Here is an 80,779-nt window from a genome sequence, read left to right as displayed (position 1 = left end):
GCCGAACGCAGCCTCGCGGGCTCGGCAGCTGCTACAAAGGGTGTCGCGGCTGAATATTGCGTAACTGACTGGCATTAGCCTCAAAAGCGCCGTTTTGTTCGTAATTGCGGTCAAGGCCTGTTGTTTTGGCTCTTTAGCAAGTCGCGGATCTCGCCCAGCAACTCTTCTTCCTTGGTTGGAACCGGCGGCAGGCTAGGGGCCACGGCCTCTTCGCGCTTCAGGCGGTTGATGGCCTTGACGCCCATGAAGATCGCGAAGGCGACGATGACGAAGTCGATGATGGTCTGGATGAATTTGCCATAAGCCAGCACCACCGCCGGAGTGGCGCCCTCCGCTGCCTTGAGCGTTATGGCCAGATCACTGAAGTCCACCCCTCCGATCAGCATCCCGATTGGCGGCATGACCAGATCGCCGACAAACGACGTAACGATCTTGCCGAAAGCCGCACCGATAATGATGCCGACGGCCATGTCGACCACGTTGCCTTTGACCGCGAAGGCCTTGAACTCATTTAGCACGCCCATAGGTTATTTCCTTGTTACAGATGAGGTTGATGAACGCAGTGTAAATCAGCAAATTGAATTTTGCTCAAATCAACTGCCTGCTGTGCTTGCCCACAATCGACCTGGGTGGAGTTGAAAAACTCACCGATTGATCTCATCCATGGGCTGGCCCGGTCTTCTGCGGCTGTTCGCATAAGGTTTTTACAGCGGTATGGTTCACTTGCATGAGTGAACCAAGGTCGAAGTACCATCCCTGAATCGGGATGTTGAAGTTAATCGGGCAGTGGGCGGGCAGGAGCCTGAACTGAAAGTTAATTGCAGTATGGCAATACGAACTGTTTCGTTAATTGAGAGGTTGTGTAGAAAGTTTTATGTCTCTAAGAGTTAATGGCTGCGTTTTGTTTGAATGTTGTCTGGGTTGTGCATTAGATATGTTGATGAATAAGGTTTGTATAGGTTTAAGCCGGGCGGTGAGATATGTCCCCAGGGTTTGTTGGGTGTGTTAAATAAAAAACTTATACAGGTTTTTTGTATGGCAGGCATATGTTGGTAATTCCGAGTTTAATGAAGCTATTTGAAATGTCCAAAGGGGTTGCAAAATATCTGGCCGCACTCCTGCGCCTCGGCTGAGCTATCATCGCGTTTTTTTGCCGGGAGTTCCGATGGCCAAGGCCAAGCGCATGTACGGCTGCACCGAGTGCGGCTCAACCTTCCCCAAATGGGCCGGCCAGTGCGGTGAGTGCGGGGCCTGGAATACGCTCACCGAAACCATGGTGGAAAGTGGCGGGGCCGCAGCCCCCAGCGGGCGTACCGGCTGGGCCGGCCAACAGGCGCAGATCAAGACCCTGGCCGAAGTCAGTGTCGAAGAAATTCCGCGTTTCTCCACCGCTTCCAGTGAGCTGGACCGGGTTCTGGGTGGCGGTCTGGTGGATGGCTCGGTGGTGCTGATAGGGGGCGACCCGGGCATCGGCAAGTCGACCATTCTGTTGCAAACCTTGTGCAACCTCGCCAAGAGCATGCCGGCGCTGTACGTCACCGGTGAGGAATCCCAGCAGCAAGTGGCCATGCGTGCGCGACGCCTGGGGTTGCCTCAGGATCAACTGCGGGTCATGACCGAAACCTGCATCGAAACCATCATTGCCACGGCCCGCCAGGAAAAGCCCAAGGTGATGGTGATCGACTCGATCCAGACGATCTTTACCGAGCAACTGCAATCGGCACCGGGCGGCGTATCCCAGGTGCGCGAAAGCGCGGCACTGCTGGTGCGTTATGCCAAACAGAGCGGTACGGCGATTTTCCTGGTGGGCCACGTCACCAAGGAAGGCGCGCTGGCTGGCCCTCGGGTGCTGGAGCACATGGTCGACACCGTGCTGTATTTCGAAGGCGAGTCCGACGGGCGCCTGCGTCTGCTGCGGGCGGTGAAGAACCGTTTCGGCGCAGTCAATGAACTGGGTGTGTTCGGCATGACTGACAAGGGCCTGAAGGAAGTCTCCAACCCATCGGCGATTTTTCTGACCCGTGCCCAAGAGGAAGTCCCGGGCAGTGTGGTGATGGCGACGTGGGAAGGTACGCGTCCGATGCTGGTAGAGGTTCAGGCGCTGGTGGACGATAGTCACCTGGCCAACCCGCGTCGGGTCACGCTGGGGCTGGACCAGAACCGGCTGGCGATGTTGCTGGCGGTGCTGCACCGTCATGGTGGCATTCCGACCCATGATCAGGACGTATTCCTCAACGTGGTTGGTGGGGTCAAGGTGCTGGAAACGGCGTCCGACCTGGCGTTGATGGCGGCGGTGATGTCCAGTTTGCGCAATCGGCCACTGCCCCACGATCTGCTGGTATTCGGTGAAGTCGGGCTTTCCGGTGAGGTGCGTCCGGTGCCGAGCGGTCAGGAGCGTTTGAAAGAAGCCGCCAAGCACGGCTTCAAGCGGGCCATCGTGCCCAAGGGCAATGCGCCGAAAGAGGCACCGGCGGGGTTGCAGATTGTTGCCGTCACTCGCCTGGAACAGGCACTCGATGCGTTGTTCGAATAGTTTCGGGTTAATACACAACCCTGTGGGAGCGGGCTTGCTCGCGAAAGCGGTGTGTCAGTCAACAGAGATGCTGAATGTAATGGCCTCTTCGCGAGCAAGCCCGCTCCCACAATGATTTTCGCTGATGGTTAGATCTCGATCAGCGCACCCAGTTCGCGCTCCAACTCTTCTGGATCAGCGAGGTTGAGCTCGATCAATCGCCGCAGGCGCTCGATGGATTCCAGGCTGATGTGCAGGCAGACAAAGCCGAGTTGGCCATGGTCGTCGTGGGCCAGTTGCACATCCATGGTGATGTCCACCTCTTCGCTCAAATGAATGTCGACTAGAAAATCCTGCTGCGGATTGCCCATCCACGGATCGGGTCGCTCGATCAGCAACCCCTTGAGCGACAGGTCAATCAACTTCACCGGCCAGGTGGATTCGCCCTGACTCAGCTCGGTTCGGGCATCGAACGCAATACGTTTGAAGCGGCGACGTTCGGCAGGGTGCTCGCTCATGGCGCGATCCTCGGAAATGTACGCTGACTATAGACCCGCATGATCAATGGCTGCCAGCGTGCGCAGGTGTCTAGACCAATGTCGGGGTATGGTCTTTGCCGTCAGGAGAGCTAAACTCGGGGTGGCTGTCTTTCTTGTCCACTCTGGCTGGAATCATAAAATGAAAAATAATAATAGCCCGCTACGCCATCTGCCTTGGCTGGTGCTGGCAATCGTAGGCGCGTGCGCCCTGGGCGTCGTGGCATTGCGCCGAGGCGAGGCAATCAACGCTTTGTGGATTGTGGTCGCTGCCGTGGCCATCTATCTGGTCGCCTACCGCTACTACAGTCTGTTCATCGCTAACAATGTCATGCAACTCGATGCGCGACGGGCCACTCCCGCCGTGCTCAACAATGACGGTCTGGACTATGTGCCGACCAACAAGCACATTCTTTTTGGTCACCACTTTGCGGCCATCGCCGGTGCAGGTCCGCTGGTCGGCCCGGTGCTCGCGGCGCAGATGGGCTATCTGCCCGGCACGCTGTGGCTGATCGCCGGCGTGGTGCTGGCCGGTGCCGTTCAGGACTTCATGGTCCTGTTCATGTCCACCCGCCGCAACGGCCGTTCCCTCGGCGACATGGTCCGCGAGGAAATGGGCCGCATCCCCGGCACCATCGCGTTGTTCGGCTGCTTCCTGATCATGATCATCATCCTCGCGGTGCTGGCGCTGATCGTGGTGAAAGCCCTGGCCGAAAGCCCATGGGGTATTTTCACGGTGATGGCGACCATCCCGATCGCGATGTTCATGGGCATCTACATGCGCTACATCCGCCCGGGCCGCATCGGTGAAATCTCGGTGATCGGCGTGCTGTTGCTGCTCGGTTCGATCTGGCTCGGCGGGCAGATTGCCGCGGATCCGGTGTGGGCCAAGGCGTTCAGCTTCACCGGCGTACAAATCACCTGGATGCTGATCGGCTACGGTTTCGTTGCGGCCGTGTTGCCGGTGTGGCTGATTCTGGCGCCGCGTGACTACCTGTCGACCTTCTTGAAAATCGGCACCATCGTCGCCCTGGCCATCGGCATCCTGATCACCATGCCCGAGCTGAAAATGCCGGCGCTGACCCAGTTCATCGATGGTACCGGTCCGGTGTGGAAGGGCGGTCTGTTCCCGTTCCTATTCATTACCATTGCCTGTGGCGCGGTCTCCGGTTTCCACGCGCTGATCTCTTCCGGCACCACGCCGAAGCTGCTGGATAACGAAACCAACGCCCGCTACATCGGTTACGGCGGCATGCTGATGGAATCGTTCGTGGCGATCATGGCCATGGTCGCCGCCTCGGTGATCGAACCAGGCGTGTACTTCGCCATGAACAGCCCGGCGGCGGTCGTCGGTGGGGATGTGGTGGCGGTAGCGACAGCGGTCAGCAACTGGGGCTTTGCCATCACCCCGGAAGCCCTGCAAGCGGTGGCCCATGACATCGGTGAAACCACCATCCTGGCCCGTGCCGGTGGTGCGCCAACCCTGGCGGTCGGGATCGCACAGATCCTGCACAGTGTTCTGCCGGGTGAAAACACCATGGCGTTCTGGTATCACTTCGCGATCCTGTTCGAAGCGCTGTTCATCCTGACCGCGGTCGACGCTGGTACCCGTGCCGGGCGTTTCATGCTTCAGGATTTGCTCGGTTCGTTCGTGCCGGCCCTGCGCCGCACCGAATCCTGGACCGCCAACCTGATCGCGACCGCCGGTTGCGTGGCCATGTGGGGTTGGTTGCTGTATCAAGGGGTGATCGACCCGCTGGGCGGCATCAATACCTTGTGGCCGCTGTTCGGTATCTCCAACCAGATGCTGGCCGGTATCGCGCTGATGCTCGGCACCGTCGTGCTGATCAAGATGAAGCGCCAACGCTACATCTGGGTCACCCTGCTGCCAGCCGTGTGGCTGCTGATCTGCACCACCACCGCCGGCTTCATCAAGCTGTTCGATGCCAACCCGGCGATCGGCTTCCTGGCCCTGGCCAGAAAATACAGCGATGCGCTGGCCAACGGTCAGATCCTCGCCCCGGCCAAGGACATCACCCAGATGCAGCACGTGATCTTCAACGCCTACACCAACGCAACGCTGACTGCGCTGTTCCTGTTCGTGGTGTTCAGCATCCTGTTCTATGCGCTCAAGGTTGGTATTTCCGCCTGGGGCAGCAAAGAGCGTACGGATAAAGAGTCGCCATTCCAGGCACTGCCGGAAGCGTGATCGAGGATTTGCACCATGTTCAATGACCTGAGTCGCCTCGGTAAATACCTCGGTCAGGCTGCGCGCCTGATGGTCGGCATGCCCGACTACGACAATTACGTCGAGCATATGCAGACCAAACACCCGGACAAACCGGTGATGAGCTATGAGATGTTCTTTCGGGAGCGTCAGGAAGCCCGTTACGGTGGCAAGGGTGGGCCGAAGTGCTGTTGATCCGGTTGTCGGATTAACAGCAATCCCTGTGGGAGCGGGCTTGCTCGCGAAAGCGATGTGTCATTCAACATTCATGTCGACTGACACAACCCCTTCGCGAGCAAGCCCGCTCCCACATTTGTTTTGTGTTGTTTTTTCATCTTGTGAAAAAGGAGATCCAGTTTGTCCTCCCCCATCCCGGTCACGATCCTCAGCGGCTTCCTCGGCGCCGGCAAGACCACCCTGTTGCGCCATCTGCTCAAAGCCGAGCATGGCTTGAAAATCGCCGTGATCGAGAACGAATTCAGCGACGCCGGTATCGATACCCAGTTGTTGGGTGATGAACCGGTGCAAGTGATGACGCTGTCCAATGGCTGCGTCTGCTGCACCATCCATACGGACCTGACCAAGGCACTCTATCTGTTGCTCGAGCGTCTGGACCGGGGCGACATCGCCTTCGACCGCCTGGTGATCGAGTGCACGGGGCTGGCTGACCCGGCACCCGTGGCGCAAACCTTTTTCATCGATGAGGAGTTGCGCGAGCGCTATATCCTCGATGGCATCATTACCTTGGTGGACGCGGCCCACGCCGAACTGCACCTGACCCAGACCATCGCCCAGGCGCAAATCGGTTTTGCCGACCGCTTGCTGGTGAGCAAGCGCGATCTGGTGGACGAGCCGACCTTCACGGCGTTGAGCGAACGCCTGACCCGCATCAACCGTCGCGCCCCGATCCGCGTGGTTGACCACGGCAGGATCGACCTGGCCGAATTGCTCGATGTACGCGGCTTCAACCTCAATGCCGACCTCGGTGGTGGTGTGAGTTTGCGACCGGTCAGCCAGGCACCGTCCATCGACCGTATTTCCAGCCTGGTGCTGCGCACGGACAAGGCACTGGATATCGACAAGCTCAGCGAGTTCATGAACGAACTGCTGGAGGAGCATGGCAAGCAGTTGCTGCGCTATAAGGGCGTGTTGAACATCCTCGGCGAGCCGCGGCGCATGGTGTTCCAGGGCGTTTTGAAGCTCTATGGTTTCGACTGGGACACCGAGTGGGCCGATGATGAAACCCGTGAAAGTGTGATCGTGTTTATTGCTGACGATTTGCCGGAAGAGAAGATTCGTGAGGGGTTTGCACGGGTGGCGGCGGAGTAAGGCTGGTGTTTTTCAATTTCTGAAAGGGCCTCTTCGCGAGCAAGCCCGCTCCCACAGTTGACCGCGATTGTCCTGAATGAGCTCGGTCAACTGTGGGAGCGGGCTTGCTCGCGAAGGTGATCTAACTAGTAACACGATGTTGGACTTGCACAGGTTTCAGGCTTAACAATTTTTCTTCCAGACAATCCAGATGCCGGTTCAGCAAGGCTTGCGCCTTTGCTGCATCTCCACACTCCAGCGCATCCAGCATCTGGGTATGCATCTGCCACGCGCAATAATCCTCTATTTGTCCATCAAACTGCGCAAGTGCTAGCGCGGTCATTGGAACCAGGCTGCCGAGAAAATGCGCCAACGGTGCATTCTCCGCCATGGCTGCCAATCGCAGGTGGAACTCACCGGACAACCGAAGCACTGCGCCACGCTGGCCGAAGTCCAGGCATTGGCGTTGCTGATCAATTATTTCGCGAAGAGGCTTCAAATCCAGAGGTCGCTGACTGGCCAGATGCACCAGCATGATTTCGGTCAACCGCCGGGCATGCAGCGTCTGCCGGATTTGCTCGATATCCGATGCCGCGACCCGAGGGCGGTGATGGGGGCGAAGGACGATGATCTGCTGATGGGCCAGGCGCGTCAGCACGCTACGAATTTCACTTCGGCGGGCACCGAACATCTGCCCCAGACTGTCTTCGGTAAAGCGGCTGCCCGGCAGGAGGCGCCGTTCAAGAATGGCGTCGAAGATCTGTGAATAAAGATCGTCCGCCAACGGCTTCCCGAAGCTTTGTCGAGGGAAGGGCAGGGCAGTGAGTGATTGCGCTGTGGCGAAGCTGTTCATGGCCTGTCTCCAGTTCGAAGAGGAATCAACTGCGAAGGTTGTCGTCCGGGATGTTCAGTTCGATGCCCATGCGCTGGCCTTCGCGCAAAATGTGCCGACGCATCTCGGCGCTGGCCTGGGCGCTGTTCTTGCTGCGGATCGCGCGCACCACGGCTTCGTTTTCTTCAAGGCGTTCAGCCAGGTGCTCCGGGGAGTTGCGCAGCACTTCGGCGCTCTGCTTGAGGGCATTGCTGGTCTGCTGCACCACGCTCTGGAAGATCGGATTCGACGTCAGCGTGAACAGCTCTTCGTGGAACGCGATGTAGGCGTTTACGCCGGCTTCACTATCATTGGCCTCCAGGGCTTCGCGCATGTCCATCAGGGTAAGGCGTAGTTGCCCGACTTCCTTGCTGCTGATGGACTGTGCCACGAGGCCGACGATGAACGGCTCCAGGGTGTAGCGCAGTTGCAGCACGTCTTCCAGGCTCGCTGCGGCCACTGCGCTGTCATGCACCTGGCTGTCGGCGAGATTGGCCTCAAGCACCACCACGCCTTTACCCGGCATTGAGCGCACCAGTCCGAGGGTTTCCAGAACGATGACGGCCTCACGCAGGCTCGGACGGCTGATACCCAGTTGTTCGGCCAGTTCACGTTGCCCCGGCAGCATGTCGCCGGAGCGCCACTGACCTCGGGCCAGCGCGGCCCGAAGTTTTTCTACGACTGAATTTACAACGGTCGACGAGGTAATCACTGTTCGCTCCACGAGCATTAAAAAGTGGTGAAGGTGTGCCGACGAGGCCGCCGGCACACCGTTGATTCAGAATTCCTGCTGATGGGCCGGTGCCACCGGTTTTCGCGGCTGGAAGGTATAACCCGCCTGACCGGAAAGTACTTTGTTCGCCCGCTGCACATCGATGTCCTTTTCCCAACGAGCGATGGCCACGGTGGCGACGCAATTGCCGATCAGGTTGGTCAACGCCCGGCCAATGCCCATGAACCAGTCCACGGCCAGAACCAGGACCAGACCCACGACCGGAATCGCCGGGATCGCTGTCAGGGTGGCCGCCAGGATCACCAGCGCCGAGCCCGGAATACCGTGGGCACCCTTGGAGGTGATCAGCGACACCAGCAGAATCGTCAGCAGGTCGGTCATCGCCAGTGGCGTACCGGTGGCATTGGCGATGAACACGATGGCCAATGTCAGGTAGATCGAGAAACCGTCGAGGTTGAACGAGTAACCGGTGGGAATCACCAGCCCGACTGTCGAACTGCCGATGCCCAGATGCTCAAGTTTGCGCATGATTTGCGGTAGCACAGCGTCGGACGAAGCAGTGCCCATTACGATCAGCAATTCCTCGCGCAGGTACTTGAGCAGCGGCCACATCTTCAAGCCAGAGAGGCGCATCACCAGGCCGAGAATCAGGGCCACGAAGGCCACACAGGTCAGGTAGAACAGGCCGACCAGGCTACCCAGGTGTTGCAGCGAGTCCAGGCCATATTTGCTGGTGGTGAAGGCGATCGCACCGAACACGCCGATCGGCGCCAGGCGCACGATCATGCCCATGATGCGGAAGATCACGTGGCTGAGTTCATTGATCAGCCGCGAAATACCCGATGCCGCCTCGCCCACCAGATTCAGCGCACTGCCGAACAGCACGGAGAACAACAGGACCTGCAGGATGTTGTTATCAGCAAAGGCACCGATCACAGACGTCGGAATCAGGTCCATCAGGAACTGCGTGGTGGTGTGCATGTGCTGGCCACGTTGGGCAATATCGCCCATGTCTGCCGCGGAAAGCTGCTCCAGGTGAATGTTCGCGCCGCTGCCGATGCCGGTGCTGAAGGCGAACACCAGGCCGATCACCAGAGCGATGGTGGTCAGCACTTCGAAGTAGATCACCGATTTGAGGCCGATACGGCCGACCTTCTTCAGGTCGCCGGCACCACTGATGCCGCTGACCACTACGCAAAACACGATCAGGCCAATGAGCATTTTGATCAGCTTGATAAAGCCGTCACCGAGTGGTTTGAGCTGAGCGGAGTATTCGGGAAGGGTCAGCCCGCAGACGATGCCGAGCACCAGTCCGAGAACCACTTGGAGGAAGATTGAACGCGAGCACCATCTGAGCATGGGAGGAATCCTGGTCGGTGTCCTGGCTGCCGTACGCTGCGCGTATCAGCTTCAGGACTTAATTATTGTGGTCTTACCGGTATGTCCAGTGCAGGCGCAGTCTAGGCGCTGTTTTTGGGTGTTCGCAAGCAAAAATTAAGAAATTGGCATGACCGGTCTTACCAGTTGATTGAAATCCCCGGATTAGAGCCTTTTGCCGATTTAAAAAATACGGACGAAAAAAAACCGGCCATCACTGGCCGGTTTTTCATGACTGCGGTCTAGCCGGCTGATTAAGCGCCGTACACCGGCAGCTTCTTGCAGATAGCCTTGACCTTCTCACGAACGGCATCGATCACCGCTTCGTTGTTCAGGTCAGCCAGGATGTCGCAGATCCAGCCGGCCAGTTCCTTGCACTCTGCTTCCTTGAAGCCACGAGTGGTCACAGCCGGAGTGCCGAAGCGCAGGCCGGAGGTGACGAACGGGGAACGTGGGTCGTTTGGCACCGAGTTCTTGTTCACGGTGATGAACGCTTTGCCCAGAGCGGCGTCGGCGTCTTTACCGGAGATTTCCTGCTTGATCAGCGACAGCAGGAACAGGTGGTTTTCAGTACCGCCGGAAACCACGTCGAAACCGCGCTCGATGAACACGCTGGCCATGGCCTGGGCGTTTTTCACCACTTGTTGCTGGTAAGCCTTGAACTCAGGCTGCAGCGCTTCCTTGAAGCAAATCGCCTTGGCTGCGATCACGTGCTCCAGCGGGCCACCCTGGGCGCCCGGGAATACCGCGGAGTTCAGCTTTTTCTCGATGTCGGCGTTGGCGCGAGCCAGGATCAGGCCGCCACGTGGACCGCGCAGGGTCTTGTGAGTGGTGGTGGTCACGACGTCAGCGAATGGAACCGGGTTCGGGTAGACACCAGCGGCGACCAGCCCCGCAACGTGAGCCATATCTACAAAGAGATAGGCACCGACCTTGTCGGCGATTGCACGGAAGCGCGGGAAGTCGAGGATCTGCGAGTAGGCAGAGAAACCGGCCACGATCATTTTGGGCTTGTGCTCTACGGCCAGACGCTCGACTTCGTCGTAGTCGATCAGGCCGTTGCCGTCGATGCCGTACTGGATGGCATTGTACAGCTTGCCGGAGGACGAAACGCTGGCGCCGTGGGTCAGGTGACCACCGTGGGCCAGGCTCATGCCCAGGATGGTGTCGCCAGCAGACAGCAGGGCCAGGTAAACGGCGCTGTTGGCTTGCGAACCGGCGTGCGGCTGAACGTTGGCGTAGTCGGCGCCGAACAGCTCCTTGGCACGGTCGATAGCCAGCTGCTCGACGATGTCTACGTACTCGCAACCACCGTAGTAGCGCTTGCCCGGGTAGCCTTCGGCGTACTTGTTGGTCAGTACCGAGCCTTGAGCTTCCATCACCGCAGGGCTGGTGTAGTTTTCCGAAGCGATCAGCTCAATGTGCTCTTCCTGGCGCTGAGCTTCTTGCTCCATGGCGGCAAAGAGATCGGCGTCGTACTTGGCAATAGTCAAATCACGGCTGAACATGGCGGTCCTCAAGGATCGGGGGCGGAAAAGGGGGGCATTCTAACCCAATGGGTTTTAGATGGCATATGAAACGACATCATGTCGCAGACAAGTGGGCTTCATGACGGGATCAGTGGTGACTGTGCGGGCCTCTTCGCGGGCAAGCCCGCTCCCACATTTGGAATGCGTTCCCCTGTGGGAGCGAGCTTGCTCGCGAAGGGGCCGCCCGCATCACCGCAAGGCTTCAGTCGAACATGAACAGCGCATCATTGCTGAACTGCCCTTCGAACCGGCCCGCCGGCATGGGTCGCCCGAACAGGTAACCCTGGACCTCATCGCAACCATGCTCACGCAGGAAATCGAGCTGCTCGTGGGTTTCCACACCTTCGGCGATCACCGCCAGGTTAAGGCTGTGGGCCATGGCGATGATTGCCCGGGCGATCTGCGCATCCTGCTCGCCCGATGGCAGGCCGTCGACGAAGGTGCGGTCGATTTTCAGCACGTCGATCGGGAACTGCTTGAGGTAGTTGAGCGATGAGTAGCCGGTGCCGAAATCGTCAACCGCAATGCTCAGGCCGAGGTTTTTCAGACCATCGAGGATCTGCATCGCCTCGCTGACTTCGCGCATCAGGATACTTTCGGTCAGTTCCAGTTCCAGGCACGCCGGCGGCAGGCCGGTTTCCTTGAGGATGGTGGCGATCCGGGTGCCGAGCTGGCCGTCGGAGAACTGCCGCGCCGAGATGTTCACCGACACTTTCGGCACCCGCACCCTGGCCTGATGCCAGGCCTTGAGTTGACGGCAGGCCTCGCTGATCACCCAGTCGCCGACATCCACCACCAACCCGAGTTCTTCGAGTACCGGTATGAAATCCCCCGGCGGCACCAGCCCGCGACGTGGGTGACGCCAGCGCAACAGCGCCTCGGCACCGGTCAGGCGCTTGCCGTCGCCGCTGAACTGCGGCTGGTAATACAGCACGAACTCGTTCTGTTCCAGGGCATGGCGCAAGTCGCTTTCCAGTTCCAGTCGCTCCAGGGCGCTGGCGTTCATGTCTGCCTGATAGAACTGGAAGTTGTTCTTGCCGCGCTCCTTGGCGTGGTACATCGCGGTGTCGGCGTTCTTCATCAACTGGCTGAGCTCGTTGCCGTCCTGCGGGCTCAGGGCGATGCCGATGCTGGCCGTGACAAAGAACTCACGGCCTTCGAGCACGAACGGTGTCACCAGGCTGGCAAGAATCTGCTCGGCCACATGAATCGCCCGGTTCAAGGCGATTTCACGGTTGGCCCGCGGTTGCAGGAGCAAGGTGAATTCGTCGCCACCCATGCGCGCCACCGTGTCGTCATCGTCAACGCAACCCAGCAGGCGCGTGGCCATTTCCTTGAGCATGCGGTCGCCGGCGGCATGACCCAGGGAGTCGTTGATCGGTTTGAAGCGGTCGAGGTCGAGGAACATCAGTACTACCCACGACTTCTGCCGTTCGGCCGATTGCAGTGCCGTGTGCAGGCGATCCTGGAACAGCGATCGATTGGGCAGGTGCGTCAGGGCGTCGTAGTAGGCGAGGCGGTGAATCCGCTGCTCGCTGGCCTTGCGCTCGCTGATGTCGCTGAAGAAACACACATAACTGGCCAGGTCGCCTTCGTCGTCGAGCACGGCGGTGATCCCGACCCAGGCCGGGTAATGCTCGCCATTACGGCGTTTGAGCCAGACTTCACCTTCCCAGGTGCTGTGCTGGCTCAATTGCTTGAGCACATACCGCAGGTGGGCTTCCTGCTGATCGTCGACGGTCAGCATGTTCGGCAACTGGTCGAGCACCTGCTCCACGCCATAACCGCTGACACGACTGAAGGCTTCGTTGGCCTGGACGATGTAGCCGGCCGGGTCGGTGATCAGGATCGCCGAGGTCGAGTGTTCGAATACCGTGGCGGCCATGCGCAAGTCTTTCTCGGCCCGGCGTTGCTGGCTGATGTCGCGGCCGACGCCCAGCACGCCTTCGAAAGCACCGTGCTCGTCCCAGACTAATACCAGGCGCAGTTCTATCGGGATCTTGCGCCCGTCGGCCCTCAGGCAATCGAACAGAAACAGTTGGGTTTGCACCTGGCTGCGCAACAGCGCCAGTTGGTCCGGTTGATCCAGCGCTTTGCTGACCCGGTCCATCAGGTGGTAGATGCCGGTCAGTTGTTGCGGGTTGGCGATGGTCGATTGCCAGCCGTTCTGGAAAATCCACTCGGCGTCGTAACCCAGCACGGCTTGTACCGAAGGGCTGACGTAATTGAGGTTCAGGCGGCTGTCGGTGGAGAAGATCACGTCGCTGATGCTTTCGGCGAGCATGCGGTAGCGCTGCTCGCTGTCGCGCAGGGATTCGCTGGCTTCGATCTGGTCGGTGATGTCCTTGGCCACGCCGATGATCCGCGTGACCTGGTCCTCGTTGTCCCGCGCCAGTGCCTGCTCGCGAATCTCGAAGCGTCGCCACTGGCCGTCCCGGTGGCGGAAGCGCAACTGGCACTGCATCAAGTGGCGATAACCGGCCTGGCGCTGGACCTGGCGGGAGCGGTGGTAATAGTCGGCGTCTTCGGGGTGCAGGAGGATTTCCCAGAAGTATTCGCCCATCTGTTGCAGTTCGGTGCGGTTGTAACCCAGCGTCTGGCCCAGATGGTGGTTGCTGTAGATCATGCGCTGGCTGATCACATCCTGCACATACAGGTGATCCGGTACAGTGCGCACTACGTCCGACCAAAACCCTTCGCGCTCCTGCAGTGACAGTTCGATGAGCTTGCGGCTGGTGATATCGGTGATGCTCAGGATCACTGCTTTATAGTCGTCCAGGGTTTGCGGCAGACGCAGCACCAGCCACAGGTGCTGGTCGCGACCGCTGGCGTCCTGGATTTTGATTTCCAGCTCAAGCTGTTGCTGCTGGTTGAGCACCGCGTCGAGCACCTGGTTGCCGATGGCGGTGCCGTCCTGCGGATGGCCGTCGATCAGCAATTTCCAGGCTTTGTCGGCGCTATCGACATTCAGCAGTTGCAGCGCGACCTGGTTGACCTCGGTGATCCGCAGTTCCTGCAGCAGTTGCCGGCGTTGTTGCGCAATCGCCAGCCACGCGTGCAGTTGTTCGCTGCCCTGCCATTGTGCCCTGTCGAAAAAAGTCTTGAGCCCGGATATGTCGAGGACGCAAAGGGCCACGCCGGTGCCTTCGAAAATGTCCTGGTAACGTCGGCGGCCTTCATTCAACTGGCGCAGACCCCGGCGCGTGTTTAGCAAGGCGACGAACGGCAGCATGGAAAACGCCAGGCCCAGCAGGCATTTGCCGATGAACGCCGGTAACAGTTCTTCCAGCACTCGCTGGCGGTCGAACAGCCCGCGCAGCTGCCAATCGCTGTTGCTCAACGGAACGGTCAGCACGCTGTTGGCAATATCGTCGGTGGTCAGTGTCCCCCGATTGACGGAGGGCAGCGCTTCGTCGCGGCTGACGATCTGGTGATTGATGCGGTTTTCCACCAGCCACAACGGGCGACCGCCGGCATCGCTTTGCTTGGTCAAGGACGAAAAGAAGGTGGGCGTCAGGCGCAAGGCCCAGTAGCCGCGGGAACTGCCGCTGGCCTGATGTAACAGTAAATGCACGACAGAACCGTCGGTGGCATTGCTGAAGTAGTGCGCCTGGGCGTGGCTACGGCGTATCAGTTCACCCAGGTAGTCGCTGTCAGCGCTGTCGGGGGCGCTGTCACGGATGACTTTTCCCGAGGGGCTGAGCAAAGCCAGGCTGCGCAAATCAGGCAGCGACTGTTGCAGTTTGCGTAGCAGCGCCTGCAGTTCATCGGCGTCTTGCGGTTGTTCGACGATCGGCAACAGGTTGAGGGCGATCTGCGCGTTGAGCGCCATGTTCAGACTGACTTGCGCGGCCAGATCGGCGGTGTAGTCGATGGTGTACTGACGCTGGTTCTTTTGGGTTTCGCGCAACTGATCGAGCAACTGCCAGAACAGCAGTGCCAGCAGCAATAATACGAGTGTCGCCAAGGCGCCCTTCAAGGTTCCGCGCAGGGGGGAGCCGGGCGCTGTGGCCGGCGCGCTGGAAATCAGGGGCGGAGGGACATTGGACAAGCTGTAATCCTGCGGTTTGGCTGGACTGGCGCGACGTGCACTATAAGCCGGACGCCCGAAGGGCGGCTAGCATGCCTTGAGTTGTGGCTAAGTGCCAGTCCCTGCCCGTCGGCTGGACTGCCATCGGTCATTAAGGTAGCTTTGCCGGTTACGCGGGAGCGTTCCAGCTCCTAGGCTTTTTCAGCGCGCCTGTATTGAAAACTCTCAATCGGACGACGCGCACAGCCTGGCCAGGCATCGCCTGTACCCTATTCATTCATCAGTCACTGACCCTAGGTTCTCCATGGCTCAATACGTATTCACCATGCATCGGCTGGGCAAAGTTGTTCCGCCGAAGCGGGAAATCCTGAAAAACATTTCTCTGTCGTTCTTCCCCGGCGCCAAGATCGGCGTGCTCGGCCTCAACGGTTCGGGTAAGTCCACGCTGCTGAAAATCATGGCGGGCGTCGACACCGAGTTCGAAGGCGAAGCCCGCCCGATGCCGGAACTGAACATTGGTTACCTGCCGCAGGAACCACTACTGGATCCGGCCAAGACCGTGCGTGAAGTGGTCGAGGAAGCGGTCAGCGTGATCAAGGACGCCCAGGCACGCCTGGACGAGGTCTACGCGGCCTATGCCGATCCGGATGCCGACTTCGACAAGCTGGCCGCCGAACAGGCCAAGCTCGAAGCGATCCTGCAAGCCAGCGACGGCCACAACCTGGAGCGTCAGCTGGAAGTCGCCGCCGATGCGCTGCGTCTGCCGGCCTGGGATGCCAAGGTCGAACACCTGTCCGGTGGTGAAAAGCGTCGTGTGGCCCTGTGCCGTCTGCTGCTGTCCGCACCGGACATGCTGCTGCTCGACGAACCGACCAACCACCTGGACGCCGACTCCGTTGCATGGCTCGAGCACTTCCTGCACGACTTCCCGGGTACCGTGGTTGCGATCACGCACGACCGTTACTTCCTGGACAACGTTGCCGGCTGGATTCTGGAACTCGACCGCGGCGCGGGCATTCCTTACGAGGGCAACTATTCGGGTTGGCTGGAAGCCAAGTCCGATCGTCTGGCTGCCGAATCCAAGCAGCAGTCGGCCCACGAAAAAGCCATGAAGGAAGAGCTGGAGTGGGTGCGCAAAGGCGCCAAGGCCCGCCAGTCGAAATCCAAGGCTCGTCTGCAACGCTTCGAAGAAATGCAATCGCAGGAATTCCAGAAGCGCAGCGAGACCAACGAGATCTACATCCCGGCCGGTCCACGCCTGGGCGACAAGGTCATCGAATTCAAGAACGTCACCAAGGGCTACGGCGACCGCGTGCTGATCGACAACCTGTCGTTCTCCATGCCTAAAGGCGCCATCGTCGGCGTGATCGGCGGTAACGGTGCCGGTAAGTCGACCCTGTTCCGCATGCTGATGGGCAAGGAAACTCCGGATTCGGGCAGCATCGAAGTCGGCGAAACCGTGCAACTGGCTTGCGTGGATCAGAGCCGCGAAGACCTCGACGGCAGCAAGACCGTGTTCCAGCAGATTTCCGACGGTTCCGACCAGATCCGCATCGGCAACTACGAGATCCCGTCGCGCACCTACGTCGGTCGCTTCAACTTCAAGGGCGGCGATCAGCAGAAGTTCGTCAAGGACCTGTCCGGCGGTGAGCGCGGCCGCTTGCACCTGGCCCTGACCTTGAAAGAGGGCGGCAACGTCCTGCTGCTCGACGAACCGTCCAACGACCTCGACGTTGAAACCCTGCGTTCCCTGGAAGAAGCCCTGCTGGACTTCCCGGGCGCCGCCATTGTGATCTCCCACGACCGGTGGTTCCTTGACCGCGTCGCGACTCACATCCTGGCGTACGAAGACGACTCGCAAGCGGTGTTCTTCGAAGGCAACTACACCGAGTACGAAGCCGACCGTAGAAAGCGCCTCGGCGATGCGGCTGCCCAGCCACACCGGGTACGGCACAAAAAACTGGCCTGATTTCGGGTTGGTTGCAAAGAGCGGGGCCTTCGGGCTCCGTTTTTTTTTTGCGTTTTTTCAGTGAGACCGAGCAACGGCCTTCGCGAGCAAGCCCGCTCCCACAGGGTTTTGTGAAAGGCACACCTCTCAATTCAACATCGATTCCCTGTGGGAGCGGCTTGCTCGCGAAGGTGGTATTCCTGATGGTGCAGGAATTGAGTTGTGAATCCCCATTCAGGTGCAATATCACGCTAAAAAGCAGCCTGTTTTATATCCTGTGCACCATTTAATTTCATAAATGCGACATTTTGCTCTGTTCTTGTGCGCGAATCGTTTGTTACAGTCCGGCTCAATTTCTTCCAACGACAATAAATTTGCCGAGACTTTTCCATGATCGAATCCGTCGAATCCTTCCTTGCCCGCCTGAAAAATCGCGATCCGGACCAGCCTGAATTTCACCAGGCCGTGGAAGAAGTACTACGCAGTCTGTGGCCATTTCTTGAGGCCAATCCGCATTACCTGACCTCGGGCATTCTGGAACGCATCTGCGAGCCGGAGCGGGCGGTGGTGTTTCGGGTTTCCTGGGTCGACGATCAGGGCAAGGTCCAGGTCAATCGCGGTTTCCGCATCCAGATGAACAGCGCGATCGGCCCGTACAAGGGTGGCCTGCGTTTCCATCCCTCGGTGAACCTTGGCGTGCTGAAATTCCTCGCGTTTGAGCAGACCTTCAAGAACTCCCTGACTTCATTGCCCATGGGCGGCGGCAAGGGCGGTTCGGACTTCGACCCCAAAGGCAAAAGCGACGCGGAAGTCATGCGTTTCTGCCAGGCCTTCATGAGCGAGCTGTACCGTCACATTGGTGCGGACGTTGACGTGCCGGCCGGCGACATCGGCGTGGGGGCTCGCGAGATTGGTTTCCTGTTCGGTCAGTACAAGCGGCTGAGCAACCAGTTCACCAGTGTGTTGACCGGCAAGGGGCCGAGCTATGGCGGCAGCCTGATTCGCCCGGAAGCCACCGGTTTCGGTTGTGTGTACTTCGCCGAAGAAATGCTCAAGCGCCGTGGCCTGGCGGTCGAGGGCAAGCGCGTGGCGATTTCCGGTTCCGGTAACGTCGCGCAATACGCGGCGCGCAAGGTCATGGACCTGGGTGGCAAGGTGATCTCACTGTCCGACTCCGAGGGTACGCTGTACTGCGAGAGCGGTTTGACCGAGGAGCAATGGCTGGCGGTGCTGGAGCTGAAAAACGTACAGCGCGGGCGGATTCGTGAGCTGGCTGGCCGTTTTGGCCTGGAGTTCCGTGCCGGTCAACTGCCATGGAGCCTTGGCTGCGATATCGCGTTGCCATGCGCGACGCAAAACGAACTGGACGCCGAAGCCGCTCGCACATTGTTGCGCAATGGCTGCATCTGTGTGGCTGAAGGCGCGAACATGCCGACCACGCTTGAGGCGGTGGACCTGTTCATCGAGGCGGACATTCTGTTTGCGCCGGGCAAGGCATCCAACGCCGGTGGCGTCGCGGTGAGCGGGTTGGAGATGTCGCAGAACGCCATGCGCCTGGCGTGGACCGCTGGCGAAGTGGACAGCAAACTGCACGCGATCATGCAGTCGATTCACCACGCCTGCGTGCATTACGGCGAAGAGAACGGCCGGGTCAACTACGTCAAGGGCGCGAACATTGCCGGCTTCGTGAAGGTCGCCGATGCCATGCTGGCCCAGGGCGTGGTTTAAGTCGGCTCGATACGGATCACTTCAATCATTTGATCCCCGGCGGGGCGCTGCCACAGCACTTCGTCGTTGAGTCGTGCACCGAGCAGCGCCCGACCCAGCGGCGAACCCCAATTGATCAGGCCGTGGGCGGCATCGGCCTGATCTTCACCCACCAGTTGTACCCGACGTTCGGTGGCGTGTTCATCGGCGTAGGTTACCCAACTGCCGATCTGCACTTTTTCGGTCGAGGTCGCGGCGGGTACCATCTGAGCACTCCCCAAACGCTGCTTGAAGTAACGCAAATCACGCTCGAGATCGGCCAGGCGCTGCTTGTCGGCCTGCTCGCCTTTTGCCGATTGTTCGGCGTGCAGGGCTTGCAGTTCGGCGACTTTGCCCTGCAACAAGCTCAGGCCTTGCGGCGTCACGTAATTGGGCTGCGCGCTGACCTGTCGTTCGACAGGCTGATCGGCTTGCGCAGCGGCGTTATCTTCATTGACGAAAGCACGGCTCATGAAATTCTCCCGGTATAGGGTTTGGGCCATGGTCGCAGGCATTTGGTTTCACTGGATGTCTGAAAGCGACTTACGGCGAGTGATAAGCCCGGGCAGCGTCCTGGTCCTTCTGTTGCTGCCAGGCTTTGTCCCGTTCCTCCAGATGACTGTTGCGGTCGCATACCGCCCCATCTCACTCTCCCAGGCCGATACGCGGCTGATAAGGAAAGTCTAGAAGTGGATGCGTTGGGTGCTTGTGAAAGGTGTGTATGCTTTTTGTCGAACGCCACGTACCCCCTGTGGGAGCGGGCTTGCTCGCGAATGCGGTGAGTCAGTCAGCATTAATTTTGAATGGCAGATCGCATTCGCGAGCAAGCCCGTTCCCACAGGGATGTGCGGTGCGTTCGGGTCAGTAGTGATACCACTTCAGCTCAAGCATCACTTCGTTCTCGGCCGTCGCCAAATGGCTGAATTCGCGTTGGGCGTTCAAGCGCAGCCCCAGATTGCGGGAGATTTCCCATTGCTGATTCAGGCTCAGGCTCCGGCGCACTTCACCATTGGTGAAGAAATCGCCCTTGGCTTCCAGGCTCAAGTTTCCCAGCGGGTTTTTCCACAGCACACCACTGTTGAAACCGGCGGCCGGGGCAATGAATGCGGCGAAGTCGTTGTTGTGTTCGATACGCACGGTACCCAGGGCAAAGCCAAGCAATTCGTCGCCCAGTTGCCAGGTACCGCCGCCGCCACCGTTGACGTGGCTGACCAGGGTTTGGTCATCGTGCTTGCCCTGCACCCGTTCCAGGCCGCCGGTGACTTGCCATGACAGCGGCTGCAGCAACTCGTTACGCGGGGTCAGGGAGCGAATGGTCGCCAGGTCCAGTCGCTGCACTTGCCAGTCATTGCCTTCGTACTGGCGCAGTTTCAATTGCAGGATTTCAATCTGCGCGCCAAGGGGAAAGCTTTCGCTGTTGTCATTAAGGTCGTGATAAGCCATGCGCAAGCCGTACTCGCCAAAGGCTTTATCTCCACGGGTGCCAAGGCCCAGCTGCCAGGTGCGGGACGCGTGGCCGTCTTCCGGCAGGCCGGGTTGCGGTATATCCAGCTCCGGCGCCGGGTTCTGGTTGATCGCCCGCAGCAGTTCGAAGCTACGCTGGGCGCGCGCCGGGTCGCGTTCCTGGCCATTGGCGCGGTAACGTTCCAGACGATAGGCCGCATCGATGATCAGTGCCTGGCGTTCGTGGGGTTGTGTCTTGAACGCCGGGTCCTGCAATTGTTTCTGATCGGCGCTGACTTTCAGCACCCATTGCTGCTCTTCAGGGTTCAACGGCTCGGCGCGACTGAGCAACTCGCGTTCCCGGGACGGGCGATACTGGATGGATTCCACCAGTCCGGCATTCTTCACGGCTTTGACGGTGTCGGTCGGAATGGCTGTGAGCGGGAATTGTTCGGTCAGGCGCAGGCTCGGACGGGCTACTTGCAGCAGTTCCAGCAAGCGGTATGAGCAGTTTTCGTCGAAGAAAAAATAGTCGAATTTGATCTGTTTAAGCTCCCAGACGTGCTCGACCATGCGCGCGGTTTCCTGCCGGGTCAGGTTCAGGCGGTATTCCCACAGGTCGCGGTTTTCCAGGCTGCGGTATTCCGAGAGTTTTTCCTGATAGGGCACCAGCGCGAACAGGCCGGGATAGCCGCCCATCAGGCCTTTCCAGGCATAGAGGATGCTGTTGTCCGAGCCCTCGATGTAGGCGCCGAAGTTGATGGCGTAGCTGAGCAGCGAAGTCTTGTCGCTCTTTACATCGGCCTGGTCGATGCGCAGCAGGGTGTGGCCGAACATCGAGGACGGGCTGTTCAGGTAAGCCGCCGGGAAGATCATCACCGCACTGTCGGGTGAGACGTCCTTGAACCATTGCTTGAACCCGGCGCAGTCCGGCGTCGGCAGGCCGGCCAGGCCGAGTTGTTCTTTCAACCAGCGGGTGCGGGCCGGGTAGACGCATTGTGCGTGTTGTTCACCGGCACTGGCCGGGGCGTACAAGGCTTGTACGGTCGCCGCCAGTTCATGGTCCGGATGTTCATTGCCATCGGCGGCGAGGAAGAATTTTCTGTCACTGACATAGCTGCGCCAGCCACCGAGCTTGGCGGTTTCGTAATGGCCCAGGGATATCCAGAAAGGGTCGTTGGCCAGTTGCTGCAAACGTTGTGGATCGATGTGAGGCGCGGCGGACAGCGGGGCGCAGGCACACAGCGCCAGCCAGGCAAGGCGTTTGAACATAGATGGCAACTTAATCGATAGAAACTGAGCCCCGAACAGGTATTGCCAGTCAGTCAAACCACATTCCATGTGGGAGCGGGCTTGCTCGCGAAAGTGGTGGGTCAGTCAACATCATCGTCAATTGATACACCGCATTCGCGAGCAAGCCCGCTCCCACAGGTTTTGCGTCTTGACTCACCGACGCTCCCCTAAAGGGGCAGGTCCAAAAAACAAAACCCGCTTCCCAAAAGAAGCGGGGCGGGTCGAGCTTATGCCGGTGTGGCGTACTTGGCCAGGCGAGGGTCGGCTTTGAGCACGGCCAGGGTGTTGGTATGCACGTCTTCGGCAGTCACGTCAGCCTTGCTGAAGATCTGCTGGAAGTGCTCGTGAGTGACGGCGGCGAAGTGCGCACGGTCTTCCGGCGCCACGCCCAGTACCACGGCGTAGGTGGTCAGCGCTTCGCCCTGACCTTTGGCCATGTCCTCGGACAACTCGTTCATCATGCCATTCATGGCAAACCAGGATTTGCCGCCATAGGTCAGCGACGCGTTGGTTGCACAACCATTGGTGCCGGAGGTCATACCGAAGGTTGCGTTGCCGGAAGTGCCGTTGGTGGTGGATGCCAGGAAGTGAGCCGGAGTACCACGCTGACCTTCGAACAGCATGTTGCCCCAACCGCAATCCGGGCCGCCCGGGGCCTGAGCCATGGCGTTAATGGATACAGCGGCGAAGAGAGTACCAAGAAGAATCCGTTTCATAGCTTTGTTCTCTTTATGTGCGTACCAATAGACAAAGGGTCTGGCCCGTCTGGTGCCAGTGGGCCGGGCAATAGTCCAGCCGCGCAGTCTGGAGTTTAGGCACGATCATGGGGTTCCGTGATTTTTTGCAAAACATTCATGGGAAACCGCGGCGCAAGCCCGGTCCGCCTGGGGTTGGCGGATTGTCTATGCACAGGCCTGCGGCACTCCTTGCCAGTCGGGCATGGGCAGCGCCAGAATGCTGCAATCTGCCCCGCCTGATTGTTAAGGAAGCCCGATGCCTGATCCTGTTGCTGCCAGCTTGCGTCTAGCGCCCGAAGCGCTGACCCGTCCGTTTTCCGCTGAACAGTTCAGCTTCTCTACCACCAATGATCTGGAGCCCTTTCGCGGTGTGCTTGGCCAGGAACGTGCGGTCGAAGCCTTGCAGTTCGGTGTGGCCATGCCACGCCCCGGTTACAACGTGTTTGTCATGGGCGAGCCCGGCACTGGCCGGTTCTCGTTCGTCAAACGCTACCTCAAGGCCGAAGGCAAGCGCCTGCAGACTCCGGCGGACTGGGTCTACGTCAACAATTTCGATGAGCCTCGCGAGCCGCGCGCTCTGGAACTGCCGTCGGGCAGCGCCGGCGCCTTCATCGGTGACATCAACGGTTTGATCGACAACCTGCTGGCGACGTTTCCCGCAGTCTTCGAGCATCCGTCCTATCAGCAGAAGAAAAGCGCCATCGACCGCGCCTTCAACCAGCGCTACGACAAGGCCCTGGACGTCATCGAGCGTCTGGCACTGGAAAAGGACGTCGCGCTCTATCGCGACGCCAGCAATATCGCCTTCACCCCAATGGGTGACGGCAAGGCGCTGGATGAGGCTGAGTTCGCACAACTGCCGGAAGCCGAGCGCGAGCGTTTTCACGAGGATATTTCCGCGCTGGAGGAGCGCCTGAACGAAGAGCTCGCCAGCCTGCCGCAATGGAAGCGTGAGTCGAGCAATCAACTGCGCCACCTCAACGAAGAAACCATCACCCTGGCCTTGCAGCCATTGTTGTCACCCTTGTCGGAGAAATACGCCGAGAACGCCGCGGTATGCGGTTATCTGCAAGCCATGCAGGTGTACTTGCTCAAGACTGTGGTCGAGCAATTGGTGGACGACAGCAAGACTGACGCTGTCGCCCGCAAGTTGCTGGAAGAACAATACGCACCGAGCCTGGTGGTCGGTCACTCGGCCAGCGGCGGCGCGCCGGTGGTGTTCGAGCCGCACCCGACCTACGAGAACCTCTTCGGTCGTATCGAATACAGCACCGATCAAGGCGCGTTGTACACCACCTACCGCCAGTTACGGCCGGGTGCGCTGCACCGGGCCAACGGCGGCTTCCTGATCCTTGAAGCGGACAAAATGCTCAGCGAGCCCTTCGTGTGGGATGCGCTGAAACGCGCCCTGCAATCGCGCAAGCTGAAAATGGAATCACCGCTGGGTGAACTGGGCCGCCTGGCCACCGTGACCCTGACGCCGCAACATATTCCATTGCAGGTCAAAGTCGTCATCATCGGTGCCCGTCAGCTGTATTACACGCTGCAAGACCTCGATCCGGACTTCCAGGAAATGTTCCGCGTCCTGGTGGATTTCGATGAAGACATCCCGATGGTCGACGAGAGCCTGGAGCAGTTCGCCCAGTTGCTCAAAACCCGTACTTCCGAAGAAGGCATGGCACCGCTGACCGCCGATGCGGTGGCGCGCCTGGCGACTTACAGTGCGCGTCTGGCCGAACACCAGGGGCGCTTGTCGGCGCGTATCGGTGATTTGTTCCAACTGGTCAGCGAGGCAGACTTCATCCGCCATCTGGCCGGCGATGTAATGACCGACGCCGGGCACATCGAACGGGCGCTCAAGGCCAAGGCCACGCGAACCGGGCGGGTTTCGGCGCGGATTCTCGATGACATGCTGGCCGGGATCATCCTGATCGACACCGCGGGTGCTGCGGTCGGCAAGTGCAACGGCTTGACGGTGCTGGAAGTCGGCGACTCGGCCTTCGGCATACCGGCGCGGATTTCCGCCACGGTGTATCCGGGCGGCAGCGGCATCGTCGACATCGAGCGCGAGGTCAACCTCGGCCAGCCGATTCACTCCAAAGGCGTGATGATCCTTACCGGGTATCTGGGCAGCCGTTACGCCCAGGAATTTCCGCTGGCGATTTCCGCGAGCATTGCCCTGGAGCAATCCTACGGTTATGTCGATGGCGACAGTGCTTCCCTGGGCGAGGCCTGCACCCTGATTTCGGCCTTGTCGAAAACCCCGCTCAAGCAGTGCTTCGCCATCACCGGTTCGATCAACCAGTTCGGCGAAGTGCAGGCGGTGGGCGGAGTCAACGAGAAGATCGAGGGCTTCTTCCGACTGTGCGAAGCCCGCGGATTGACCGGTGAGCAGGGGGCGATCATTCCGCACGCCAACGTCGCCACGCTGATGCTCGACGAAAAAGTACTGGCCGCGGTGCGCGCCGGGCAGTTCCACGTTTATGCGGTACGCCAGGCCGACGAAGCCTTGAGTTTGCTGGTTGGCGAACCGGCCGGCGAGCCGGACGAGAATGGCGAATTCCCTGAAGGCAGCGTGAACGCACGGGTAGTGGAACGCCTGCGGGTTATCGCGGAAATGATCAGTGAAGATGATTTGAAAGAAGCCGAGAAGGAGTTGGCGCAAGAAGCGTTGGCAGAAACCAAGCCTGCATGATGCAGTGTCCCATGTGGGAGCGGGCTTGCTCGCGAAAGCGGCGTATCAGTCAACATAAATGTTGAATGAAAAGACGCCTTCGCGAGCAAGCCCGCTCCCACATTTGTTTGTGTGAATACTGGAAAAGCGTCGTCGAAATGACGTCAACATTCACACTATGACCATTCGGCGCCTTTCGGTTTCGTCCGGCCTGCAAGCCGGACTTTTCTTCTATTCTCAGCTCAGGGATGTCGACAGTAATCACAGGATCGAAACAGCCTTCCCATGGGGGCTGAATACCGGATCTACCGAGGGTCGCCGCCATGTCGCGCAACCTCTGCCTCACCCGTCAATGCCTGGGCCTTGTGACCCGTATCGAGTGTTCCATCCGTCCATTGGCGGGAGATACGGGCATGTGGACTCTGCTGTTCGCCGCCGGAATGGCCGGTGAACAACCTTCGGCCATCAAGGCCCAAGGACCTTTTCATGGCCCGTTCGTGGCTGAATCGATCCTCGATACCATCGTTGAAAGCCTGACTTTGCACGGCTATGAACTGGCCGATGACCCGCAAATCTGGTGCCTGCACCTGCAAGCCCAACTGCGGGAAATCAATGGCGGTCGCTGCCGTAACGTGGGCGGCTTCGAGTTTCAACCCGAGCACTGAGTCGCACTATTGATCAAGGCGAGACACGTCGGCCTTGTCGAGTTTGACCTCGAAACCGTACTGCACGGTGTCGAGGTCAGTGCGTTGATAGGTTTCCAGGCGCGTAGGCTGCCCGTAGAAGTAATGCACGGCAAACTGCGCCCGACCCTGTGCGCTCGCGTCATGGCTGACCGATAGAATCTCCTTCAAGTAATTGCCGCTGTCGTCCTTGGCGAAAAAGCGCCAGTCCTGGGCGGGAAACGCCTTCAGGTCCACCACCAGCGCATTGTCTTTGAGCTCGAGGCCCTTGGGCAGTTGACGGGCATCGACGGTTTGTTTGTCGACCGTGGCCAGGAACAGCGGCATCGAGCCCACTGCATAGGCCGGCGTTTCCGGAAACAGATTCAGATCGTAAGTGATGGTGCCGCGCATGGGGTCGATCTGGTACGCCTCAGGCGGCAGCTCGATCGGCTCGTCGCGTTTGCCTCCCGCGTCTTCGGTAAAGAAACTCACCGGGCTTTCACCGGGGTTGAAGGATGTGCCGAGCAGTTCATCGTTGAAGCTGCGCAGATGCGTGAATTCGATTCGCGCAGCGCTGGGGTCGTCGACCGACTGACTGATGCTGACATTCTTTTTCAGCTGCTCTTCACTCAGCGTTGCCCCTTTGAGCCAGTCTGCCGCCTGGTCGTCATAGACCACCACGGGCAAGTTCAAAGGCTGGATGGACTTGTCTGTGGTAATGGCATCGAAGCGCCGGACCGGCAGGTCCAGATTCTTGCGGGTGACCGTGACGGCGGAAAAATCCAGCATGCTGACTTCAAGGGTTTCGATCGTCCCGTTGAAGTACACCTTGGAATAACGTCGGGCCTGCTGTTTCTCAAAGGTGCGCTGTTCTTCGTCGAGCTGTTTTTCCAATGCCTCGCTCCAGCTCTTTTGTTGCTGCATTTTCGTTAGCTGTTTTTGATAGAAAGCAATTTGCGCCGCCGTTTCATTGATGGAACCCGAGCGTGAGATGAATTGCCCTGTGCTGTCCCTGGCCTGGACAATCAGCGGGTTCAACGGTGTTTCTGCGACTTCCGGGGCCAGCGGCCCACTGTTGTTGTATTCGATTTCCGCGAAGTTGTTTTCAAGCTTGAGCAGGGTAACGCTGAGGTTGTCGTTGGTGCGGGTCTGGCCCACATCCTTCTTCGTCAGGTTGAAACTGTAGAGCCGGCGTGGCGCGATGACTTCGACTTTACCTTGCAGGCTCACCGGTTGCGGCTGCTGCTTTTTGTCGATGTCGAGGCCTTCGATGAAGGGGTAGGCCACGGTCAGGTCATCGGGGGTGGTCAGGTTGGAACTTGATGGGCTCAACTGGATGCCGGGGTCGGTTTCCGACCATTCCGGCTGGAACGCAATCACTCGTTTGTTGCTCAGCGTAACCGACTGCCATTCCAGGCCATGGGGAAACAAAAACGCGGCAGGAATGCTGAACGTGAAGGGGAACACCGGCTGCAGGTCGGTCAAGTAGTCGGAGCTGGAGTCCTTTTGCAGTACGAACAGCCCGTTGATGTAGGTGTCGACCAGGGCTTGTGGCGTGGGATAGTGCTTGAGCATGGCGAGGGCGTCTTCGCCGTATTCGGTTTCCACCGGTTTGCTGTCGAGCTTGAGTTGCGCGCGTTCGAGTAGCAGCAGCGAGCCGCCCAGTTCCGACACGGCATCCTTGAGCTTCGGATCATGGATGGCGTCCAGCGACTTTTCGAACTGCGCGGTTTTTTCTTCGAGGCTGACCTGGCGTTTTTCATCGCTGGGTGAGCAGCCGCTTAGCAGCAGCGCCAGGCAAATTCCGGCACTCGTCAAAGGCAATCGCACATCCATTCCCAGTCTTCCTGTCCGATATCACTGAACGGTCAATGATTTGGACACTAGCAGAAAAACTTTGATACACAGGCGCAGGTTGCGGATTTTTCGACGGTTTCTGGCTGCTTCTAGGTATAGACGGGCGGCTGTTATACTCGCGGCCATTTTTTAGTCCGCCTGTGAGATTCAATGGAACGCTTTATCGAAAATACAATGTACGCCTCGCGCTGGCTGCTGGCGCCGATCTATTTCGGCCTGTCCCTCGGGCTGCTGGCGCTGGCACTGAAATTCTTCCAGGAAGTCTTTCACGTTATCCCGAACGTGTTTTCGATGGCCGAATCAGACTTGATCCTGGTGCTGTTGTCGCTGATCGACATGGCGCTGGTGGGCGGTTTGCTGGTGATGGTGATGATTTCCGGCTACGAGAACTTCGTTTCGCAACTGGACATCGACGACAGCAAGGAGAAGCTCAACTGGCTGGGCACCATGGACTCTTCGTCGCTGAAGATGAAAGTGGCCGCGTCGATCGTGGCGATTTCGTCCATTCACCTGCTGCGCATCTTCATGGACGCCAAGAACGTCGATCCTGAGCATTTGCAGTGGTACGTGATCATCCACATGACTTTCGTGGTATCGGCATTCGCCATGGGTTACCTGGATAAAGTCACCAAGCACTGATCCGGACAAGCTCTCTTGTGGCGAGGGAGCTTGCTCCCGCTGGATTGCGAAGCGATCCCGCTTTTTTGGGGCCGCTACGCAGCCCGGCGCGAGCAAGCTCGCTCGCCACAACCTCCTGCGATAACAGACAAACGGTCTGGCCAGTGGCTTGTACTTTGATGCGCCGAGGCCTATCCCTGTAACTATGTTGGCTCACCACTGCGTGAGGTGCGTTTATGAACCTGCATGAGTTGAATGCGTATGCCATCGCCGGGAAGGTCGATGAGCTGAACCTGATCTCGATGGAGGGGGGCATCTACCTGCTGGAGGCGCGGATGCACGGTGCGGCGTATCCCTTGAACGATACGCCAGGTCACACGATGCAGTTGCGCTCGGTGGAGCATGCCCGTGATGTGCTGCGCTCCTTTCCCAAGTTGCATTTCAACCTTGTGCACACGGTCGTGCATGACGAAATGTGCGGGTTGGTTGCCGATGTGGAAGAAAACCTGAAGGTCCCGATCGCCTGACGTCCCTCATCAATGGCATGACATCTGTGCTAGTCTGCTGACCCTTTTGGTTCCGGGCGCTCCGGGACGCGCTGTGCACGCATGGCAAGTTCCCGAGCCGTCCGCACAGCGGAGCAGTGTCATGTCTGAAGTAAATCTGTCCACCGACGAAACCCGCGTCAGCTACGGTATTGGCCGTCAGCTGGGCGATCAACTGCGCGACAACCCGCCACCGGGCGTAAGCCTGGACGCGATCCTGGCAGGTCTGACCGACGCATTCGCCGGCAAGCCAAGCCGTGTGGGTCAGGAAGAAATGTCCGCCAGCTTCAAAGTCATCCGCGAAATCATGCAGGCCGAAGCTGCAGCCAAGGCTGAAGCGGCCGCTGGTGAAGGCCTGGCTTTCCTGGCTGAAAACGCCAAGCGTGAAGGCATCACCACTCTGGCTTCCGGCCTGCAGTTCGAAGTTCTGACCGCTGGCGAAGGCGCCAAGCCATCCCGTGAAGACACCGTGCGTACTCACTACCACGGCACCCTGATCGACGGCACTGTGTTCGACAGCTCCTACGAGCGCGGCCAGCCTGCAGAATTCCCGGTTGGTGGCGTGATCGCCGGCTGGACCGAAGCCCTGCAACTGATGAACGCCGGCAGCAAATGGCGCCTGTACGTGCCGAGCGAACTGGCTTACGGCGCTCAAGGCGTTGGCGGCATCCCGCCGCACAGCGTACTGGTGTTCGACGTCGAACTGCTCGACGTTCTGTAAGACCTGGCCCGATATAGCGTCGGGCTAATGTGGGAGCGGGCTTGCTCGCGAAGGCGTCCTTTCAGGCGACAAACAGTTTGCCTGACCTACCGCTTTCGCGAGCAAGCCCGCTCCCACAGTTTTTTGCGGTGATTTTCATATTTCGATCTTGTGGTGCAGTTCACTGTGCGGGCGCAACGCCCGGGCATAGCAGAACAGAAACAAATTACGCACCAGTTCCTTGAGCACCACCGGTTCGCTGGAACTCAGGCTGCTGACGTCCAGGTCACCCTGATCCTGCAGTTCGTTCAAGGCTTCCTCTTCAAGTACGACACAGACTTCTCCGGTTTCCCGATCCAGGATCCTGAGGTAGGGGTGTGGTCGGTCCAGCCAGGCATCGATCAAATAAGTCATGGTTCTCATCTCCACTGAGGGTTTTATGAGAATAATTCTTATTCATTAAATAGCAAGGGCCTATTGGCGGTTTGCACTTTTTCCAGGTAAAGATTGCGACAGGTCAAAACGACTGGCGTTTGGCTATTGCGCGGATTTACTGGGTGAAACGGGGGAGGGTGGGGCGCCATCCCACGTCGGGCGCGGGATGGAATACAGCAGGTTCAGACTTTTCTGACGAACTCGGACTTGAGTTTCATCGGGCCGATGCCGTCGATCTTGCAATCGATGTCGTGATCGCCATCGCACAGGCGGATGTTCTTGACCTTGGTGCCGACCTTGACCACCAAAGACGTGCCCTTGACCTTGAGGTCCTTGATTACGGTGATGGTGTCGCCGTCCTGCAGGATATTGCCGACCGAATCCTTTTTCACTGCGTCATCGGACGCCGCTTCGGCTTCACCGCTGGCGGACCATTCGTGGGCGCACTCCGGGCAGATCAGTTGGGCGCCGTCCTCATAGGTGTATTCGGAATTGCATTTTGGGCAGGGTGGCAACGTGCTCACTAAGGCTCCTTGGATTCAGGATCGCTAAAAAGCGCACATTGTATAGGGTTTTTGGCAGGAGGGGGCAACGCTGAAAAACCTGTGGGAGCGGGCTTGCTCGCGAAAGCGGTGTGCCAGGCAACTTGTTGGTTGACTGAAGAAACGCATTCGCGAGCAAGCCCGATCCCACAAGGGATATTCGTTGTCAGTGCGTACGCGCGACCGCGAATTCGCTCAGTTCAACCAGTGCATCGCGGTATTCGCTGGCGGGCAATGCTTCGAGGCACTTGATGGCGCGGGCCACATAATCACGGGCCAGTTGCGCGGTGTACTCAAGCGAGCCCGAGGCTTCCACTGCTTCGCGGATGCTTTCCAGGTCTTCGATCCCACCTTTCTGGATCGCTTTGCGCACCAGGGCGGCCTGTTCCGGCGTACCTTCACGCATGGTGTAGATCAGCGGCAGGGTCGGCTTGCCTTCGGCCAGATCGTCACCGACGTTCTTGCCCAGGGTTTCGGCGTCGCCTTTGTAATCGAGCAGGTCATCGACCAACTGGAAGGCCACGCCCAGGTGGTCGCCGAATGTGCGCAGGGCTTCGGCCTGTTCCGGCGTGGCTTCGCACAGGGCCGCAGCACTGTGGGTCGAGGCTTCGAAGAGCATCGCGGTCTTGCCGCGGATGACTTCCATGTAGGTTTCTTCGGTGGTGCTGGCGTCACGCACCTTCGACAGCTGCAACACTTCGCCTTCGGCGATGATGCGCGTGGCTTGCGAAAGGATCTTCATCACCTGCATCGAGCCCAGCTCGACCATCATTTCGAATGAGCGCGAGTACAGGAAGTCACCCACCAGCACGCTTGGCGCGTTGCCCCACATGGCGTTGGCAGTCGAGCGGCCACGGCGCATGCCGGACATGTCGACCACGTCGTCATGCAGCAGGGTAGCGGTGTGCAGGAACTCGATGGTGGCGGCCAGCAGGCGCAGTTGGTCGCCTTCGCGGCCAAGGGCCTTGCCACACAGCAACACCAATAAAGGACGCAGGCGTTTGCCGCCGGCCGAGGTGATGTAATCGCCGATTTTCGATACCAGCGGCACTCGGGAAGTCAGCTGCTTCTTGATGATGCCGTCGACGGCGCTAAAATCGTCCGCCACCGCGCGGTAGAAAGCTTGGGGTTGCATCAGCGACAGTTGCTCCAGAAGGGTTGCGCGGCATGCTAGGACCCACGCCTGCAGGTGTCAAGGCGCGATGGACGGCCCCTTGCAAGGCGCTCGTGCCTTGCGTACAATCGCGCACCCTGAACTTCCTGGGCAGCACCTGCCTTACGCAATTGCAAGCGGGCCTCCAGCCCCATGCAGCCATGCCAGCCAATACCTCTTCTTATAAAGAGCTGGGTGAGCAGGATTATCGGAGAAATACCATGTCTTATGCAGTAATCGTTACTGGCGGCAAGCAGTACAAAGTCGCCCCAGGTGAATACCTGAAGATCGAAAAACTGGAAGTCGCTACCGGCGAATCCGTTACCTTTGATCGCGTTCTGTTGGTTGCCAACGGTGACGACGTGAATATCGGCGCTCCAGTTGTTGCTGGCGCTACCGTTGTGGCTGAAGTGATCTCCCAAGGTCGTCACGATAAAGTCCGCATCATCAAGTTCCGTCGCCGTAAGCACCACATGAAGCGTATGGGCCACCGCCAGTGGTACACCGAGATCAAAATCACCGGTATTCAGGCTTAATTTCAGCCTAATTCCTCACTAGGAGAATTGAACTCATGGCACACAAAAAAGCTGGTGGTAGTACCCGTAACGGTCGCGACTCAGAAGCCAAACGCCTTGGCGTGAAGATGTATGGCGGCCAGGCTATCAAGGCAGGCAACATCATCGTGCGTCAGCGCGGCACCCAATTCCACGCTGGCTACGGCGTTGGCATGGGTAAAGATCACACCCTCTTCGCTAAAGTCGAAGGCGTGATCAAGTTCGAAGTAAAAGGCGCCTTCGGTCGTCGTTACGTGAGCGTAGTCGCAGCTTAATTGCGCGATCGCTGGAAAAGCCCTGTCTCGCGACGGGGCTTTTTCGTTTGTGGGGTGAGTCTCTTGCAAAGCTGTTTGTATGGGCTGTCGGCGTACGATGTAGGTATCGTGGTTTGGGGTCGCTGCGCTCATTTTTGCAAGAGTCTTATGTCTTGATTGTTTTTCGGCTCGTCCGTATGGCGAGAGGCGTTTGTTATGAAGTTTGTTGATGAAGTATCGATTCGAGTAAAGGCCGGTGACGGCGGCAATGGCTGCATGAGTTTCCGTCGCGAAAAATTCATCGAAAACGGCGGTCCGAACGGTGGTGATGGTGGTGACGGCGGTTCCATCTACATGATGGCCGACGAAAACCTCAACACCCTGGTGGACTATCGTTACACTCGGCACTTCGATGCCGAGCGTGGCTCCAACGGCGGCAGCACCGACTGCACCGGTAAAAAGGGCGAAGATCTGATCCTGCGTGTACCGGTTGGTACCACGGTGATCGACTCTGCCACTCAGGAAGTGATCGGCGACCTGACCAAGGCTGGCCAGAAATTGCTGGTGGCACACGGCGGCTGGCACGGCCTGGGCAACACCCGTTTCAAATCCAGTACCAACCGTGCGCCACGCCAGACTACGCCGGGCAAGCCGGGCGAGCAGCGTGACCTGAAACTGGAAATGAAGGTGCTGGCGGACGTGGGTCTGCTGGGCTTGCCGAATGCTGGCAAAAGTACCTTTATCCGTTCGGTGTCGGCCGCCAAGCCGAAAGTCGCCGACTATCCGTTCACCACGCTGGTGCCGAACCTGGGTGTGGTCAGTGTCGATCGCTGGAAGAGCTTCGTGGTCGCGGACATTCCGGGTCTGATCGAAGGTGCTTCCGATGGCGCGGGCCTGGGGATTCGCTTCCTCAAGCACTTGTCGCGTACTCGCCTGCTGTTGCATCTCGTCGACATGGCGCCGCTGGATGAAACCAGTGCCCCGGACGCCGCTGAAGTCATCGTCAGCGAACTGACCAAGTTCAGCCCGTCCCTGGCGGAGCGTGATCGCTGGCTGATCCTGAACAAGTGTGACCAGATCCTTGATGAAGAGCACGATGCTCGCGTCAAGGAAATCGTTGATCGCCTGGAATGGACGGGGCCGGTTTATGTGATCTCGGCGATTGCCAAGCAGAACACCGAGCGCCTGTGCCACGACATCATGCGTTATCTGGAAGATCGTGCCGATCGCCTGGCCAACGACCCGGCCTACAAGGAAGAGTTGGCTGAGCTCGATCAGCGCATCGAAGATGAAGCCCGTGCCCAGTTGCAGGCGCTGGACGACCAGCGTGCCCTGCGCCGCAGTGGCGTGAAGTCGGTTCACGACATCGGTGACGATGATTGGGACGAAGAAGATGTGGATGACGAAGACGGTCCGGAAATCATTTACGTGCGTGACTGATTCGTTGCGATAAACTTAAGCGCCGCTCAATCGAGCGGCGTTTTGGTATCTGGAAATCGATTGTTGGTCACGAATAACCACGAATAACGTCACGGGCAGTGCTAGGTCGCGCTGCCCTCAAGCTAAGGTTGAAGATGATGCGGAGCAAGGTGACAGGTGCGCAGCGTTGGGTCGTGAAGATCGGCAGCGCTTTGCTGACGGCGGACGGCAAAGGCCTGGATCGCGCGGCAATGGGTGTCTGGGTTGAGCAGATGGTGGCCTTGCATGAGGCGGGTGTCGAGCTGGTGCTGGTGTCCTCCGGGGCGGTGGCGGCTGGCATGAGCCGTTTGGGCTGGACCTCGCGACCCAGTGCGATGCACGAACTTCAGGCCGCCGCTGCAATCGGCCAGATGGGGCTGGTGCAGGCCTGGGAGTCGAGCTTTGCCGAGCATGGCCGGCATACCGCACAGATTCTCCTGACCCATGACGACCTGTCCGACCGCAAGCGCTATCTGAACGCCCGCAGTACCTTGCGCGCACTGGTCGAGCTCAAGGTCATTCCGGTGATCAACGAGAACGACACCGTGGTCACCGACGAAATCCGCTTCGGCGACAACGACACTCTGGCGGCGCTGGTGGCGAACCTGGTTGAGGCGGACTTGCTGGTGATCCTCACGGATCGCGATGGCATGTTCGATGCTGATCCGCGCAACAATCCGGATGCCCAACTGATCTACGAGGCGCGCGCCAATGATCCGGCCCTGGATGCAGTCGCCGGCGGTACGGGTGGTGCATTGGGGCGTGGCGGCATGCAGACCAAGTTGCGTGCTGCGCGTCTCGCGGCGCGTTCTGGTGCTCATACCATCATCGTCGGTGGGCGCATTGAGCGCGTACTGGATCGCCTCAAGGCTGGCGAGCGCATCGGCACTTTGCTTTCGCCGGAGCGCGGCATGCTGGCGGCGCGCAAGCAGTGGCTGGCCGGACATCTGCAAACCCGTGGCACTCTGGTGCTGGATGCGGGGGCGGTGACTGCATTGTCCCAGGGCAACAAGAGCTTGCTGCCGGTTGGGGTCAAATTGGTGCAGGGCAGCTTCCGCCGTGGTGAGATGGTGGTCTGCGTGGCGCCGGACGGTCGCGAGATTGCCCGGGGCCTGGCCAACTACAGTGCCCTGGAGGCACAAAAAATCATCGGTCAGTCGTCTGAGGCGATTGTCGGTCTGTTGGGTTATATGGCGGAGCCGGAACTGGTTCACCGCGATAACCTGATTCTGGTTTGAAGGAATACCTGAATGCGCATGGCAAAAGGATTGTTGGGGCTGCTGCTGGCAATGCCGCTGCTGGCTTCGGCCGAGGAAATTGGCCAGGTGTCGACGGTGTTCAAGTTCGTCGGGCCGAATGACCGGATCGTGGTCGAGGCTTTTGATGATCCCAAGGTCGAGGGTGTGACCTGTTATCTCTCGCGCGCCAAGACGGGTGGGGTGAAAGGTGGGCTTGGATTGGCCGAGGATCGTGCCGAGGCGTCTATTGCTTGCCGGCAGGTCGGGCCGATCAGCTTCAAGGGTGAGCTCAAGGATGGTGATGAGGTGTTCAAGGAGCGCACGTCCCTGGTGTTCAAGACCATGCAGGTGGTGCGCTTCCTCGACAAGAAGCGCAATACGCTGGTGTATCTGGTGTACAGCGATCGCTTGATCGAGGGTAGTCCGCAGAATGCGGTGACGGCGATTCCGATTTTGCCGTGGGCGCACGCTCAATAATTTGATGCAAAACAAACTGTGGGAGCGGGCTTGCTCGCGAATGCGGACTGTCAGTCAACGATGATGTTGAATGTGATGGCCCCTTCGCGAGCAAGCCCGCTCCCACATTTTTTTGTGTGCTTCACCAAATCACAGGCAATAAAAAACCGACCCTGAGGTCGGTTTTTTAATGAACGAGTCGCTTAGGCAGCAGCGGCAACGTTCAGGGCCTTGACGTGGCCATTCAGGCGGCTCTTATGACGAGCGGCCTTGTTCTTGTGGATGATGCCTTTATCGGCCATACGGTCGATAACTGGCACAGCCAGAACGTAAGCGGCTTGAGCTTTGGCAGCGTCTTTTGCGTCAATGGCTTTCACTACATTCTTGATGTAGGTACGAACCATGGAACGCAGGCTGGCGTTGTGGCTGCGACGCTTCTCAGCCTGTTTTGCACGTTTTTTGGCGGAAGGTGAGTTGGCCACCGTCGAGCTCCTCGAAAGACTTTTTAGGAAATAGCAAACAAAATAGGCCGCGAATCATGCCGATGAGTTGAAGTCTTGTCAAGGGCGCTTGAAACGTTCCGCTAAGTGGTAGGCGTGGTGCGACGGGATATTTCTTTCCGGCGTGTGACCTGTAAACTCGCGAGCTTTGGCTCTGTGCTGTTGCGGCGCGGAGTATCGCACAAGTAGGCGCGTAGTTCGCCTGCTGTTTATCGACAGGCACAAACTCTCTCCATGAATCTGCTCAAATCGTTGGCCGCCGTCAGCTCTATCACGATGCTTTCCCGGATTCTCGGGTTTGTTCGTGACACCCTCATTGCGCGCACATTTGGCGCGGGAATGGCGACCGACGCCTTCTTTATCGCCTTTAAATTGCCCAATCTGCTGCGGCGGATCTTTGCCGAAGGAGCGTTTTCCCAAGCGTTCGTGCCGATTCTTGCCGAATATAAAAGCCAGCAGGGTGAAGAGGCGACCCGAACCTTCATTGCCTACGTCTCGGGCCTGCTGACGCTGGTGCTGGCACTGGTCACGGTGTTGGGCATGATCGCCGCGCCGTGGGTGATCTGGGTGACGGCACCGGGTTTCACCAATACCCCGGAAAAATTTGAACTGACATCAAGCCTCTTGCGGGTGACCTTTCCCTACATCCTACTGATTTCCTTGTCGTCGTTGGCCGGCGCGATCCTCAATACCTGGAACCGTTTTTCGGTGCCGGCCTTCGTGCCGACCTTGCTCAACGTCAGCATGATCATATTTGCGGTGTTTCTGACGCCGTACTTCGACCCGCCGGTGATGGCACTCGGCTGGGCGGTTCTGGCGGGTGGCCTGGCGCAGCTTCTCTATCAACTGCCGCACCTGAAAAAGATCGGCATGTTGGTGCTGCCTCGCCTGAATCTGCGCGACACGGGCGTCTGGCGGGTAATGAAGCAGATGTTGCCGGCCATTCTCGGGGTGTCGGTGAGCCAGATTTCGCTGATCATCAACACCATTTTTGCCTCGTTCCTGGTGGCCGGTTCCGTGTCGTGGATGTATTACGCCGACCGTTTGATGGAGCTGCCGTCCGGTGTGTTGGGCGTGGCGCTGGGGACGATTCTGCTGCCGACCCTGGCCAAGACCTACGCCAACAAGGATCGTCACGAGTATTCGCGCATCCTCGACTGGGGCCTGCGCCTCTGTTTCGTGCTGGTGCTGCCTTGCTCGCTGGCATTGGGGATTCTGGCGGAACCGCTGACGGTTTCACTATTCCAGTACGGGCAGTTCAATGCGTTTGATGCATTGATGACTCAGCGTGCCCTGATCGCATATTCGGTCGGATTGCTCGGGATTATTGTGATCAAAGTGCTGGCGCCGGGCTTTTATGCGCAACAAAACATCCGCACACCGGTGAAAATCGCGATTTTCACCCTGGTGGTCACCCAGTTGTTCAACTTGATGCTGATCGGGCCGCTGGCTCACGCGGGCCTGGCCCTGGCGATCAGTGCCGGCGCCTGCCTCAATGCCGGGTTGTTGTTCTATCAGCTGCGCAAGCAGCAGATGTACCAGCCGCAACCGGGCTGGGCAAAGTTCGGTTTCAAGTTGCTGGTCGCGGTGGCCGTGATGTCCGCGGTACTGTTGGGTGCGATGCACTTCATGCCAGCCTGGGACCAGGGGCACATGCTCGAGCGCCTCTTGCGACTCGGGGTGTTGGTAGCAGCGGGTGTGGTGGCTTATTTCGGCATGTTAGTGTTGATGGGGTTCCGTTTGCGCGACTTCAATCGCAAGGCGCTGGAATAGAGGTTCGGGCCTTGATAAACATGGGCGGGCCGGCGGTTTTGTCGGTTCGATCACTTTGGGTTACGGTGTTGCCTGTCGTCGGCCGCCGGGTGTGGTTATAATCGACCACTTTATGAGCAAGAAGCGCGTTATGCAGCTGGTTCGAGGCCTCCACAATCTGCGCCCCCAGCATCGGGGCTGTGTCGCCACTATTGGCAACTTTGACGGTGTACACCGTGGCCACCAGGCTATCCTGGCGCGGCTGCGTGAACGTGCGCTTGAGTTGGGCGTGCCCAGTTGCGTGGTGATTTTCGAGCCGCAACCGCGGGAGTTCTTCGCTCCAGAGACTGCACCGGCCCGCCTGGCCCGTCTGCGGGACAAGCTGCAGCTGCTGGCGACAGAAGGTGTCGACCGGGTTCTGTGCCTGGCGTTCAACCAGCGCCTGAGCAAGCTCAGCGCCAGCGAGTTCGTTGACACCATTCTGGTGGATGGCCTTGGCGTCCAGCACCTGGAGGTCGGGGATGACTTCCGTTTCGGCTGTGACCGCGCGGGAGATTTCGATTTCCTGCAACAGGCCGGCATCGTTCAGGGCTTTACCGTCGAGGCGGCGCAAACCGTTGAGCTGGACGGTATTCGCGTCAGCAGCACTCAGGTCCGCAATGCCCTGGCCGCAGCTGATTTTGCCTTGGCCGAGCGACTGCTAGGTCGGCCGTTCCAGATTACCGGGCGGGTGCTGCACGGCCAGAAGCTGGCTCGCCAGTTGGGTACGCCCACGGCCAACATACAACTCAAGCGCCGTCGCGTTCCGCTTTCCGGGGTTTTCCTGGTCAACGTCGACATCGACGGCAAGACCTGGCCAGGCGTCGCCAACATCGGCGTGCGGCCAACGGTACAAGGTGATGGCAAGGCCCACCTCGAAATACATCTTTTGGATTTTGCCGGCGATCTGTATGACCGGCGTTTAACGGTGGTTTTCCACCACAAGCTGCGTGAAGAGCAGCGTTTCGCCTCTCTGGAGGCGCTGAAAACGGCGATCAACGCGGATGTCGCCGCCGCCCGTGCACTAGCCGCACCTAGCGCCCATCGCTAATGAAGAGCCTTAAATGACCGACTATAAAGCCACGCTAAACCTTCCGGACACCGCCTTCCCAATGAAGGCCGGCCTGCCACAGCGCGAACCGCAGATCCTGCAGCGCTGGGACAGTATTGGCCTGTACGGAAAGTTGCGCGAGATTGGCAAGGATCGTCCGAAGTTCGTCCTGCACGACGGCCCTCCCTACGCCAACGGTTCGATTCACATCGGTCATGCGCTGAACAAGATTCTCAAGGACATGATCATCCGCTCGAAGACCCTGTCGGGGTTCGACGCGCCTTATGTTCCGGGCTGGGACTGCCACGGCCTGCCGATCGAGCACAAAGTCGAAGTGACCCACGGCAAGAACCTGGGCGCGGACAAAACCCGCGAACTGTGCCGGGCCTACGCCACCGAGCAGATCGAAGGCCAGAAGTCCGAGTTCATCCGCCTGGGCGTGCTGGGCGACTTCGCCAACCCGTACAAGACCATGGATTTCAAGAACGAGGCCGGTGAAATCCGTGCCCTCGCCGAAATCGTCAAGGGCGGTTTCGTGTTCAAGGGCTTGAAGCCTGTGAACTGGTGCTTCGATTGCGGTTCGGCCCTGGCCGAAGCGGAAGTCGAGTACGAAAACAAGAAATCCTCGACCATCGACGTGGCCTTCCCGATTGCCGACGAAGCCAAACTGGCTGCCGCCTTCGGTCTGCCAACCCTGGGCAAACCGGCTTCGATCGTGATCTGGACCACCACCCCGTGGACCATCCCGGCCAACCAGGCGCTGAACGTCCATCCGGAATTCAACTACGCCCTGGTCGACGTCGGCGACAAGTTGCTGGTCCTGGCTGAAGAACTGGTCGAATCGTGCCTGGCGCGCTACTCGCTGGAAGGCTCGGTCATCGCTACCGCCGCCGGTTCCGCGCTGGAACTGATCAACTTCCGTCACCCGTTCTACGACCGTCTGTCCCCGGTTTACCTGGCCGACTACGTTGAACTGGGCGCCGGCACCGGCGTGGTTCACTCCTCGCCAGCCTACGGCGTGGACGACTTCGTGACCTGCAAGAAGTACGGCATGGTCAACGACGATATCCTCAACCCGGTCCAGAGCAACGGCGTTTACGTGCCGTCGCTGGAGTTCTTCGGCGGCCAGTTCATCTGGAAGGCCAACCCGGCCATCGTCGACAAGCTGACCGAAGTCGGTGCGCTGCTGCACACCACCATCATCGAACACAGCTACATGCACTGCTGGCGCCACAAGACCCCGCTGATCTACCGCGCCACCGCGCAGTGGTTCATCGGCATGGACAAGCAGCCGACCACCGGCGACACCCTGCGCCAGCGCTCGCTCAAAGCCATCGAAGACACCCGGTTCGTTCCGGCCTGGGGCCAGGCGCGCCTGCACTCGATGATCGCCAACCGTCCGGACTGGTGCATTTCCCGTCAGCGCAACTGGGGTGTGCCGATCCCGTTCTTCCTGAACAAGGAAAGCGGCGAACTGCACCCGCGCACCGTCGAACTGATGGAAGAAGTTGCCAAGCGCGTCGAAGTCGAAGGCATCGAGGCCTGGTTCAAGCTGGACGCCGCCGAACTGCTGGGTGATGAAGCGCCGCAGTACGACAAGATCAGCGACACCCTGGACGTCTGGTTCGACTCGGGCACAACGCACTGGCACGTCCTGCGCGGTTCGCACCCGATGGGCCACGAAACCGGCCCGCGCGCCGACCTGTACCTGGAAGGCTCGGACCAACACCGTGGCTGGTTCCACTCGTCGCTGCTGACCGGTTGCGCCATCGACAACCACGCACCGTATCGCGAACTGCTGACCCACGGCTTCACTGTCGACGAGTCCGGCCGCAAGATGTCCAAGTCTTTGGGCAACGTGATTGCGCCCCAGAAAGTCAACGACACCCTGGGCGCCGACATCATGCGTCTGTGGGTTGCCTCTACCGATTACTCGGGTGAAATGGCGGTTTCCGAGCAGATCCTGCAACGCAGTGCGGATGCCTATCGGCGTATCCGTAACACCGCACGCTTCCTGCTTTCCAACCTGACCGGCTTCAACCCGGCCACCGACCTGCTGCCGGCTGAAGAAATGCTGGCGCTGGACCGTTGGGCCGTGGATCGCACCCTGCTGCTGCAGCGTGAACTGCAAGAGCACTACGGCGAATACCGCTTCTGGAACGTGTACTCGAAGATCCACAACTTCTGCGTGCAGGAGCTGGGTGGTTTCTACCTCGACATCATCAAGGATCGCCAGTACACCACCGGTGCCGACAGCAAGGCCCGCCGTTCCTGCCAGACCGCGCTGTTCCACATCTCCGAAGCGCTGGTGCGCTGGATCGCGCCGATCCTGGCGTTCACCGCCGACGAACTGTGGCAGTACCTGCCGGGCGAGCGTAACGAGTCCGTCATGCTCAATACCTGGTACGAGGGCCTGAGCGAACTGCCGGAAGGTTTCGAGCTGGGTCGCGCCTACTGGGACCGCATCATGGAAGTGAAGGTTGCGGTCAACAAAGAGATGGAAATCCAGCGTGCAGCCAAGGCTGTCGGTGGCAACCTGCAAGCCGAAGTGACGCTGTTCGCCGAAGACGCGCTGACCGCCGACCTGGCCAAGCTGAGCAACGAACTGCGTTTCGTGCTGATCACTTCGACCGCCAGTGTCGCGCCATTGGCGCAGGCACCGGCCGATGCCGTGGTCACCGAAGTCAGCGGCCTGAAGCTGAAAATCGTCAAGTCGAGCCACGTCAAGTGCGCCCGTTGCTGGCACTGCCGTGAAGACGTCGGCGTGAACCCGGAGCATCCGGAAATCTGCGGTCGTTGCGTCGACAACATCAGCGGCGCTGGCGAGGTTCGTCACTATGCCTAATGCCGTTGGCCGTTTCGGACGGCTGAGCTGGCTCTGGTTGAGCTTGTTGGTCCTGGTCATCGACCAGGCCAGCAAGTTCTACTTCGAAGGCAAGCTCCAGATGTACCAGCAGATCGTAATCATCCCCGATTACTTCAGCTGGACCCTGGCCTACAACACTGGCGCGGCCTTCAGCTTCCTGGCTGACAGCTCCGGCTGGCAGCGCTGGCTGTTCGCGCTGATTGCGGTTGTGGTCAGTGCGGTGCTGGTAGTGTGGCTCAAGCGTCTGGGGCGCAACGAAACCTGGCTGGCGGTCGCGCTGGCCCTGGTGCTTGGTGGCGCGCTGGGCAATCTGTATGACCGCATTGCCCTGGGCCATGTGATCGATTTCATCCTGGTGCATTGGCAGAACCGCTGGTATTTCCCGGCGTTCAACTTTGCCGACAGCGCAATTACCGTTGGTGCGGTGATGCTGGCACTGGATATGTTCAAAAGTAAAAAGACCGGAGAAACCGTTCATGACTGAACAGGTATTGGCTGAGCAACGCATCGGCCAGAACACGGAAGTCACCTTGCATTTCGCATTGCGCCTGGAGAACGGCGACACGGTGGACAGCACCTTCGACAAGGCCCCGGCGACCTTCAAGGTCGGTGATGGCAACCTGTTGCCAGGTTTCGAAGCGGCCCTGTTCGGTTTCAAGGCCGGTGACAAGCGGACGCTGAGCATCGAGCCGGAAAACGCCTTCGGCCAGCCCAACCCGCAAAACGTGCAGATCATCCCGCGCTCGCAGTTCCAGGACATGGAACTGTCGCCAGGTTTGCTGGTGATCTTCAACGATGCGGCCAATACTGAATTGCCGGGCGTGGTTAAAGAGTTCGACGACGCGCAAGTGACCATCGACTTCAACCACCCGCTGGCAGGCAAGACGCTGACCTTTGACGTGGAAATCATTTCCGTCAAAGCACTGTAAAAATGTGGGAGCGGGCTTGCTCGCGAATGCTGACTGACATTCAACATTGATGTCGTCTGACACACCGCTTTCGCGAGCAAGCCCGCTCCCACATTAAACCCTCGCTGTTCTTGAACACTGTGTTCGATGAACAGCAGGGCATTACCATTTTTCGCGCGCAAGACACGAGGCACAGCATGCAAATCAAACTCGCCAACCCCCGTGGCTTCTGTGCCGGTGTGGACCGGGCGATCGAAATCGTCAACCGCGCCCTGGAAGTCTTCGGGCCGCCGATCTACGTGCGCCACGAAGTGGTCCACAACAAGTTCGTGGTCGAAGACCTGCGCTCCCGTGGCGCGGTCTTCGTCGAAGAGCTGGATCAGGTGCCGGACGACGTCATCGTGATCTTCAGTGCTCACGGCGTTTCCCAAGCCGTGCGTAGCGAAGCGGCTGGCCGTGGGCTGAAAGTGTTCGACGCCACATGCCCGCTGGTGACCAAAGTCCACATCGAAGTGGCGCGTTACAGCCGTGACGGCCGTGAGTGCATTCTCATCGGCCACGCCGGTCACCCGGAAGTCGAAGGCACCATGGGCCAGTACGACGGCAGCAATGGCGGCGCGATCTACCTGGTCGAAGACGAGAAAGATGTCGCGGCGTTGCAGGTGAAAAACCCTGAAAAACTCGCGTTCGTGACCCAGACCACACTCTCGATGGACGATACCAGCCGCGTCATCGACGCCCTGCGTTCACGCTTCCCGGCCATCGGCGGACCGCGCAAGGACGACATTTGCTACGCCACGCAAAACCGTCAGGACGCGGTCAAGCAACTGGCCGACGAGTGCGACGTGGTGCTGGTGGTCGGCAGCCCGAACAGCTCCAACTCCAATCGCTTGCGCGAATTGGCAGAACGCATGTCCACTCCGGCCTACCTGATCGACGGTGCCGAAGACCTGCAAAAGAGCTGGTTCGACGGTGTCGAGCGTATCGGCATCACCGCTGGCGCATCCGCCCCGGAAGTCCTGGTGCGCGGCGTGATCCAGCAGTTGCAGGCCTGGGGTGCCACCGGTGCCGATGAACTGGCCGGTCGCGAGGAGAACATCACGTTCTCGATGCCTAAAGAGCTGCGCGTTCGTTCATTGCTCTGAGTTTTTTCCTTTCTTCGCATAACGCCTGCTCAGCCTCATCGCTGCGCAGGCTGACGCGGCCGGTCGGTGCCAGTACCACTTGGTGTTTGCTCACCGGTTCGCGGACTGCACAAATGTGTAATGTCCCTCCTTGCCATTGACCGTTGGCAAACAGTGGCTCGCCCTGGCCACTGAATCGTACGAAACGATCGATCGGACCGTTCCCCGCAATCGGCACTCGTGTGCCGCTCCGACGTTCGGCCAACAGTAGATTGTTACTGTCCTTATCGCCCTTGCCGCTGATATCCAGAATGATCCGCCAGCCCTGGCTCCAGTCGCCATCGATGGCGTGAATCACCACGGCCTGGTTACGGACGATGGCTTCGGTTCGGGCGGTGCGAATTCCACTGAAAAGAGCCTGCGCCGCCTGCTCCCTTTGGTTCGACTCGATCAGCGTTGCGAACGCCGGAGTGACCAGATGCAGAACAATTCCTGTAATTGCCAGTCCCATGAGCAGTTCGATCAGGCTGAAGCCTTGTTGCCGCATGACATCCCCCTCCGTGGCGTGCTGTGGCTCGCGCAATCCCTGCGCGATAAATGGCAACGCAAACGCACCGCATCGCGTGAATGTTGTGCCGCGTAAAAGCAGGTATAGCCGAAGAAAACAGAAGGCCCCGATGGATCATCGTACAAAAGGTTTCACGCTGATCGAGTTGCTGGTCGCGATCGCGATCCTGCTGATTCTGCTGACTCTGGCTGTCCCGGCGTTTACCCGCTCGACGCAAACAACCAGGGCCGATACCGAAATCGTTGACCTGCAACGAACCCTGAATTTTGCCCGGCTCGAAGCCATTGAGCGGGGCAATACAACACGGGTGCGCCCGACAGCCGGTGGGGATGTCTGGAGTGGGGAGCTGACGGTTTACGACGGTACTGACGCTTTGGCCAAAGTATTACGGGTTGTTCCGGCGATGAGCAGCGGCGCAACTCTGGCGCTAACCTCAGGCGTGACTGCCATCGATTTCAACAGTATGGGCGGGTTGTCATCATCGTCTTCAGAGGTGGTGATCAGCTATGGACGGGGAGCGCAAAGCAGGATGCTGACAGTGTGTTTGAACGGACGAATTCTATTGGGTGGGAGTTGCGGATGAAGGCATGGAGCAACCGCACGCAGGAGGGCATGACGCTGGTCGAAGTCCTGGTGGCGTTAGTCATTCTGGGAGTGGGTCTGCTGGGGGCGGCGGCGTTCCAGCTCAATGCGCTGAAGTACACGGACAGCGCGCGCATGACCAGTCAGGCCAGTTTTATCGCCTACGACATGCTGGACCGCATTCGCGCCAACGCCGTTGCGGACTACACCATTGCGCCGCAGGCTTCGGGCAATCCAGGCGTTACCCGGGATCAGGACCTGTTTGACTTCAAATCCAATATAGTCAGCTCACTCGGCACCACCGCGACGGGCAGTGTCGCCGTCAATCAGCAGGTGTACACCATCACGATTACCTGGGACGACTCACGGGCTGCGAATGTTGCCGACTCGCGGCGCAGTTTCATCCTGAGCAGCCGCGCTGCCGTCGACCCGGTGGTGACTCCTTGAGCCGTTGCAGCAAAGGCTTTGGCCTGGTCGAGATGCTGATCGCCCTGGCATTGGGCCTGATTGTGGTGCTGGGCGTGGTACAGGTTTTCATCGCGGCCAAGAACACTTATCTCAGCCAGAATGCTGCCGCGAACATGCAGGAGGACGCACGCTTCGTGTTGAGCAAAATGATTCAGGAGGTCCGCATGGTCGGGATGTTCGGTTGCCTGGAAACGATCACTGATTCAAGTAAGAAAGGTGATTTCCATGCCAGCCAGCTAACGCCGATCCGTTGGGACAATGGCAGTCGCAAGTTGACTCTGGTTACGGCGGATTTCGGCGGCAATGGTGGCAAGCCGGACTGGACCGTGCTTTCCGACTGTCTAGACAATTCGACGGCTTACAGCGACGGTCCGACTCCAGTGGCAGGGCAATTGGCATTTCCGATACGGCGGCTGATTTACAGCTTCAGCAAAAACCAACTGTTTATGAAGGGCGGGGACGCACCATCGCAGGTATTGGTGAACAACGTAGGTGCTTTTGACGTGAGCTTTGGCCTGGCCAGCACGGCCACTGATCTGGCTGCTTCCCGCTACAGCAGCAACCCGCCGGACCCCGCGCTGATTCGTAGCGTTCGCCTGAGTCTGACCCTCTTCGATCCGAACCACCGGGTGAGCGATCAAACCTTCAACGTCGTGGCCGCTCTGCGCAATCGCTTGCCATGAGAGGGTGCCAATGGATTGTTCTGCCATGAAGTATTACACCCAACGCGGCATGGCACTGCTGGTCAGTCTGGTGTTCTTGCTCCTGCTGACACTGATTGGTCTTTCATCGATGCAGAGCGCCACCCTGCAGGAAAAAATGGCCGGTAGCGTCGCCTTGCGCAACCAGTCGTTTCAAGGCGCTGAAGCGGCATTGCGGGTGGGGGAGAGTGCAGTGCAACGGGACAGTTATGCGCTGCCGGTTTGCAGCGGCATCGTTCAATGTGCACCACCGTCCGAGTCTTCGACGATTACTGCTGCCGGCTTCAGCGCCACTTCCGGAGTGACCTGGATTGCATCGGGCAATGGCTTTTATGGCGTGCAGAACATCGGTGTCAGTCGAAATGCGGTGAATGTGCCCATCAATACCCCGGCGACGTTGTATCGGGTAACGGCGGTAGGCATCGCAGGCCATTCGCGCAGCGTGGTGGAGAGCATCTATGCGAAGTTCTGAGCGACCGGTCAGATTGTGGTCACGACTGTTTGGGGTCGTAGTCGCGCTTAACCTGCCAGTGTTGGCGCACGGCACCACGCCATCGGATTCGCCGGCGCTGAACCGGCCAACCTGTCTGGCAAATGGCAATTGGTACGGTTTCTACCACAGCAATCAGGGGTTGAAGGCCGTCTGCCTGAAGCTGCCCGCTACGATCGGCGTTAAGATGCTCGACAGCAACGACGATGGCGTGGTCGACAACATGGACGCGCTATCCGATGGCGTGGTCTTTATCGGAGAGCATTCGACCCAGGATGCCAGCGACAATGGCGGGGTTGTGAACGATTCCACTGGCGACGATACGCCGGGGATGGAAAAATCCGGCGGCAGCCGTCGCATCATGTGGCGACAAATACAGTAAGTGAGAGTTGAGGCATGCGTAGTTCCAACCGCGGTTTTACCCTGATCGAAATCATGATCGTGATTGCGATCATCGGGCTTGTCATGACCTTTGCCGCCCCGAGCTTCACCGAGTACCTGAACAAGGGGCGCCGCGCAGAAGTGGCCGGCCTGCTCTCGGAGCAGGCGCAGCTCCTGGAACGCTTCTACTCGCAGAAAAATGCCTACACCGATGCGACGGGCCTCAGTGCCGGCAATGATTACTACACCATCACACCGACCCTGGCTGACCAGACCTTTCTGCTGATGGCTGTGCGTAAGGCTGGCACGAGCATGGCCACTGACAAGTGCGGTGATCTGACCATCACCAACACCGGTGTCCTCGGTATGGTCAACGCAAAAACCGGCCTGACCAGCAAAGACTGCTGGGGGCGCTGAATTTCTTTTCGGGTGCCTTTTGCACCCCCCTGTCTATTTAACGGTTGGATCAGAACATGACCAGGCAACAGCAAGTGGTGATTGTCGGCGGCGGTGTGATTGGTTTGCTGACGGCCTTCAATCTCGCGTCAGAAGTGCAACGCGTTGTGCTGCTGGATCGCTCGAGCGTCGGCCAGGAATCGTCCTGGGCCGGCGGGGGCATCGTTTCGCCGCTTTACCCGTGGCGCTACAGCCCGGCAGTCACCGCGTTGGCTCACTGGTCCCAGGATTTTTATCCACAATTGGGTGAGCGGCTGTTTGCCGCTACCGGTATTGATCCTGAAGTGCACACCACAGGTCTGTACTGGCTGGACCTGGACGATGAAGCCGAAGCGCTGGCGTGGGCTGCCCGAGAAAATCGTCCGCTTGGCGCGGTGGATATTTGCGCAGTACACGACGCCGTGCCGGTGCTGGGCAGCGGTTTTTCCCGGGCGATCTACATGGCTGATGTTGCCAATGTGCGTAATCCGCGACTGGTGAAGTCACTCAAGGCTGCGTTGCTGGCGCTGCCGAACGTGACAATCCATGAGCAGTGTGAAGTCAGCGGGTTTGTTCGTGACGGCGACAAAGTGGTCGGCGTGCAGACCTCCACAGGTACTGTCCTGGGCGATCAAGTTGTCCTGACGGCGGGCGCCTGGAGCGGTGACTTGCTCAAGCTCCTGGATCTGACGCTGCCGGTTGAACCGGTGAAAGGCCAGATGATTCTCTACAAGTGCGCGGCAGATTTTTTGCCGAGCATGGTTCTGGCCAAAGGCCGATACGCGATACCCCGGCGCGATGGGCACATCCTGATCGGCAGCACGCTGGAGCATGAAGGCTATGACAAGACGCCAACCGGGTCGGCGCTGGAGAGCCTCAAGGCCTCTGCAGTGGAATTGATTCCGGCACTGGCCGAGGCCGAAGTGGTCGGTCATTGGGCCGGATTACGTCCGGGTTCGCCCGAAGGCATTCCTTACATCGGTCGGGTGCCAGGGTTTGAAGGGCTGTGGCTCAACTGCGGGCACTACCGTAACGGGTTGGTGCTGGCGCCCGCATCGTGCCAGTTGTTTGCCGATGTGATGCTGGGCCGGGCGCCGATCATTGATCCGGCACCGTATGCACCGGCCGGGCGGATTTGAGCTTTCAATCCAGCCCCAGTTTCTTCAGTCGATAACGCATCGACCTGAATGAAAGATTCAACCGCTGAGCCGCCGCCGTGCGGTTCCAGCGGGTTTCTTCCAGGGCCTGGAGCAGCAGCTGGCGTTCGACGTTTTCCAGGTAGGTTTCCAGATTGTCGATCTGTGTCAGGTCCGGTACGCCACCCTCAACTCCACAGTTGCCTTCAGCCAGACGCAAGTCGCCGGCCTCGATCTGGTTGTTCTCGCACAACGTGTGCGCCCGTTCGAGCATGTTTTCCAGTTCCCGCACGTTGCCCGGGAAACGGTAGCTTTTCAATGCATCAAGGGCTTGCGGATGGAGTATTGCCGCGGGTTGGTCAGTGCCGGCGACCAAGCGCTTGAGCATGTGGCTGGCCAGTGTTTCGATGTCGTCGCGGCGCTCGCGCAAGGGCGGGACCCGCAACTCGATCACGTTCAAGCGGTAGTACAGGTCCTGGCGGAAGCGTTCGGCGGCGACTTCGGCGTCAAGGTCCTTGTGCGTGGCGCAGAGAATGCGCACATCGACCAGCACTTCCTGTTGCCCGCCGACGCTGCGCACGGCTTTTTCCTGAATGGCGCGCAGCAACTTGACCTGCATCGCCAGCGGCAAATCAGCCACTTCGTCCAGGAACAGGGTGCCACCATGGGCCGCCTGGAACAGGCCGGGCTTGTCCTCGATGGCGCCGCTGAAACTGCCTTTGCGATGGCCGAAAAACTCGCTCTCCATCAGTTCGGAAGGAATCGCACCGCAGTTGATCGGTATGAATGGCTGGCTGGCGCGGGGGCCTTGATCGTGGATCAGCCGCGCAACCAACTCCTTGCCGCTACCGGATTCGCCACTGATGTACACCGGCGCCTGGCTGCGGGCCAGTTTGGCGATGTGCTTGCGCAGATTGCGCATGGGCAGTGAATCGCCCAGCAAGCGGCGCTCGAGGGCGACGCTGGAAGCCGGAAGCAGGGCACTGGTGACCAGTTCGCGCAGGCGCGTAAGGTCCACCGGTTTGGTCAGGAAGTCGAATGCCCCGGCCTTGAGCACATTGATCGCGGTTTCAAGGCTGGCATAGGCGGTGATCATCGCCACTTGGACCCGAGGGTGACGTTGCTGGATGTGCTGCACCAACTCCAGGCCGGTACCGTCCGACAACTGCATGTCTGTCAGGCATAGATCGAAGGTTTCGCGATTTAGCAGGGATTGCGCTTCGCCGACGTTGCGGGCGTTGAACGTCTCCAGTTTCATCCTTCCCAGGGTGATTTCCAGGAGTTCGCGAATGTCCGGTTCGTCATCGACGATCAAGACTTTTTGTCGTGGTCTCGTGTTCAACGTGGGGTCCGTCCGTGAGCAAAGGTAACGCAAAAGCAGCCGCTTTCCTGGCGTGCCTTGAAGTCTAGGCGGGACAGAGTGCTTTCGCCCGGCTGGCCGGACGGATAAAGCCCCAGGCCCCTGATATAGGGGGCTGGGGCTTCGTTATCGAGTATTTCCAGTGGTTTCAGGTCGAGCCGTGGCGGCGACATTTGCTCGCGGCGCCGCAGCTGCAGGACGTTTTTGATTACCCGGTTCATTTGCAGAGTGTGGTCTTGAATAATCTGCGTCAGACGTCGATCGACGCCTTTGAGTTCCTTGGGTACATGTTTTACGGAGCCTTGTTGACAGTTATATTTGTTTTATCTTCCATAAATCAGTCACTTATCTAATCTGACTTTTTTCACGTGTTTTTTTACGCGTGGAACGAGTGAGTGACTGCCAATCTGCCCCATTGCAATCCCATGGCAACATCGACCGGTTGAATCCACAGCGAAAGCTGCCGACCATCAAGGGCTGCTACCGACCTGGAGCAGTCGGCGAACAGAATAATGTCAAATTACTGGCTATGCTTGATCTGCTGTCGAAACTGATCAGGCAGTCCGGCAGGCTGCGCGGAAATGACCCGCAACGTGCCCTATGTCACCCGACTATTCTGCGTGAAGCATCCAGTTCAGGGGCGCAAATCCGCAACGACACTCGGGAAGACATGGAGCAAATCCTGCACCTGCAGGCGCAGGGTTTGGACTGGATCTGTTGGGATCACTCAGGATCGAATCGACTTTCGCTACGGTGCGGCTGGGCACTGCGAAAACGGGGATATGCTCACCCCAGACATGCTGGCCAAGGTCTGCACGCTCGCCAGAGGCGCAGAACGAGGCTGAGGAAATTGAAAGGAACAGAACATCTGGAAAAAGTGATGGCCGACGTTCAGTTCTACAATGGAGAGCGAGGAGAATCGTTACCTGAAACGATGATGTCAAACGCAACAAATGAAAGTGATTTCGTTTTATCGCCGAAATGTTAAGAGACTGCTTCCGAGAGTAAAAAATTTCACCATGAAATTTAGCATCGCCAAATGCATTGCTTAGTGTCGAATAGTTGGTTGGCGTGACACTTAAGGCGTATAGCTTCGGTAGCTATTGCTTGTCTCGGGAGCTTCGCTCACGAAAACCGGCGTGAATCCAGAGCAGAGAAAAAATTTGGCTAATGCTACGTGCGGTGTGTTCTCAGGTTCAGGTGTCGGCACAAAAGGTTAATTGGTTTCCGAATACCGCTTCTATTGGTCAATTTAGAAGGATTATGTTTGGAGATTGTGAAATGGATTTTTTCAGGAATAAAAGGGCCGCAAAGCAAGCCATACCCACCAGTTCAAATAAGCCGCGCTCGACCAAATGGCACCGCATGTACTTTTTTCTTGCGGGATTCGACGTGCTGGTTGTTGTGCTGAGCGTGCTATTGAATCACCTGATCGTCGATACCTATCACCGCTCCATCAAGGCAAACCAGTCGTGGGTCCAACAGCTGTCGAGCTATTCAACGCTGGGCAGCCTGGCTTCCGCAGTCAATGCGCCGGGCAATAATGTGTTCGATACACATAATGTTGAAGCCGAATCGCGGAACATGAATGAAGCCTTGCGCGCCTTCAGCGAGCATTTGGCAATGGCCAAAAAACAGTTGGAGGTACGGATCGCCAATGAGGCTGAACACAGTGCAGATATACAAGCCTTTACCCTTTCATTGAAGGATGAGGTGGGTGCAGTTGATGCCGCGATGGTCGAAATGGTGAACGAGGCCTTGCTGATCTTTTCCTACTTCAGGGAGGGGCAGTCGGATAATGCCGGCAAACGCATGGCAACGATGGACAGGAAGTTTTCCCTGTTGCTCGCCTCACTCAGTACCGTGCGGGATCGCGTTGGCCTGATTCAAAGCAAGCTCCTGGAGGAGGAGCTTGAGTCGGTCGAAGAACTGCGCCGGGTCGAATACGCGATCATGCTGTTCGTGCTACTGATGGTCAGTGCGGCCGTTATCTACGGGGGCAAGATCAGGCGCGAAATGGAGTCGCAAGCAGCCGAAAGGGAAGGTTATCTGGCAGTGCTGCGCGAAAGCGAGAAGCAGGCCCGCCAGCAAGCATCGCTGCTGGACAAGGCTCAGGACGCCATTGTCGTTCACGGGATGGATAACCGCATCCTGTACTGGAACAAAAGTGCCGAGCGTCTCTACGGTCTGTCAAAGGAAGAGGCACTCGGAAAATCGGCACAGGAGTTGATCTACCAGGGTAGCACCGCTTTCAATGCGGCCACTAACAGCCTGATAGAAACGGGTGACTGGGCGGACGAAGTTACACTTCGACGCCGGGATGGCTGCACCATCACGCTCGAAAGTCATCGAACCCTGGTGCGAGACGATGATGGCCAGCCGCAATCCGTTCTGTCGATCAATACTGACATCACCCACCGTAAGACCGCTGAGCAAGAGGTCCAGCGTTTGGCCTTCTACGATCAGTTGACCGGGCTGGCCAACAGGCGGCTCATGTTGGACCGGTTACAGCATCTGCTGGCGGGCAGCTCCCGTAGCCTGCATACGTACGCGATAATTCTCATTGACCTGGATAACTTCAAGGCACTGAACGACACGCTGGGGCATGACAGAGGCGACATGTTGCTGCAGCAAGTTGCTCTGCGCCTTTGCGGCTGCATACGCGAGAGCGACACCGTGGCTCGCCTGGGCGGAGACGAGTTCGTCGTCCTGCTGGATGGCCTTAATGAGAATCCTCCAGAAGCAGCTATCCAGGCCAAGGCTATTGGCGAAAAGATTCTCAAATCTCTGAACATTTCCTACCAGTTGGATGGATATGAGCACCACAGCACCCCCAGCCTCGGCATTGCGCTGTTCCAGGGGCAGCTGAGCACAGTGGACGATATTATGAAGCGCGCTGACCTGGCGATGTATCGCGCCAAGGCGGCGGGCCGCAATACCATGCGCTTCTTCGATCCGGAAATGCAGGCGGTTGCCACGGCACGCGCCAGACTGGAAGTAGACTTGCGCCAAGGCTTGCAGGACAACGAATTCCTTCTTCATTACCAACCGCAGGTGAATAGTGAGGGCCGTATCATTGGCGCAGAGGCACTGATGAGATGGCAGAATCCTGAGCGCGGAGTCGTGTTTCCATGCGAATTCATTCCATTGGCAGAGGAAACGGGGTTGATTCTGCCGTTAGGCCGTTGGGCGCTGCAGGCAGCCTGCACTCAGCTGGTTGCCTGGGCAAAGCATTCGGAAACCGCCCGACTGGGTATGGCTGTGAATGTCAGCGCCCGCCAGTTTCACCATCCGGACTTCGTCGAGGAGGTACTGCAAGTACTGAGACACACGGGGGCCGATCCGAAGAAATTGAAGCTGGAACTGACCGAAGGCCTGCTGATAGAGGATATGGAAGGTACTGTCGCCAAAATGATCGAGTTGAAAGAGATCGGCATAGGCCTTTCGCTGGATGATTTCGGAACCGGCTACTCGTCACTGTCATACCTGAAGAGCCTTCCGCTGGATCAACTCAAGATCGACCAGTCCTTCATCAGAGATGTGCTGGTTGATCCCAACGACGCCGCCATCGCCTGCGCGATTGTGAGCCTGAGCCAGATATTGGGGCTTTCGGTGATTGCAGAAGGTGTGGAGACAGAAGCTCAGCGCATCTTTCTGGTCAAGCATGGCTGCCAGACCTACCAGGGCTTCCTGTTTTCCCCGCCACTGCCAGCCGAACAATTTGAGGCGTATGTTCACGAAAGATTAATGGCGAGCACTGATTTCCCACGGACCAAGACTGAATCGCCATAACTTCGCAGGTGCCAGATCGCGCGATAGTCCTCAATCAGTCGCCAGTTCGGGTGACATGTCAGCGGCCACTGGAGCCCTTGTCTTGCTCGAGATGAGCCTGGCTGCAATACCACCGTTGGTCGAGTCTCAGCGCACGGTCACGGGGCAGGTGAACGCCGCAATGGGCGCAGCGGACCATGGGCGCCGCTTCCCGTTCGTCGGGGGACCTGGGGGTGGAAGCCTGACCCTTGAATTTGCGCCAGAACCATACTGCAGCGGCAATCAGGGCGATCCAGAACAATAAACGAAGCATGATGAGCTGCTATTCGAATGATGATCCGGCAGTTTAGCCAAGGACCTGTCAGGCGCACAGTGTAATAAATCGCTTAAATAAAAAAGGGAGACTCGAAAGTCTAATGCCGATCAGTCAAACCACAACGCAATCTGTAGCAGCTGCCGAAGGCTGCGTCCGGCTGCGCAGCAGTCGTAAAATCAGAGTTCGCGGTACGTCAGAGAGATCGTGCAAGCCGGATTTACGACTGCTGCGCAGCCGGACGCAGGCTACGCCAGCTGCTACAAGGTAGGCGTAGCGTCTGGGTTCGCCTAACTGATTGCACAACCCGAGGGGTCAGTCGAAGACGCCGAAGGTCATGTAGCTGAACCACGAACGGTCGCTGTTGTTGCCTTGCGCTTCATGATTTTCTTCTTCGATCGCGTCGCCATTGCCATCTTTAGGCTTGAGCTCGCTCGGGATCGCGTCCTTGGCGTCCTGGAACTGCCGCTGTACGTCCTGGTTGGCGCGGGTTTCGCCCGGTGGCAGCGGCGGACGGGATTCGATCAGGCCCAGGGTCGCCTTGCTCAGCCACGAACGGTTGTCGGCTTCGGCCACGGTCGGTACGAATTGACCGTCCACCAGCGTCGGGTGGTTCGGGTAGTTGAGCTTCAGGGTTTCCAGGCTGGTGGCCGCCAGTTCGTCCAGGTGCAGGCGCTGGTAGGACTCGGTCATCACCGCCAGGCCGTCGCCGACCGAAGGGGTTTCCTGGAAGTTTTCCACCACGTAACGACCGCGGTTCGCGGCGGCGACATAGGCCTGGCGGGTCAGGTAGTAGTCGGCTACGTGAATTTCGTAGGCCGCCAGCAGGTTGCGCAGATAAATCATGCGCTGCTTGGCGTCGGGCGAGTAGCGGCTGTTCGGGAAGCGACTGGTCAGCTGGGCGAACTCGTTATAGGAGTCGCGGGCGGCGCCCGGGTCACGCTTGGTCATGTCCAGCGGCAGGAAACGCGACAGCAGGCCGACGTCCTGGTCGAAAGAAGTCAGGCCCTTGAGGTAGTAGGCATAATCGACGTTCGGATGCTGTGGGTGCAGGCGAATGAAGCGCTCGGCAGCGGACTTGGCCGCTTCTGGCTCGGTGTTCTTGTAGTTGGCGTAGATGAGTTCGAGTTGCGCCTGGTCGGCATAGCGACCGAACGGATAACGCGATTCCAGAGCCTTCAGCTTGGCGATGGCACTGGTGTAGCTACTGTTGTCCAGGTCTTTTTGAGCCTGTTGGTACAGCTCGACTTCACTGAGGTTTTCGTCTACGACTTCCTTCGATGAGCAAGCAGCGGTCAATGCGAGGATGGCGATCAGCAGCAGGTGTTTCACTTGCATGGCGGCTTGCGTCCCTATGACGGCCGCTGTCTTGGGCGTGGCCGTCCTGTTATGATGAGCGCCCCGTTGAATAGCCTCGGGGCAAAAGACGCCGTATTTAACCACAAGCGCGCAGCCGAAACCAAAGGCTGTGCCGACGCCTAGTCTGAGCATGTCCGATAAAATTGAACTTCGCGCAGAGGTGCCGTCCGAATTGGGCGGCCAACGCCTCGATCAAGTCGCCGCACAACTATTCGCTGAGCACTCGCGCTCGCGCCTTTCCGCCTGGATCAAAGACGGCCGCCTGACTGTGGATGGGGCGGTTATCCGCCCGCGAGACATCGTTCACGGTGGCGCCATCCTTGAGCTGACTGCCGAGCAGGAAGCTCAGGGCGAATGGGTCGCTCAAGACATTGCCCTGGACATCGTCTACGAAGACGACGACATCCTGGTGATCAACAAGCCTGCGGGCCTGGTGGTGCACCCGGCTGCCGGTCACGCCGACGGCACCTTGCTCAACGCGTTGCTGCACCACGTGCCGGACATCATCAATGTGCCCCGCGCCGGTATCGTGCATCGCCTGGACAAGGACACCACCGGTCTGATGGTGGTGGCCAAGACCATTCAAGCGCAGACGCAGCTGGTTACACAGTTGCAGAGCCGCAGCGTCAGCCGGATCTACGAGTGCATCGTGATTGGTGTGGTGACCGCTGGCGGCAAGATCAATGCGCCGATCGGTCGTCACGGCCAGCAACGCCAGCGCATGGCCGTGATGGAAGGTGGTAAGCAAGCCGTCAGCCATTACCGCGTGCTCGAGCGTTTCCGCTCCCACACCCATGTGCGGGTGAAGCTGGAAACCGGTCGTACGCACCAGATTCGTGTGCACATGGCGCACATCAACTACCCGTTGGTCGGAGATCCTGCCTACGGTGGTCGTTTCCGTATCCCGCCGGCCGCCAACCCGACCATGGTCGAGTCGTTGAAAAACTTCCCGCGTCAGGCCTTGCATGCACGGTTCCTGGAGCTGGATCACCCGACGACCGGTAAGCGCATGAGCTGGGAATCGCCATTGCCGGAAGATTTTGTCTGGTTGCTGACCCTGCTCAAGCAAGATCGCGAGGCGTTCATCGGATGAGTGACTGGCTGATTCCTGACTGGCCCGCGCCGGCCGGGGTCAAAGCCTGTGTGACCACCCGTGCGGGCGGCGTCAGTGTGGCGCCGTTCGACAGCCTCAACCTCGGCGATCACGTCGACGACAGCCCCGAAGCTGTTGCCGAGAATCGCCGTCGTTTGACCGATCATTTCTCGATTCAACCGGCCTGGCTGCAGCAGGTCCACGGCATCGTCGTGGCCCATGCCGACCCGAACCTGGTGATCACCGCCGACGCCAGTTGGACATCGACCCCCGGCATCGCCTGTGCGGCAATGACCGCCGATTGCCTGCCGGCATTGTTTTGCGACCGCGCCGGTACTCGCGTTGCGGCAGCCCATGCCGGTTGGCGCGGGTTGGCGGCGGGTGTGCTGGAAGCCACGCTCGACAGTCTGGCCGTTCCGTCTGCTGAAGTATTGGTGTGGCTCGGCCCGGCCATCGGCCCGCAAGCCTTTGAAGTCGGCCCGGAAGTGCGTGAGACCTTTGTTCAGCAGTTGCCACAAGCGTCGGAAGCTTTTGTCCCGAGTCAAAACGCCGGCAAGTTCATGGCCGACATCTATATGCTGGCACGTCTGCGTCTCGCGGCTCGCGGTGTCACCGCTGTCTATGGCGGCGGTTTCTGCACCGTTACCGACCCACGCTTCTTTTCTTACCGCCGCAGTCCTCGCACTGGTCGGTTTGCCTCCCTGATCTGGCTTGAACGCTAGACTTGTCTGACCTGCATCAACGTCGCGACGCTTGAATCTCCCAGAATCGACCACATCTATTGCGGTATCTGGCAGGTTTCTTCATTCAGGATGTTTTATAGGTCCGGCCTGCTCAAAAGGAAGGTGACCCATGCGTATAGACCGTTTAACCAGCAAACTGCAGTTAGCGTTGTCCGATGCCCAATCCCTGGCTGTCGGCCACGATCATCCGGCCATTGAACCGGCGCACTTGATGCAAGCCTTGCTCGAACAGCAGGGCGGCTCGATCAAGCCCCTGCTGATGCAGGTGGGCTTCGACGTCAACAGCTTGCGTAAAGAGCTGACCAAAGAGCTCGACCAGCTACCGAAAATCCAGAATCCGACCGGCGACGTGAACATGTCGCAGGATCTGGCGCGCCTGCTCAATCAGGCCGATCGTCTGGCCCAGCAGAAAGGCGACCAATTCATCTCCAGCGAGCTGGTGTTGCTCGCCGCCATGGACGAGAACAGCAAGCTCGGCAAACTGTTGCTCGGCCAGGGCGTGAGCAAGAAGGCCCTGGAAAATGCGATCAACAACCTGCGTGGTGGCGAGGCCGTCAACGACCCTAACCACGAAGAGGCCCGGCAGGCTCTGGATAAGTACACGGTCGACCTGACCAAGCGCGCCGAAGACGGCAAGCTCGATCCGGTGATCGGTCGTGACGATGAAATTCGCCGGACCATCCAGGTGCTGCAACGTCGCACCAAGAACAACCCGGTGCTGATCGGTGAGCCTGGCGTGGGTAAAACCGCCATCGCCGAAGGCCTGGCCCAGCGCATCATCAATGGTGAAGTGCCGGATGGCCTCAAGGGCAAGCGCCTGTTGTCCCTGGACATGGGGGCGTTGATTGCCGGTGCCAAGTATCGCGGTGAGTTCGAAGAACGGCTCAAGGCGTTGCTCAACGAGCTGTCGAAGCAGGAAGGGCAGATCATCCTGTTCATCGACGAACTGCACACCATGGTCGGCGCCGGTAAGGGCGAAGGTTCGATGGATGCGGGCAACATGCTCAAGCCGGCCCTGGCCCGCGGTGAACTGCACTGCGTGGGCGCCACCACGCTCAACGAGTACCGCCAATACATAGAGAAGGACGCCGCGCTCGAGCGACGTTTCCAGAAAGTGCTGGTGGACGAGCCGAGCGAAGAAGACACCATCGCCATCCTGCGTGGCCTCAAAGAGCGTTATGAGGTTCACCACAAGGTGGCGATCACCGACGGCGCGATCATTGCCGCAGCCAAGCTCAGTCATCGTTACATCACGGACCGGCAGTTACCCGACAAGGCCATCGACCTGATCGATGAAGCCGCCAGTCGTATCCGCATGGAGATCGACTCCAAGCCGGAAGTGCTGGACCGCCTGGAGCGTCGTCTGATTCAGCTGAAGGTGGAATCCCAGGCGCTGAAGAAAGAAAGCGACGACGCGGCGAAGAAGCGTCTGGAAAAACTGCAGGAAGAAATTGCTCGTCATGAGCGTGAGTACTCGGATCTCGAAGAAATCTGGAACTCGGAAAAAGCCGAGGTACAGGGTTCGGCACAGATCCAGCAGAAGATCGAGCAGTCCCGTCAGGAACTGGAAGCGGCCCGCCGCAAGGGCGACCTGAACCGCATGGCCGAGTTGCAGTACGGGGTGATCCCGGACCTGGAGCGCAGCCTGCAGATGGTCGACCAGCATGGCAAAAGCGAAAACCAGTTGCTGCGCAGCAAAGTGACTGAAGAGGAAATCGCCGAAGTCGTGTCGAAGTGGACCGGTATTCCCGTGTCGAAAATGCTCGAAGGCGAGCGCGAGAAACTGATGAAAATGGAAAGCCTGTTGCACCAGCGTGTGATCGGCCAGGATGAAGCGGTGGTGGCCGTTTCCAACGCAGTGCGGCGCTCCCGCGCCGGGTTGTCCGACCCGAATCGCCCGAGCGGCTCGTTCATGTTCCTCGGCCCGACCGGTGTCGGTAAAACCGAGCTGTGCAAGGCGCTGGCCGAATTCCTCTTTGATACCGAAGAGGCGATGGTGCGGATCGACATGTCCGAGTTCATGGAGAAACATTCCGTGGCTCGCTTGATTGGTGCTCCTCCAGGCTATGTAGGCTATGAGGAGGGCGGTTATTTGACCGAGGCGGTGCGTCGCAAGCCTTACTCGGTGATCCTGCTGGACGAGGTCGAGAAGGCGCACCCGGATGTGTTCAACATCTTGCTGCAAGTGCTCGAGGACGGTCGCCTGACCGACAGCCATGGCCGTACGGTGGATTTCAAGAACACCGTGATTGTCATGACCTCCAACCTGGGGTCGGTGCAGATCCAGGAACTGGTCGGCGATCGTGAGGCGCAGCGTGCGGCGGTGATGGATGCGATTTCCAGCCACTTCCGGCCGGAGTTCATCAACCGGGTCGACGAAGTGGTGATCTTCGAGCCATTGGCGCGGGATCAGATCGCCGGCATTACCGAGATCCAGTTGGGTCGTCTGCGTAGCCGCCTGACTGAGCGGGAGCTGAAGCTTGAGCTCAGCCCTGAAGCCATGGACAAGCTGATCGCGGTCGGTTACGACCCGGTGTATGGCGCACGGCCGCTCAAACGAGCGATCCAGCGCTGGATCGAGAACCCGCTGGCGCAGCTGATTCTCTCCGGTCGATTCATGCCGGGCGATACCGCTCACGGTGTGGTGGAAAACGACGAAATAGTCTTCGTCTGATCCATAACGGCAACAAAATCGAAAAGGCCTCGCATTGCGAGGCCTTTTTTTCGTTAGGCTGTTGAACTCAAAGGAAAAGGCTTGTAAAGTGCGCCCCGCAGTAAGTCACCCGCCAGGGTTTCCGCTCCCCAAGCAGGAATCCAAAATAAGTTGCAAATCATTAACTTGAAAGCAATTTAGGGGGTTGACAGAGGTGCTGAAGATTGTAGAATAGCGCGCCTCAGACACACGAACGCAGCGATGCGAACGGGTTGAAGAGAACGCTGTAAAGCTTCAAAGTTGTAAATTGAAATGTGTAGTTCCGTGATAGCTCAGTCGGTAGAGCAAATGACTGTTAATCATTGGGTCCCAGGTTCGAGTCCTGGTCACGGAGCCAATTTCAAACCGGGGTATAGCGCAGTCCGGTAGCGCGCCTGCTTTGGGAGCAGGATGTCAGGAGTTCGAATCCCCTTACCCCGACCATTTTTGGGTCGTTAGCTCAGTTGGTAGAGCAGTTGGCTTTTAACCAATTGGTCGTAGGTTCGAATCCCACACGACCCACCATTTTTGAAACCAGTTAGCGCTGGAATCGAATCTTAAGATCAGACGCCAAAAGCTCTGTTCGCAGAAGGCGCCTTTCAAAGGTGCCTTTTTTTTACCGGGGTATAGCGCAGTCCGGTAGCGCGCCTGCTTTGGGAGCAGGATGTCAGGAGTTCGAATCCCCTTACCCCGACCATATTAAAAATCCTCGTATCGAAAGATACGGGGATTTTTTTTGTCTGTTAATTGCTTGCCGCGGATCAATTGTAGGAGCGAGCTTGCTCGCGAAGATCGTTAACGAAAACGCAGCGTTTCTGGTTTAACGCGGCGCTCTCAGGTTCTTCGCGAGCAAGCTCGCTCCTACAGAACGTCTGATCAGTGCAGCTTCAGGCGAGGCTCTGTACCGCGTCCGATCTTGCTGCCGAGCATCAGCATCGCCGTGCGGAACGGTCCGTACAGCGCCATCTGGTGCATGCGGTACAGCGACACGTAGAACATCCGCGCCAGCCAGCCTTCGAGCATCACGCTGCCGGTGAGGTTGCCCATCAGGTTACCCACAGCCGAAAAACGCGACAGCGAGATCAGCGAGCCGTAGTCGGTGTACTTGTACTCCGGCAGGGGCTTGCCTTCGATGCGCAGTTTCAGCGATTTGGCCAGCAACGAAGCCTGTTGGTGAGCGGCCTGGGCGCGTGGCGGCACATTGCGGTCGCTGCCCGGTTGCGGGCAGGCAGCGCAGTCACCGAACGCGAAGATGTTCTCGTCACGGGTGGTTTGCAGGGTTGGCAGCACTTGCAGCTGATTGATGCGGTTGGTTTCCAGGCCATCGATGTCCTTGAGGAAACCCGGTGCGCGAATCCCCGCGGCCCAGACTTTCAGGCTGGCCTTGATCACGTTGCCATCGGCAGTAATCAGGCTGTCTGCCGTCACTTCGCTGACCGCGGCATTGGTCATGACGTTGACCCCGAGTTTCTCCAGGGTTTTATGCACAGGCCCGCCAATCCGCTCTGGCAGCGCCGGTAGCACCCGTGGTCCGGCTTCGATCAGGGTGATGTGCATGTTTTCCGGTTTGATCCGGTCCAGGCCATAGGCTGCCAATTCATGGGCGGCGTTGTGCAGTTCGGCGGCCAGCTCGACCCCGGTGGCACCGGCGCCGACGATGGCCACGCTGATTTGCTCGACCACGTCGGTTTGCCCTGCGTGAGCGCGCAAATAGTGATTGAGCAGTTGCTGGTGGAAACGCTCGGCCTGCTTGCGGGTGTCGAGGAACAGGCAGTGTTGCGCTGCGCCCTGAGTGCCGAAATCGTTGGTGGTGCTGCCGACGGAGATCACCAGCGAGTCGTAAGGCACTTCGCGGGCCGGTACCAGTTCCAGGCCGGCTTCGTCATAGGTGGCGGCCAGCTGGATTTTTTTCTTCGCGCGATCGAGCCCGCTCATGCGTCCCAGCTGGAACTCGAAGTGGTTCCATTTGGCCTGGGCCACATAGTTGAGTTCGTCTTCGGAAGAGTTCAGGGAACCGGCCGCCACTTCGTGCAACAACGGTTTCCAGATGTGGGTCAGGTTCGCGTCGACCAGCATCACACTGGCCGTGCCGCGCTTGCCCAGAGTCTTACCCAGACGGGTAGCCAACTCCAGACCGCCGGCGCCGCCGCCAACGATGACAATACGATGAGTCATGGGGATATCTCGCAAGGCTAAAAGAAATCGGTGCAATTACCCGAGCGAGCGCAAGGCAGCTCATAGCGTCAGGTAACTGATAAGTCGGCTCAACAGGCCCAGACCAATGGTCACTGCCAATACCAGTACAAGGAGCATCCACGGCCGGAAAGGCCGGCGCTCGACTTGGTGCTGGGACAACTGCAGGTACTCTTCGACATGCTTTTGGTCGTCGGGGTTCAGGCGGCTGGTCATATCGGGCCTCGTCAGGGGTAGACGTTGCTGAATGTGTAGAAGCTACAGTGTTTTTACCCTGGGTTGAACGCAGCATAGCCGCTGTCCGCAATGGGTTCGACGCTTACGATGTCGTCCAGGCGAATGATCCCGCTTTGTAACACCCGGGCAGTGATTCCGCCATGTCCGCGCACGGCCTGAAAGGTGCCGATGCCCAGGTTGCTTTCCAGGCGCGCGCAGGGCTGGCACCAGCCGGTGGTTTCGAATATTGCCTGGCCGATCCGGAAGCGGCGGCCCTTGAGGCTGAACAGATTGATGCCACTGATAACGAGATTGCGCCGCAGATCTTCAGGCCGGACCGGATGATCGTGCGCACGCCCCATCAGCGAGCTGATCACAGCCAGGTGCTCCCACTGAATCAGCGTGACCTGCCGCGCATTGCACACGCCGGGGCGGGCGTGGTCGCCGGTCAGGCCGGCCTCCAGGCGCGCTTCCACGGCATCGAGTTCAAGCATCGTCGAACGTGATTGCGGGCGCACGCCGATCCAGCGTACACGACCTTGTTGCGGCACCTCGACGATCAGCTCCTGCAGCGGGCTCACAGGCTGATCCCGACGTCGAACACAATGCTGCGCCCCAGGTTGCTGCGCAAGAAGTCCGGCGCATCCGGGTGAGCGAACAGCACGCGGGCGAATGTCGGCCCAACCAATGACAGCGAACGCCAGCCCTGGCGCAGGTATTCGGTCGGCGGCGGGAAATGGCTGTTGAGGTCCAGCACTTCGCGTTTGAGGCTGGCGAAGGCAATGATATCCAGCTCACCCAGATCCATGCCGCGTTCTTTGTAGTTGTGCGCTTTTTTGCGCAAGGTCGGCGCCAATCGCAGCAAAAACTCATTGGCAGGGATACGTCGTGGCTTGGCCTCGCGGCGCACCAGTTGGCTCAGGGAAAACGCACTGCGTCGGCGTTGCAGTTCGTCGCGCCATTCATCGTTGAGTCGCCGGCCCTCGTCGAGCACGAAGAACACCTCGAAACTGGCATCGCGAAACAACACATCCGGCGGCTCCCCGGCGGGGGCGAACTCATCGGCGCGATAGGGAATGTTCAAGCCTTGCAGCAGGCGCTGGCAAACCCAACGCTCACGCTCCCATTTGCGGGCATTGGACAGGAACGCGTTGGCCTGCTCAGCCGCGATGGTCAGCAGGCGTAAATAATCTGAGTCATCCATAGGCCCAAGCTTAGCGTTCAAATGTGATCGCAAAGAAGACAATTTGTCGGAGTGGCTCCAAGCCTTCCGTTCCCATGCCCGTTTCAGGGCCCTGCACAAAATGGATAGTGATCTGCGCTCACTGGCTATTGCCACGTATCGGGCGGCTCTACCCTCGGCTGTACGGACGTAAGCCGTGTTACCGCCGCTCTAAAAAAACAACAACAAGAGATAGATGCCATGCGCAAGATCGACGTACATGAGGTTATCGACAACGCTCGCTTCAACCGTTTTCACTGGATGGTGCTGTTCTGGTGTGCCCTGATCATCATCTTCGACGGTTACGATCTGGTGATCTACGGCGTGGTCTTGCCGATGCTGATGAAAGAGTGGGGGCTCAGTCCTCTGCAGGCCGGTGCACTGGGCAGTTATGCACTGTTCGGCATGATGTTCGGCGCGCTGTTCTTTGGTCCGCTGTCGGACAGGATCGGCCGTAAAAAAGCCATCACGATCTGCGTGATGCTTTTCAGTGGCTTCACCGTGCTCAATGGTTTCGCCCGCAACCCGACCGAGTTCGGCCTTTGTCGCTTCATTGCCGGGCTCGGCATTGGCGGCGTGATGCCTAACGTCGTGGCACTGATGAACGAGTACGCGCCGAAAAAAATCCGCAGCACTCTGGTCGCGATCATGTTCAGCGGTTATTCGGTGGGCGGCATGCTGTCCGCCGGGCTGGGCATTGTGCTGATCCCGGGTTTCGGTTGGCAGTCGGTGTTTTACGTGGCGGTCCTGCCGTTGCTGTTGTTGCCGCTGATCATGTATTTCCTGCCCGAATCGGTGGGCTTCATGTTGCGTCAGGGACGTCATGAAGAAGCGCGCAATATTCTTCAGCGCATCGATCCGGCCTACGTCGCGCAAGTGTCTGATCAATTGCACATGGCCGAAGTGAAAGGCACGGGCACCCCGGTGTTGCAGTTGTTCCGTGAAGGCCGTGCACTGCGCACGCTGATGCTGTGGCTGACGTTTTTCTGCTGCCTGTTGATGGTGTACGCGCTGAGTTCCTGGCTGCCGAAACTGATGGCCAATGCCGGTTACAGCCTGGGTTCGAGCCTGTCGTTCCTGCTGGTGTTGAACTTCGGGGCGATCTTCGGCGCGGTCGGTGGCGGGGTGCTGGGCGACAAACTCAATCTGCCGAAAGTGCTGGCGGTGTTTTTCGCCATGGCGGCGGTGTCGATAACCCTGTTGGGCTTCAACAGCCCGACGCCGGTGTTGTACCTGCTGATCGCCATTGCGGGTGCCACCACCATTGGCTCGCAGATTCTTTTGTACGCCTGCGCCGCGCAGTTTTATTCCATGACGATTCGTTCTACCGGTCTGGGTTGGGCTTCGGGCATCGGGCGCAACGGGGCCATCGTCGGTCCACTGCTGGGTGGTGCCTTGCTCGGGATCAGCTTGCCCCTGCAACTGAACTTCATGGCGTTTGCCTTGCCCGGTGCGGTGGCGGCCCTGGCCATGACCGTGTTCGCCGTCAGCAGCCGACGCAGCGCTGCTGGCGTCAACCCAGCGTTGTCAGCGACCGGTGCCTGAGTCATGAAAGCGTTTTTCCAGGACTTCTCGCTGTCAGCCGCCGTGGCTGGATTCATTGCCACGGTGATTTCCTACGCTGGCCCTTTGGTGATCATCTTTCAGGCGGCAGAAGCGGCGCATCTTTCGCGGGAAGTGTTGTCGTCCTGGATCTGGGCGATCTCCATTGGCAGCGCCGTGCTCGGTATCGGTTTGAGCCTGCGCTACCGCGTTCCGGTGATCATCGCCTGGTCGGCGCCGGGCTCGGCGTTGCTGGTGACGCTGTTGCCGGACATCTCCTTGGCAGAGGCGGTGGGGGCTTATCTGGTCAGCAGCCTGATCATTTTCCTGGTTGGCATCTCAGGCGCTTTCGACCGGATCATCAGCAAGCTGCCCGCTGCCATCGCGGCGGCGATGCTGGCGGGGATCCTGTTCAGTTTCGGCACCGGTTTGTTCGTGTCGATGCAGCACAAGCCGGTGCTGGTCCTGGCGATGTTTGCCAGCTACCTGATCTGCAAGCGGGTGGTGCCGCGTTATGCGGTGATGATGGTGCTGCTGGTGGGGTGTTCGATTGCCGCGTTCACCGGTGATTTGCATCGTGAAGCGCTGGTGATCGGCCTGGCCACGCCGGTGTGGATCACGCCCGAGTTCAGCCTGGGTGCGATCCTGAACATCGCCCTGCCGCTGGTGATGGTGGCGCTGACCGGTCAGTTCGTGCCCGGCATGGCGGTGCTGCGCGCCAGCGGTTATCCGACGCCGGCGAGCCCGATCATCGCCAGCAGCGCGCTGGGCACCGCACTGCTGGCGCCGTTTGGTTGCCATGGACTGAATCTGGCGGCGATCACCGCGGCGATCTGCACCGGTCGTGAATCCCACGAAGATCCTCGCAAACGCTACGTGGCCGGGGTCGTCGGCGGCCTGTGTTACCTGCTGTTGGGAATCTTCGGCGCCACGCTGGTCTCGCTGTTTTCAGCGTTCCCCAAAGAGTTGATCGCGGCGTTGGCCGGGCTGGCCTTGTTCGCCGCCATTGCCGGCGCGTTGACGGGCGCAATGGCGGTGCCGAGCGATCGCGAAGCCGCGCTGGTGACCTTTCTGGTCACGGCTTCGGGCATGTCGTTGTTCGGTTTGTCCGCGGCATTCTGGGGGCTGATTTTCGGCATGGTCACCCATGTGCTGTTGAGCGTCCGTCGTCCCGTTCCCCGTCGCAAATCCTCTGCAACTGAAGTTCTTCAACCAGTCGATCAATAACAATAAGAGAAAAACGATGAAACAGATTCTCCCAACAACCGGTTCGGCGTTGTCCCTGGCTGTCGTCTCGGGTTTTTCCACGGGTGCGATGGCGGCTGAAACCGGCTTTGTCGAAGACACCACCGCGACGTTGCAGGCGCGCAATTACTACTTCAGCCGCGACTATTCCGACATCGTTGGCGCCAACCAGCAATCGAAGGCTGAAGAGTGGGCCCAGGGTTTCATTCTCAACGTGAAGTCCGGATACACCCAGGGCACCGTCGGGTTTGGGGTGGATGTCATCGGCTTGCTCGGCCTCAAGCTCGACAGCGCCCCGGACCGGACCAATACCGGTTTGCTGCCGGTGCAGGACGACGGCCGCGCGGCGGACAACTACAGCCGTCTGGAAGGCGCGTTGAAGATGCGCTACTCCAAAACCGAACTCAAAGTCGGTGAGCTGCAACCCAATCTGCCGGTGTTGGCGTTCAGCGATATTCGCCTGCTGCCGCCGAGTTATCAGGGCGCAAGCATCACCTCCAGCGAGATCAATGGCCTGACGGTGCAGGGCGGTCACTTGAGTTCAACCAGCCTGCGCAACGAGGCAGGCGACGAAAAGATGCAAGCGATGCTGGGGCACGTGCCGCAGCGCCAGGTCAGCAGTGACGGATTCAATTTTGCCGGCGCTGATTATGCCTTCAACGACAAGCGCAGCTCGGTCAGCGCCTGGTACGGGCAACTGGAAGATATCTACAACCAGCGTTTTCTGGGTTTAAAACACAGTGAGCCGGTGGGCGACTGGATCCTCGGCGCCAACCTCGGTTACTACAATTCGCGCGAGGACGGAAAAAAACTGCTGGGCAACATCGACAACCAGGCGTTCTTCTCGTTGCTGTCGGCCAAGCGTGGCGGCCATACGTTTTACGTCGGCTATCAGGGCATGTTCGGTGACAGTGCATTCCCACGGGTGTTTGCCAACATCTCGCCGCTGGGCAACGAAGTGCCGACCTATGAGTTCGCCTTCACCGATGAACGTTCCTGGCAGGCGCGCTACGACTACGACTTCGCGGCGCTCGGCGTACCGGGGCTGACCAGTACGGTGCGCTACATCAGCGGCAACAATGTCGATACCGGCAAGGGCTTTGAAGGCAAGGATCGCGAGCGTGACCTGGACATCGGCTATGTGCTGCAGAGCGGCAGCCTCAAAGGTTTGGGCGTTCGCGTGCGCAATGCGATGGCACGTTCAAACTACCGCAGTGATATCGACGAGAACCGCTTGATCCTCAGCTACACGTGGACCTTGCTATGAGCCACTGATCACAGGTCGCTGGTGCAATCACCGATGACGTCGTAGGTCACGCGGTGGGTCTGGCCCTGATGATCGACATACACCATGGTTGCCGGGACAACCCCGCACGCGGTCGCGGTGTTCGACACAGAAACCACGCTGGCGATGTCCAGTGGCTGCGCCGGGTTGTACAGGACTGCGAGGGGCTCGTTGCCAGCGGCCATGGCCGAGGTGGCGATGACGGTCAGCAACAGGCTGATCAACGTTTTCATGTTGGCGTGCTCCGTGTCGGTTTTGATGTTTGAATTTTAGTCTTTGCCACCGATGGATAAAGGGGCGAACGCCGGATGCAGCCTTACATAAAACGTAACAGTTATCGCCCGAGGGGGGCTTATGGATGTGCTTAACAACTTGCGCGTGTTCATCCGGGTGGTGGACTGCGCCAGTTTCACCGGGGCTGCCGATGCGCTGGATCTGTCGACCGCGCAGGTATCCCGATTGGTGGCGGATCTGGAGGAGCATGTACAGGCGCGTCTGCTGCAACGCACCACGCGGCGCTTGGGCCTGACCGACGCCGGCGAGCGTTTCCTGCTGCGCAGCCGGCAAATCGTCGAGGCCATGGATGAGGCAACGGCCGAGGCCCGTGGCGCGCATATCAATCCGGCCGGACGCCTGCGGGTGCACAGCATGAACGGCCTGGGTGTGCTGCTTACGCCGTTGATCGCCCGCTACAGCGAGCTTTATCCCGATGTGGTGTTCGAGCTGACCTTGTCGCAGCGCAATCCCGATCCGCTGGAGGAGGGTCACGATGTGGTGATTTCGATAGCTCCCGAACTGGCCGACTCGCAAATGGTTGCGCAGGCCGTCGGGCAAATCTACAGCGTGCCCTGTGCCTCCCCGGACTATCTGCACCGTCGGGGCGTGCCGCAGCAGCCGCTGGCGCTGAGCGATCATCAATGCCTGCGCATGCTCGACCCGTTGTACAGCGATCAATGGCTTTTCCAGGACGAGCACGGCGAGCACGCCGTCAGCCCGGCCAAGACCTTTCAGTGCAATGTTGCCGAGTCGATGGTCAAGGCTTCGGAGGCGGGCATGGGCATCAGCCTGCTGCCGTTCTACACCGCGACGCGGCCCTTGAGCGACGGCACTTTGCTGCGCGTGTTACCTGCATGGCGCCTGCGCGAACGCAATGTGTATGCGCTGTATCCTTCGCGACGCTTTCTCGATGCCAAGGTGCGCACCTGGGTGGACTTTCTCAAGTCAGAGCTACCGAAGCTGTTTGCCGACCATGACGCGGTGATGAACGATCCGCGGCATTGGGCGTGAAGTCGAAGGGCAGGCGAGCGGCGGTGTAGACTGAGTGTCGTTTGTCTTTCGCCAAGGAGTCGCGCGTAGCCATGATCGGTGCAGAGTTGCTGTCATCGCAAACCCTTGCGGTCGGCTGGCTGATCTATGTGCCGGTGTTGATCTGGGCGATCTGTCGCGCACCGTGGGTTGAACTGTTTACCGACAGCCGTCGTCAGCATCTGCTGTTTGGAACGGTGTTTGCGCTGTTTCTGTTGTGGCTGGTGCGGCGTGACTTTGATACCGGCGTGTCGTACCACTTCATCGGCATGACAGCGGTGACGCTACTGCTGGACTGGCCGCTGGCGCTGGTTGGCGGGTTGGTTGCACAAACGGGGCTGGTGCTGCTCGGCCGACAGGACCTGGCGGCGGTCGGGGTCAATGGCGCGCTGTTGATTGCGCTGCCGGTGCTGGTCACCGAGTGCTGCGCGATTCTGGTGGAGCGTGCTCAGCCGCGAAATCCCTTTGTGTATATCTTCGTGTCCGGCTTCTTTGCGGCGGCGCTGTCGGCGTTGCTGTGCCTGTTGCTGGCGCTTTGGTTGTTATGGTTCGACGAGCGTTTTGCCATGCCGTACTGGCTGGAAGATTTTGTCGGATATCTGTGGCTGATCATTTTTCCCGAAGCGTTTATCAACGGCATGATCGTCAGTGCGCTGGTCGTGTTTTGTCCGGAGTGGCTTGAGACGTTCAACCGCACACGCTATCTCTCGGCTCCCTGGAAGGACGACGATCCCAAGTCCTGATCCACATCAAAACCTGGAATCGTCCACTCGATGGATCAGTGGCGCGGGTCGAAGTCGCCGCTGAACATCTCATCCTCGGCATCGGGGGCCACTGGAATCTTGTGTTCTTCGGACGCCCACGCGCCCAGGTCAATCAGTTTGCAGCGATCGGAGCAGAATGGCCGGTATTTGCTCTCGCTCGTCCATTCCACGGGGGCGCCGCAGGTTGGGCATTCGACGGTTGTTGGTTGGCTCATGACTGGCCTCCACGCAAAGAAAGATAAAAGTGATGCAGGCGTTCGACCTCGCTGTGCAGCCAGGCAAGGTCGCGGTCATTGACCACGACGTCGTCGGCATGGCTCACGCGATCCTGACGGCTGGACTGGGCCTTGAGGATCGCCTGGACTTGCTGCTCGCTGGTCTGGTCACGTTGCAGGGTACGTTCGATCTGCAACTGTTCGGGCGCATCGATCACCAGCACCCGTTGGGTCATGGCGTATTGCCCGGACTCGATCAGCAGCGGTGAAACCAGAATCGCATAAGGCGATTTTGCCAGCGCCAGGTGATGAGCGATTTCCTCGCCGATCAGTGGATGCAGGAGGGCCTCCAGCCAGCGGCGTTCTTCAGGCACTTCGAAGATCAGCTTGCGAAGCGCAGCGCGGTCCAGTTGTCCGTCGGTCTGCAACACACCGGGACCGAAGTGTTCGGCGATTTGTGCCAGTGCCGGGCGGCCAGGTTCAACTACCCAGCGAGCGGCATGATCGGCGTCGACCACATGCACGCCCAGATCGATAAAGTGTTGGGCAGCCGCACTTTTACCGCTGCCGATGCCGCCGGTCAGGCCGAGAATCCAGGGTTTTTCCACAGGGGTATTCATTTCAAACCGACAAACTGCCAATAGAGGTCGGTTATTTGACCACCCCAGAGCAAGGCAATCCAGCCGGCAATAGCCAGATAGGGACCGAAAGGGATCGGCGTCGAGGTTTTTGCATGGCGCAAGCGCAGGGTTATCAGCCCGATAATGGCCCCTACCAGCGAGGACAGCAGAATGGTCAGTGGTAAAATCTGCCAGCCACCCCAGGCGCCCAGCATCGCCAGCAGCTTGAAATCACCGTAACCCATGCCGTCCTTGCCGGTGATCAGCTTGAACAGCCAGAACACCGACCACAGCACGCTGTAGCCGGCTATCGCCCCCCACAGCGCCTCGTGCAACGACACGAACAGGCCGAAACTGTTGACGATCAAACCCAGCCAGATCAGTGGCAGCACCAGGACATCCGGCAATATTTGATGTTCGGCGTCGATCAGGCTCATCGCCAGCAACCCCCAACTCAAGACCAGCACCAGGCAGGCCGGCCAACCGAAGCCGAAGTGCCAGGCAACAAACGCCGACAACAGGCCGCAGGCCAATTCAGTCAACGGATAGCGCGGGCTGATCGCCGCCGCGCAGGCTGAACAGCGCCCGCGCAAGAACACATAACTGAGCAGCGGGATGTTTTCCCAGACGCGGATCCGGTGACCGCAGTGCGGGCACTGGGAATGGGGCAGCATCAGGTTGTAGGTCGGCAGCGGCGTTTCGCCGGGCAGCCCGAGGATGTCATGGGCCTGCTCACGCCAGTCGCGTTCGAGCATTTTCGGCAGGCGCCAGATCACGACATTGAGGAAACTGCCGACCAGCAGGCCGGTGATGCCTGCGAGAAGGACAAAGGCCAGCGGATAGTGAATCAGGATTTCATTCAAGGGCATGTCAGATCGCTGAGCCGAGTTGGAAGATGGGCAGGTACATCGCAACTACCAGGCCGCCGACGATAACACCCAGCACCACCATGATGAACGGCTCCATCAGGCTGGTGAGGCTATCGACCATGTTATCGACTTCGTCTTCGTAGAACCCCGCGACTTTGTCGAGCATAGCGTCCAGCGTGCCGGACTCTTCGCCGATGGCGGTCATCTGTATCGCCATGTTCGGAAAAATGCCGGACGTACGCATGGCGAAATTCAATTGCATGCCGGTCGAAACGTCCTGCCGGATGCGCAATACCGCACGCTTGAACACGATATTGCCGGTTGCACCGGCCACCGATTCCAGTGCTTCCACCAGCGGCACGCCGGCAGCGAAAGTGGTCGACAGCGTGCGGGCAAATCGGGCCACGGCGGACTTGTACATCAACGTGCCCACCAGCGGCAGTTTCAACAGCCAGGTGTCCATTCGGTCGTGAAAGGCCGGGGATGTCCTGGAGGCGTGGCGCACACCGAAGATCACCGCGATCAGCACGCCGAGAACCGCCCACCACCAGGCCTGCATGAATTGCGACAGGCCAATGACCATCACGGTGAAGGCCGGCAGTTCGGCGCCAAAGCCCTTGAACACCGACTCGAACTGCGGCACGACGTTGACCAGCAGAATTCCGGTGACAATCGCCGCGACGAACACCACCACCAGCGGATAGGTCATGGCTTTCTTGATCCTGGCCTTGAGGCTTTCGCTTTTTTCCTTGTAGGTCGCGACCCGCTCCAAAAGGGTGTCGAGGGCACCGGCCTGCTCGCCGGCATCCACCAGGTTGCAATACAGTTCATCGAAATACTGCGGCTTCTTGCGCAGGGAGGCAGCGAAGCTGTTGCCTGCCGCGACTTCCTGTTTCAGATCGTCCACCAGCTTGCGCATGGCCGGATTGTCGAAGCCCTCGCCGATGATGTCGAACGACTGCAACAACGGCACGCCAGCCTTCATCATTGTCGCCATTTGCCGGGTGAACAGGGCGATGTCCCGGGCCGTGATGCGCTTGCCCATGTTGAACAGCGAATGTTTTTTTTTGCGAACCTTGCCGGGACTGATGCCTTGCTTGCGCAGTTTCGCCTTGATCAGCGCCGGGTTTTGGGCACTGAGCTCGCCGTTTACCTTTGTGCCTTTGCGGTCGATGCCTTCCCATGCATACACGCTGATTTTCGCTGCCTTGACCGCCATGTTCAGTCCTGGGTAATCCGGTTGAATTGCTCTTATAGCCTAGTCAAACGACAGAGCCAAACCAGCAAGGGTGAGGTGACAAAAAACGTCAGATAGTGCTGATCCTAATAGTAGGAAAGGGCTTTGCGACCGCCACGCCCCCTGTTAACAGGGGCTTTTGGCCTTGGCACAGGCTGTGCTGCCATGGGGCAGATCATGAGCATTCGACTCATGCATGGAGGCTGAATATGCATAAACAAAAAGGTTTTACCCTGATCGAGTTGCTTATCGTAGTGGCGATCATCGGGACCCTGGCAACACTGGGTCTGCCGATGTATTCCAAATACCAGACGCGGGCCAAAGTCACGGCGGCACTGGCCGAGCTGACTGCAATGAAGGTGCCGTTCGAGGATGTGATCAATCAGGGGGACGCCCCGACTATTGCCAACGTGGCACCCGCCGGCGCCACATCGACTAACAACTGCGCCCTGTCTGTGACGGCTTCAACGCCAGAAGGAGCGGGATCAATCGTTTGTACGTTGCAGAATGCCCCGGGGGTGGTCCTGGGCAAAACCGTCACCCTGACACGGGATGAAACTAAAGGCTGGTCGTGTAAAAGCACCGTCTCCCAGGATTACTTGCCTAAAGGGTGTTCCGGTTCTGCGACATGAATAGCTGAATCAAGTCCCCGCCATTGCGTAATGCCGATCAGTTAAGCCACAACGCAATCTGTAGCAGCTGGCGTAGCCTGCGTCCGGCTGCGCAGCAGTCGTAAATCCCGCTTTCACGATCTCTCTGACGTACCGCGAACTCTGATTTTACGACTGCTACGCAGCCGGACGCAGCCTTCGGCAGCTGCTACAAGGAAGGCGTAGCGGTACCGTCATTGCGGGTTTTTGTTTGTCGGCTGGTTGTCAAAAGCTACAGAGAAAGCTCAGAAATTCAGAACCTTAGGAACTTTCCATAAACCCGCAACTTGCATGCAGTGTTTCTGCTTGTCGTGCATTTTGCATGATTCCGGGAATTGGATGATTTTGTAACATATTGATTTTAAAAGCTTTATCTCTTCTTCAAAATTGGCACAACGTTCGCAATATCCTTGGTAACCCTGCCGACAAGACACCCGGCAGACTTTCCAGAAAAACAGGAGTTACTCGTATGAAGAAGTTCGCTATCGCTGCCGCTACTGCTACCGCGCTGACCCTGACCATGGCAAACGCGGCATTCGCCCAGACTACTCAAGCCACCCAGGCTCCCATGACCCTGGCGGCGGGTGAAATGACCAAGGCTACAGAAGCTACTTCCGATACCTGGATCACCACCAAAGTCAAAGCCGACCTGATGACCGAAAAAGGCATTCCAGGTAGCGACATCAAGGTTGAAACCAACAAAGGCGTGGTATCGCTGTCGTCGACCACCGCCGTGACCGAAATGCAAAAAGACACGGCTGTGGCCATCACCAAGAAAATCAAAGGCGTCAAGGCGGTCTCCGCTGACGGCCTGAAAGCCGAGTAAGGCAAGACTTCTCGCCTGGACCGGGAGAAGGCGCGACAGACGGGCCGAGTCATACGTCTGTTGCAACCTGAGTGTTCATGCGAAGGGCCCCGCGCATTTTTGCCGGGGCCAAATCAATTGTGGGAGCGGGCTTGCTCGCGAAGGCTGACTGACATTCAACACATGCGTTGAATGAAAGACTGCTTTCGCGAGCAAGCCCGCTCCCACATTGAGTCGTGGTTAATTAATTGCCGCGTTTGCTGGTGATCTGCTTCAGCCGATTACCTTCGAACCGCAAGTATTGATACATCCCGCCATTGGGTCCGTAGGTCCATTCCTCGACCTGAAACTCCTCGCGCCGATCGGCACTGAGCTTGTAACCCAGCAAGTCGCGGCTGACCGGCTCGCCGCATTTCTGCAGGACTTCACTCGAGCGATCACCGACGCTGATCAATTGGCTGCCACAGCGCAGGGTATCGTCCGCCCAGGCCTGACTGGCGGATAGCACCAGAGCCAGGCCAGCCAGCCGCCATATCATCACTCGGCATCCAGATGCATCGGCGTCACCACGCGGCCGTCACTTTGCGCCTCGCCCAGATTGGCGTCGATGAAGTACACACGGTCATCTTCCAGCTGGGCCTTGTCGACCAGATAATCCTTGATGCTGCTGGCGCGTTCCTGGCCCAGTTGACGCAACAGCACGTCGCTGGAACTCCAGAACTTGATCACTTCGGCACGCATTTTCGCGGTGCGCTCTTCCTTGCCCAGGTCCTTCCATTCGGCAGGGGGCTGGGTTTTCAGGCGGGTGCGGTAGATGCCTTCGAGCAGCGGGCCTTTTTCCCCGTCCGGCACTTCCAGCAACGAAGCCTGGGCCGGGACCTTGTCGCCACGACGCTGGAGCATTTTGTAGTAGTTGTACTGGTATTCACGCTCCAGGCGTTGTTCGGCGATCAGCGGGCCATCGCTGCTCTGGGCGGCGGTGCCTTCGATTTCCAGGCGCAGGGCCGGGCGTTCCTTGAGCGCTTTTGACAGTTTGTCCAGGGCGCCTTCAGCGTCCTTGCCCAATTCACTGGAACCGGCTGCGAATGAAACGCTGCCCAGGTCTTCCGAGCCACCACCGTTGACCAGCCCGCCAATGAGTTTGAACGGCGCTGCCGCGGCTTTGACGATCAGGTTGCGCAGGGTCTGCCAGATAATCGGCATGACGCTGAACTGAGGGTTGTTCAGGTCGCCGCTGACCGGCAGTTCGATGGAGATCTTGCCGTCGACATCCTTGAGCAAGGCAATGGCCAGTTTCAACGGCAGGCTCACGGCGTCCGGGCTATCGACTTTTTCACCCAGTTGCAGTTGTTCGACCACCACTTTGTTTTCAGCTTTGAGCAGACCCTTGGTGACCTGGTAATGCAGGTCGAGATTGAGCCGGCCCTTGCGGATACGGTAGCCGGCGAACTTGCCGGAATAGGGCGTGAGCGTGGTCAGTTCCACACGTTTGAAGCTGGTGGCGATGTCGAGGCTGGCCATCGGGTCGAACGGATTGACCGCGCCCTTGATGGTCACCGGCGCGTAGCGATCGACCTTGCCCTTGACGTCGACACTGGCCGGTTTCGGCTGGCGGCTGTCGATGGTGCCAATTTGCCCGTTGAGCTGCTGGATGGCGGTGGCGAAATTAGGCGTCAGGCTGAAGTCGGCGAAGTTGGCCGAGCCATCATTGATGAAAATGCCGCCGATGTGGATGCCCAACGGCTTTTCGTTGCTGGCCGGTTTGCTCGCCGCCGGTTTTGCCCCGGAGTCCGCCGGTTGCGGAATCAGCAGGTCATCGATGTTGGTGGTGCGATCATCGTTGATCATGAAGCGCGCATAGGGCTGGAACAGGTTGATCTTGTCGATCGACAGGCTGTCCCCATGCTGATAGTTCAGGCCTTCGACCACGACCTGTTGCCACTTGAGGAAGTCGCGGGTTTTCAGGGTGTCCAGGGTATGCAATTGATCGACCTGGGCGCGGCCGGTGACGCTGAAAGCCAGGGGCTCGGCGCTTTTCAGGTCGACCGCCAGATCGCTGCCGAGCATGCCGCTGCGCAGTTCCAGGCGAATGAACGGCGTGATGTAGGACTGGGCAACCCGCAGGTCGATGTCCTTGGTCTGCACCTTCAGCCTGGCACTGACTGGCGCCAGGTTGACCTCGCCGTCGGCCAGGATCTTGCCTTGCTTGCCCACGCCGGTATCGAGCTTGAGAGTAAAGGGTGAACCGTTGAGGCTGTCAAAGTTCTGCAGGTCGAGGTTCAGCGGAGCCAGGTCCAGGGCGACGGCAGGCTGTGCCTTGCGGTCGGCCAGATGCACCTGGTAGTCGCGCAACTGCACATCCTTGAGCAGCACCTGCCAGGGTTTGCCTGGTGCGGCCGGTTCAGGTTTCGGTGAGTCTGCCGCCGCCGGAGTGCTGGCCGGTTCGGCGTCCGCCTTGGCTTTGGCGGCGGCGGGTTTGGACGGCTGGCTGGCGAACAGTTTCTGCCAGTCGAGTTGGCCGTCCGGTTCCAGCGCCGCCCAGGTTTCCAGTTTGTGGCTGCGGATCTTGCCGACCACCACTTGCTGCTTTGCCAGGTCCACGGTGGTTTCGCTGACGTCCAGGCGCTCAAGCTTCACCAGTGGCCGGCCATCCGGGGCCTTGATCGCGAAGGGGGCGATGTTGACCGCTACGTTGCTCAGTAGCAGTTCGGTTTCCTTGGCCAGGCTGAATTTGTAATCGGTACTGATGCTCATGACGCCGTTTTCGAGGTCCAGTGGCACGGCATCGCGCACATAAGGCCAAAAGGCTTTCATCTTGCCATCGGTGATTTTCAGCTTACCTTCGGAGGCGATCGGGATCAGGCTGAAGTTGCCGGTCCAGTCGATCTGTCCGCCGTTGGGGCCGACGGCCACCAAGGTCATGTCGGCACTGTCATCGGGCAGGGTGCTGAGGTTCTTCAGCTCGAAATCGAGTGTGTCGTAGATAAATTCGATAGGCTCGCTGGGCCGGGCATCTTCAAAGTGCACGGCACCGCCGGCCAGTTTGATCCGCTCGATGCGCAGCGGAAACGGCTTGGCATCCGGATCGGCCGGTGTAGGTTCGCTCGCTGGCAGCTTGAACAGCCCCAGCAGATTGAGTTTGCCGTCCTTGCTGAACAGGATTTCGGTCTTGGGCTTGTCCAGTTCGACATCGGACAGGTGCACCGCCTTGGTCCACAGGCTGTCGAGTTGCAGATTGGCGTACAGGCGTTCGAAAGCGACCTGCTCCTTGCCGGGCTCGCCGATGTTCAAGCCCCAAAGGGTCAGTTCAAGGCTGAACGGATTGAACTCGATCCGCTGGATTGTGGCGGGTGTGGTGGCGTAGTTGGCCAGTTGCTGGTTGGCAACACGCAGTGCCACACCCGGTAAAATCAGAAAGCCCAGCAGGCTGTAGAGGGCCAGAGCAGTCAACAAGGCGCCGATGGCGCGAATCAATCCTTTGTACATGTGCGGCTTCATCTGTCTGGATCGGAGTGCCTTGGAGTATGGCACGCGTTTCCGGTTCCCAAGTGATTGGCCTGATCAGGAAGTTTCAGATTTCTCCCACAGCGGTCAGAGCTGCAGAATCAGGGTTTTCAGCGGTGGCTGCTGATCCATCGACGGGAAGTCGGCGCCTGGCTTCATCACGCTCCACTCACGCACCGGCCGCCCGGCCTTCTCTGCACAACGCAAAACCTGCTCGCGCCAGTCGTCCATGCTGACTTTCGCCAGGTTGTTGCAGCAGATCAGCACGCCGTTATCGGCGGTGGTCAGCAGGGCCGGTTTGAGCAGGCTCTGGTAGTCGCGCAGCAGGTCGACGGTGCCGAATGCGCTCTTGGCCCAGGCCGGTGGGTCCAGCAGTACCAAATCGTACTGACGCTGTTCCAGGCGCTGATAGCTCGGCAGTTTTTGCCCGCGGCGCTGGCTGATCGGCAGGCCGGCCAGTTGGCGAATGGCCGGGAAGTAGTCGGACTGGATAAATTCCATGGCCGGCAACTGCGGGTTGAGTTGGCCGTTCTCCCGGCCAACCGCCAGATTGCCTTCGGCGAAGTCCAGGTTGCAGACCTCGCTTGCGCCGCCGGCGGCAGCACTGAGGCCGACGCCGCAGGTGTAGGCGAACAGGTTCAGTACGCTTTTGTTCTTGCTGTGATCCTTGACCCAGCCGCGGGTATTGCGCAGGTCGAGGAACAGCAGCGGGTCTTGTCCGGCATGGCGACCCCGAACCCGATAGTTCAGGCCCCATTCATGGCCGACCAGGTCTTGCAGCGCGGCTTCGTCGGCGCGGTAGACGGTGTCTTCGCGATCGATACGCGAGTTGCCACGGGAGCGGTCGTTGTAGACCAGCAGGGTGTCAAAACCCAGGTGTTGGTTGATCGCATCGTGCAGTTGCAGCAGCGCCTCGCGCTCCAGCGGCTGGTGGAAACTCTGTACCAGCAATTGCGGGCCGTAGCGATCGATGGTCAGGCCACCGGCACCTTCCTGGCTGCCGTGGAACAGGCGATAGCAGTCGGTACCTTGCTGGTGCAGTTCGGCGAGCAGGTCCTGGCGTTGATCGAGGGCGGCGCGCAGCGCCTGATTCAAGGAAGACATGCTGGGCGCCTTGCAGGAGAGAATTGGGCGCGGGAGTTTAACACTGTGGAACAGAGATGAGGGGCTTGCCTGTGGCGAGGGAGCTTGCTCCCGCTGGGCTGCGAAGCGGCCCCAATATCCCGGTATATGTCGGTTTTTTGCGAGCGCTACGCACTCGAGCGGGAGCAAGCTCCCTCGCCACAGAGTGATTACATTCAAGAAGTTGTGTTCAGGTCAGCAACCCCATCCGCCGCTTCGCCCGCTGCACCGATCCGTTACGCACCGCCCAGCGCAGCATCGGCGCGCTGCGATTGACGCTGGCGCGGATCAGCGTGCGTTGCAGCGGGTTCTGGCTGACGCCGAGCATGTCACTGGCCCAGTCCGGCAACAGATCGATCCCGGCCTGCATCATCAAACCGCCGAAAGGCTTGGCCAGGCGGCTGGGGGAGGGCGCGTTCAACAACAGGCGCAGGACTTCGCGACTGCGTTCGTCGCACAGCAACTGTGGACGCATACGTTCAAGGTAGTCGGCAATTTCCTGCCGCGAACGGGGCACATCCCGGGCCCCGAGGCGTTCGGCGATCAGGGCAATTTCAGCGTAGTAGCGATCCTGATCGACCGGGGACAGGTGCGGATTGCGATAGCGCAAATGCGCGGCCAGGAAGTTGCTGACTTCCGCCACGTGCACCCACGTCAGCAATTCGGGATCGCTGGCAGCGTAGGCGCGTCCATCCGGCGCCGTGCCTGTGATCTGCAAATGAATGGTGCGGACTTTTTCGATCAGCCAGTCGGCGTCCTGTCGAGAACCGAAGGTGGTGCCGGAGATGAACTGCCCGGTGCGGCGTAAACGGCCGAGCATGTCTTCACGAAAATTCGAATGGTCCCAAACCCCGGCCAATGCCAGCGGGTGCAGAGCTTGCAGCATCAGGGCGCTGATGCCACCGATCAGCATGCTGCTGAAGTCGCCATGGACTTGCCAGCTCACCGAGTCTGGCCCGAACAGGCCGGGGTCGCCCTTGGGGTTTTCCAGGTCGAGTTTACCCAGGGACAAACCGCTCAGGCTCATGATCTGGGTTTCGATGCGGGTGCGGATGAATTCCATGGCGACTCTGTAATTCTGTAGGAGCGAGCTTGCTCGCGATGGACGTTAACGATGACGCGTGCTTCCTGAATATACGCGGCGCGTCGGCGTTTATCGCGAGCAAGCTCGCTCCTACGTCAGGCGTTTATCGATCAGGCCTTGCACCACGCTCGGATCGGCCAGGGTCGAAGTATCACCCAGACTGTCCAGTTCATTGCAGGCGATCTTGCGCAGTATGCGCCGCATGATCTTGCCCGAGCGGGTTTTCGGCAAGGCCGGCGCCCACTGGATCAAATCCGGTTTGGCGAAACTGCCGATTTCCTGGCTGACGAGGGCCAGCAGTTCTTTTTTCAACTCGTCGTTGGTTTCGACGCCGTTCATGGGCGTGACGAAGACATAGATGCCCTGGCCCTTGATGTCGTGTGGGTAACCGACCGCAGCGGCCTCGGCGATGCTCTCGTGCAGCACCAGGGCGCTTTCCACCTCGGCGGTGCCGATACGGTGGCCGGACACGTTGATCACATCGTCGATGCGCCCGGTGATCCAGTAGTCGCCATCCTCATCGCGCCGCGCGCCATCGCCGGTGAAGTAGTAGCCGGGGTAGGGTTTGAAGTAGGTGTCGACCATGCGCTGCGGGTCGCGATAGACGCTGCGGATCTGCGCCGGCCAGCTGGACTTTATGGCCAGTACGCCGCTGCCGGCGCCTTTGATTTCCTTGCCATGCTCGTCGAGCAACACCGGTTGCACGCCGAACATCGGTTGCGTGGCGCAACCGGGCTTGATCCGCTGGGCGCTGACCAGCGGGCTGAGCATGATGCCGCCGGTTTCGGTCTGCCACCAGGTATCGACGATCGGGCAGCGCTCTTCGCCGACCTCATGGAAGTACCACTCCCACGCTTCCGGGTTGATCGGCTCACCGACCGTGCCGAGTAGTCTGACGCTGGCGCGGGATGTTTGCTTCAACGGTCCGGGGCCTTCGCGCATCAGTGCGCGCAGGGCTGTCGGGGCGGTGTAGAAAATGTTCACCTTGTGCTTGTCGATCACCTGCCAGAAGCGCGAGGTACTCGGGTAGCTCGGTACGCCTTCGAAGATCAGCGTGGTCGCGCCATTGGCCAGCGGACCGTAGACGATGTAGCTGTGGCCGGTGACCCAGCCGATATCGGCGGGGGACC

The 80,779-nt window shown here is 59.1% G+C and carries 74 protein-coding genes, 4 tRNA genes and 1 pseudogene; 45 read left to right on the top strand and 34 right to left on the bottom strand.

Features of this window, described 5'->3' with window-relative positions:
- Positions 1–110: 110 nt before the first annotated feature.
- Positions 111–524, bottom strand: a complete 414-nt coding sequence (gene mscL / locus PMI28_RS05880) for a large-conductance mechanosensitive channel protein MscL (RefSeq protein ID WP_007990498.1) — start codon at positions 522–524, stop codon at positions 111–113.
- Between the two features lie 641 nt (positions 525–1,165).
- Here mscL and radA point away from each other — a divergent pair.
- Positions 1,166–2,533 carry a DNA repair protein RadA gene (radA, locus tag PMI28_RS05885; RefSeq protein WP_007990496.1) on the top strand — a complete coding sequence of 456 codons (1,368 nt, stop codon included), beginning with the start codon at positions 1,166–1,168 and terminating at the stop codon, positions 2,531–2,533.
- 128 nt (positions 2,534–2,661) lie between these two features.
- On the opposite strand, the gene PMI28_RS05890 is transcribed toward radA, so the two are convergent.
- On the bottom strand, positions 2,662–3,030 hold the full coding sequence (locus PMI28_RS05890; RefSeq protein ID WP_007990494.1) for a PilZ domain-containing protein: 369 nt from the start codon (positions 3,028–3,030) through the stop codon (positions 2,662–2,664).
- A 160-nt stretch (positions 3,031–3,190) separates the two neighbouring features.
- Between PMI28_RS05890 and PMI28_RS05895 the strand changes: the two genes are divergently transcribed.
- The 3 genes from PMI28_RS05895 (at position 3,191) to yjiA (ending at position 6,604) form a co-directional block, all read left to right on the top strand.
- Complete coding sequence (locus PMI28_RS05895; RefSeq protein WP_007990492.1) at positions 3,191–5,257, top strand: carbon starvation CstA family protein; 2,067 nt, start codon at positions 3,191–3,193, stop codon at positions 5,255–5,257.
- Between the two features lie 15 nt (positions 5,258–5,272).
- Positions 5,273–5,470 carry a YbdD/YjiX family protein gene (locus PMI28_RS05900; protein ID WP_007895266.1) on the top strand — a complete coding sequence of 66 codons (198 nt, stop codon included), beginning with the start codon at positions 5,273–5,275 and terminating at the stop codon, positions 5,468–5,470.
- A 162-nt stretch (positions 5,471–5,632) separates the two neighbouring features.
- Positions 5,633–6,604 (top strand): GTPase, encoded by a 972-nt coding sequence (gene yjiA / locus PMI28_RS05905; RefSeq protein WP_007990490.1) that lies wholly within the window; start codon positions 5,633–5,635, stop codon positions 6,602–6,604.
- Positions 6,605–6,725: 121 nt separating this feature from the next.
- Here the strand turns inward: yjiA and PMI28_RS05910 are convergent, their stop codons facing one another.
- From PMI28_RS05910 to PMI28_RS05930, 5 genes are all read right to left on the bottom strand, one after another.
- Positions 6,726–7,436: a GntR family transcriptional regulator gene (locus PMI28_RS05910; RefSeq protein ID WP_007990488.1), complete on the bottom strand. Its 711-nt coding sequence runs from the start codon at positions 7,434–7,436 to the stop codon at positions 6,726–6,728.
- A gap of 25 nt (positions 7,437–7,461) precedes the next feature.
- Positions 7,462–8,166 (bottom strand): FadR/GntR family transcriptional regulator, encoded by a 705-nt coding sequence (locus tag PMI28_RS05915; protein WP_007990487.1) that lies wholly within the window; start codon positions 8,164–8,166, stop codon positions 7,462–7,464.
- Between the two features lie 66 nt (positions 8,167–8,232).
- Positions 8,233–9,546: a C4-dicarboxylate transporter DctA gene (locus PMI28_RS05920; RefSeq protein WP_007990484.1), complete on the bottom strand. Its 1,314-nt coding sequence runs from the start codon at positions 9,544–9,546 to the stop codon at positions 8,233–8,235.
- A gap of 272 nt (positions 9,547–9,818) precedes the next feature.
- Positions 9,819–11,072: a serine hydroxymethyltransferase gene (glyA, locus tag PMI28_RS05925; RefSeq protein ID WP_007990482.1), complete on the bottom strand. Its 1,254-nt coding sequence runs from the start codon at positions 11,070–11,072 to the stop codon at positions 9,819–9,821.
- A gap of 223 nt (positions 11,073–11,295) precedes the next feature.
- On the bottom strand, positions 11,296–15,144 hold the full coding sequence (locus PMI28_RS05930; RefSeq protein WP_007990480.1) for a bifunctional diguanylate cyclase/phosphodiesterase: 3,849 nt from the start codon (positions 15,142–15,144) through the stop codon (positions 11,296–11,298).
- A gap of 283 nt (positions 15,145–15,427) precedes the next feature.
- Between PMI28_RS05930 and ettA the strand changes: the two genes are divergently transcribed.
- Positions 15,428–17,092 (top strand): energy-dependent translational throttle protein EttA, encoded by a 1,665-nt coding sequence (ettA, locus tag PMI28_RS05935; protein ID WP_007990478.1) that lies wholly within the window; start codon positions 15,428–15,430, stop codon positions 17,090–17,092.
- A gap of 369 nt (positions 17,093–17,461) precedes the next feature.
- Positions 17,462–18,799 carry an NADP-specific glutamate dehydrogenase gene (gene gdhA, locus PMI28_RS05940; protein WP_007990476.1) on the top strand — a complete coding sequence of 446 codons (1,338 nt, stop codon included), beginning with the start codon at positions 17,462–17,464 and terminating at the stop codon, positions 18,797–18,799.
- On the opposite strand, the gene PMI28_RS05945 is transcribed toward gdhA, so the two are convergent.
- The 3 genes from PMI28_RS05945 to PMI28_RS05960 form a co-directional block, all read right to left on the bottom strand.
- A complete protein-coding gene (locus PMI28_RS05945) occupies positions 18,796–19,290 on the bottom strand; it encodes a GreA/GreB family elongation factor (protein WP_007990474.1) in 495 nt (164 codons plus the stop codon). The two genes, gdhA and PMI28_RS05945, sit on opposite strands and share 4 nt — an antisense overlap.
- Positions 19,291–19,678: 388 nt before the next feature.
- Entirely contained in the window at positions 19,679–21,532 is a 1,854-nt protein-coding gene (locus PMI28_RS05955; protein ID WP_033063551.1) for an Lnb N-terminal periplasmic domain-containing protein, read from the bottom strand.
- Between the two features lie 248 nt (positions 21,533–21,780).
- Positions 21,781–22,269, bottom strand: a complete 489-nt coding sequence (locus tag PMI28_RS05960; protein WP_007990470.1) for a DUF3015 domain-containing protein — start codon at positions 22,267–22,269, stop codon at positions 21,781–21,783.
- A 277-nt stretch (positions 22,270–22,546) separates the two neighbouring features.
- Between PMI28_RS05960 and PMI28_RS05965 the strand changes: the two genes are divergently transcribed.
- Positions 22,547–24,985: a Lon protease family protein gene (locus PMI28_RS05965; RefSeq protein WP_007990468.1), complete on the top strand. Its 2,439-nt coding sequence runs from the start codon at positions 22,547–22,549 to the stop codon at positions 24,983–24,985.
- Between the two features lie 302 nt (positions 24,986–25,287).
- Positions 25,288–25,629 carry a PA4575 family protein gene (locus tag PMI28_RS05970; RefSeq protein WP_007990466.1) on the top strand — a complete coding sequence of 114 codons (342 nt, stop codon included), beginning with the start codon at positions 25,288–25,290 and terminating at the stop codon, positions 25,627–25,629.
- Positions 25,630–25,635: 6 nt separating this feature from the next.
- Here PMI28_RS05970 and PMI28_RS05975 read toward each other — a convergent pair whose 3' ends face one another.
- A complete protein-coding gene (locus PMI28_RS05975) occupies positions 25,636–27,465 on the bottom strand; it encodes a hypothetical protein (RefSeq protein ID WP_007990464.1) in 1,830 nt (609 codons plus the stop codon).
- A gap of 171 nt (positions 27,466–27,636) precedes the next feature.
- On the opposite strand from PMI28_RS05975, the gene PMI28_RS05980 reads away from it, so the two are divergent.
- The 3 genes from PMI28_RS05980 (at position 27,637) to PMI28_RS05990 (ending at position 29,370) form a co-directional block, all read left to right on the top strand.
- Positions 27,637–28,125, top strand: a complete 489-nt coding sequence (locus PMI28_RS05980; RefSeq protein ID WP_007990463.1) for a TIGR00645 family protein — start codon at positions 27,637–27,639, stop codon at positions 28,123–28,125.
- A 215-nt stretch (positions 28,126–28,340) separates the two neighbouring features.
- Positions 28,341–28,631 carry a DUF6482 family protein gene (locus PMI28_RS05985; protein WP_007990461.1) on the top strand — a complete coding sequence of 97 codons (291 nt, stop codon included), beginning with the start codon at positions 28,341–28,343 and terminating at the stop codon, positions 28,629–28,631.
- 121 nt (positions 28,632–28,752) lie between these two features.
- Positions 28,753–29,370 (top strand): FKBP-type peptidyl-prolyl cis-trans isomerase, encoded by a 618-nt coding sequence (locus PMI28_RS05990; RefSeq protein ID WP_007970907.1) that lies wholly within the window; start codon positions 28,753–28,755, stop codon positions 29,368–29,370.
- Positions 29,371–29,505: 135 nt separating this feature from the next.
- On the opposite strand, the gene PMI28_RS05995 is transcribed toward PMI28_RS05990, so the two are convergent.
- The 3 genes from PMI28_RS05995 to PMI28_RS06005 all read right to left on the bottom strand — a co-directional run bounded on the left by PMI28_RS05995 (position 29,506) and on the right by PMI28_RS06005 (position 31,461).
- Positions 29,506–29,763, bottom strand: a complete 258-nt coding sequence (locus PMI28_RS05995) for a PA4570 family protein (protein WP_007990459.1) — start codon at positions 29,761–29,763, stop codon at positions 29,506–29,508.
- A 203-nt stretch (positions 29,764–29,966) separates the two neighbouring features.
- Positions 29,967–30,308: a zinc ribbon domain-containing protein YjdM gene (locus PMI28_RS06000; RefSeq protein WP_007990458.1), complete on the bottom strand. Its 342-nt coding sequence runs from the start codon at positions 30,306–30,308 to the stop codon at positions 29,967–29,969.
- 184 nt (positions 30,309–30,492) lie between these two features.
- Positions 30,493–31,461 carry a polyprenyl synthetase family protein gene (locus tag PMI28_RS06005; RefSeq protein ID WP_007990455.1) on the bottom strand — a complete coding sequence of 323 codons (969 nt, stop codon included), beginning with the start codon at positions 31,459–31,461 and terminating at the stop codon, positions 30,493–30,495.
- Positions 31,462–31,700: 239 nt separating this feature from the next.
- On the opposite strand from PMI28_RS06005, the gene rplU reads away from it, so the two are divergent.
- From rplU to PMI28_RS06030, 5 genes are all read left to right on the top strand, one after another.
- Positions 31,701–32,015: a 50S ribosomal protein L21 gene (gene rplU / locus PMI28_RS06010; protein WP_007950961.1), complete on the top strand. Its 315-nt coding sequence runs from the start codon at positions 31,701–31,703 to the stop codon at positions 32,013–32,015.
- Between the two features lie 35 nt (positions 32,016–32,050).
- On the top strand, positions 32,051–32,308 hold the full coding sequence (gene rpmA / locus PMI28_RS06015) for a 50S ribosomal protein L27 (RefSeq protein ID WP_003281574.1): 258 nt from the start codon (positions 32,051–32,053) through the stop codon (positions 32,306–32,308).
- 195 nt (positions 32,309–32,503) lie between these two features.
- Positions 32,504–33,727, top strand: coding sequence for an Obg family GTPase CgtA (gene cgtA, locus PMI28_RS06020; protein WP_007970919.1), 1,224 nt, complete (start codon positions 32,504–32,506; stop codon positions 33,725–33,727).
- 137 nt (positions 33,728–33,864) lie between these two features.
- Positions 33,865–34,983 carry a glutamate 5-kinase gene (gene proB, locus PMI28_RS06025; protein WP_033063550.1) on the top strand — a complete coding sequence of 373 codons (1,119 nt, stop codon included), beginning with the start codon at positions 33,865–33,867 and terminating at the stop codon, positions 34,981–34,983.
- 12 nt (positions 34,984–34,995) lie between these two features.
- Complete coding sequence (locus PMI28_RS06030) at positions 34,996–35,460, top strand: CreA family protein (RefSeq protein ID WP_007990450.1); 465 nt, start codon at positions 34,996–34,998, stop codon at positions 35,458–35,460.
- 182 nt (positions 35,461–35,642) lie between these two features.
- On the opposite strand, the gene rpsT is transcribed toward PMI28_RS06030, so the two are convergent.
- A complete protein-coding gene (rpsT, locus tag PMI28_RS06035; protein WP_007970922.1) occupies positions 35,643–35,921 on the bottom strand; it encodes a 30S ribosomal protein S20 in 279 nt (92 codons plus the stop codon).
- A gap of 252 nt (positions 35,922–36,173) precedes the next feature.
- Between rpsT and murJ the strand changes: the two genes are divergently transcribed.
- The 6 genes from murJ (at position 36,174) to ispH (ending at position 43,700) form a co-directional block, all read left to right on the top strand.
- Entirely contained in the window at positions 36,174–37,712 is a 1,539-nt protein-coding gene (gene murJ / locus PMI28_RS06040; protein WP_007990448.1) for a murein biosynthesis integral membrane protein MurJ, read from the top strand.
- Positions 37,713–37,842: 130 nt separating this feature from the next.
- Positions 37,843–38,781, top strand: coding sequence for a bifunctional riboflavin kinase/FAD synthetase (gene ribF / locus PMI28_RS06045; protein ID WP_007990446.1), 939 nt, complete (start codon positions 37,843–37,845; stop codon positions 38,779–38,781).
- Positions 38,782–38,794: 13 nt separating this feature from the next.
- The gene (ileS, locus tag PMI28_RS06050) at positions 38,795–41,626 is read left to right on the top strand and encodes an isoleucine--tRNA ligase (protein WP_007990445.1); all 2,832 of its coding nucleotides are present in this window, start codon (positions 38,795–38,797) and stop codon (positions 41,624–41,626) included.
- Positions 41,619–42,131: a signal peptidase II gene (gene lspA / locus PMI28_RS06055; RefSeq protein WP_007970932.1), complete on the top strand. Its 513-nt coding sequence runs from the start codon at positions 41,619–41,621 to the stop codon at positions 42,129–42,131. Before ileS ends, lspA begins: the two co-directional genes overlap by 8 nt.
- A gap of 7 nt (positions 42,132–42,138) precedes the next feature.
- A complete protein-coding gene (gene fkpB, locus PMI28_RS06060) occupies positions 42,139–42,576 on the top strand; it encodes an FKBP-type peptidyl-prolyl cis-trans isomerase (RefSeq protein ID WP_172435403.1) in 438 nt (145 codons plus the stop codon).
- Positions 42,577–42,752: 176 nt separating this feature from the next.
- Positions 42,753–43,700 (top strand): 4-hydroxy-3-methylbut-2-enyl diphosphate reductase, encoded by a 948-nt coding sequence (ispH, locus tag PMI28_RS06065; RefSeq protein ID WP_007990439.1) that lies wholly within the window; start codon positions 42,753–42,755, stop codon positions 43,698–43,700.
- Here the strand turns inward: ispH and PMI28_RS06070 are convergent.
- A complete protein-coding gene (locus PMI28_RS06070) occupies positions 43,669–44,226 on the bottom strand; it encodes a GspH/FimT family pseudopilin (RefSeq protein ID WP_007990437.1) in 558 nt (185 codons plus the stop codon). The two genes, ispH and PMI28_RS06070, sit on opposite strands and share 32 nt — an antisense overlap.
- 130 nt (positions 44,227–44,356) lie before the next feature.
- On the opposite strand from PMI28_RS06070, the gene PMI28_RS06075 reads away from it, so the two are divergent.
- Genes PMI28_RS06075 through thiO form a run of 7 tightly spaced genes read left to right on the top strand, consistent with a single transcriptional unit; the run spans position 44,357 to position 48,443 of the window.
- On the top strand, positions 44,357–44,830 hold the full coding sequence (locus tag PMI28_RS06075) for a GspH/FimT family pseudopilin (protein ID WP_007990435.1): 474 nt from the start codon (positions 44,357–44,359) through the stop codon (positions 44,828–44,830).
- Positions 44,827–45,276: a type IV pilus modification protein PilV gene (gene pilV / locus PMI28_RS06080; RefSeq protein ID WP_007990433.1), complete on the top strand. Its 450-nt coding sequence runs from the start codon at positions 44,827–44,829 to the stop codon at positions 45,274–45,276. Before PMI28_RS06075 ends, pilV begins: the two co-directional genes overlap by 4 nt.
- Positions 45,273–45,980: a PilW family protein gene (locus PMI28_RS06085; protein WP_007990431.1), complete on the top strand. Its 708-nt coding sequence runs from the start codon at positions 45,273–45,275 to the stop codon at positions 45,978–45,980. The genes pilV and PMI28_RS06085 overlap by 4 nt, the downstream gene beginning before the upstream one ends.
- Positions 45,981–46,005: 25 nt before the next feature.
- Positions 46,006–46,470 (top strand): pilus assembly PilX family protein, encoded by a 465-nt coding sequence (locus tag PMI28_RS06090; protein WP_443200735.1) that lies wholly within the window; start codon positions 46,006–46,008, stop codon positions 46,468–46,470.
- On the top strand, positions 46,457–46,870 hold the full coding sequence (locus PMI28_RS06095) for a hypothetical protein (RefSeq protein WP_007990428.1): 414 nt from the start codon (positions 46,457–46,459) through the stop codon (positions 46,868–46,870). The genes PMI28_RS06090 and PMI28_RS06095 overlap by 14 nt, the downstream gene beginning before the upstream one ends.
- Positions 46,871–46,884: 14 nt before the next feature.
- Positions 46,885–47,286, top strand: coding sequence for a type IV pilin protein (locus PMI28_RS06100; RefSeq protein ID WP_007990427.1), 402 nt, complete (start codon positions 46,885–46,887; stop codon positions 47,284–47,286).
- Between the two features lie 56 nt (positions 47,287–47,342).
- Positions 47,343–48,443, top strand: coding sequence for a glycine oxidase ThiO (gene thiO / locus PMI28_RS06105; RefSeq protein WP_007990425.1), 1,101 nt, complete (start codon positions 47,343–47,345; stop codon positions 48,441–48,443).
- 4 nt (positions 48,444–48,447) lie between these two features.
- Here the strand turns inward: thiO and PMI28_RS06110 are convergent, their stop codons facing one another.
- Both PMI28_RS06110 and PMI28_RS31220 read right to left on the bottom strand, forming a co-directional pair.
- Positions 48,448–49,782, bottom strand: coding sequence for a sigma-54-dependent transcriptional regulator (locus PMI28_RS06110; protein ID WP_007990423.1), 1,335 nt, complete (start codon positions 49,780–49,782; stop codon positions 48,448–48,450).
- A pseudogene (locus tag PMI28_RS31220) lies at positions 49,779–50,081 on the bottom strand (hypothetical protein); the annotation flags it as partial. The gene PMI28_RS06110 and the pseudogene PMI28_RS31220, both read right to left, overlap by 4 nt.
- A gap of 110 nt (positions 50,082–50,191) precedes the next feature.
- Between PMI28_RS31220 and PMI28_RS30585 the strand changes: the two are divergent.
- Together PMI28_RS30585 and PMI28_RS06115 are read left to right on the top strand one after the other, a co-directional pair.
- Entirely contained in the window at positions 50,192–50,788 is a 597-nt protein-coding gene (locus PMI28_RS30585) for a hypothetical protein (RefSeq protein ID WP_157395785.1), read from the top strand.
- A 293-nt stretch (positions 50,789–51,081) separates the two neighbouring features.
- Positions 51,082–53,592 carry a putative bifunctional diguanylate cyclase/phosphodiesterase gene (locus PMI28_RS06115; RefSeq protein WP_007990419.1) on the top strand — a complete coding sequence of 837 codons (2,511 nt, stop codon included), beginning with the start codon at positions 51,082–51,084 and terminating at the stop codon, positions 53,590–53,592.
- 58 nt (positions 53,593–53,650) lie between these two features.
- Here PMI28_RS06115 and PMI28_RS29940 read toward each other — a convergent pair whose 3' ends face one another.
- Positions 53,651–53,884 carry a PP0621 family protein gene (locus PMI28_RS29940; protein ID WP_007990417.1) on the bottom strand — a complete coding sequence of 78 codons (234 nt, stop codon included), beginning with the start codon at positions 53,882–53,884 and terminating at the stop codon, positions 53,651–53,653.
- 315 nt (positions 53,885–54,199) lie between these two features.
- A complete protein-coding gene (locus tag PMI28_RS06120) occupies positions 54,200–55,222 on the bottom strand; it encodes an outer membrane protein assembly factor BamD (RefSeq protein WP_007990416.1) in 1,023 nt (340 codons plus the stop codon).
- A 151-nt stretch (positions 55,223–55,373) separates the two neighbouring features.
- On the opposite strand from PMI28_RS06120, the gene rluD reads away from it, so the two are divergent.
- The 7 genes from rluD to PMI28_RS06155 all read left to right on the top strand — a co-directional run bounded on the left by rluD (position 55,374) and on the right by PMI28_RS06155 (position 60,468).
- Positions 55,374–56,336, top strand: a complete 963-nt coding sequence (gene rluD / locus PMI28_RS06125; RefSeq protein WP_007990414.1) for a 23S rRNA pseudouridine(1911/1915/1917) synthase RluD — start codon at positions 55,374–55,376, stop codon at positions 56,334–56,336.
- The gene (pgeF, locus tag PMI28_RS06130; RefSeq protein ID WP_007990412.1) at positions 56,333–57,058 is read left to right on the top strand and encodes a peptidoglycan editing factor PgeF; all 726 of its coding nucleotides are present in this window, start codon (positions 56,333–56,335) and stop codon (positions 57,056–57,058) included. Before rluD ends, pgeF begins: the two co-directional genes overlap by 4 nt.
- Positions 57,059–57,188: 130 nt before the next feature.
- On the top strand, positions 57,189–59,753 hold the full coding sequence (clpB, locus tag PMI28_RS06135) for an ATP-dependent chaperone ClpB (protein WP_007990410.1): 2,565 nt from the start codon (positions 57,189–57,191) through the stop codon (positions 59,751–59,753).
- A gap of 300 nt (positions 59,754–60,053) precedes the next feature.
- Positions 60,054–60,129 (top strand) — tRNA-Asn (locus PMI28_RS06140).
- Between the two features lie 9 nt (positions 60,130–60,138).
- A tRNA-Pro gene (locus PMI28_RS06145) sits at positions 60,139–60,215 on the top strand.
- Positions 60,216–60,220: 5 nt separating this feature from the next.
- Positions 60,221–60,296, top strand: a tRNA-Lys gene (locus PMI28_RS06150).
- A gap of 95 nt (positions 60,297–60,391) precedes the next feature.
- A tRNA-Pro gene (locus tag PMI28_RS06155) sits at positions 60,392–60,468 on the top strand.
- A 179-nt stretch (positions 60,469–60,647) separates the two neighbouring features.
- On the opposite strand, the gene PMI28_RS06160 is transcribed toward PMI28_RS06155, so the two are convergent.
- The 4 genes from PMI28_RS06160 to PMI28_RS06175 are packed head-to-tail and all read right to left on the bottom strand — an operon-like array spanning position 60,648 to position 63,384.
- A complete protein-coding gene (locus PMI28_RS06160) occupies positions 60,648–61,946 on the bottom strand; it encodes an NAD(P)/FAD-dependent oxidoreductase (RefSeq protein WP_007990408.1) in 1,299 nt (432 codons plus the stop codon).
- 60 nt (positions 61,947–62,006) lie between these two features.
- Entirely contained in the window at positions 62,007–62,180 is a 174-nt protein-coding gene (locus tag PMI28_RS06165) for a DUF3094 domain-containing protein (RefSeq protein ID WP_007970531.1), read from the bottom strand.
- Between the two features lie 53 nt (positions 62,181–62,233).
- Positions 62,234–62,761, bottom strand: coding sequence for an MOSC domain-containing protein (locus PMI28_RS06170; RefSeq protein WP_007990406.1), 528 nt, complete (start codon positions 62,759–62,761; stop codon positions 62,234–62,236).
- Positions 62,758–63,384 carry a DUF1780 domain-containing protein gene (locus PMI28_RS06175; RefSeq protein WP_007970534.1) on the bottom strand — a complete coding sequence of 209 codons (627 nt, stop codon included), beginning with the start codon at positions 63,382–63,384 and terminating at the stop codon, positions 62,758–62,760. The genes PMI28_RS06170 and PMI28_RS06175 overlap by 4 nt, the downstream gene beginning before the upstream one ends.
- A 219-nt stretch (positions 63,385–63,603) precedes the next feature.
- Here PMI28_RS06175 and PMI28_RS06180 point away from each other — a divergent pair, with 219 nt between their 5' ends.
- The 3 genes from PMI28_RS06180 to PMI28_RS06190 are packed head-to-tail and all read left to right on the top strand — an operon-like array spanning position 63,604 to position 67,456.
- The gene (locus PMI28_RS06180; RefSeq protein WP_007990404.1) at positions 63,604–64,947 is read left to right on the top strand and encodes an aromatic acid/H+ symport family MFS transporter; all 1,344 of its coding nucleotides are present in this window, start codon (positions 63,604–63,606) and stop codon (positions 64,945–64,947) included.
- 3 nt (positions 64,948–64,950) lie between these two features.
- The gene (locus PMI28_RS06185) at positions 64,951–66,171 is read left to right on the top strand and encodes a benzoate/H(+) symporter BenE family transporter (RefSeq protein WP_007990402.1); all 1,221 of its coding nucleotides are present in this window, start codon (positions 64,951–64,953) and stop codon (positions 66,169–66,171) included.
- A gap of 16 nt (positions 66,172–66,187) precedes the next feature.
- On the top strand, positions 66,188–67,456 hold the full coding sequence (locus PMI28_RS06190; protein ID WP_007990400.1) for an OprD family porin: 1,269 nt from the start codon (positions 66,188–66,190) through the stop codon (positions 67,454–67,456).
- Positions 67,457–67,464: 8 nt separating this feature from the next.
- Here PMI28_RS06190 and PMI28_RS06195 read toward each other — a convergent pair whose 3' ends face one another.
- The gene (locus PMI28_RS06195) at positions 67,465–67,707 is read right to left on the bottom strand and encodes a DUF2790 domain-containing protein (RefSeq protein ID WP_007990398.1); all 243 of its coding nucleotides are present in this window, start codon (positions 67,705–67,707) and stop codon (positions 67,465–67,467) included.
- A 121-nt stretch (positions 67,708–67,828) separates the two neighbouring features.
- On the opposite strand from PMI28_RS06195, the gene PMI28_RS06200 reads away from it, so the two are divergent.
- Both PMI28_RS06200 and PMI28_RS06205 read left to right on the top strand, forming a co-directional pair.
- Complete coding sequence (locus PMI28_RS06200; protein WP_007990396.1) at positions 67,829–68,761, top strand: LysR family transcriptional regulator; 933 nt, start codon at positions 67,829–67,831, stop codon at positions 68,759–68,761.
- A gap of 71 nt (positions 68,762–68,832) precedes the next feature.
- Positions 68,833–69,522 (top strand): energy-coupling factor ABC transporter permease, encoded by a 690-nt coding sequence (locus tag PMI28_RS06205; protein WP_007990394.1) that lies wholly within the window; start codon positions 68,833–68,835, stop codon positions 69,520–69,522.
- 35 nt (positions 69,523–69,557) lie between these two features.
- Here PMI28_RS06205 and yacG read toward each other — a convergent pair whose 3' ends face one another.
- Genes yacG through PMI28_RS06225 form a run of 4 tightly spaced genes read right to left on the bottom strand, consistent with a single transcriptional unit; the run spans position 69,558 to position 72,466 of the window.
- A complete protein-coding gene (yacG, locus tag PMI28_RS06210; RefSeq protein ID WP_007990392.1) occupies positions 69,558–69,758 on the bottom strand; it encodes a DNA gyrase inhibitor YacG in 201 nt (66 codons plus the stop codon).
- Positions 69,755–70,378: a dephospho-CoA kinase gene (gene coaE, locus PMI28_RS06215; protein WP_007990391.1), complete on the bottom strand. Its 624-nt coding sequence runs from the start codon at positions 70,376–70,378 to the stop codon at positions 69,755–69,757. Before coaE ends, yacG begins: the two co-directional genes overlap by 4 nt.
- Positions 70,375–71,247, bottom strand: a complete 873-nt coding sequence (locus PMI28_RS06220) for a prepilin peptidase (protein WP_007990389.1) — start codon at positions 71,245–71,247, stop codon at positions 70,375–70,377. Before PMI28_RS06220 ends, coaE begins: the two co-directional genes overlap by 4 nt.
- A 1-nt stretch (position 71,248) precedes the next feature.
- The gene (locus tag PMI28_RS06225; protein ID WP_007990387.1) at positions 71,249–72,466 is read right to left on the bottom strand and encodes a type II secretion system F family protein; all 1,218 of its coding nucleotides are present in this window, start codon (positions 72,464–72,466) and stop codon (positions 71,249–71,251) included.
- Between the two features lie 227 nt (positions 72,467–72,693).
- Here PMI28_RS06225 and PMI28_RS06230 point away from each other — a divergent pair, with 227 nt between their 5' ends.
- Together PMI28_RS06230 and PMI28_RS06235 are read left to right on the top strand one after the other, a co-directional pair.
- On the top strand, positions 72,694–73,116 hold the full coding sequence (locus tag PMI28_RS06230; RefSeq protein WP_007990385.1) for a pilin: 423 nt from the start codon (positions 72,694–72,696) through the stop codon (positions 73,114–73,116).
- 487 nt (positions 73,117–73,603) lie between these two features.
- Positions 73,604–73,960: a BON domain-containing protein gene (locus tag PMI28_RS06235; protein ID WP_007990383.1), complete on the top strand. Its 357-nt coding sequence runs from the start codon at positions 73,604–73,606 to the stop codon at positions 73,958–73,960.
- Between the two features lie 223 nt (positions 73,961–74,183).
- Here PMI28_RS06235 and PMI28_RS06240 read toward each other — a convergent pair whose 3' ends face one another.
- The 5 genes from PMI28_RS06240 to PMI28_RS06260 form a co-directional block, all read right to left on the bottom strand.
- On the bottom strand, positions 74,184–74,477 hold the full coding sequence (locus PMI28_RS06240) for a DUF2845 domain-containing protein (RefSeq protein WP_007990381.1): 294 nt from the start codon (positions 74,475–74,477) through the stop codon (positions 74,184–74,186).
- Positions 74,477–77,437 carry a DUF748 domain-containing protein gene (locus tag PMI28_RS06245; RefSeq protein ID WP_007990379.1) on the bottom strand — a complete coding sequence of 987 codons (2,961 nt, stop codon included), beginning with the start codon at positions 77,435–77,437 and terminating at the stop codon, positions 74,477–74,479. The genes PMI28_RS06240 and PMI28_RS06245 overlap by 1 nt, the downstream gene beginning before the upstream one ends.
- Before the next feature lie 93 nt (positions 77,438–77,530).
- Positions 77,531–78,547 (bottom strand): class I SAM-dependent rRNA methyltransferase, encoded by a 1,017-nt coding sequence (locus PMI28_RS06250; protein ID WP_007990378.1) that lies wholly within the window; start codon positions 78,545–78,547, stop codon positions 77,531–77,533.
- Between the two features lie 208 nt (positions 78,548–78,755).
- A complete protein-coding gene (locus tag PMI28_RS06255; protein WP_007990377.1) occupies positions 78,756–79,628 on the bottom strand; it encodes an oxygenase MpaB family protein in 873 nt (290 codons plus the stop codon).
- A gap of 111 nt (positions 79,629–79,739) precedes the next feature.
- On the bottom strand, positions 79,740–80,779 hold a 1,040-nt coding region (locus PMI28_RS06260), incomplete at its 5' end, for an AMP-binding protein (RefSeq protein ID WP_007990374.1).

This window comes from Pseudomonas sp. GM48 (assembly GCF_000282335.1).
Lineage (GTDB): Bacteria > Pseudomonadota > Gammaproteobacteria > Pseudomonadales > Pseudomonadaceae > Aquipseudomonas.
The sequence above is the reverse complement of the archived record's forward strand: the minus strand, read 5'-3'. Positions and strand labels throughout refer to the sequence as shown.

Excerpts from the sequence above, each read along its gene's own strand:
- mscL (WP_007990498.1), bottom strand. The coding sequence starts at position 524 with ATGGGCGTGCTAAATGAGTTCAAGGCCTTCGCGGTCAAAGGCAACGTG.
- radA (WP_007990496.1), top strand. The coding sequence starts at position 1,166 with ATGGCCAAGGCCAAGCGCATGTACGGCTGCACCGAGTGCGGCTCAACC.
- PMI28_RS05890 (WP_007990494.1), bottom strand. The coding sequence starts at position 3,030 with ATGAGCGAGCACCCTGCCGAACGTCGCCGCTTCAAACGTATTGCGTTC.
- PMI28_RS05895 (WP_007990492.1), top strand. The coding sequence starts at position 3,191 with ATGAAAAATAATAATAGCCCGCTACGCCATCTGCCTTGGCTGGTGCTG.
- PMI28_RS05900 (WP_007895266.1), top strand. The coding sequence starts at position 5,273 with ATGTTCAATGACCTGAGTCGCCTCGGTAAATACCTCGGTCAGGCTGCG.
- PMI28_RS05910 (WP_007990488.1), bottom strand. The coding sequence starts at position 7,436 with ATGAACAGCTTCGCCACAGCGCAATCACTCACTGCCCTGCCCTTCCCT.
- PMI28_RS05920 (WP_007990484.1), bottom strand. The coding sequence starts at position 9,546 with ATGCTCAGATGGTGCTCGCGTTCAATCTTCCTCCAAGTGGTTCTCGGA.
- glyA (WP_007990482.1), bottom strand. The coding sequence starts at position 11,072 with ATGTTCAGCCGTGATTTGACTATTGCCAAGTACGACGCCGATCTCTTT.
- ettA (WP_007990478.1), top strand. The coding sequence starts at position 15,428 with ATGGCTCAATACGTATTCACCATGCATCGGCTGGGCAAAGTTGTTCCG.
- gdhA (WP_007990476.1), top strand. The coding sequence starts at position 17,462 with ATGATCGAATCCGTCGAATCCTTCCTTGCCCGCCTGAAAAATCGCGAT.
- PMI28_RS05945 (WP_007990474.1), bottom strand. The coding sequence starts at position 19,290 with ATGAGCCGTGCTTTCGTCAATGAAGATAACGCCGCTGCGCAAGCCGAT.
- PMI28_RS05955 (WP_033063551.1), bottom strand. The coding sequence starts at position 21,532 with ATGTTCAAACGCCTTGCCTGGCTGGCGCTGTGTGCCTGCGCCCCGCTG.
- PMI28_RS05960 (WP_007990470.1), bottom strand. The coding sequence starts at position 22,269 with ATGAAACGGATTCTTCTTGGTACTCTCTTCGCCGCTGTATCCATTAAC.
- PMI28_RS05965 (WP_007990468.1), top strand. The coding sequence starts at position 22,547 with ATGCCTGATCCTGTTGCTGCCAGCTTGCGTCTAGCGCCCGAAGCGCTG.
- PMI28_RS05970 (WP_007990466.1), top strand. The coding sequence starts at position 25,288 with ATGTCGCGCAACCTCTGCCTCACCCGTCAATGCCTGGGCCTTGTGACC.
- PMI28_RS05975 (WP_007990464.1), bottom strand. The coding sequence starts at position 27,465 with ATGGATGTGCGATTGCCTTTGACGAGTGCCGGAATTTGCCTGGCGCTG.
- PMI28_RS05980 (WP_007990463.1), top strand. The coding sequence starts at position 27,637 with ATGGAACGCTTTATCGAAAATACAATGTACGCCTCGCGCTGGCTGCTG.
- PMI28_RS05985 (WP_007990461.1), top strand. The coding sequence starts at position 28,341 with ATGAACCTGCATGAGTTGAATGCGTATGCCATCGCCGGGAAGGTCGAT.
- PMI28_RS05990 (WP_007970907.1), top strand. The coding sequence starts at position 28,753 with ATGTCTGAAGTAAATCTGTCCACCGACGAAACCCGCGTCAGCTACGGT.
- PMI28_RS05995 (WP_007990459.1), bottom strand. The coding sequence starts at position 29,763 with ATGACTTATTTGATCGATGCCTGGCTGGACCGACCACACCCCTACCTC.
- PMI28_RS06005 (WP_007990455.1), bottom strand. The coding sequence starts at position 31,461 with ATGCAACCCCAAGCTTTCTACCGCGCGGTGGCGGACGATTTTAGCGCC.
- rplU (WP_007950961.1), top strand. The coding sequence starts at position 31,701 with ATGTCTTATGCAGTAATCGTTACTGGCGGCAAGCAGTACAAAGTCGCC.
- rpmA (WP_003281574.1), top strand. The coding sequence starts at position 32,051 with ATGGCACACAAAAAAGCTGGTGGTAGTACCCGTAACGGTCGCGACTCA.
- cgtA (WP_007970919.1), top strand. The coding sequence starts at position 32,504 with ATGAAGTTTGTTGATGAAGTATCGATTCGAGTAAAGGCCGGTGACGGC.
- proB (WP_033063550.1), top strand. The coding sequence starts at position 33,865 with ATGCGGAGCAAGGTGACAGGTGCGCAGCGTTGGGTCGTGAAGATCGGC.
- PMI28_RS06030 (WP_007990450.1), top strand. The coding sequence starts at position 34,996 with ATGCGCATGGCAAAAGGATTGTTGGGGCTGCTGCTGGCAATGCCGCTG.
- murJ (WP_007990448.1), top strand. The coding sequence starts at position 36,174 with ATGAATCTGCTCAAATCGTTGGCCGCCGTCAGCTCTATCACGATGCTT.
- ribF (WP_007990446.1), top strand. The coding sequence starts at position 37,843 with ATGCAGCTGGTTCGAGGCCTCCACAATCTGCGCCCCCAGCATCGGGGC.
- ileS (WP_007990445.1), top strand. The coding sequence starts at position 38,795 with ATGACCGACTATAAAGCCACGCTAAACCTTCCGGACACCGCCTTCCCA.
- lspA (WP_007970932.1), top strand. The coding sequence starts at position 41,619 with ATGCCTAATGCCGTTGGCCGTTTCGGACGGCTGAGCTGGCTCTGGTTG.
- ispH (WP_007990439.1), top strand. The coding sequence starts at position 42,753 with ATGCAAATCAAACTCGCCAACCCCCGTGGCTTCTGTGCCGGTGTGGAC.
- PMI28_RS06070 (WP_007990437.1), bottom strand. The coding sequence starts at position 44,226 with ATGCGGCAACAAGGCTTCAGCCTGATCGAACTGCTCATGGGACTGGCA.
- PMI28_RS06075 (WP_007990435.1), top strand. The coding sequence starts at position 44,357 with ATGGATCATCGTACAAAAGGTTTCACGCTGATCGAGTTGCTGGTCGCG.
- pilV (WP_007990433.1), top strand. The coding sequence starts at position 44,827 with ATGAAGGCATGGAGCAACCGCACGCAGGAGGGCATGACGCTGGTCGAA.
- PMI28_RS06090 (WP_443200735.1), top strand. The coding sequence starts at position 46,006 with ATGAAGTATTACACCCAACGCGGCATGGCACTGCTGGTCAGTCTGGTG.
- PMI28_RS06095 (WP_007990428.1), top strand. The coding sequence starts at position 46,457 with ATGCGAAGTTCTGAGCGACCGGTCAGATTGTGGTCACGACTGTTTGGG.
- PMI28_RS06100 (WP_007990427.1), top strand. The coding sequence starts at position 46,885 with ATGCGTAGTTCCAACCGCGGTTTTACCCTGATCGAAATCATGATCGTG.
- thiO (WP_007990425.1), top strand. The coding sequence starts at position 47,343 with ATGACCAGGCAACAGCAAGTGGTGATTGTCGGCGGCGGTGTGATTGGT.
- PMI28_RS06115 (WP_007990419.1), top strand. The coding sequence starts at position 51,082 with ATGGATTTTTTCAGGAATAAAAGGGCCGCAAAGCAAGCCATACCCACC.
- PMI28_RS29940 (WP_007990417.1), bottom strand. The coding sequence starts at position 53,884 with ATGCTTCGTTTATTGTTCTGGATCGCCCTGATTGCCGCTGCAGTATGG.
- PMI28_RS06120 (WP_007990416.1), bottom strand. The coding sequence starts at position 55,222 with ATGCAAGTGAAACACCTGCTGCTGATCGCCATCCTCGCATTGACCGCT.
- rluD (WP_007990414.1), top strand. The coding sequence starts at position 55,374 with ATGTCCGATAAAATTGAACTTCGCGCAGAGGTGCCGTCCGAATTGGGC.
- pgeF (WP_007990412.1), top strand. The coding sequence starts at position 56,333 with ATGAGTGACTGGCTGATTCCTGACTGGCCCGCGCCGGCCGGGGTCAAA.
- clpB (WP_007990410.1), top strand. The coding sequence starts at position 57,189 with ATGCGTATAGACCGTTTAACCAGCAAACTGCAGTTAGCGTTGTCCGAT.
- PMI28_RS06160 (WP_007990408.1), bottom strand. The coding sequence starts at position 61,946 with ATGACTCATCGTATTGTCATCGTTGGCGGCGGCGCCGGCGGTCTGGAG.
- PMI28_RS06165 (WP_007970531.1), bottom strand. The coding sequence starts at position 62,180 with ATGACCAGCCGCCTGAACCCCGACGACCAAAAGCATGTCGAAGAGTAC.
- PMI28_RS06175 (WP_007970534.1), bottom strand. The coding sequence starts at position 63,384 with ATGGATGACTCAGATTATTTACGCCTGCTGACCATCGCGGCTGAGCAG.
- PMI28_RS06180 (WP_007990404.1), top strand. The coding sequence starts at position 63,604 with ATGCGCAAGATCGACGTACATGAGGTTATCGACAACGCTCGCTTCAAC.
- PMI28_RS06185 (WP_007990402.1), top strand. The coding sequence starts at position 64,951 with ATGAAAGCGTTTTTCCAGGACTTCTCGCTGTCAGCCGCCGTGGCTGGA.
- PMI28_RS06190 (WP_007990400.1), top strand. The coding sequence starts at position 66,188 with ATGAAACAGATTCTCCCAACAACCGGTTCGGCGTTGTCCCTGGCTGTC.
- PMI28_RS06195 (WP_007990398.1), bottom strand. The coding sequence starts at position 67,707 with ATGAAAACGTTGATCAGCCTGTTGCTGACCGTCATCGCCACCTCGGCC.
- PMI28_RS06200 (WP_007990396.1), top strand. The coding sequence starts at position 67,829 with ATGGATGTGCTTAACAACTTGCGCGTGTTCATCCGGGTGGTGGACTGC.
- PMI28_RS06205 (WP_007990394.1), top strand. The coding sequence starts at position 68,833 with ATGATCGGTGCAGAGTTGCTGTCATCGCAAACCCTTGCGGTCGGCTGG.
- yacG (WP_007990392.1), bottom strand. The coding sequence starts at position 69,758 with ATGAGCCAACCAACAACCGTCGAATGCCCAACCTGCGGCGCCCCCGTG.
- coaE (WP_007990391.1), bottom strand. The coding sequence starts at position 70,378 with ATGAATACCCCTGTGGAAAAACCCTGGATTCTCGGCCTGACCGGCGGC.
- PMI28_RS06220 (WP_007990389.1), bottom strand. The coding sequence starts at position 71,247 with ATGCCCTTGAATGAAATCCTGATTCACTATCCGCTGGCCTTTGTCCTT.
- PMI28_RS06225 (WP_007990387.1), bottom strand. The coding sequence starts at position 72,466 with ATGGCGGTCAAGGCAGCGAAAATCAGCGTGTATGCATGGGAAGGCATC.
- PMI28_RS06230 (WP_007990385.1), top strand. The coding sequence starts at position 72,694 with ATGCATAAACAAAAAGGTTTTACCCTGATCGAGTTGCTTATCGTAGTG.
- PMI28_RS06235 (WP_007990383.1), top strand. The coding sequence starts at position 73,604 with ATGAAGAAGTTCGCTATCGCTGCCGCTACTGCTACCGCGCTGACCCTG.
- PMI28_RS06240 (WP_007990381.1), bottom strand. The coding sequence starts at position 74,477 with ATGATATGGCGGCTGGCTGGCCTGGCTCTGGTGCTATCCGCCAGTCAG.
- PMI28_RS06245 (WP_007990379.1), bottom strand. The coding sequence starts at position 77,437 with ATGAAGCCGCACATGTACAAAGGATTGATTCGCGCCATCGGCGCCTTG.
- PMI28_RS06250 (WP_007990378.1), bottom strand. The coding sequence starts at position 78,547 with ATGTCTTCCTTGAATCAGGCGCTGCGCGCCGCCCTCGATCAACGCCAG.
- PMI28_RS06255 (WP_007990377.1), bottom strand. The coding sequence starts at position 79,628 with ATGGAATTCATCCGCACCCGCATCGAAACCCAGATCATGAGCCTGAGC.